The sequence below is a fragment of the Bacillus sp. AFS029637 genome, from assembly GCF_002584985.1.
Taxonomy (GTDB): domain Bacteria; phylum Bacillota; class Bacilli; order Bacillales; family Bacillaceae_G; genus Bacillus_A.
On the sequence record NZ_NUPZ01000026.1, the window covers coordinates 1 to 89,825 of the forward strand.

Here is an 89,825-nt window from a genome sequence, read left to right on the forward strand (position 1 = left end):
TACTTGCAATCGATTGATTGATTTCCTGTATTTGTTGTCTTATTTCATGTTCGATCACATCTGTTGAAGCAACTTTTGCTTGGAACTCATTTGGGAATGCTTCGTTTTGGCGAATTAATTCTTCACATAAGCATATAATTCCTTGCGCTAATGGCCGAAATGTTTGGACAAGGTAGGCTTTTGCACTACTGTATGTTTGTCCTTGTAATACTGTATCTATCGCAAACGCATCGATAGATTGAATGGCTTGTTCCATACTTTGAATCGTAGCATTACATATAGCGTTCATACTTTGAGTTTGATTTTGTACTTCTCCCAAATACATGTTTAAACTCATGTATTGACCTCCCTTTGTAGTTGCTGCTGTTCATAGGAAAGGTCGTTTTCTTTCTCACTGAGATGCCGTTTTTCTTTAAGCAACGTCTCTTTTTCGTTTTCTAATTCGTATGTAAGTTTTCTTTCATACTGCCTGATCTCTTGCCGCATATTCGTAAAAAGGTGAAATACTTCTTTGTCACCATGCCAAGTTTCTAGTATTCTGCTGAATAAACGATTACTTCGATTTTTCCATTCATAGAAACTAGCCTCAGCTTGTTCTTGATTTTGCAGCGCAATTCGGTTTTTATTTTGTTCTTCAAATATAATTCGTAATTTTTGATTACATTGACTGATTCTCGTTTCAAGTTCTTGACTCATCTTTTCTCCCTACCTTTTCCCCTTTACGTAGGCCGTTACATTATTGAAAAGTCTTTTGAAGTCCGGTATCCATTTTCTCAAATTCATTTGCTACAGAATGGATATTATCAATCGTCTGTTGAAAAGCAGCGCAAAATTGTTTCGTGATGTGTAAATTTTGCTGATTTGCTTCTTGTGCTTTGAAGTTCACAGATAGTGTAGTACGCGTTGCCTTATTTATAGAGCGACTAGTAGCACTCTGCATTCTATCTGAAGCAGTTCTCATTTTCGTTGCAAGTTGCGTTGCCCTATGCAAATTACTTTGAAATTCTCCCATTACTTACTCCCCTCTACCTTTTATTTACAAAAATTATACCACGGAAAAATATTCTAATAAACCGAATGTTCGAATTTAACATACAATTCAGCACTGTTACTGAGGATACGAGCAAATCTTCTATTTCAACATAACTGTATCGAAAGTAGATTCTACTTATACAAAAAAAGATGACCTCAGCCATATGCTAAAGTCATCTTTTTCTACCTTATTATTTTACTAATTCTCCATTATAAGCTTTTATATTTAGCGGAGCTGTTAAAAATTGCGGTGCTTTACTAACGAAAGATGTGAAGTGTTCACTCGTATTATGACTCGCAACTGCTGCTTCATCTTTCCATACTTCTACCATCGTATAAACACTTTCTTTTTCTGTATCTTTATATAGTTCATAAGATACATTTCCACTTTCTTCTCTAGAACCATGAAGTAGTGGCTGAATTTCTTCTAAAAATGATTGTTGTTTCGCTGGATCTACTTGAAATATTGCGTGAATAATAATCATGGTGTTTCCCCTCTCATATTCCACTTATTTCTTTTAAAATTACTTCCACTCAGCAACTTTTTCAACTGGAAGACGTACTGATTGATAACCACTGTCAGCTGCTTTTCCGATTGAAATTAACATAACTGGTACGTGACGTTCTTTATCTAATCCGAATGCTTCTGCGATTTGGTCTTTTTCAAATCCACCAATTGGGCAAGTGTCATAGCCGTGAGCACGAGCTGCTAGCATAAATTGCATCGCTACAAGACCACCGTCAATTAAAACCGTATCTTTCATTACTTCTGGTGTAACCATTGAGAAGTAAGCTGAAAGTTTTTTCATTTGATCTTCTTTTACTTCAGCTGGCATTAAACCACGCTCTACTGCTGTACCGTAAATTTCTTCTGCGTTATCAAAGTTGTTTAAGTCACCAAATAAAGCGATCATCGCTGAAGATGTTTCTACTTGAGATTGATTGAATTTCGCAAGTGGCGCAAGTGTTGCTTTTGCTTCGTCACTTTCAATCACTACGAATCTCCATGGTTGCATGTTTACTGAAGATGGTGCAAGTGTTGCTTCTGTAAGAATTTCTGTCATTTCTTCTTTGCTAATTTTCACTGAAGGGTCGTACTTACGAATTGAACGACGTCCTGTTAAAATTTCGTTAAAATCATTTGTTTTTACTGAGTTAGTCATAGTTGTATTCTCCCTTTTTTTATAATTCTTTTATATTTTCTTGAATATGGTTTAACATATTTAAAAGATTGTCTCGTTCTTCTTCACTTAATCCTTTAAATGCAGATGCTGCAAAACGCTCTTTTTCCTCTTGAAACGCTTGAATTTTATTTCGTCCCTCTTCAGTAAGAGAAACTAACGTAATTCTGTTATCATCTGGATTTTTACGTCTTACAATCATTTCATTTGCCTCAAGCTGCTTTAAATGTCTCGTAATCGCAGCATTATCAATATTCACTTCTTGCTGAAGTGCTTTTTGACTAATTTCACCTACTTCATATAACTGAAGTATAAGCTCTAATCGAGACTGGCTCATACCCGTACACCCTTCAAACTTCGAACTTACTTCTTTATTTAGAAAGTGTAATTTATATAAAATAATCGCTTCTTTTGAGCACGAACTTGTCAAATTAACCCTCCTTCACAATCAAAATAAAAATGTTTGATGTATCAATAGTTGATATGTCAATTAATATAATCTATATCGATTTAGAATGCAAGCATTTTGTTTTCATTTTTATTTTTCCAAATTAAGGCGCTTTGTAGCGTTACAAAAAATGTAAATTTCATTATAATAATAATAATTTAAATGACTGGAGAGTGATTGTTATGCGGCAATACACAAATAGAAATGAGGAAATGAAAATGGGAAATGAAATGAGGATATTTATATATGACAACAATAAATATAGGGATTGTTGCACACGTAGACGCTGGCAAGACGAGTTTGACTGAGCGTATTCTATATGAAACGAATGTAATTAAAGAAGTTGGCCGAGTTGATAGCGGGAGTACACAAACTGACTCAATGGAATTAGAAAGACAACGCGGAATTACGATTAAAGCTTCTGTCGTTTCTTTCTTTATTGATGATGTAAAAATAAATGTCATTGATACACCTGGACACGCTGATTTTATCGCTGAAGTGGAGCGATCGTTCCGCGTTTTAGACGGTGCGATTTTAGTTATCTCTGCCGTTGAAGGTGTGCAAGCACAAACAAAGATTTTAATGCGAACATTACAGAAACTAAACATACCGACTATTTTATTTGTTAATAAAATTGATCGTAGTGGTGCAAATACTGAAAAAGTTATGAAACAAATAAAAGAAATTCTTTCAAATGAAGCATTCCCCTTCTATTCTGTCCATAACGAAGGAACAAAGACAGCTCATATTATTGAATATAAATCATATGACGATTGTATAGGGCGATTAGCGCCATATAACGAATCATTGCTTGCATCATATGTAAATAATGAAATAATACCGGACGCATTATTAAGAAAAGAGCTAGAACAACAAATACAGCAAGCAAATGTGTATCCAGTCTTTTTCGGATCAGCCATGACAGGCATGGGCGTACCTGAACTACTTGAAAATATTTCAGCCTTACTTCCAGCTAATAATTCGTCTCAAGATGAAGAATTATCCAGTGTTGTTTTTAAAATTGAACGTGAATCTTCCGGAGAAAAGATTGCTTATGTAAGAGTTTTTTCAGGTAGCTTACACGTTAGAAAATATGTGGATATACAGCGCAATGAATCTCTACCACATAAGGAAAAGATTAAAAAAATGTGCATGTTTCATAATGGAGATGCTTTACAAACTTCTACCGTTCCAAGCGGTGAATTTTGTAAAGTGTGGGGACTGAGTGATATTAAAATTGGTGATATTATTGGTGAACGGACGGATTATATAAAAGATATTCACTTTGCCGAACCACAAATGGAAGCTGCAATCGATGCAGTACCTAAGGAACGAATTCATGATTTATACGCTGCTCTTATGGAACTATGTGAAGAAGATCCACTCATTAAAGTGTGGAAAGACGATATTCATAATGTACTATACATTCGCCTTTTCGGTGAGGTGCAAAAAGAAGTCATTGAAACAACGCTTTATGAAAAATACAATATACAAGTTGCTTTTTCAAACACACGAGTTGTATGTGTCGAAAAGCCAGTCGGTATAGGTTATGCTGCCGACGTAATGGGTGAAAAAGCGAATCCATTTTACGCGACAATTGGTTTCAAGGTTGAACGTGGAAAGCATAACTCTGGCATAACATATAACCTAGGTGTTGAGCTTGGTTCATTGCCTTTAGCATTTCATAAAGCGATTGAAGATACAGCATTCCAAACGTTAAAACAAGGTTTATACGGATGGGAACTTACGGATATTATCGTCACGTTAACACATACCGGCTATGCAAGTCCTGTTACAACAGCGAGTGACTTTAGAAACTTAACACCGCTCGTTTTAATGGATGCTTTAAAACAAGCTAAAACATATGTATATGAACCAGTTAATGCGTTTGAATTAACTGTACCGGAGCAAGCAATTAGTACCGCAATGTATAAGCTCGCTGCCATTCCAGCAACTTTTGCAGAGCCTATATTATATAATGATTCTTACCAATTAACAGGAGCATTACCTGTTGCGAAAACAGAGCATTTTAAACGCATGCTTCATTCATTTACTGAAGGAGAAGGTATCTTTACAACAAATCCAGCTGGTTTCACAAAGCTGAAGCCTCCCTTCCCTACTCGAAAACGTGTTGATTATAATCCGCTGAATCGGAAGGATTATTTGCTTCATGTGCTGAAGGCTTATTAAAGTAAAAGAGGTGCAATTCGCACCTCTTTTTGCATGTATTGATAAGTTAGTTTTCCCTAATAATTTCTTTAAGCTTTTCTATTATTTTCGCTATTGCTTCAATTGAATTTTCTGTTTCATATTCTCCAACATTTACAGAATGATTTGCGTTTTTGATAACATCAATTTTTAAATTTGTATTATGTAACTGATTAATTTGATCTGCATTGTATTGGTGATCTTTGTCTCCAATTACTAAAAGCCCTTCATGATCACTATGTAAGATAGATTCAAAAATCGTATCAAACGTCAGTAAAGGTGTAAGTAATATCATTTTTGACTGCAAAAACTCTTCTCTCTTCATTACACCATTCGCAATTGGAATCGTTCCAAGTGATTTCCCTAAAAACATTGTATGACTGTATTGCTCATCTTTTAATACTTCATTCATTATAGGATGAATATCATCCATCATTACTTTCGTTACTTCTTCCATTGGTTTATTCATTAATTGTCCATCATAAGAATAATGAATATGTACAACATCCATTTTATGTTCAAGCATTAACATCGTCGCATAATAAAATAACGGCTTATCGTAATTGTATCCTGAACCTGAGAACATAAAGCAAACCGTACTAGAACCTTTTTCTATATGTGTATAATGAATTACTTTGTCATTTATATGTATCTCTTTTTTAGTCCCCTTCACCGTTCTCCCCTCCGAATACATTTAATCTTGTAAGACGATATGTTCTGTATGAACTGCTATATCCTTTACTTTCTCTTTTATAAACGCCGGCTGTAAGTTATATGCTTCTAACTCTTCTACCGGCACCCACTTAAATAAATACTTCCTTCCCTCTTCTTCCAAAATATATTGATCTTCTCCATTTGCAGGTAACTCATGTAGCTCTACTTCGTAATAAAAACTAATCTCATGAAACTTTCGCTCAGAAAGTGTGAAGAAATTTTCTACTGACCATATTAATCTCTTCACTTCAATAGGAACATTTAGTTCTTCTGCAAGCTCTCGTTTTAATGCACCTTCACTATTTTCTAGCATTTTCACCCTTCCGCCTGGTACGTACCAAAAATCTTCACCTTCACCTTGCTGAATGAGTATTTTATTATCGTATTTACAAATTGCTCCGACACGGTAATTAAAACATGTTTCCTCTACTTTAAACGTAAGATCCATCTGTAATGCCCCCTTATATATTAAATATCGAATTATAAAAAAACGATTATGTATGTACAAATAAGATTACTAAATTCGCCCACTTCATTCAATCATTTTCGAATTTTCCGAACTCTTATTTTTCATCATTACAAGTGTATATACATATGTTACAATCACATTGCACACTAGAAAAACAGTATGGGGGTACGAATGGAAACGTTATTAATCCAGCAAACTGAGAAATCCAATAAGTTTTGGAAAATCGTTGTGAAAGAAAAAGACTACGTTGTGTTTTATGGGAAAATTGGCACAGCTGGCAGCGTGAAAGCGAAAGAATTTGAAACAGAAGAAGAATGTATGAAAGAAGCTAACAAACTAGTTGCTTCCAAACGTAAAAAAGGATATACAGACCCATGCCCTGGGGAAATTTACATAAAAGAAAAAACGATAACAGAAGAAGAATTTTGGGAACTACTTAGTCGTGCAAAAACGAAAGGTGAAGACCAAGAAGAACAAATAGAATGGCTTACTTCTCATCTCGCAAAACGTACAGTACATGAAATTGTAGCCTTTGATACGCATATGCATCGTATTTTGACAGCTTCCTATACGTCTCGTTTATGGGCTGCTGCCTATATTATTTTAGGTGGTTGTTCGGACGATTGTTTTGATTACTTCCGCGGATGGTTATTATATCAAGGAAAAGAGACATACGAAGCTTGTATTGAAGATCCAGAACGGTTAATTCCTGTATTAGAAAATTTGAGTGAGTATGACGTCCCAGAAATAGAAGAACTTTCTTTATATTTCGGTTTCACTGTATATGCAGAAAAAACTGGTGACGAAGATGATACTTACTTTACACTTTACCATGTCTTATCTAATGAAGAATTCGACGATGTAGATTTTGAGTTTGACTGGAATGAAGAAGGTTTAAAAAAGAAGTTTCCTAAGCTATGGGAGATGTATGGGGAAGAACCGATTGAGTGGTAGATGAATATTAGGACTCTGTTTAGCAAATAGACAGAGTCCTTTTTCATTGGACTCTTATTTAAACTCTCTTTATTTCATGCCACTTTTCTAACAGCACCTTTTCTCTTTCCTTTGAAATACCTGCTTTTAATTCCCTATTTTCCATTTCCTTCATCCACCCATACACGTCTGTAACTGTATCTTCTAAACTTCTAAAAGTAAGCCCTTCTTTAACGGCACTCTCGACACTAATAGAAAACCCACCTTTCCACGGCTTCGTTTCCCCTTCTAACGGAAAAGTTTCGGGAAGCCATAAAGGCATCTCTGTCCAAGGCTGCACTTTATGTTCATTCATAAACGATTCATCAACCCAAACAAATTCAGCATCGCTATTCGTAACCTTTTTACATGTATTTAATAGTTCTTCCATCGTTAATTCATCATTCGGACCTGTTATATTGAATGTACCTGCTTTATTATTTTCTGCCATGTCGAGTCCAAAGCTCGCGACATCTTTTATATCAACTAATTGTACTGGACGATCTTTTCTTCCTGGAACTAACACTTTTCCGCCCTTTGCTACACGCTGAATCCAGTATGGAAGTCGATCTGTATAATCAAACATTCCTGAAAGAAGTCCTGCTCTTACGTGTAAAACACGCCCCGGCCAATACTTCTCTACTTCTTTTTCACATAATACTTTAAGCGCACCATAATACTCATAAGGAGATATTTCACCATTCTCTACAGCCTTTATTTGCTCACCCGTTGGTTCAGGTTGTAATATATAGTCTTCTTTTATGTCATGCGGGATCCAATCTTTATATACGGAAAGGCTTGAGATGAATATATAGTGTTCAATATTATCTTTCAGTACTTCTCCAACATTTCTAATGTGATGTGGAGAAAATCCACATGTATCTACGATAACATCCCATTTTCGATTTTCTAAACTTGATACATCACCATTTCTGTCACCGATAAGCTGCTCCACTTCAGGAAAAACTTCTTTGTTTGTTCCGCGGTTAAATAATGTAACTTCATGTCCTCTGTTCAAAGCCTCTTCTACAAAAGCTCTTCCTAAAAATCGTGTACCGCCTAGTATTAGAATTTTCATGGTTCTCCCCCATTCGTGATAAAAAATCTATTCATTTGTTTAACGATTTTTTATTGTGGAAAGTTACGCGGGATTTTCTTTTTTACTACAATTTTAATTCTATAAGCAAAAAAGAAACCCTTTTGAAAAATTAATCAATACGGTTTCTTAAATAAAAAGTACTTATTTTTATATGTATTATATGGACAATGCCCCTGCCAAATTGACAGGAGCATTGCTTTTTCAAAACTTATTTTCTTTTTTAAACTTGAATTAAAATTAATATGAAGTCCAGCCGCCGTCTACAGAAATGACTTGTCCGTTTACGAAACTAGCTTCGTCTGACCCTAAGAAGATAGCCAGTTGTGCAACTTCTTCTGGTTGTCCAGCACGTGGATTAATTGCCATACCTAATGCTTGACGGCTCGCACCAAATTCGCTCACATTCGTCATTGTAGAAGCAATGTTTGTTATGACTGCTCCAGGGGCGATACCGTTACAACGGATGTTGTTGTTTGCATACATAAAGGCCGTATTTTTTGTTAGGCCAACGACTGCATGTTTAGATGCTGTGTAAACAGCACCAGCACGTGCACCGCATAATCCACCTGCAGAAATATTATTGACGATCGTACCGTGTCCTTGTTCCAAGAATAGATTCACTGCAATACGCATTGTTTTCATTACAGATACTGTATTCACAGAGAAAACCTTTTCCCAGCGTTCGTCTGAAACTTCACCAACAGGTTCCATTCCATCCATGATACCTGCATTATTAACAAGAATATCTAATTCCCCGTAAGCTTGTTTTGTTTCATCGAAAAGGCGTTGAATATCTTCATCAGAGGTAACGTTTGTTTGAACAGCAATGGCCTCTGCACCTGTAGCTTTAATTCCTTGCACTACATATTGAGCCCCTTCTAAATTTAAGTCTGATACAACGACTTTTGCTCCTTCTTTTGCATAACCTTCTGCAATTGCTTTCCCCATACCTGACGCAGCACCAGTGACAATTGCTACTTTACCTTCTAATCTCATCTGAAACGGCCCCCTTTGTCTTTTATTGCACAGTTGTTCAATAAAAATTATAATAATTTAAAAGAGCGCTTACAATGAGCAAAAAAGTGATAAATGTTCAATAATTAACACATCGAAAGAAATGTGTTCATTAAGAGGTGAAAAAAATGATGCGTACAGATATGCGTATTGTGAAAACAAAAGAGGCGTTACATAACGCATTGTTAGAATTATTAAACGAAAAAACTTTAGAAGTCATCTCCATCTCGGAAATTTGCAGAAAGGCAAAAGTAAATCGTGGTACATTTTACTTGCATTATAAACAAGTAGAAGATTTATTTGAGGAGTATTTTAAAGAAATTACAGCAGATTTGACACGTTCTTATCAAGAACCTTATCGCTACGTATCAGTATTGAAAACTAGTAAATTAGATCCTACTACAATTCGGATTTTTCATCATATCGAAAAATATAAATCATTCTACAGAATTGTATTTTCCAAAAAGGTTCCTTTAATATACTATTATTTATTTTTTGAGGAAATAAAACATTTGTTACTTCAAGATAAAGAAGCTTTATTTAAAGAAGGGGTGAACCCTTCACTTTATTGTTCCTACCAAGCGAATGCGATTATTGGCATCATTATTGAATGGTATCAAAATGATTTTTCTTATAGTACAAGTTATTTAAATGATCAACTTGTTCAATTTTTAAACTTGGGAGTAGATGGTTAATTTAAAACAAAGTTGTATTGTTTATAAAAAAGATGTACCGAAACTAACTACACTCTGTTACTGCACTAACTGGGCAGAATAACTCAATTAGAAAACTATCTCCATATGAAATATCCGTAAACTTAAAGTAACTCCAAAATATACAATGAAAGTTGATTTTGGAGTTATTTTTTGTTTAATTCACTTTTCTTCGGCACTCTGCATCTAGACGGTAAATCTGTTGACCACGGTAAGACTTTATCAATTTCTTCTTTATTGTTTAAATCGATATTTGGGAGCGTTTCAAACAAATAAAGAAGATAATAATATAGAGAACAAAACAAGTATAACTAAACCTTTTATTCTCATTTTCATAAAAATAAACATATTAATCTTTTAAATAAGGAAATATGTACTCTTTAATTAACTCCCATACATCATTAGCTTCCAATATAATTCCAGCTGCTATGGCCACCACCAAATCCTTCTCCGGTACACAACAAATCACATTCCCACCATCACCCATGGCACAGTATGAAAAGATTCCATCCTCTTCTCGTAACCACCATAAGTAACCATATTGATTTTGGTTCATTTCTGTCGACTCTTTTACCCATGATTTTGAAAGAATTTGCTTTCCATTATGAGTACCATCACTCAAATATAATTGTCCAAACTTCACCATATCTCTAGCTGTTAAAGTTAGTCCCCAGCCGCCCGTCGAAATACCATTTGGATCATGAACCCATCCTTTCACATCTTTTCCGAATAAGTCATCGAATCCAAAAGATTTCATATTGTAGTTTGGAATTTCTCTCATACCGAGTGGCTGAAATAAGTATTCATTCGCAAATTCACGCGCACTTTTTCCTGTTACACTCGTAATAATTGCTGATAGTACATGCGCTCCTGCAGATGAGTATTTAAAAGATCCGATTTCTCCGCCGTTCCCCATTCTATTAAGTGTATACTGTACCCAATCCTCTTGTGTACATAGTTCTTCTAACGGTTCTTGCCAGTCTACAAAAGGATATGGCGCTGTCATTGTTAGAAGATGGCGTACTGTTACTTCAGATGCCTTAAGTTTATATTCAGGGAAAAACTCTATTACTTTTTGATCAACGCTTTTTATATAGCCTTTATCTATACATATCCCAATTAGCGCAGAGATTATCGTTTTTGTAACTGACGCTACATGAAATGCATTATTTGGTCCGTAACCGTTATAATATTTTTCAAAAATAACATTACCTTTCTGCACTACTAACATACCATTCATATTTTATATTCTTCTTTTATAATCTGATCTAACTTTTCAGCAGTTTTCATTATTCCTCTCCCTTTAACCTATAATTAAAAAGGTTCGATAGGTACATATATATCAACTATATGTTTCTTTTCTGGGATGCTTCTTTGGATCATTTCTATACACTTCAAAAGGATACGAATCTCTCGGTTTATATCCGCTATTTGGCAGCCATTCACCGTATATAAAATCCCATGCTCCTTTATATTCATCTTGGAATATTTCAAAATGCCCTACTGCATACTTTCCAGAAGCTATTACCATTATTCCAATATCACTCGTTTCTACTGCGGGCGCATCTGGAATTGTTATACATAAACTTGTTCTTAAATGATAGTCTTCTGTAAACTCATGATGATCGTGGTAAATGGTTAATACTTTCGTATCCTCAAATACATGATAGTTTTGCTTAGCTGCGTAATGAAATAATTTCTCTATCATTTTCGGAAAAGCTATAGTTAACTCTTCATATGTACCGATATGTCTTATGTATGCGACGTTTATATCGTCCGCTGTTACAATTTCAACATTTCCTCGAACCTTCTTACATTCATTGTATTGAGAAGGTTCACTTACGTCTTTGCAATTCTTGCTATTATGGTTTCGATATTGAGACGGACTTACACCGTAATAACTTTTAAATGTCCGAGAGAAAACTGCTGAATCTGTGAAACCAAAATGGTAAGCGATATCCGTAATCGTCATATCCAATCGATATGTAAGAATGTTTGTTGCCCTTTCTAACTTCAAGCGATTCACATACCGGGATAACGGTTCATCTACTATTCCTTTAAAAATTCTATGAAAATGATACTTTGAAAATCCTGCGACATTGGCTAACTCTTCAATTGAAAGTGAATCATTTATGTGTGATTCTATATAGTCTTGTACTTTATAAATGCGCCTTATGTACTCATTTCTACTTTGTTTACTCTCCATATCTCTTTCTCCTCACAATAAAAAGGCTAACTTAGCGCTAGCCTACTTTTACACATGTTTCAAAAACAAAACTCTACTCCCGCCGTTCCCGTCATAATTTGTATGTACCGATACACCCTCTACCTCATCATCCCCAGCCTCAATTCGAAAACCGATTTCTTGATGAAATAATATCGACTTTTTATTAATTGGTGATGTGATTGCTTTTACAACTTTACGGTTATTTGCACGAGCTACATCAAAGAAATAAGAATATAATGTCGATGCGATTCCTCGTCTTCTATACTTCGGATTTACTCCGATAAAATGAACGTACGCTTCCTCTTTATGCGTTTGCGAAAAGAATCCACATAAAAAACCTAACGTTTCTCCCTCTTCTTCAATAATAAAACTCGTTTCTTGAAAGTGGACGAAAAACAATTTTGGCAACATGCCAGCCATGTCTCTCCCGCCCCACCAATCATTTAAAACAGAATGAATTTTTACATAATCTTCCCCTTGGATATTTCTTACTCGCATATGTTTCTCCCTCTCACTCACTTCATTTTTTCATAAATTTTAATGACTGTTTCTACTAGAAGGATGAATACCCAAATACCTGAAAACACAAGCACAGACTGGAATATCGATCCAATTACCATAACACCAACTGCACCTGTTATTGAAAATGATATTCCACCAAGCCCTGGATCCTGTATAAGTGCTCCAGCAGAAAAAGCGGTTATAATAGAGAATATTAAATAAATAACACTCATTATTTTTAATATCTTTATAGAAAGATACGAAGTTTGTTTTTCTTCCAATTGTGATAATTCGATTTCTCCGCTCGCAATTCCTTTTTGCAAACAATCTTCACATAGAAATTCTTCCTTAATTTTTTTACCACCGTGCAATGTACCTGTTATTTCTTTACAGCGCGAACACTTTCGATTTATCATTTTGGTATCACTCCCATCTCATAAGATTATACTTATACAATTCCATTATTACCTTAATATTCCTTTTATGTATTTTATAGAAAGATGAGGTGTTTTATGATGTCTAAACTTACTTTTGGTTGTAAAAAGCTTACTGAGCAATATGTATTACGACCTAGTTGTTATGCAATTATTTTTAACTCAACTTCTTCAAAGATTGCTGTTGTCCAAAAAGGGGAACGATACTTTTTACCTGGTGGCGGTATGGAAGGTACTGAAACAAAAGATGAATGCTTACATCGTGAACTACTAGAAGAATTAGGATGGGCAATTGAAATTGAGCAGTATATCGGTAATGCAATGCGATATTTTTATGCTGAAAAGGAAGATACATATTATTTAAACGATGGGTTCTTTTACATCGCGAACATGGTGAATCAGCAAACTGAAAACTGTGAGGAAGATCATGTTTTGCGGTGGATGTCTCCTTTACTTGCTGTAGAGCTTCTCATTCATGATCATCAAAAATGGGCCATTGAACAAGCGATTTTATTACGAAATAAAAAATGATCTCCTTCTATGTGAAAGAGATCATTTTTACTACTAACTTACTTTTTTCAAATTGAGAGCAGGCTTTTTGATTCCGCCTTTTTTGACTACATATAAACCGATGAAGATAATAAGACCGCCAACTAATTGCATCATATTGATTTCCTCTCCGATTGTTACAGCTGCAAAGATAACTGCGAACAATGGTACAAGATACATATAAACCATTACTTTTGTTGAGCCGATTTTGCTAATACCGACATACCACATCGCAAGTCCGAAAATTGTCGCAAAGACGATCGAATATGCTAGTGAGCCCCAGCTTGGCATATCTACTGGCCACGTTAATGTATTTACGTTGAATAAACAGTATATAACGAGAGGTACAATTCCAATTAAAGTAGACCATGATGTGACTCTCATTGCAGAGTATTTTGTAATAAGAGGTTGCGCTAATATCGGATACCATCCCCACGCAATTGCCGCGACTAATCCAATTACATTTCCGAGCCATGCATACTCGTAAGTAGCTCCTCCTGTATGCCCTGTTAATAAAACGAATGCTGCACCAATAAATGCTACTATCGAACCAATTTGCACTTTCATCGAAAAACGTTCTTGTTTGTGCAATACTGCTAATATCCCTGTAAATATAGGTGACATCGCAATTAATAATGAGGCGTTCGTTGCTGAAGTATATTTCACAGATAGCATAAACATCGTTTGATACATCGTCGTTCCAACAATGCCTACTGCTAATAATCGTAACCAATCTTTTCTTTCAATACGTAATGAGCGTTCCATTATAAAAGTAATAAGTAATAATACCGGTGATGCTACTAAAAATCGTAAACTATTAAATTGAATGGATGACATAAATGCCACGCCATACTTTCCAATTGTATAATTTGCTCCCCATACTAATGCAACTGATACTAGGAGCCATTCCATTTGCCATCGTTTCATCCGAATCTCCCCTTCCATATTTAGCATAGTAAAATTGGCTGGATAAAACACCGTCCAATTGGCTGTTTTTTTACCCAGCCAATTTGCTATACTTGATGTAGTGAAAAGATACGGAGGCGTTTTTTATGCAATGGAAGCTAGATAATGACAGTAAAATCCCTATTTATCAGCAAGTTGTTGACTTTATTGAAAAACGTATTACATACGGAGAACTTCCTCCAGGTAGCTTCCTCCCTTCAGAACGGAAATTAGCTACTCAATTAAATGTAAACCGAAGTACAGTAACAACTGCTTATAATGAACTTCGTGCTATGGGAATTGTAGAAAGTACGACCGGTAAAGGTACACGTGTGAGTACACATATGTGGGGCGTTTCTCCAACATTAACGCCGAACTGGAGAAATTTCGTAGAAGGTGGTACGTTTTTACCAAACTTACCGTTACTTCGTCATATTCGGTCAGAAGTACAACAAAATGAAAATATTATAGATTTCGCTAATGGAGAACTCGGTTGTAATCTCTATCCTCACGATCAACTACAAACGATTTTACGAGAACAACCGTTAACGAATTCATTAAGTTACGATCACCCGCAAGGTTATCTCCCACTAAGACAAGCAGTCGTAAGATATATGAAAGAATATTTAAAAGTTGAAGCAACCGAACAATCCATTATGATTACATCCGGCGCGCAGCAAGCACTTCACCTTATCGTACAATGTTTATTAAATCCAGGTGATGCTGTTGCTTTCGAAAGTCCATCACACTGTTATTCCCTGCCGTTATTCCAATCAGCAGGTATTCGTATTTTCCCGTTACCCGTCGACGAACACGGTATTAATCCAGACGATGTGCAAGAATTATTTAGAAAGCATCGTATTAAAATGATTTTTTTAAATCCAAATTTCCAAAATCCTACGGGAACGATGCTTCATCCAAAGCGCAGAAAAAAACTGTTATCACTTTGCGCAGACTTACGAATTGCGATCGTTGAAGATGATCCGTCTAGTTTACTTACGTTAGAAAAGAAACAACCTTGTCCTACTTTAAAATCAATTGATGAAAACGGAACAGTCATTTATGTACATTCCTTATCAAAAATGATCGCACCAGGTTTACGAGTCGGCTGGCTTGTCGCCCCGCAGTCTGTAGTAGAAAGGTTATCTGACGCACGGCACCAAATGGAATTAGGTATGAGCATATTCCCGCAGTGGCTTATGCAGCAGTTTTTTGAAACCGTACCATTTCAATCCCATATCGTACCGTTACGAAAACAACTAGCAGAAAAAAGAGACGTTATCGTCCGCGCCCTAAACGAGCAACTTCACGATAAAATCTCTTTTTCAAACCCGACCGGCGGTATATACATATGGGGAAAATTAAAAGAACCGATAAACGAAAAACAACTCATTATGCAAAGCTTAAAACAAGAAATTGCCTTTATGCCAGGTAGTATTTTCGGCGCGAAAGATGGTTATATTCGTTTATCTTATGGGAAAGTGAATATTGATCAAATTGAGGAAGGTATTGCTCGTTTGCGTGAAGCTATTTTGGTTTGTGAAAAATAACATTAGGTAAAGAGATCTTGTTTGACAAAAGATAAATCTACCATTATTATCAAGTCGAACCTATTTATCCCGCTATTTGTGGGCAGTAAAACTCCCACTAATTCAAGTTTCACTTTATAGGAGTGATAAAAATGAAAATTTACGTTGATGCAGATGCATGCCCTGTAAAAGATGTTATAATCTTTGAAGCTACGAAGGCAGAAATTCCTGTTACACTCGTTACTAGCTTTTCTCATTATTCTAATGCAGAGCAGCCAAAAGGTGTGGAAACAATTTATGTTGATTCTGGAGCAGATGCTGCGGATTACCGGATTATGCAGTTAGCAAAAAAAGAAGATTTAATCGTTACACAAGATTACGGTCTTGCTTCACTCGCTTTAGCAAAAGGCTGTATCGTTCTTCATCATAAAGGATACAAGTATACGAATGAAAACATTGACCAACTATTACAAACACGTTATTTAAGTGCAATGGTTCGAAAAAGCGGCAAGCGTACAAAGGGACCAAAACCATTTACAGCAGAAGATAAAGAGAACTTTAGAGCACTCTTTAAAAGTGTGATTGCACTTTAGAAATGAACCTTCTATTTGAAGAGAAAGAAAAGAAGAGAATATCCAAATGAACATTCTCTTCTTGAGGTTTACCCTTTTAAAATGAAGGTAAATTGTCTAAATTATTTTCCTTTATACCATCCGCTTCACTACGTATAATATCCCTACCATACTTATGAAATACGTCCAAATGAGCTAACTTCCCTGATTTTGCTTCGTTAAGAGCAGTAATATAATCTAACTCTCTTCCGCCGCTTGTTTTAAATGCAATTAAATCCCCGTCATCATTTTTACGAACGGCAACTATTTGTTCTGCCCCTGAAACGACATTCTGAGCTACTTCAAATTGAACTTGCTCTTCCCCTTGATGTAAGTAATCATTATAAACTTTTTCAAAGTCTTTTTTGTCCATTAAACTCACCTCCAACACATTTTATTAGTATGGTTGGGAGGTGCTGGTTTTATGTACTTTAACATAATGTATTTTCATTTATTATAAGTATTGAATCATATATTCTAATCCGAAGACTTTTTTAATACCTACGCAAATCCTTCAAAGTCTCCAATATATCATCTGTAAAGGCTGTACTGCCCTCTGTCTCTAAAACTCTAAAATATAAACTTCTTAAGAAAGCTCTAATATTTTGTACTAAAATATCATACTGGGGGTGCGGGATGTCTTCAACAATAGCTATACTATGTAACCAGTTGCTCCACTCTTCTTCAGTTAAAAGGTTTTGGTTACGTAACGACATAATTGGCGTTACTAATCTCTCATCCTCAAAGTGTATGTATACGTAGTCATTTAAACGAACCTTTTGACGAACAGCAGCTAGTATTGCATATGAAAATTCACGATTTTGTATTGTACGAGCTAAAGCATCTAGCGCATCAGCAGCATGTGCTGTAGAATGTGCCCAGCCTTTTCCTTCTACGTAACCTCTTACATCTTCTTCTAAATAGACATATTCTAGCACTTGTTCTGCCACACTGTACAGTTGTTCTTCAGATAACAACGGTTCTCTTTCATGCACAGATAAAATAAGTGGCGGGATTAAAACAGAGAATGCACGTTTGAAAACAGAGTCTGTTCCCTTTTCTCCAATTTTATAAAATAAATAATCCGGGCTAATTGCTTGTAACATTAATCCTCGTAATTCTTTTTGTCTAAACACATCATTTGTAATCCACTGATGAAGCGTACTATATATCAAATCATCTCGTAATTCAGCATCAGGTGATCCGATATAATCTAGCATCCACTGTGCATATGGATATGCATCTACGTCTTCTGGTACAGCATAATTGTTATTTTTGATTTGTTGTAGTTCTTCTTTTAATTCTAGTACTTCATTCATTATATCCCCGTCCCCTTTTTACGTTTTGTAATTGCCTTATCCCCTGTTCTTCACTTCATAAAATTAATTTCATTATACAAGAATTATAACAACAAATATAAGGCTATACATATATTTCTGATTATGTATTACGTTCTTTCATGAAATATAACTCCTGGATTTCCTAAATCACTATTCTGAAATACAACATCCGCACACCCTATCGGATTATGCTCATCTATATACATTTTACAAGCCGCATGATACCTGTTTAAAAACATCTTCTCTGCTTTTTCAAAGCTTCCAAAAGCTTCAGTCTCCCGCTTCGAACCACGTTTCCTCGCAATCTCAAAATCTGTATCTACAAAAATTTTGTAATCAAATAAATGCTCAATGTCTTTTTTCAATAGAAATGTTCCATCTACTATTAATACCATATTTTTCTGGGCTACTAGCGGTTCATTATGAACAAGGATATCCGTTATTAAGTTATGAGAAATCGTTTCATACTGTAAATTCCCATTAGGTCCTAAAGGCATTAATAACCTTTCTTTAAAAGCTGTATAATCGTGCGCATCTTCATAATATCCTCTAGCAGATTCTTTACCTTGCGTATAGCGAATCACTCTCGGGTTATGAAAATCGTCAATACTTGCGCGTGTTACTGGTACTCCTTGCTTTTTTACTTCTTCCGCTAGTTCGTTTGCAAATGTTGTCTTTCCTGAAGCTGTAATACCACTTATTCCCACTCTTATTGGATGGGTTAAGTTTAATTTTAAAATATGATCTACAATTTTTTTTATGTGGTTTTTACGGTTCATGATATTTCCTCCTACAATAAGTTTACATAATATAATTATGAGTAAGAATTTATGTCACTATTTGTCGGTAAGTCGATATCCTATGTCGAATCGTCGATATACCGAAAAAATCGTTGATATATTTTAAGTTACGAAAGATATATTTGAAAAATCGTTGATATATTATTATTCGCTTACTTCCCCTTAAACCCTCGATACAAAGCAGTCCGTAACTCCTGTTTATATTCTTCAATTTCCGGCATATCGAGTTCTTCTGCTAGTCTGATAGCCAATTCAATATCATACGGTACTCGTACGAGTTGGATGGAAAAACTCGTTGCTTCTTTTTCATTGTAAGTCCCTTCAAAGATTAAATAGGATGCTTGTGTAATTTCAAGAGGATTTCCTACACTACCAGCATTACATAACGTTTTCCCTCTGAAATTTTGAACAAATGCTTGGTGAACGTCACCGTAACAAACGACATCTGGTTTTCTTTCCCCTTCTATATTTTCCGTCAAATCACTATTTTCGAACATACTAATACGCTCTTCTCTTGTAGCATGTGGTTGAATTCTTTCGTATAAACTTCTCGGTGAAGCGTGGAACATACGAATGAGTTTTCCGCTCATATAAAACTCGATTGAAAATGGTAAACTTCTTAAATACTCATTTTGTTCTTCTGATAGTTGTTTTTGATGCCATTTTAACGCTTCAAATTCAGTCGATTTTGTTATAAAATCATCCCAGTTTCCCATTACGACTACTTCACATTCTTTACGAATAATTTCAATTACTTCGCTTGAATGAGGGCCTTTTCCGACTAAATCTCCAAGACAAATAATACGCTCTATACCTCTTAATTTAATATCTTTCAGTACAGATTCTAAAGCTGGAATATTACCATGTATATCTGAAATTACTGCTATTTTATCCATATGAATCCCTCCGTTATTTATTGTTTATTATATCTACATGTTGTGATTGATACCATTTTGGAATATAAGATGAAAAATGATTATAATCTTCTAAAATTCGGTTTACTCTCTCTTTCAATATATGTACAAACTACCTAACACTTCATGTTCTCGTTTATTTTCCCCTTTAAACTCCACTGCAAAAGGACATTCGCCTTGATTCTTCAAGCATTCTAGTACTAATCCTTCCCCAATTGGTTCACAAAACTGTACATAAATGTCACCAAATGATACGCTTTGACACTCTGCATTCCATTCTTCATTTTTCACGATCTGGCTTGCCGTTAGCCTCATTACTTCTCTCCATTTCCGCACCGTTTCTCGAACGTTTTTCACTGCATAATGAATCGTTTCAATTTGTTGTACTTTGTTTTTATGTTCAGCAATCGTCCCTGTTTTATGTAAATCGATTCTTCTTTCTTCGTCCGTTTCATTCCACTGTATAAAGAAGGGTAATTTCGGTCCGTTCTCTTCTTGCTTTACAAATAACATTTTCCATTCTAAAAGACGGCCATCTTTTCTCATACGTTTCCCTTCAAATGGTCCAATCGTTTGTATGCCATGCTTTCTGAACTTAACTGCTAATTCTTCAATTGCACCTGTTCGAATTGCGATTTGTAGCATTCCTTCTCCAGCTTGTAATTTCACGACCGTTTCCTGCACTAATGGATTTTCTGCTTCTTTCGCTTTTTCTTCATGCTGGACTGCTAAAAACTCTATATATGATAAGTCAAAATAACATAAACTATTCCAAGTACCCCAAGTCGTATGTTGTCCACCTAATGCAGTATGAAATCCACGCTCCTGCATTTGTTTTGCTGCTTCCTCCGGTGTGCCATGCACTGCATGAACGAGATGATCAAATGCTAACATTGTCTTTCTCCCCTTTCTCTCCATCCTTTTATTGTATATTTTATTTTTCTTTCATTCAATTCAAAAAACCTTAAAACCTAGTTGATTTATACGATTAATGTGTATTATAATAAAACAAATCTAATTATTGCTGATTGGAAAAACCAAAGGCACTTTTCTCATATGGGAAAAGTGCCTTTTTCATTTATTTATTACAGGGGGAATATTTATGCAGAAATTAATTGTATTTGCTATTATTGGATTTTTCGCTCAATTGATTGATGGAGCACTCGGAATGGCGTATGGGGTAACCTCTACTTCTCTATTATTAATGTTTGGTATCGCACCGGCTGTAGCTTCCGCTTCTGTTCACTTAGCTGAAGTCGTTACAACTGCCGCTTCTGGTGCATCTCACATTAAATTTGGAAACGTGGATAAATATACCGTTTCCAGGCTTACGTTACCAGGAGCAATTGGTGCATTTATTGGGGCATGTTTTTTAAGTAATTTACCTGGCAATGTGATTAAACCGTACATTTCAATATTTTTATTCACTTTAGGGGTTTATATTTTATTACGATTTCTTATTCAAAAACAAATTGTCGCTTCAAAAAAACGTATGTCTGCCAAACAACTTGTACCGCTCGGTTTATTCGCTGGATTCGTCGATTCAACTGGCGGTGGTGGCTGGGGTCCAATTACGACACCTGTGCTACTTGCAAGAGGAAATGAAGCTAGAAAAGTGATTGGCTCTGTAGATACGAGTGAATTTCCTGTTTCGCTCGCTGCAACAATCGGCTTCTTCATCTCACTTGGCTGGGAACAAGTAAGCTGGGTTTGGGTATTCTCCTTAATGCTTGGCGGTATTGTTGCAGCTCCAATTGCAGCATGGTTAGTACGCATCGTTCCATCTCATTTACTTGGCGTATTAGTTGGTGGTCTTATTATTTTTACGAATATACGTACATTACTTACTACATTTAAAGTGGATCCAACTATTATTTCACTTTCTTACGTTGCAGTTGGTCTTGTCGTTATTATATCTATTTTTATTGCTGTCCGTAATCATTCGAAACATTCGACAATTGGATACCCGACAGATCAAAAACAAATACTACCTTAATTACAAAAATACCGCCCGATTTATTTCGAGCGGTATTTTTCTATTTTCCAATTGATCATCGTTTCTGTAGCATCTACTCTCTTCATATGTAATTTTTCTAATACACGGATTGAACCATAATTATCTAGAAGTGTCTCTGCAATAACCGTTTCTACTTCTCCTGTCTGAAAAGCCCACTTTATTAATTCAGCTACAGACTCTGTAGCATATCCTTTATTCCAATATTTCTCAATAAAACCGTAACCAATTTCTACTGTACCATTCTCGCTTGGTTTCCCTTTAAACCCTATATCCCCTAGTACGATGTCATCTTCTTTTCGAATGACATACCATGCGCCCCAAGGTAATAAAGCCGCATCTTCTTTTACATGTTCTACATGGCCTATAATATGTGGACCACTGTTATACCCTTGTTTTTCAGCAACACGAAACATCTCTTCTGTACATGGTACTATATAGAGCCTTTCCGTTTCTAATTTCACAATGATTTCCCCTTTTCCTTTAAACGTTTATCTCATTATAACAAAAAATATGACCACATTATGAATGTCGAATTATATTTTCCGAATTTTCTTTTAATTTTAAAGGGTTTTTCATCATTTTTTGCGAAACATTTGTATAACAATTTCTTTCTTTATTTTTTTGTTACATAACAGTAGGTTCGGGTGGAGTTTTGCAAGCGTTTCCTAAACAATAACCGATATTTTTTGACTTTTCCTAACAAAATTCCTTGCAATATATTCAGAAAGTGATTACAATTGCGATATATTAAAAATCTTAGCAATATATAAATCCTCATCAGTCCGATGAGGTAGAGGTTGCGACTTTTAAAAGTAAAATGGACGAGACACAGAGAATGTCACCGACTCCGTTTGAAAGGAAAAGTTGCCGAAGTTTATATTTCTTCTCTGGAAATATGGGCTGGGGCTGTCTCCGAAAGGAACAGAACTGTCACGTTTACAAAATTACCGTGTAAACGTGGGGTGCTATCTTAACGGAAGGGTATGATGGGGTGGTTATTTGTGAAACGTTCCGCCAAATTCCTTTGGCGGTTTTTTGTACTTTTCTCCCCCCGCTCCTTCCTATCTTACAAGAAAAGGAGTGTTGAACATGAATAGCGCAACGAATCAAACTACCTCTAAAACGCAAACTACACAAGGAAAAGGTGAATTAAAACGTAGTTTAAAATCAAGACACCTTACGATGATTTCTCTCGGTGGTACAATTGGTACCGGACTATTTCTTGCCAGCGGTGGTGTTATCCATACAGCTGGACCTGGTGGTGCATTAGTTGCATACGCCGCAATTGGTATTATGGTTTATTTCTTAATGACAAGCTTAGCAGAACTCGCAGCATACATGCCTGTAACTGGATCTTTCAGCACGTATGCAACAAAATTTGTTGATCCATCACTTGGTTTCGCACTAGGATGGAACTATTGGTATAACTGGGCAATTACGATAGCGGCTGAACTCGCAGCTGTATCGTTAATTATGAAATTTTGGTTTCCAGATACACCTTCACTCGTTTGGAGTGGCCTTTGTTTAGCTATTATTTTCCTTTTAAACTACTTATCTGTTAAAGGGTTTGGTGAATCTGAATATTGGTTCGCACTTATTAAAGTAGTTACGATTATTATCTTTTTAATTGTCGGTTTTATGATGATTTTCGGCATTATGGGCGGCGAATCTGTTGGCTTTAAAAACTTCACTGTTGCAGATGCACCATTTAACGGCGGCATTATGGCAATTATCGGTGTATTTATGGCAGCTGGTTTCTCCTTCCAAGGTACTGAATTACTTGGGGTAGCTGCTGGTGAAACGTCTGATCCAGAACGCAATATTCCGAAAGCAATTCGTTCGATCTTTTGGCGTATTCTTTTATTCTATATCCTTGCGATTCTCGTTATCGGTTTATTAATTCCTTACACAACTGAAAGCCTTGCTGCAAGTGATGTTACAGTAAGTCCATTTACACTTATTTTTGAAAAAGCGGGCGTTGCCTTTGCTGCTTCTGTTATGAACGCTGTTATTTTAACTGCCGTACTATCTGCTGGTAACTCTGGTATGTATGCATCAACTCGTATGCTTTGGGATTTAGCTCGCCAAGGCAAAGCACCGAAGTTCTTAGGGAAATTGGATAGCCGCGGCGTACCTGTTAACGCATTAATCGTAACATCAATTGTTGGTAGTGTCGCTTTCATCGCTTCTTTATTCGGTGACGGCGTTGTATACATTTGGTTATTAAACGCATCTGGAATGTCTGGCTTTATCGCATGGGTTGGGATTGCAATTAGTCATTATCGTTTCCGTAAAGCATATATCGCACAAGGAAAAGATTTAAAAGACTTACCATATAGAGCAAAATGGTTCCCGTTCGGTCCAATCTTCGCATTTGCACTTTGTGTCATCGTCATTTTAGGACAAAACTATGGCGCATTTATGGGAGAATCTATCGATTGGAACGGTGTATTCGTTTCTTACATCGGTTTACCACTTTTCTTAGTACTATGGTTAGGATATAAATTTACGAAGAAAACAAAAGTGATTCCACTTGATAAATGTGAACTAAAATAAAAGTGCAACGAGCAAACAAATTTGTTTGCTCGTTTTTTATTGCAATGCTTCTCCCTTCCCTATTGCTCCTGTTTTTGCAATAATAAAGGAAATATACATAAAGGTTGGGATACTATGAACATTCGTATTACTGATGAAGCAAAAGCAGCTATACATAGATTAGAACGTGAAGATAAAAAGATCATTCGCATTAGAGGGACAATGACAAACTCTTGTAGCATTTTCGTTGATGTGGATTTAATTTGGGATACTTATCATGCCGATGATATTGTATATGAAGATGCTGATTTCATCGTACAAATGGATTCATTCACGAAAGACTATACTGGTGATACAGTGAAACTGGATTATAAGACGACAGGTTTTAGTATTACAACGCCTAGTGAAACTTTGGTTTATGGGTTGTCGATTAAAAAATAAAATTTGTTTTCAACTGACCACTGAGGTGAAAATATGGGTAAATATGTTCCGTTAAAATTTTTATTTAATGAAGAATTAGCAGAAAAAATGGCTGATTCTATTTGTAAACATGATCCTAATTTCTCTAAAAAAACCTTTGTAGCTTCCGTAACATGTAAAGTTGAAAATTTAGAATTAAAGCAACGTATTGAAGTAATCGCAGATGAATTACACAATGCATTACAAAAAGATTTTAGTGAAGCAATACATATATTACTGAAAACATTGGGACCAGAAAATACAACAGAAGTAGGCACATTTACAAACGGATATATGTACATGCCTATTGCAAAATACGTTGAAAAATATGGGCTTAACGATTTTCAATCCTCATTCGACGCCATGTATGAAATAACAAAACGGAATACTGCTGAATATGCCATCCGGCCTTTTCTTGAAACATACCATGAAGACACACTAAACATATTACAAAAGTGGATTCATGACGACAACAGCCACATTAGAAGATTACTTTCTGAAGGTACTAGACCAAGACTTCCTTGGGCTAAAAAAATGGGAGCTCTGAAAGGTGATTTTAAGAACAATTTAAAACTTCTTGAACCATTAATGAATGACCCTTCTAAATATGTTCAAAAATCTGTAGCCAATCATATTAATGATATTACGAAAGAAAATAAAGAGCTCGTTTTTCAATGGTTACAGCAATTACGCGATAACCAGCATCCAGTTAACCCTTGGATTATAAAACATGGGTTAAGAACGGTAATTAAAAATGGTACTTTACCAAAGGATTTTTCTTTTTGAGTATTTTACACAAAAACGCTTATGCTTCAAAAATGAAGTATAAGCGTTTTTGCTTTTTGAATAGGCTCTGTTAGTCACAGTAATGAAAGCACTAAGCAACATATTAAAGAATTTCTATTAACATCATTTATATTTGAAATGACTTACACATTTGACAGTTTGCGATTGTCAAAATTTAATGTGTAGTTCCGATTAAAACTTTGTAATCTGAATAGTTCGATAATAATTGATTAAAGAAAATAATATAAGATAAGATAATCTAATTATTAAATCTATACACAGAAAGGAGAATTACTTTGAAAATAATGAGAATTCTACTTCTATCAGCAATAGTCCTACACTCTTTCGTTTTAAGTGGTTGCCAAAGCTCAGATAAGCAAACAGGAACAAAAGCAGTACAAACAACAAAAGACGTGCGGGAAATTGCTTGGAATTCGCTTACTGACTCGGAACGAAAAGAAATTGTCGGTGATTGGAAAGACGCAAAAGTAAGTAAAGTAACAGCAGACACAAAGAGATTTAGTTTAATTGACCCTTCCTTCGATGGTAAAGAAGTGTCAATGGTTACGTTAAGTTCTAAAAAAAGTGCTTTGTTGGGCGACATTATCAAACTTGTTGATGAAAAAACACAAAAAGTTATCGGGAGAGTAATGAGAAAATAATACTATTTTAGCAACTCTCCACTTACACAATTATGAGGGACGAACTATACTAAAACTGTGCAATAAAGTGAAACTTTAATCAGTGGGGGTTTTCTTCATCCCCGACTGATTATTAGCCTTCACCAATCGGACTTTTATGGGCAGCCCGACCCCCACCTAAATTCTTTGCTTTCGCTGAATTTTGAGGTGGGGGTCTTACTGCCCATTAAAGCGGGATAAAATAGGAAACCCCTAAGTATATGTTGGGTTTCCTAAATTTTTTACAGATTATCAACATTAAAATTTAACAGCGCCTTTGAATAAAGAAATAACAAACGTAAAAAGTACTTTAAACTTCTTCTTTACACCATTATTTTACTAACTCTTCTACGGTATTACTTTTCTTAATTGCTTCTGATGATAGCCAGAGTGAATAACTTGTTCTATCCTTGTTCGTCAAAAATATGTCAAATTCCTTATTATGTAGTTCTTCTTTAAGAATAGTGACTACCTTTCTCAAATCCTCTATTACATAGGAATCATCTTTATATTTAATCTCACTGTCATTGAAAACTAAAGTCACTTTATACTCTGGACAATTGCCGTCTTTTGGGTGTGGACAAGTAATATCTTTAATTACGAAACGATCATTTTGGATTTCATTTAACCTTTCATCTACTTTTGTTTCAGTTTGAATCAAGTATGTCCAATAACTGCTTACAGTATTTTTCATTGCTAGAAGCAGTTCTTCTTTCGTTATAGCTTTTTGCACATTATTAAAAGGGAAGCCTATAGATTCACCATTATGATCCTCAATTTCAAGTTCTGTTATTTTTCTATTACTCTTCTGAATGAATTGGAATAGAGCATATAAACGATCTAATTCTGCTGATTCAAATTGACTGTAATCTATCTTGTCACTCGTTTTTAAAGTTAATAATAACTTATCAGTTGGTTTTCTCCCTATATTATCATCATCCAATATATATTGGAGAGCATTTTCATTTTCAGATTCCACGTAACCTAATTTTTTAATTTCTTCTAGCATTGGTTTGAATTTCTTATATTCCTCATATGTTTTTTTCCCGTATTCGTATTCATCGCCTGTTATTCTTGAATAGATGATGCCATTTACCTCTACTCTAAATTGAATATTTTTGTTATTTTTCGCTTGAACTGTATGATATGTATGCCCCATATTCCCTTCATGTATAGCGCCCCAATCTGTTACAACCACATCGATTCCGTGTTTTTTTTTCACATATTTTTTCACCTGATCTTCATCTTCATAATTACAACCACTTAAACATAAGAAACACAACACTAGCAACATTACATTTTTCATTCTTTTCATATAACCCCTTATCCCTCTTTCGTACAAACAAAACATTCCATATATAAACAATACTAAATTATAGAATGTTTTCAAAGAATTAAAAGGAACCTCTAAATTTAAGGTTCCCCACTTTAATAGATATTTTTTAACCACGTAATAATTCGTAGTATCTGAAACGACTCAAACCAAGTAATTAAAAACATCACAACGAAGAAAGAAATAAGTGATATGAATTTTAAGGTTCCATCTTCACGTTTAACAATCGCGATAAAACTTAGAACAATGCCGAATAAAAAAGAGATATACCCCAAAAGGACAATAGGCTCAGAATAGCCATCTATTATCCAATTTAATCCAAACAATAATAGTCCCAAAATCATCAAGGTTACCGATAACAAACTGAATTTTCTCATATTTTTACCTCCAATGTAATTTTACCATTTTATGGAGCAAATATAATTATTTTTTGTAGCATATGAATGAAAAATTACACGATACACTCAATCCATTTTTTCATTAAACAATTGCCCTCTCTTATAGCTTCAAAGGATTTTCACTCGATTATCCCGAATATATAAATAACCATTCTCACAAGGAGCAAACTTATATGAATCGATTCAAGCACGAAACGTAAAACCGCTTCTCATTAATAAGAGGTCCTCCCTTTTTTTCTCATCATATTATCCATTAAAAAATAGGAGGACAAAATTATGAAACGGGATCCATTATTTTTAACTTTATTAGAAAGTGCAAATACACATTTTAGCGGCTGGGATTTTTCTTTCATTTCAGAAACGGGCCGAATGAAGAGCGAGCCATTATCGTGGTCGTACGGTAGCACTGCTTTCCAGCTTTTGCAGCGTGCAGATTCTATGCTAGACATGGGCACTGGCGGCGGAGAGTTTTTATCTATGTTACAACCGTTCCCGCCAACTATTTATGCAACTGAGGGCTACGCTCCAAACGTGCCAATTGCTCAGAAGAAATTAGAGCCTTTAGGGGTTAAAGTTGTAGAGGTGAGCGATGATACTGCATTACCATTTCAAGATGGACAGTTTGATTTAATCTTAAATCAACATGAATCGTATGCTGCTACTGAAGTAAAAAGAATCCTTTCTCCAAATGGAACATTTCTTACACAACAAGTTGGCGGTCTTGATTGTGCTGAACTTAATAAGCAGTTTATCTCACCGCTAAATAGCGAATTTGCAAATTGTTCTCTTGAAACTGCATGTAATGAACTAAAGGAAAATGGATTTACTATTTTAGAAGAAAAAGAAGAGTTTCCTTTCCAACGCTTTTATGATATTGGCGCTATCGTCTATTACTTAAAAGCAATTCCGTGGCAAATTCCTGATTTTACTGTCGAGGGTTACTATGAGGAATTATATCGTATACATGAGATCATTTTGCAAATGGGATATTTTGATGTGAGGCAACATCGTTTTATCATTAAGGGGATTCGCAGCTAATCATGGAGTATATGAAAATGAAAAAGAGATGGATTTTCCATCTCTTTTTTCCTGTTTATGTAACAAAAGTTCGTGGTGGCTTCTAGATTGTTAAGTACGTTCACGCCTCGCAATCGCATCTGCTAATACAATAAATTGCTCATGCGTTATCTTGCCTGCTAACTTGTCTCTAATAATTTTTTCCATTTCTTTTGTAAGAGTCATGCCCTCTATTGCTAGACTTGCTTTAGCCTCTTCAATAGCTTCATTTAGTTCTTCCTCACTTTTGAATGTCATAATTTGAGTTATCCCCTTCACATCATTTTATTTACTCTTTTAATGCAAGAAAGGTAATATCATCCCACTTCTTATCTAATTGCAAAGTAGTCTTTTCAATGCTGGCTCCCGTTAATAAATCATATCCTTCAATTTCAGCTACAAGTTGCTTTGTTGTACTCTTCGAATTCATATCTTTGTATAGGATGTATATTTTATTCTCCTGTACTTGTATATCACATATTCCTTTATCCTCTCTAGCGATTTTTGTTTTTTTATCGCTTTGCAATGAATATGTACGTATAATGTTCAAGTCCTCATCTAACTCTTTCATTTTTTCATCCTGATCTAAAATATACACATTATTATCACTCACATGTACTAGAACAGGTATAAATTGCTTGTCATCTACTATCGTTTCTTTTTCTACTACTCTAGTTTTCGGGTTTATCATCATTAATTTTGCTGGTAACTTTTGATTTACATTATCACCTAATGCGAGTAATAATTTATCTTTATACTTTTGAAAAATTATTTTTTGAGCAGTTGATGCAAAATACACGTTTTCATTAGGAATTTCAAATTCATTTGTTTTTTTATTTGTAGCCAAATCTATTTCTGAAATATATACTTTGTCTAGTGTTTGTGAAAAGGCGTATATGTGATTCTCAATAATATGCGCTCCTTGAATCGTTCCCTTTAGTTCTACACTTTCTTGCCTTTTGTCACTATCTTTCCAGTATACAAGTTCACTTGTATATCCCTTCTTTTCGTCTACCAATCCAATATTCACATCATAATATACATATCCTTGCTCTGCATGGATGAAATATGCCCCTGCGTTTACATTTTGTAATTGTTTCGGTCTATTTATCTCTTGCACCTTACCTGTCTTATCAATTGCGTAATGAATGTTATTTCTACTTGATGAAAAGTAGTACCCCTTTTCATCTTTTGCATTACTCATCATACTTTGCCCATCTACTTCTATTTTACTAATCTCATTTCCTTTCTTATCGTATGCATACATGTAACCACCGTTTTTCATTGCATTTGAATAAGATACAAGATAATCTGCTCTTTGAATATCTTTCAGTTCTGTATCATTTTTAGAACAAGCTACAAAAAGAAACATCGTACATATGACGATTATTGCCAATGAATTAAATTTCTGAAACATATCATCACCCCGCGTATAGAATAAGAGCAATCGATACGAAAATACCGATTGCTCTTTAAAATATTTTATCAACTAGAGTATGAGGGTAGTTTTTTTACATATCGCTTGTTCGCATCATCTTCTGTCAAAAGCATCGTTGTGTGATTAATAATATTCCGGTTATCATATGTAAATATATGCTCTAATTTTTTATCTTCTGTTAATATGATTGGTAAGTATTTTGGTAAATTGCTAACTACACCTCTATTATCACAATTTAATATCCAATCGATTTCTTTCCATTCTAATAATCCTTCCGCCGTACTTAATGGCGTGTCCATATGTACTCCATCCGGCAGATCAGCAAGAAATACATACATTCCTTCACTACCCCGAGGCTCGTCCTTACTTTTAAAAACCACATTCCCTTTATAGGTTACACTTGGAAGATCTATGCCTGTTTCTTCAAGCGTTTCTCTAATTATTCCTTCATATGGCGTTTCATTATCTTCAATTTTCCCTCCAACACCATTCCACATTCCCATATTCGGCTTTTTATTTCTATTTAAGAGGAGTATGTTATCCCCTTGTCTAATGAAACAAATTGTGTACTTATACATGTGATCAGTTCCTTTCTATTCCTTAACCGTTAACTTCATTCCCATTATAAAAGCATCTAATTATTCATTGGTTGTTTTTTGAGGAACATAAAGATACTAAACTAGTCTATCATTTTCATTTTCGAAAAGGGATAATACACAAATTCTACTTTGCCAATTATGTTATCTTCTTCTATATACCCTAAACCATTTCGACTATCCCTACTAAGTTCACGATTATCTCCCATTACAAATAATTTATTTGGCGGGATTTTTGTCTTTTGAAAGTTATAAAACACTTGCGTATTGTTGAATAACTCTTTGTTTGTATATGGTTCTTCTTGCTTTTTATCATTTACATATACCGTTCCGTTCGTTATGTTAATGACATCACCAGGAAGCCCTATGACACGTTTCACATAATATTTCGATTCATCCTCTTCTTTTATAATGACAATTTCTCCGTGCTGTAAATTTGAAAAATGTACTGCTGCTTTATTTACAAATACGTAGTCTTCTTCATACAGAGTTGGCTGCATCGATTTTCCTTCTACCTTGCATAACGTAAATGAATTGTAGGCTATTACCATGACAAATATAAATAGTATGTACTTCCCCCAACCTCTCTTAATCTCCTCTTTCATATTCATTCCCACCTTATTCAAACGCTTTTCAACTCAAAAAATATATCACTGCACAATATGTGTCTGTGCAGTGATACTATTTTTACTGGGCTTTGTTCGGCTGTTCTACAGGGGGTGGATTTACACCCGATCTTTTCGCTTTCAATTCGAAATACGCATCTAAAATCTCTTTACCAATCGCAGAATTAATTCCTGATTTATCATCATTCACCCATGGTACAACAACTGAAAAAGCTACTTCCGGATCGGCATCATATGGTGCGTAACCGGCAAGAGTTAAATTATAACATTTTTTTCGGTTATAGTTTTCATCTCTTCCAATATCACTTTCCCCGCCATACACTGTCTCAGCTGTTCCTGTTTTGCCAGCTGGTTTATACGGTAATCCTTTAAACGTTGCAGTACCCGTTCCATCCGCTTCTTGGAATACTCTTCTAAATCCTTCTTTCACATGATTGATATAGGAAATGTCCATATCTACTCGATTTAATACCGTTGGTTCTATCGTCCGAATGACTTTCCCAACATCCTCTGGTCTATTTGGTTGTTCTCTTACTTCTTGTACAATTTGTGGTTTCATTCGGTAACCGCCATTCGCAATCGTTGAAATATATTGTGCGAGCTGAAGCGGTGTATATGTATCATATTGTCCAATCGCATAATCCAGTAAAAAACCAGGTATGTTATCCGTTCTACCTACTTGACCGATCGATTCATTCGGCAGGTCAATACCAGTTGGTACGCCTAGGCCAAATTGTCTAAAGTAATAGCGCATTGTATTAAATGTTTCTTGTTTAATATCTAACGGATTATTTGGTACATAATTAATACCTGCCATTTTTAAAGCTGTATTAAACATATAAACGTTTGATGAAACTTGCAACGCTCTTAAATCATCAATATCCCCAAAGTCTTTCCACGATTTCTTCGGCTTGGCACTTCCTTTAAAGTACATTGGTGCATCAAAGAAATGTGTATACGGCTTAATCGCTTCCGTTTGATATCCGGCTAATAACGTAGCCCCTTTCACAGTTGATCCTAACTCATACGAGCTTGTCATCGTCCCTAAAGCGAAATCTTCTATTTGCATCCCGCCGTCTTTATTTACAATTTTCTTTCCTGCCATTGATAAAATTTGACCGTTTTTCGGATTCATCATTACAACAAATGCGCGATCCATCATCGGTTCTGAAGAATGAAATGCTCTTAAATTTTTATCAAGACTCTCCTCCACTTTCTTTTGTAACTCCATATCCACTGTTAACATTAAATTATGCCCACTTTTTCCTTGTGTCACTTTCTCAGTCCGAACAATATTTCCGGTTTTATCTGTAATATTTTTCGTCTGTTCTTTCGTACCATGCAGTGCATCCTCGTATTGTTTTTCAATATAACTCTTACCAATACGATCATTTCGGTTATAATCTCGTACTAAATAGTAGTCTAATTGCTCCCTTGGTAACCCTTCATTTTCACTAGAAACACTACCAAGGACCGAACGGAGTATTTTATCATTTGGATATTCACGTTCCCAATCCACCGTCGTATCTACTCCTGGCAAGCTTGCCAATCTTTCACTTACGACTGCATATTCATTTAGACTCACATCTTTTTTCACAATTTGCGGCGTCATTTTATACCCTGCATTCATTTTACTTTTAATTGCTAACACTTCTATATCATCTTTTGAAAGTTCATTTAATTCTTCTTGTGTAATTCTTTCTCGGCGTAATTCTTCTACTTTTTTATCTAATTCTTTTCCTTCTACTTCCTGCTTCCTAAAGTTACTTTCATCTTCTTTCGTAACTTTTTCCGTAGCACGCTTTTCATTTAACTGCATCCAAAAATCTTTCTTATCAGTCTCCGTTAACTTATCCATATCCTCTTGCGGCATTTCAATTAGCTTTGCTAAATCCCTTGCTACTTGTAAAACCTCTTTCGAGTCTACTCCTTTCATTTTCGTATATGTAACAGTTCGTAACGGTTTATTATTTACAATCACTTGACCTTCCCGATCATACATCTTCCCTCTAGGAACAGGCGTGCTCACCGTCACATCTTCCTTTTTGTTCACTTCATTTCTATACGTTTCTCCATCAATGATTTGTACTTTACCTAATTGAATTATAATAGCTGAAAATAAAAGAAAGACGATAAAAAATAGTACATTTAACCGAAATGGAATATGAGTCTTTTTCTTTTTCGGCTGTTTCTGCTTCTCCTTTTTCTGCCTCATTTCGCTCCCTCGCTTCATTCTATTAACTTCTACGCTTAAATGATTATGTATCAAATTTATTTATATGATATATATAGAATTTTATATTAATTACAAAAGAAAGAAAAGATTTAATTTTCAGTTTTTTAATTTATCATCCTATTTATTACCATTCCCTTAATAAGCAATAACATGAATGGTATTCAAAAAGAAAGAGAGTATAAAACCGGTTTTTTATACCATTCGTTTACATTTCTTTGTATACTAAAGAAATAAATCAATAAAAGACATTACGAAGGAGCAAATGAAAATGCCTGATTCGTTTACAATACATACTAATACGTCGCATTGTTTAAACTTTATGATTTATATTCAAAATATTTATCTCAATCAAAAAGAGAACAAAGGGAATTTACGGTTCCCTTACATAGCAAGAAAATTAAATTTTTCTAATGATTTTGAAGCAAATTTCAAAGAATTATGGCATACACTCCATAAACAAATTGCTAACGACAGATATGATTTACAAATTTTCCATGAGGAGAATCATATGTTTTATGAAAAGCTTTTTGACACCCGTGTATGTAATGAAGAATCATTCAAAGAATTAATATGTAGTTTTAAAGTATGGTGGACTAGCATAGCAGGTCAGCTTTCATTAGAACATTCTGTAAGTGAGTATAGTGAGCAACTTTATAATGACTTAGTTTTATATCTTAAGCAAAATCAAATAGAACCTTTACACCAGCTACATATTAGCTTACTTTATGACGATTGTGTATTCGCTAAAGATAATATTTCTTCTTACGCTGCTATTTTACCTACCAAACACTTTTTTATAAATTATAGAGATGTGGTTACTACATTATCGACATGTTTTCATGTGGTTTAAAACAGCGATTACTCAAATAAAAAACTGAGGTGGCCTCTATACACCTCAGTTTCTTTACGAAAACAAAAACTTATTTAATCGAAGATAACCCTTCAACAAATTCACCAATCTTTTGTTGAAAAACAAAATCAAAGTTAAATTCTTGTCCTGTTAATTCTTCATTTACTAAAATAGTTGTTGCTCCAATTTCCCTCTTTGCGATTTCTGGGAATGAAGCGACAGGCTGTACTTTTAATGACGTTCCCATGACGATAAGCACATCTGTTTCATATAAACGTTTCATCGCGTTTTGATATTGCGGCAATGTATCTCCATATAAAACAACATCAGGATTTAAAATGAAATTACACTTCTGACAGCGCGGCACTTCATGATCAATCATATACTGCAAATCATATCCCGCTTTACACTTCGGACAATGTGCTGTTTGCAGTGTTCCATGTAAATCAATGACATGTTTACTACCACCTACTTGATGCAAACCGTCAATATTTTGCGTTAAAATCGTTATATCTTTCCCTTGTTCTTCTAGCTCTGCTAAAAAGCGATGCCCACGATTTGCTTTATATTGGTGAAACGTATTAATTTGAAAGATTTCTTTATAATGCTTCCAAAATTCTTTCGGATTTCGGTTATAATATCCTCTTGATAAATACATCTCTACATTCGCATCAGCATACAATCCATTTGATGAACGGAAATCTGGTATGCCGCTTTCTGTACTTGCTCCTGCGCCTGTTAACACTGTAATTTTCTTCGCTTTTTCTAAGATTGAACGTACTTCTTCATATTGCACAAACATCACCTCTATGTATATTGCTATACTTATTATACCAGTTGTTTACAAAAGGTGTTGCACAATTCCATTTACTTACTATGTTACATTATCTAAACCCAAACTTTTTTGGGCGTAATTAAAGTTTCAAAGATAACTACTGTTCAATACTTGTTGGTAATGGCGTAGCTAAAGCACTCTCACAATCAATTCTGGATTGTTTAAAGGTAGATTTGTGTCTAATGAGCACATGACGATTTCTTAATTCATTTAGAAAGCAGCCAAAAGGCTGCTTTTCTTCATCGATGGGCTTAGATAGTTATAGACTACTGGGAGTCTCTTAAGTTATACTTGTATAATATCAAAAATTAATAAGGGGTAATATTAACATTATGAAAGAAAAAAACGAACTTGTTCAAAGTATTCCTCAAACAGGATTTTTTGGACACCCAAAAGGATTATTCACTTTATTCTTCACTGAGTTTTGGGAAAGGTTTTCTCATTACGGAATGAGAGCTATTTTGCTGTATTATATGTACTATTCGGTCGCAAAAGGTGGATTAGGAATTGATCAATCTACCGCAACCTCGATAATGGCAATTTACGGTTCCTTACTGTTCATGTCTAGTATTATCGGTGGATGGATATCGGATCGTTTATTTGGTCCAAGTAGAACCGTATTCTTTGGTGGCGTTTTAATTATGATTGGCCATCTTATTTTAGCTTTACCGGGTAGTAAAAGTGCGTTATTTATCTCTATGGTCTTCTTAATTCTAGGAACAGGGTTGTTAAAACCTAACATATCGAACATCGTAGGAAGTTTATACAGTGAAACAGATGCGCGTCGTGACTCAGGGTTCAGTATATTCTACATGGGTATTAACTTAGGTGCCTTACTTGCACCTTTAGTTGTTGGAACATTAGGTCAGCAATATAATTTCCACCTTGGTTTTGGAGTTGCAGCAATTGGTATGGCAATTGGGTTAGGGGTATTTGTTGGAACAAAACAGAAAAACCTTGGTCTAATCGGTACACAAGTACCTAATCCATTATCAGATTCGGAAAGAAAAAAGACTATTAAGTATTTCAGTATTGGTCTGGTTGTATTAACATTGCTAGGTGTGGTTACAATTCCAACTGGGTTGTTAACTATAAATCGTTTTACATTCCTCATTAGTATCTTAGGGATTGTTATTCCAGCCTATTATTTCATTTATATGTATCGTAGTCCTAAAACAACAAAAGTAGAGCAATCTCGTCTTCTTGCGTATATACCACTCTTTATTGCAGCTACAATATTTTGGTCTATACAAGAACAAGGTGCTATTATTTTAGCGACATACGCGGATCAACGAACTCAATTACAGTTCAATGGAATTACATTACATTCTGCTTGGTTCCAATCATTAAGTCCAATCTTTATCGTAACGCTTGCCCCGATTTTCGCATGGATTTGGATAAAGTTAGGCAAGAAGCAGCCTTCAACGGCAAAAAAATTCGCTATTGGATTGCTATTTGCAGGTTTATCATTCTTAGTTATGATTTTTCCGGCTTTAATCAACGGTACTCACTCTTTAGTGAATCCTATGTGGTTAGTCCTTAGCTTCTTTTTAATTGTAATTGGAGAAGTTTGTTTATCTCCTTCAGGATTATCAATAACGACGAAGCTGGCTCCAGCTGCTTTCTCTTCGCAAACCATGAGCTTATGGTTCTTATCAACTGCGTCTGCGCAAGCAATAAATGCCCAAGTTGTTAAACTATATAATCCTGCAACAGAAACAATTTACTTTGGTGTTATTGGTGCTATCTCCATTTTAGTTAGCATCCTGCTGTTTGCATTATCATCAAAAATCCAAAATTTCATGAAGGGACTTCAATAACGGTCTCTTATTGAAATAAACAAATACAAATTTCTATGTGAAGAGTAGCCAAACAGGTTACTCTTTTTTTGTATAACCATAGCAATCCTTCACCTGCAAAATAACCAAAAGTCCATAGAATAAGTTCCATCTAATTTTTGAAGTAAAACTTAATTAAGTCTTTATGCTTTTATCCCTAAAAAGAGCGGATAAAAACATTATGCTGGTTACAATTCCGTATTTGTTAGACTACTCCTATTACAGCAATCTTCCTCTTTATATTCTATAATGTATCTTCAATAAAAAATACAAAGAGGGCTGCATCAGCCCTCTTTAATTAACATGCTTTTCACTTAATGCGTCGCACCGCCGCACGCTACAATATCTACTTCCACTTCCGTCGTTATCTCAATTGCCAGTTCTATCCCTTTACTAATCGTAGAAAGTGACATACTCGGTTGTCCTGGATAGTTACTCGCTTGTTCTGGTAAGAACGGAATATGAACAAATCCGCCTTTTATTTTCTTATCATGGTTCTCTAATTCATGCATGAGACCATAGAATAAATGATTACAAACGAATGTACCTGCTGTTTGTGAAACGGAAGCTGGTATACCTTCTTCGCGAAGTTTTTTTACAATTGCTTTCATCGGCAGCGTAGACCAATACGCAATCGGTCCTTCTTCTACAACCGGTACATCCACTGGCTGATTTCTTTCATTATCAGCAATTCTTGCATCATCAACATTAATTGCTATTCGCTCTATCGTAATATCTGGTCTACCCCCAGCTTGTCCAATACATATAATCATTTCAGGCTTTAGTTCTTCTATATACTCTTTTAATACGCTTATTGATTTATGAAAGACAGTTGGAACTTGTTTACTAATAACCTTGTATTCTCCGATTGTTTTTTCATGTAAACTTTTTGCTACTTCCCAAGCTGGGTTGATGCTTTCTCCTCCAAACGGATCGAATCCTGTTAGTAATACTGTTTTCATAGTTTTATCCTCCTAATTAGAAACGATATACAAGGCTGTACATGATAAACATATTTATAATGAAAATGGAAAGAGCAATTGGTACTTGCGCCTTAATAACAGCGTTCTTATCTTTCAGTTCTAAAAGCATTGCCGGAACGATATTAAAGTTTGCGGCCATTGGCGTAATAAGTGTTCCGCAATATCCAGCAAACATACCGAGTGCTGCCATAATTGCTGGGTTCCCGCCGTGCATTTGAACAATTAAAGGTAAACCAATTCCGCCAGTAATAACGGCAAACGCTGCGAATGCATTTCCCATTACAACTGTGAATAGCATCATTCCTAAACAATACGCCATTACAGCAACGAACGGATACTCTGTCGGTAACACTTGTCCGACTAAATCAGAAACGACTTGTCCTACGCCAGACTTCGCGAAAATACCACCAAGTGCCGCTAACATTTGCGGTAAAATAACTGCCCAGCCAACAGCTTGTAATAGTCTGCTTCCTTCTTGAACAGGCGTTGTTATTTTTGCTTTTGTAATACGCATCGCTGCAACGAATGCGAGTAATGCACCTAACGCTAATGCGACTAACGTTACTTTATCAGGATCAACAAGATTGACATTTCCCCATTTGATTTTTCCTAACGTCAATGTACCGATAATTGTAAAAATCGGGATTAACAGTGCAGGCATAAAAATTTTATTTTTTAATTTCTCAGCATGTTTTACACGTTCTTGCACTGGTACTTCTTTCTCCTCTGATTTTGTTACTTTATTGAGTGAAGCTAACACGACCATAGCGAGTACGATACAGCCAACGTAAAACGAAGGTATTACATTTCCAAATAAAAATGTAACGGCAAACAACGCCCAAAATAAACTAGAACCGAATCGATTTGGATGTTCACGATCAAATGCGATACGCACAGCGATAAAGGCAACGATTATACCTAATACATAGTAGATTGTATCCATAGTTATGATGTTCATATTATATTGCCTCCTTCTCTTCTTTTACTTCTGCCTTCATTGTTTTCTCTATATATTTATCCAATCTTCTAAACCTAATCCAGCTCACAATTAGTGCGGATATTGCAGTTGGAATTCCCCAAAGCGCCATATCCCATACTCCGACATGCATACCTACTGAATCGAAGAATCCTTTCATTAATAAAATGGCACCTGTCGCGATAAATATATCCTCTCCGAAAAACCAAGCTGTATTTTCCGCAGCTGCTGCGTTTGCTTTAATCTTTTCTCTCAATTTTTCAGGGAGTTTACCGTATCTTCCTTGCGCAGCTCCTTCTGCCATGGGTGCAACGAGTGGTCTCACCGTTTGCGCATGACCACCAATATTAAGCCCTAGTGCTGCTGATGATTCTCTTATCGTAAAATATGACATTAATACTCTTCCAGTTGTTGCGCCCTTTGATTTCGTTATAAGCGCTTCTGCTCTTTCTTTTAATCCATAACGCTCTAAAATTCCAATTACTGGTAAAGTTAATATAATAGGCATAGACATATATCTATTTTCTATGAAAAATTTACCGAACATGCTGATGACATCATGAAAACTTAAACCAGAAACCATCCCAGTAACAATACCTGCAACCATAACTACTAACAATGTATTTAGTCTAAATAAAAACCCAACTGCAACGATTAGTATCCCGATTAATTTAATCATTTCTAGCACTTCCCCTCATTTTTTATCCCGTATTAACGGGCAGTAAAACTCCCACCTCAAAATTCAGCTGGGGCAAAGAAGTTAGGTGAGAGCCCTGCTGCCCATAAATGCCCGATTGGTGTAGGCTAATAATCAGTGGGAGATGAACACCCCCCACCGATTAAAGTTTCACTTTATTTCGGTGCACAAATAGTAATGTCATTGAGTTCGAATGTTCTGTATATTCTTTCTGCAAATTGGACTGCTTTCTCTCCATCCCCATGTAAACAAATTGTTTGTGCTTGAACTGCTACTTTCTCTCCATGCACCGCTTTTACATAGCCTTCTTTCACCATTTGAAGTACTTGGTTTATTGCTTCGTCTTCATTTTTTATGAGCGCATTTTCTTCTGTACGGCTCGTTAAAGTTCCATCTTGCTTATATGTACGATCAGCAAATGCTTCTTGCACAAGAGTGATGTTATATTTTTGTGCTGCCTGTATAAACGCCTCGCTATTTGCTAACCCGTAAAGTGATAGCTCCCGGTTTATATGAGAAATAGCCTTTGCAATTGCGTCTGCAATTTCTGAATTTGTTGCCGCCATATTATATAACGCGCCGTGCGGTTTTACGTGCTGCATTTTCCCTCCAGCCGCTTTCACAAAACCGTCTAATGCACCAATTTGATATAAAACATAATCGTACACTTCACTTGCTGAAACGTTCATATTCCTTCTCCCAAATCCAATTAAATCAGGAAATCCAGGATGAGCTCCTATTGCTACATTATGCTGAAGTGCCTTTTCAACCGTTTGCCGCATAACAGATGGATCACCTGCGTGAAAACCACAAGCAACGTTTATAGAGGAAACGAACGGAAGAATCTCATCATCATTCCCCATTTTATAAGCTCCAAAGCTTTCTCCTAAATCACAATTTAAATCGATTGTCTTCATGATGTTTTCCTCCTACTTTCAGCTTCGCAAAGCGATGAATTTCTTTAATAGACTCATATCTTTTTCTTGCTCTATGTATAATTGCTCCGCTTCTTCTATCGTTATTTTCTCAAAAGAAACATAGTCTCCCGGTTTCAACTGAGCAAGAAGAGGTAAATCTACTGAAATAACATTTCCAATTCTCGGATAGCCACCTGTCGTTTGTCTATCTGCCATTAATATAATTGGCTGTCCACCATTTGGAACTTGAATAGTTCCGAATGTAACTGGGCTCGATAAAATCTCTTTTTCAACGGCTCTATGTAACACTTCTCCGTCAAGCCGATATCCCATACGATCAGCATAATTGGATACTTTATACTCTTTTGTAAAAAATGAATCTTTACTGTTTTCTGTAAACTGATCATATTCAAAATCTGTTATGACGCGAAGAATAGGATGCTTCTTATATTTTGGTAGAGCATCGTTACAAATAGCCCATTTCATTTTGACTCTCTCTTCATCGCGTAAGCTTTGAATGAAGCGACTCGCAATGTCTGCCCCTGCACCAATTTGAAAATAGTCACCTTTTTTCAGCATTCTTCCTTCCATACCGCCAATTGCAGCACGTATGTAAGTACTTTTACTTCCCATCGTGCGATCCATATTTATACCGCCTGCAAAGGTTACATATGTCCTGCAACCACTTTTCGCTTTTCCGAAACAAAGCATACTTCCTTCTTCAGCTAATATGGGGCGCCACAATGGAATACGTTCACCATTTAGCAACGGTTCCATATCCGCGCCACCAATCGCGAGTAAAGTCGTTTTCTTTATTAATAATTTAGGCCCCATAATCGTCATTTCGAGCCCTGCTTCATTCTCTTCATTACCGACTAACATATTAATCATCCTGAGCGCATTTTGATCCATAGCCCCGCCGACAGGAACGCCGTATTGCTGATAATGAAATCTTCCTAAATCTTGGACTGTTGTAAACATTCCTGCATGCAAAACCTCTACATCCATTCTTTAGCCCCCTCAAGCGATACGTACTCTTCCTTTGTTATCGGGATAAATCGTAAATACATACCACTTTGAATATATGTTGGTGTTTCTTCTTTCGGATTAAATAGAGAAATAGGTGTTCGGCCGATAATATTCCATCCACCCGGTGTTTCAAGCGGATATATACCTGTTTGATTTCCACCAATCCCTACCGAACCAGGCGCAATTTGTAATCGCGGTGTTTCTTTTCTAGGTGTTTCTAGTTCTTTTGATAGTCCCCCTAAATATGGGAAACCCGGTGTAAAACCTAGCATATATACAAAATATGTTGTTTCACTATGTATTCGAATAACATCTTCTACCTGTAAGCCGTGATAATGCGCGACCTCTTCTAAATCAGGTCCAAATTCTCCCCCGTAACAAACTGGTATTGAAATATGTTTCGCATCTCGTTTCAGCTCTTCCGTATAAGTTTCATATAATCCATTTATGTACTGGCATACGTAATCATATGGTCTTACATTTCTATCATTTTGCTTCCATACTTCATACAAATTGTAGTAAACCGCTAATGAAGTAAACGATGGAACGCATTCAATCATTCCTGCAAACGGATGTTGCTGCAGTGCTTGAAATAATCGTTGTACTTTTTCGTATATATCCATCTTAATTTCTTCGCCAAATGTAACGATAATTGCTTGATCCCCTAACGCAGAAAATTTCATCCTACTCCCTCTTTCTATGCCCAAAAGCCGAGTTCTTTCGAAATGCGGTATGCTGTTTCTTTCACCTTTGCAGTAAAATATGGAATACTACTTTCGCTATACTCAATTGCTACACCTGAAATACTAATACCCGCTACAACCGTTCCATCACTTGCAAAAATTGGTGCTGCTATAGCTGCTGTATGATTTTCTAGTTCAGAATAACTAATTGTATACCCTTCCACTTTCGCCATATGTAATACTTCTAGCAACTGTTCTTTATTCACAATCGTTCCATCAGCAAACTGTTTTAAATCTGCTTCCTCTATGTACTTTCTTTTCTCTTCCTCAGAAAAATACGATAGTAAAATTCTCGGGCAAGCACCAGCATAAAGCGGAGCTCTTCTTCCAACCGCCGTATAAACACGTACTGGCTGAACCCCTTCCATCTTTTCAACGTAAATTGCGTCATTACCATCTTGAATAATTAAGTTTACCGCTTGCCCTAAACTATCCCTAAGTTCTTTCATATATGGAATCGCAATATTTCTTACTGATAACCTTTGTGAAACAAGTTGACCAAATCGTAAAAAAACAACTCCTAACCGATATCTTCCCTTCTCGTTTTTTTGTAAAAACTCCATTTCTTCTAACGAGCCAATTAAACGATAAACAGATGTTTTCGGCATATTTGTAAGCTGAACCATCTCTGTTAGACTCAGCTCTTCATGCTCATAAAACAACTCCAAAATATCCATTGTCTTCACTGCCGTTTTATTTATACTCATCCTATCTCCTTTAAGTTCCGAATTTCGGAACTTAAATTCCGTTTTTCGAAACAAGTATATAATTTAAAATTATAAAATATTCTTTCAATTCTATCAATATTTTTTTCTAGTTCATAACCCGATATATTTTTGTCAGCTATTTAAAAAACGTAAAAAAATAAGTATATTTGTAAATTTTTATATTGAACTATTAATCTTCCAACTCATCCAGTTTATTATGGTATATGTACAACAAAATGTGAGGAGTGTTTCTTTTGAAAAAACTGCGAGTAATTCCTGCCATTCTGCTATCTTTTTGTATAAGTTATAATGTAACATTTGCGACAGACGAAGATACTCATTCAACCGCTAAAGTGGCCCAACATCATACTATAGCGAATGAAGAAATTCATTTTTTCGGATCAAGTATTTCTAGCTTTAACTATTCTCATGGGGATGACTTAAGTGTTCTTGTAAAAAATATAGGTGATTCTCCTTTTAGCTATACTTTATATAACGCTAAAGGTTCTTGGATGATGGATGTAACTTTAAAACCTGGGGAACAAGCGATAAGTGAATTCAGTATAAATTGGAGTGATTGGCTTCCTGAAGGTGAGTACAAAATAAAATTTAAAAATAATGATGGTTCTCTTTCAAAAGCTCAAGTTATAGCAAAACCAACAATTTAAATAAAAAGACACAAAAAAAGTATGGAAGAATATTTCTCCCATACTTTTTTACTTTATAACGCTCTTACTTGTTTCAACGGCCAGAAAACAGCTTGTCCTTTTCCGACAATTTCATCTTCTGAAATAAATCCGAACATACGACCATCCTTAGAAACTTCACGATTATCACCTAAAACAAACACTTGCCCTTCTGGTACTTTCGTTTTCCCTGTTACTTGTTCTAACGTAAAGTCAGGAGTTAATACACGGCCAGCTGCTTTTTCTTTAAATTCTTTTAAATACGGTTCTTCCATCGCTTTTCCGTTTACATATAAAACATCATTTTTATACTCAACTGTATCACCTGGTAAACCAATTACTCGTTTTACGAGATCGTATCCTTCTTTTCCGTGGAAGATGATAATATCAAAGCGATCTAATCCACTTATATTATAACCAATCTTATTCACGAGAACTCGCTCGTTATTTTCTAAAGTTGGCATCATCGATTCACCTTGTACTAAAGAAGGTGTAAATAAAGCGCCTCGAATAATAACAATTAGTACAAGTGTAACCCCAATTGTTTTAATCCAAGAGAATAATTCTTTCTTCGTATTTTCCTTCATCGTTTCTCCTCTTTCTTAACCACTTATTTTATTATTTCAACTAATTCTTGTACTAAATTAGGATCTATTTCAGAAAAACAGGATTTCCCTTCTCTTACCGCTGTACCGACATGAGCTTGCGAAATTCCAGTTTCATCTAGCAACTGCTTTATATTTTCCTTCGTCACACCGCTTCCAGCAACAAGTTGAATTTGACCATCGCTTACCTTCTGCATATTTGTAAGCACTGGAATATTATCGACTATATTTCCTTGTCCACCTGAAGTTAAAACGTGTGTCACTTTATGAAACTTCTTTAAAGTTCTCATCGCTTCCACTGGATTTTCGGTATCATCTATCGCACGGTGATACGTTACATTTATTCCATCTACAACAGACAATAAATCTGCTAATTTCTCTTCATCCACTTCATTTTTTTCGTTTAATACGCCTAATACAACGCCTGCTGCACCCAACTTCTGCGCAACTATAATATCTTCTTTCATCATTTCAATTTCTTCTTCCGTATATGTAAAAGACTTCGCATGCGGACGAATCATAACGTGAATGGATATATGTACCGCTTCTACCGCTCTTTTTATAAATGCATAACTCGGTGTTAAACCACCTTCTGTATAAGATGAAATCAATTCAACTCGCTGCCCGCCAGCTCGTTCAATTCGTTTCACATCTTCTAAACATGTTGCGATAACCTCTAGCATGAGATAACCTCTTTTCGTGCTTTTTTCTTATTATACAGTAGGTGAAATAAGAAACCTAGCTTTCTCCTATAAAACTATAAAAAGAAGAATGAAAAGAAAGATTTTTATTATAAAAAGGCTATTCCGCTTTGGAACAGCCTTTTCATTTATTCATCACGACCGAAACGCCGCATCCGCCAGCATAGACAGTGTCGCATCATCCATCGGTGGATTGTGTAATCCTGCTCTGACGTTTAAATAGTAACGATGGAGCGGATTTTTTTCTGATAAACTTTTTGCTCCTACGATGCGCATCGATTTATCCACTATGGATATCGCCGCATTTGTTACGGCGTATTTCACTGCTGCTAGCTCTGCTTGTAGTGAAAGCTTATCTTCTGCTTCATCGTACTTTTTCGCGATTTGATATAAAAAGACACGAGCTTGCATAAGCTCAAGTTCTAATTCTCCGACTAATCTTCTAACATTCGGCAATAAACTAATTGAATGATTTAAACTATTTGGCTTGTATGATTCCGCAAACTGAACTGCATAATTTCTTGCTGATTGTGCGATTCCTAAATAACATGCTGGTATATGTAGCAACCAGCCAATACCCTTTTGTTTCACTTTTCCGCCTTTTACATCCGTAAAAAAGCGGTTCTCTATTTCTACATTTTGTAAGACTAAATCGTGGCTAGCAGTCCCTCGCATTGCAACGCTATCCCACGTTTCTTCAATAGATACACCGAGCGTATTCCTCGGTATGACAAACTCACCAACTTCTTCTCGGCCTTCCATACTTGCTGAAATAATAAAATAATCAAGTACTGGTGCCATCGTTGTGAAAGTTTTTCTTCCATTTATAATCCACTTATCACCTTTTTGAATCGCTATTGTTTCTGGTTTGCCGCCACGCGTCGGACTCCCTGTTTTCGGTTCTGTCGCTGCCCGGTTAAAGAGCGCACCGTTACGTACTTCTTCGCAAAACCATTTGAACATCTCGTTATTCCAAGAGCGATTTTCAGCTAGTTCTTTCACAATACCGATATGCCATCCAATTGACAATGCAGTAGCTCCGCAACCTTCTGCAATTTTTTCTTGAAATAAAACGAAGTCATATAAAGAAATCGCACGACCACCAAATTCCTTCGGTAACGTTACTTTCGTATATCCAATATGTTTCAAATCATTAATATTTTCATATGGAAAAGAACCTAAATCACTTAATTCCGGTTCTCTTTCCATAAATTTCGGAATTAAAGTGTTTAACTGCTGAATCATATACGATTGTTCTTCTGTTTCAACAAATGAGAGTGCCATACTATAATCTCCTTTATCCCGCATTAACGGGCAGTAAAACTCCCATTGATTAAAGTTTCACTTTATGCCCGATTCATCAACCGTTCATTTTGTCATTATGATTATATGAAGCTACCTCTCTATTGTTTCATTATTCCGATAAAAATACAATGTTTTTGGATTATAAGAAAAATCCCTATAGAAAATAGGGCCTTTTCTTATATTAATCTCCCTTCAATGCCTTTAATGGCAAAGAGGTTACATATCCAATATACGAGAACAATTCTTTAAAGAAGAATGGAATTTCTGTATCTAACGTTTTATATGCTGATGTTGGCGTTGGCGAAGCATATGCCTCAATGTTAATATGTTTCGCGATTCTCATTGCGCGTTTCATATGAAGTGGATCACTTACAATCGTGTATGTGCGTATTCCGTTCTCTGTTCCAACTTCCTTCGCATTCTTTAAGTTTTCTTCAGTAAAAAGGGATTTTGTTTCTATTAAAATATCTTCTTCTTTTACACCTTGTTTCAATGCATACACTCTCGCAGTGCGTGATTCCTCGAGTTCTGCCTCAAACTTTGTACCACCTGTAAAAATAATCTTTTTAATATTTCCGTTTTTATATAAAGAAATCGCATGATTAATTCTTTCTTTAAATACAGGAGATGGTTTTCCGTTCCAAGAAGCTGCTCCTAGTACGATACCAGCATCTGTTTTCACACCAGCATCTGTTTTAAAGCGATAACTCCAAATATCATAAGCTGCATAGCTCACATATAAAATAACAGAACAAATCAGTAGTAAAAATACTTGAAAGACTCGTCTTTTTTTACTTTTCTTATTTTCTTTCATTTGTAATTGCCTCCGTACATCATCCATACTTCTATAAAAAACGTATATATCAAATCAGTTTGTTTGAATTCATTTAAAAGAAGGAATTTTTCTTGTTTTATTTATATAAAAGGGTTTTCATTTAAAATTGAGGATTATCAATTCATTTTTCATTTGCGGTTTTCATTACATTTTTCAATTCATAAGTTTATTACCATACAACTACATTGTAACGAATTTTTTATCAGAAGGGAACGATGAAACGAAAGTAATTAAAATAAAGTAGCATTTTGTAAGAAAAAAGGTATATTTTTCATGTATTACGAACCATATACCTTTCAAAACACGAATTATAACGTTTCTTTATACAACTCTAATTTTTCTAACAATTTTTCTTTTATGCTTGGCCATTCACTCGCGATAATGCTGTACACAACCGCATCTCTCACATGTCCACTTGGCAATCTTCTTTCGTTTCTCAGTACGCCCTCTTTTACTGCGCCTAACCTTTCGATTGCTCGTTGTGCTTTTTCATTTCTTACATCTGTCTTAATTTGCACTCTCAACATATTTAGTTTTTCAAAAGCGTACTGGAGAAGCATATATTTACACTCTGTATTTATACTCGTACGTTGTACACTCGGATGATACCACGTCTGCCCTAACTCCACTGTCTTGTCTTCTACTGAAATATTATATAACCGTGTACTTCCTACAATCGTATTCGTCTGTTGATCGACTACGATGAATGGTATTTGCGTTCCTCTTCCATAGCCCTTTATCGCTTTTTGAACATATTGCTGCATATCTTGAACACTATCCATTTTAGAGATTAAATACGCCCAAATATCCCGATTTCCTTCTATAATTGAAAACAAAGTTTCGACATCATCGTTATCTATTAGTCGTAACTTTGCTCTTTCGTGAATAATTTCCATTTTTACCCCCCCTTTGTTGTTACTATAACATACTATTATATATCGTTTTATTATTATATAAAATTAAACTATTTTTAACAAAAATAAAAAATGCGATGCCTTTAGTTCAACATCGCACTCATAATTTCAAATAAAATTTACTTCTTTTCCATTACTGCAAAATAGTTATTTTCGCTATCTGCAAAATTAAATATTCTACCTGTAGGCATCGTTACAATTTCTCCAACTGTAACGTTTTTGTTTACTAAATCGCTATATAAACGATCGAAGTCTTTTGAGAAGAACATTAAAGAAGGTGTACCAAGATTTAACTCCGGCTGCATTTTAGCAATAAGCTCTTTATTATGGAGAACAATGCTTGTTTCAGCTTCTTTAGTCGGCGCAATTTCAATCCAGCGCATTCCTTGACCGTTATCTTCCTCTGAAATTACAATAAACCCTACTTTTTCTGTCCAAAATTCCTTCACTTCATCTTGGTTATTCACATATAACATAATTTGCCCAACATTATTAATCATTTCTTTTAACGCTCCCTTACAATTTTTTATTAAACTTGACTATCGTCAAAAATGAAATTACAGTACAAAATCTATTTCAATAACTCAAGCCGTTCATTCAAACGATCCCAAGTTTCAGTAATACCTTGTAGCATTCCCATATCCATAACGGTCTTAAGGGCCTTTTCGTTAACATATTCAGCACGATTTATTAACTTTGTCTTTCCACCTAAATCAATGAATTCCAGTGTGATCTCCGTTGATGGCATAGAATCATTCACATTGCCTTCAGCATCCGAAAAATAATCGGTATAAACAATTTTCTCAGGCTCAATAATCTCTTTATATACACCTTTACCCCATGATTCCATACCAAAAAATTGCCCTTGTTTTTGATCAACACACTTCATACAGTAGTGCCAAACTCCCCCAGGACGGAAATCAACAGTACATGATGGAATTTCCCAGCCTCTTGGTCCCCACCAATGTTTCAAATGCTCTGCTTCTTTAAACATACTGAATACAAGATCACGTGGCGCATCAAAAACGCGCTCTAGTACTAATACCTGACCATTCTCTACTCTCGATACCATTGTATTGTTTGACATTTTCATTCCTCCTTAAGACTTTTCCTTGTTTTGCAATTCCTTCAAATACGTATCTAAATTATCAAATCTCTCTTCCATTACATGCTTAAATGACTGTACCCAACAATCAAGCGCTTGGAAAGGCTCAGGTCGTAATTTATAAATCCGGCGATTCGCTTCCGCCTGCACTTCCACAATCCCAGTATCACTTAACACTTTTAAATGTTTTGAAGTTTGCGGTTGCCTTAATCCTAGATAGTCAGCAATTTCCCCAACTGTTAGAGGACCGTTACGCAAAAGTTCAACGATATTCATACGATTCGGTTCTGATAAGGCATTCAGCGTCGCCATGTTCACGCCCGGAAATTTCCCCGACATATCACTCACCTCGTTAAGCGATGGTCTCCGGTTATAACACATCCATATCATCACTACTATTATCTTCTTGTTGAATCGATTATATCCAAGTTGGAATATTCCTGTCAAGGAATATTCCAAAACTAAATTTGACTTTTATGGCAAACAAAAAGAAGTCATTCGAATCAAAATGACTTCCCTTTGATTACAGTCCACTCTGTAAATTTCAATGAGTGTTTACATACTTTCATGAATACTCTGCACATCAACTTTCTTATTTCTCCATATATACTTTTTCGTAGATATAAAAACAATTAATGAAATAGCGACTCCAACTGTAACATCTGAAGCAAAATGGGCCCCTACCATAATACGGCTAACTGGCACTAGTATCATCCACATAAGAATGAAAATCCAAACACCTATTTTTTTACGTTTGAATGAAGCAATATACCCTGGTAATAAACTCAACCAAATAACGAGCGCTGCATTCGCACTATGGCCTGAAGGAAATGACATAAACTCATCACTTTTAGCAATTCCTTGGGGTATAAACCATTTTGAAAATCCTTCAAAAGATCCTATAGAAATCATATGACGATAGCGTTCTCTACCCCATCCTAATTTTATTAGATTAAATGTAATTAACACGATCACTACACTTAATAATCCAATTAACGCAATATCTCTCAATCTTACATCATCATACTTACTCCATGATTTAGAAATCATATAAGTAGCTACAATGAAGCAAATCATAATAATCGAAATTAAGGATTTTGAAATTGTTAAATAATGTACTAACATAAATGAAGCTATGAAAGCGAACAAGAGTATAATTACTCCATATCCAATTCCAGATAGATAATATCCTCTTGAACCTTTATTTTTTCTAGTTTTAAATAAATACATACTACAAAATAAGGCGATAAGCATCGCCGGAATCTCTCCTATAGCTTGTAAAAAAAGAGCGATCTTATTAGTTGGTTCATATAAACTATGGGATATCTGTAGGTCTGTAAATGCGAATATGCATAGTAAAATAGCGAAAATTAGACTTACTATCACTGTTTTATTTTTCATCATTTCCCCCTACTTCCCACTATGTTTTAATATAAAATTACCCATCTCAATCGCTAAATCTTCACTTTGAGGATAGACACCTACATTATCTCCATATGCGTGCCCTAAACCACGATAAAGGACTGTTTCAGTATCCACTCCTTTTTTAGTCAATTTAGCTGCATACGCTAAACATTCTATCATTAAAAAATCATGCTCTCCTACCGTAATAAATGTACATGGATAGTCTGGATTTACATCAACATATGGACTTAAATACTTCGAATGAATGTCTTGCGTACCAAGTATTTCTGCCATCCCTCCGGCCATTGAATGCATCACATTAAGCAGTTTTTCTAGTCCTTTTTTATATTTCGGAGCGATCTCATATTTATCTATACTCCAAGAATAAAACTCGTCTTCATAGTCACACATATTAATTGTAGGATACAGAAGCAATTGTCCTTTTACGAGGTTTCTGCCATCTTCCATATCTCTCGTTGTACAATACTGAGTTAAGTTCCCTCCAGCACTATCACCCGCAACAAAGATATTATTCTTATCACCGCCGAATGCTTCAGCATTCTCATAAATCCATTTTAAAGTAGTGTAACAATCTGTATGCCCAATTGGATAAGGATGTTCTGGAGCTAATCGATAATCTACGGAAACGGCTAGTATATCTGTTTTTTCTACTATTAATTTCACAAGTTCTTCTACCACATCTGGTGATCCCGCCATAAATCCACCACCATGAATAAAGTATAGAATTGGAGCACTCTCTCGTTTCGAAATACTATTATAAATCCTTATCGGAATATCATATCCATCTTCCGCTTTAACTGTTTCATTCATAATATTTATATCTTTAGTGACAATCGGAACGCTTTTAATACCATTAAACTGTTTTCTCATATTCTTTACTGATTTTTCGGAAGCGTCCATTTTCATCATATTTTTAGGCATAAATCTCATTATGTTCATTTGAACCTTCATGTCTTTATAAAGACGTGGATCCATCGCTCCCTTTTCATCGCAATCTGGTATGTTTTTCACTAAGACTTCTGCACCTTGTACATTGATGGTTTCTTGTTTTTCTTGAATTTTTTCTAATAAATCTAAGCTATATTGTCTAGTCATCTTTTATTCCCCCTGCCTCGCGTTAAAACGCTTACATTTTTTAAAAAAATTATAGAATCGTGTAAATTTTCATCTACTAAATAAAAATACGTTCCATGTACAAAATGTAACACGGAACGTATTTTTATTGTTGTTCATATTTGATTCCATTATTGTCATTTTTTGATATCATATTTTTTCTATATTGTAATGGTGTAAATCCATATTTCCCCTTAAACTGTGAAATGAATGACTTTACATTGGGGAATCCATGTTTTATTGCTATATCTTGTATAGAATTTGTACTGCTAATAATATCTTCATAAGCTTTATGAAGCCTGTATCTCGTTAAAAAAGAGGTGAAATTTGATCCGAAAGATTTCTTGAACCTACGGGAAAAATGTTCCTCACTTACAAAAAAGTGTTTCGCCATATCTTTCAGTTTAAGCTCTTCATCGTAATGCTCATAAATATATGTAATCATCTCTTTTTGTTTATTTCCAAGTTGAAAATCATTATCTACTTTCTCCCCATCTTTACAGTGGCGCAATAAAATATAAACAATCTCATAAATTAAACTATTCATTTTTATATAACTTAAATCATCAGAGTTTGTGACTAATCCCTTTAATTCATAAAATATTTCTTTGAGCTTTGTGTTCTGAACAATGGATTCTTTTAAATTAAATCTATATGTATCAAAGTCATCATTTAGCTCTTTAAGAAATTCATAAGAAACAATTAACATCATGACTGCACAACTTATATTTTCAACTTTTTCAAATTCGTGAACATCTCCACTGTTTACAAAGATAAACTCACCAGCTGACACTTTCTTTTTTTGCCCATTTACATATAAAAAAACGTCTCCATATATAACTAAACTAATTTCAATACTTCTATGCCAGTGTGGAGGAATATAGTAGTGAAAATCAGCCGGAAGCCTTGTGCTATCTATATATTCAACCATACCTGGAATTCTATCACGCAATTTTATTTCTTCATATTTCCCTTGCTTGACTTTCAATCATGTTCCCTCCTTTTTATTGCACAGTAAACGTCAAGTAACTTCAATCAAAACTGATGCTATATAAACCTTTTCACTTTATTGAATAATCATCCACAATCACTTGGATCACACGATACGATTCTTCTGCCACTTTCTTATTACTCCCCTTATTTGCATCATATGTAATTAACGCCTTCCAAAGCGCCCAACCTCTCGCTCTATTCCACGTTTCTTCGTCCATCTGTAATACTTCTTTAAATATATTTCTACTATTCTTATCAAAGAATGTCCAAGCCATCGCCGCATCACAAGCAGGATCCCCTACTCCTAATATCCCAAAATCAATTACGGCACTAAGCTTTCCGTCTGTAACGAGTAAGTTCCCTGGCGCTATATCTCCATGCACCCAAACTGGTTTGCGCTTCCACGTTGACTGAAGTGCTAAATCCCAAAGGTGCTTTAATACTGTTTCATCAAAAACGTCCTTATTATTTTCGATAGCATCTCTCGCCTCTTTATCATATACAAATATAAGCCCACCTCGGTAAAAATTATGTGCTCCAGCTATCGGTCCGTCACTCGCATCAATAGATTGCAATGCTACTAGAAATGATCCTAAATCCGCCGCAAATTCATTTAAGTCACGTACATTTTCTTTCGTAACTGTCTCTCCTTCTATCCACTTATTAATAGACCAAGGCCACGGATATTCTTCACAAGGATTCCCTTTCGCAATTGGAGAAGAAATTGGTAAAGAAAGTTCCTTGCTTAATAGAGGAAGCCACTTGTTTTCCTTCTCTACTTGCGGTGCATATGCTACATCACTTGGTAATCTTACACTCATCTGATCGCCTAGATGAAACGTTCTATTATCATGCCCACTAAGCTTTACAGATTTCACTTCTAAATGTGCCCATTCAGGAAACTGTTCCTGTATTAACTTTTCAACTAAACTTACGTTAATTGGATGCATTCACATTCCCCTTCTCTTTTGAAACTTGCTAAGCCCATCCGTACTTCCAATATATTCAAAACCACTTCTCTTATAAAAATCATTCAATATCCGATTATGCCCTACACAATCTAACTTCAAATACTCTTTATCATGTTGCACATTCTCTTCTATCCATCGTAACATCCATTCTCCTATTCCATTCCCCTTATACTTCCGTTTCACCGCAAATCTATGAATATACAACGAATCAGAAACTTCCTCTTTACCAAAAATATATTCATCCCATTCACTTTGTTTAGGAGATACTGTAACCGTGCCGACAATTTCTTCTTCTTTCATAACAACATACGTATATTTCTCTCTTATACCTTCTAGTATTTCAGCCGTAGCTTCTTCACCTAAAAGATACTGCCATTGATCTACTTCTTTATGTTGTAACCACTGTGCTACTTCTTTTAATAGCGTAATAATGCTATCACTTTCACCTTCAGTAGCAATTCGAATTGTATATTCTTGAACTGTAGTTCTCTCCATATTTCCGTTCCCCTTTCCTAGCGCTACCACACTGACAAACGCGTTCTGCCATCATTTTCATCTGTAATATATTCCACGTAAACTCCTAAATCGAGTGCGTTTTTATACATTAATTCAATCGCTTTTTGATCCCCCACTGATTAAAGTTTCATTTTATTTATTTTCATTTTCGTTTCATACATTATATACCAAATTCAACTACTATATTTTGTCGATCCTATGTAACTTGCATTTCATCGCAAGAAAACCGCTCCACTACTGTGAAACGGTTTCCTTCTACTTATATTTAAGTATTTCATTCAATACTCACTTCGACTTCACAAAATAATATAAAAACCACACCGCATGATTTTGTTCGTCTGCAGCTATTCTCCGCAACAACTCTTTCATAGATGCATCTGATGTTTCATCAGCAATTTCCAAATAAAAATCTACTGTCTTCTGCTCATCTTGTATAGCGAATTCTAATCCTTGCAAGTACGTATTCGGGCAGTCTTCCGTAATCTGTGGTTTCGGCTGCCTGCCAGTTAAATTCGTATACATTTGTACAAAGTGATGAAAATGCTTTATTTCATCGTTACGGATTTCAAGAATTTGATTTCGTTCCACCACATTTGGAGCCATGTTGGCTAATTTCGCATAGCAGTTTATAGCGCTATACTCTCCATTAATCGCTTTTTCAATATCACTAATCAACTTATCATTCTGCCTATACCAATCAAAATCATTCGAATTATACATCGTATCCCCTCCATAATGTCGCTTAACATTTTATGCATTTTGAAATAGTCGGAGCATGTGTATATAACGGGACAACTGTAGATCTAAAATAAAGATTGCTGCAATGGTCTATTTGGCAAAGGAATTGCTTATGTATAAAGTGAAACTATAATCAGTGGGGTTTTACTGCCCGGCAAATAGCGGATAAGCTATCACTATTTTTTTGTACACTGTTGCTATACATTCGCGAATTACTCGGGTTTCCAACCTGATGTGGTGATGCGAAGCTATTATAAGTGCAGTGATAACTAGGAGGTTTCCACTATGACAACTTTATTTAAAACTATGGAGTTCCAGCTAAAAACTGAACGACTTGAGCTGAATATGTGGGAAGAATCCGATGCAGTTTGGCTGAGCAAATTAATTGGCGAACGTGGTGTGGACATGCCAACCGTTGACTCCGTTCGTAGCCGGCTTATTGAGATGCGCAAGAAGGCAGATGAAAATGGCATTTCCCTTCTCACTATTCGAAGGCGCGACGAAGGCGATTTCATCGGATACTGCGGCTTGATTATTGGGCGTTCCACACTTGAAGAGCCCGAGATTGCATACGAGTTATTCCGCAGCGCTCACGGTAAAGGCTACGCAACTGAGGCAGCATCCGTTGTACTGGACGCTGCGATTGCTACTGGGCGCCACAAACTTTGGTCGACTGTAGGCGCTTGGAATATTGCTTCCCTCCGCGTGCTTGAAAAGATAGGTTTTAAGCGGCATCACAGTACGTGGGACGACGAGCGCGGTGAGATTGTTTGGAACGTACGTGATCTTTAGAGCTCTCGATACTATGGAAAAGACGAAAGGTCATTCGCTTCAGCAAAAAACCATGTAAATTTCATCACAAAAACCGCTTCACTACTAGTGAAACGGCTTTTCTTTTTAAGCATGTAATTCTGTTTTATGTCCCTTTACTGCACGAGACTTCCATGCAGTTGCTAGTATAACAACCATACTTACTATCCCAATCCAAACGAGCACAGTAACAGGTGTAGTCCAGCTTAACCCTTTTCCAAAGAAGAAAATGTCCCTTAATCCTTCGATCATAAATCGCATTGGCAACCATGAGTATACCCAGTCTTGATAAAATGGTGACAACATTTCAGGTGCTAACGATAATAACGGTGCCCCGAAGAATAGTAAGAGAGCGAATAAACCGATCCCATTTAGTCCGACTAATGAAAGCACTGCAGAAATCATTAAGAAGAAACTAAAGGATGTAATAGATAAAAACAGTGCCGTATCCGTGAAGTTCGAAATATTTAATCCTACCATTCCGTCCGCAATCCATGTAAGACCAAATCCAATTACAAGCGCCGCAATAGCTCCTGTTACGATTTGTTTTACTTTCAATATAAAGTTTTCTTTTCGTGAGCCGACTGGCATTTTACGAATTGCAATAAAGATGATTGCTGCGCTCGCTAAACTTGCAATCCATAGCGGTTGGAATAATGAAATAGGCGAGTTACCATTCGCACTATTTTTTCCAACCTCATTCACATTTGTCACTTTCTTCGCAATAGGTGTTACTAAATTTGAAGCTTGATCTGTTGTTAAAGTAGCACCTTTTGCTTTAAACCCATCTAGTAGCTGCGTACGAACAGTATTGTTCATATTATCAACGATCGCCTGTAATACTTGCCCTGCCATAGTTGATGCAGCTGTATTCATTCCTTGATTTATGAGTATTTCTACTTCTGGCGAAGACGGCTGTGGTGTTCGTAATGATGCTTGTTTTGCACTAAATTCTTTCGGAATAACTAATGCCGCGTAATACTCTTTATTATTTAACCCCTTTTGAACCGATTCCTTATTTTTTACTTCTACCCATTTAACCGCAGGTTCTTCATCTGCTTTTGATTTATTTTTAATCGTATCAACAATCGTTTGCCCCATATTCATTTTAGGTTGGTTCGGAATTTCTACTCCTTGATCCTCATTTACAATTGCAATTGGCAAGTTTTTTGGCTGTGGTTGAACTGTCGGGAATAATGTTAATGAAAAAATAAAGACAATAAGTAGTGCAATGACTGGTGATAATAATAAAAGTTTATTTTTAAACATGTTCTTTTCCCCTCCTTTAATTTCAGTTACAATAAGCGAACAACGTGTTGTTTATTTATATTTTGAATTATATGTTTGCATTGAACCTTATACAATAATCAAAAACCGCGAATGTGTCGGTTATAAGACACATTTGATAAATATGTTGAAGAAAATTTAGGAGGGACATACTTTGCGAGATAGTAATTTAGATTTACGCGTGATTCGTACGAAAACGGCAATACGAAATGCATTTGTGGAATTAATTGAAGAAAAAGGCTTTGACGCCATTACAGTAAAAGATATTACAACGAAAGCGAACATAAACCGTGGTACGTTTTATACACATTATCTAGATAAATTTGATTTAATGACGAGATGCCAAGAAGAAATTATGCATGAGATGTCTAGCATTGCAAAAAAGAAATTTCCGGAAGTTATTGCGGATCTTGGATCAAATCCTTCCCCAACGACTCCATTTGTACTTATCGCTTCTATTCTTGAATTTCTAAATGAAAATAGTGATTTTATAAGAGCCGTACTTAGCCCAAAAGGGGATTTATCATTCCAAACAAAACTGAAAGACTTTATGTGGAAAACACTGTTTGAAGATACGAATGATGCTCTCATAAAGAAAGAGAATTTACTTGTCCCAAGCCAATACTTAGCTTCTTATATGGCATCTGCTCATATAGGTGTCATTCAGCAATGGTTAAATAGCGGGCAAAAAGAAACACCAGAGGAAATTGCTCATATTTTATCAACAATCGCAGTTCATGGACCTTTTTATGCAGCTGGGTTAAAGAAATAAGCCCGCTTGCTTAGTAATTTCTATTATTTTATTAATAACTTGGAATTTATGTTTCTGTAAAAAAAAGCTGTTGAAAGGACTCCCTTTCAACAGCTTCTACATTATTAACGATATAAACGAACTGCGCCTGCAGAATTATCATCTGCTTGTCCAACTACTTCAAATTTCAATCCAAGCTTCGGTACTTTACGTCCTGCATCTGGGATTAAATCGTTCATATACGATTTAGAATCATCAAACTTCGTTACACCTGGTAACCCTTTGTAATCATATGTTCCGCGTGTTGGAGATACAACTTTCCATGCTGGCGCTTGGTTAAAGGAGAACGCAGCATCTGCGATTTGGAATCGTGTACTATTTTTAACAGTTGGTTTGCCGTTTAGCGTTCCAACAATTGCCTCTGGGTGAGAATCAACAACTCCTAAGAAACCTTCGCCTGGATGCATACCAACCCAATTATCTGTAAAGCTAGAGTCTGCATACCATACAAGAAGACCTGTATTATACGGTACACCACTGCTATATTTTAACGCTTGATCAGCACCAGCGTAGTTTCTCCACTCTAAATAGTAGTTATGCTTCTTCTTATCAAAACCGTCTGCTACAACGAAACCATTTAATTTTAATTTTGTTTCGCCTTCTGCATCATCAGAGAACACAACATTTCCATCGACAGTTAATGTAGCATTATCAAAAGTAAAACCGTTCGGTGCTAAACCACCATCTGTAATGTATTCGAATACTAATTTTACTTTCTGACCTTTAAATTTACTTAAGTCATATGACTTATCTACCCATTTACCATCTGTTGTGTCTAGACCATTTTTTACATTCTTTTCACCAATTCGATCCACTAACGTTTTCGTACCATCTTCTGTTACTGCATGTACTTCAAGGAAGTCATAATCCGTTTCAATTTCATACAATGATTTGTAATCAAACTTCACATTTGTTGCATTTGTTAAATCGAACACTGGCGTTTCTAATGTTGTATGAAGATTATCGCCTTTTGTACTATAGTAGTATTTCTTACCGAACGCAGGCTGAATACCTTTTACTTCTTTATCTGGTAAGTTAACACGAATCAGCCCAGGACGATTTGATTTCGTTACACTTTGATCTAAGTACGTCGCAAGGCCGATACCGCGGTTTAATTTATCATAGTCAACCTCTACAATATTTGCCCAGTTTCCACCCATGTTCTTTTGAAAGAACTCTTTATTTTGCGGAGAGAAACTCGGTGGCGTTGAACCTGCAATTTTACCAGCCCAGCTGCCGCCGCTCATAACAGACCAAGAGTTAATTGGCTCACCTGATCCGGAATATTTCGTATCATACTCATCTGGAAGACCTAGATCATGGCCAAATTCATGTGCGAATACACCAACTGCTCCGTCTTCTGGCTCAATTGTGTAGTCGTATGCTGCCATTTTACCGCCCCAGTTATCAACTTTTGCTTTTGTTCCTTCAATTGGATATGGTGATCCAAGGTTCCAACGATGTGACCAAATTGCATCATCACCTAATCTACCACCGCCTCCATCTTGCCCAACTCCAGCGTGAATGACCATTAAGTGATCAATCAGACCATCTGGTTCATTTTTATTGCCATCACCATTATTGTCATATTGATCGTATTCGTCAAATTCAGATAAATCAATACCACTTTCTACAGCCGCATTTAATGCCTCTTTTACAAAATCACGCGGGCCTTTTGGTCCCATATTATCATGACCGCCATCTCCTGCATCTGCGCCATAATCCGCTGCTTTACCAGGAACTGTCAACCACTTTGTTACTGTGCCATCTACTGTATAACTACCACCAGATTGCTCTTCATAATATTGTTTAAATGTTGGGATTTTTGAACCATCAAAGAGTGTAAACGGCTCATCACCAAATAACATTTTTTGATAATGTTCTGGATTAAAATCGTTTGAATACATATAACCTGGTACTTGATCAATATTGTTATGCTTAAAGTCATCAAACTCTACTAGCAATACGAGAACTTTATCTTTACGAACATCACCGTTATATTGTTTTTGCTTCGCTGAAGTAGTTGGTACTTTGCCGTTTAATCCCCCTTTAACCGGCTCTTGTCCAGTTACCGGGCCACTAGCAGGTTGATCTGCTTTTTCTTTCTCATCTGCTTTTGCATCTTTAACTTTTTTCAAAAAGTCAGCAGCTTCTCTTGTAACACTGTCCCCCGCTGCTGGTTCTTTTCCAGCATTTTCGCCTTTTTTCTTCTCTACGTATTTTTCAACAGCTTTTAATGTGTCTTCTTTCGACGTAGATTCACTAATTACACCGCGTTTCTTGAGCGCATCTGCTAAACGCTCCTCTTGAATTAAATTTTCATCAATTGGACTTAAAGATCCTACATTAGACGGCGTTGCCGCATAAACAGATTGACCCCCAACCCCAAATGTGCAACTAAGCACAGCTGCCGCCGCAAGCGTAGACAGCACTTTAAAAGGCTTTTTCTTCATCCCTATTCCTCCCCAATATTAAATATGTTCCAACTTTTATATAATAAAGAATATTCTGACATTACACAATACATTGTCTTAATTTGTAATATTTTTGAAAATATTCTTTGTTTTAGATTGATATACATTCTAATTCATCAATGTTTTCAACGCTTACTTCTTGCATGTGAATTCGAATCGTGGCATGTATAATTTCTTCTACGACAGGGACATTCAAAGAAATCCAATTTATATGCTCATTTTGATTTTCAGTTTCAGGTAATAGTAGCTAGCTTAAAAACATAAAAAAATCGTCCACTATATTTAGCGGACGATCTTTTTATTTATCTAAAGCACAACTACAATATCTCAATATACCCTTCTGTTCCATGTACTCGTATTCGTTGCCCATCTTTTATTAATTTTGTAGCATTCTCTACCCCAACAACTGCTGGTAATCCGTACTCACGTGCAATAACTGCCCCATGCGTCATAAGTCCACCGACTTCAGTGACTAATCCTTTTATAGATACAAATAATGGTGTCCAGCCAGGGTCAGTAAACGCAGTAACTAATATATCTCCCTCTTCTAAATTCGCATCTTCCATGTTTAAAATAACGCGAGCTCTCCCCTCAATTACTCCGGAAGAAACAGGCAGACCTACGATTGCTTCTGCAGGAAGATTTTCTCGTTTGTACTTACCTGCAATGATTTCTCCATCAGACGTAATAACCCGCGGGGGTGTTAGTTTTTCATATAATTTGTACTCATTTTTTTGCTTATGAATAACCTCGTAATCTAGTTTATTCGTACGAACAACTTCGTGAAGCTCTTCAAAAGTTAGGTAATATATATCATCGACTTCATGAATGACACCGCTCTGCACAAGTTGCTCAGCTTCTTTCCTTAACGCCTGCTTATATATAAAATAGCGATTAATCATGCCGTATTTCGGGTATTCACGATAACCGATGAAATTCCGGATGTTACGAATCATTCGCTTCGTTTCTTCTACTTTTTGTTTACCATCCGGCAAGTGCTGCAATCGATCTACTAGCTCTTCTTCTTTTTCCGTAGCTTCCTGCAGCCCTTCTTCAAATTTCCGTTTACTAGCACCCGCTTCAAAGTCTCTTATATTATTTAAAATCATCGGGATAATTGTAGTTGGCTGTTCACTCCAGCGCGTTTTCGTAATATCAATTTCTCCGCTACATCTCATCCCGTATTTATTCAGAAAATCATTCATCGCATCTCGAGCCTTTTCTCCACCTTCAAACTGAACGAGTTCATCTAAAAAGCTACTATCGTTTACGTGCTGTAAATATGCAATGACCTTTGGATAAGGGCGAATCACATCTGCAACATCCATTAATGCTAAACCCATTTCTGACGTAATATTATGTTGTACCGATTGTGAAAGTGTGTCTGCTGCATTTTTTTCACCTAGCCATTGCTCCATCTTTTCATTAATCCATGAAGAAGCATTCATACCTGCCATAATGACAGCCGTACTTTGCGGGCTAAACAATATCTTTTGTAATTGTTGCTGGATATCTTCTAAAATAAAATGAAATACAGCCGATCCGGATTTCATTTTAATATTTCGTTTTAACTCTTCGATCGATACTTGACTATTCTTTATTAAATCCGTAACGATTGCCGAATTGTTTTCGATTTGTGGTTGCGAACTTGCAGATCGCACACTTTTACTAACACTCTTTTCTTTTTCATCATCCGGTAACAATGTAATAAAACCATCTCGCTCGATTACAGTCGTTAATGCATCTCTGATGAGCGGATCTGATTTTCCTAAAGTGTTTATTAAGAAATCTCTGCTAGCAGTTGAAGCTAATTTTTGTGTAGCATCAACAAACAGCCTTCCTCCTGCTTTACGCATAGGGGCACGAGTTGTTAACAGGAAAAAAGACAATCCCAGTGGTTTCATCGCATCCGTCATCATTTGTTGGTGACCAACTGATATATAAACGTGATTTTCCCCATCATTTGCTTCTGGAATTGGATATAGAGTCGTAATTGGCCTACTTTGGACTATATAAAATGTATCATCAACTAAGCACCATTCAATATCTTGCGGACAATCAAAATAAGCTTCGATCTGTCTTCCGATACGTGCGAGTTGTAAAATTTGTTGATCCGTAAGTGTTTGAACATTTTGCTGATTAGAAGCAATTTGCTTCGTCTCTATTCCGCCTTCTTTCCGTCCATACATAGCTATTTTTTTAGTTGCAATCATCTTTCCAGCGATTTCGCCCTCTTTTACTTTATAATTATCGGCAGAGACGAGTCCTGAGACTAGCGCCTCACCAAGTCCAAAACTGGCATCGATTGATAACACCTTTCGGCTAGAAGTAATCGGATCAGCAGTAAATAAAATTCCCGACGCCTCCGGGAATACCATCCTTTGGACGACAACACTTATAGAAACTTGACTATGATCAAAACCGTTTTGCATGCGGTATATAACCGCTCGATCTGTAAATAAAGAAGCCCAACATTTTTTAATATGTTGTAAGATAGCTTCTTTTCCAATCACATTTAAATACGTATCTTGTTGACCTGCAAACGAGGCATGTGGTAAATCTTCAGCAGTCGCACTCGAACGTACTGCATAAGCATGCTCATCGCCAAAACGTGAGAGATAATGAGTAACTGCTTTCTCAACATCAAAAGGAATGTCTACTGCCATAATGACTTCTCTAATCTTCCTGCTAATTTCACCAACTTGAGTTCGGTCTTCACTTTTCAACTTCGTTAGCTGTTGCAACAAAGCTTGAAACGCTTCATTTTGTTCGATGGCCTTTTCATACCCTACCGTTGTAACACAAAATCCTTCTGGCACTTGTATCCCTCGCATGTTTGATAACGCCCCTAAATTCAATCCTTTTCCACCGACGAGTGAAAGCTGCACCTTTTCTATTTCCTGAAAATCGAGAACGAAAGAACTCATTTGGCACCTCTCCTTACTATTCATGTGTTCTTGATTGTAACAGTAGTAAATGAGAAGAAACAGTCTATTTCGAAGGTAAATTACATGATATAATTAAGTTAGGAAGAGATTATCACTTCTATTTCCCCTCTAATTCACTTCAATTACATCACCAAACTTAAACATTCTTTGATTATGAAAAGCAATCATTAGACATAATGGATTTCTATCGAACTTTGTTATGTTTTTTTTATATAAAATTATATTGTAATATCCTTATAAATCTTTTATTAAGCCATAAATTCGCCTCAAAAAATAGTAGAATCTGTGACTTTAAAAGCAATATTTTTTGTTTGCACTCTATATAAATTGATTTGAATCCCTCTTAATTCTAGGACTAAATTATTGTTTTTTAATCCCACATTAATTCTTTTCTCAAATTCGTCAAAATGAATTTTCAAGATTAGGGAACTATAATGTCGTATTAAAATATATTAAGGGGGAGAAAAATTGAAAAATGAAATGAATTATGGAAGTGATTACAAGTTTATTCTAGAAACTTCAATTGAAAGTGGTCACGGCATCGAAGTATTACCTGATTTATTTTGTTACAGTGAAACAGGAGTATCTGTATAAAGTAATAACTCAAGAACAGGAAATAAGCGGTCCGCCTCGTTATTTAACAACAGACTGGAAAGCTGCTAAAGAGTCAGTTGTTAAGCTAGAGAAGTTAAAGCCTCTAACCGCTGTTCCTGGACATGGGATACCTATGTCGGGTGAATTGCTATCAACAAGCCTCAAAACACTCGTTCAAGAATTTGATAAAATTGCTGTACCTGATTACGGAAAATATATAGATAAAAAGATGCATTAAACGTGAAAATACTTTGTTTATTTTTATATTAACGAATCAAAATATAATGCAAAATCAAAACAAAAAAAATATTAAGTTTAATATAAAAAAACATTGCACTTAGGCAACATCTCTATTATAAGAATGAAACTAACCTTTGTGAATAAAGCTCGATATTCCGCAAATACTATCCATAGTATAAGCCTGCTTCTTACCCAGGTTGTACTTCTTACCATTAAAGGGTGATTAAAACGGGTTACGCTATATAAAAGCATAGCCCGTTTTTAATAAAATATTGTGTTCCATATACGTTTAAACAATGGAGGAAAATGCTGAAACATATTGTTGCCTTATTAATTAAATACACAGCAATAACTACAGTATTGCTAATCATGCTTAGTATCTTTCAAGGCATTTCAATTCCTAGAGTATTACTAATTTCTCTTTTTCTGACGGGAGCCTATTTTATCGGAGACCTCTTCATTTTAGCTAAATACGGAAATATGATTGCTACAATGACAGATTTCGGCTTAAGCTTTTTCGGAACTTGGTTACTAACATCCTTGTTTACTAATTTAGATGCTACTCGTAACATTAGACTTTCTTCATTTATAGCCGCTTTAATTATTGGTGGAACAGAAGTTTCCTTTCACATTTATATGAAGAGGCTAGTGCTACGTAACGACGATGAATTAACAAATCATAATCATGTTCAGCATGATAAATATGCCATGAAAATGTCAGATGAATATATAGATTCTTCCACAATAAATAAATCCAAACTTGAGGATACATCTAAAAAATAAAAAAGTGGCCAACGCCACTTTTTTACTTTTGTTTATTACGCTTGATCAGAATTTCTTACATGTAATGGAGGTGGAACTACCCATCCCTTTTTCTTGCTTAAACGTAGCAGAGTTACACCTGCCTGCGCTTTTTTCATATGAAATTGTCCAAATAACATGCCTACATCTTCTCGAAGGCATTTTCCCATTACTTGACTACATGTCACAAGTCCAGCTGCTAGCCCTGCAGAAACAGCAGCAGCAATTTCAGCATCATTAATACGTGCTCCAGGAGGAATGTCTTCGATAGATGCAACTGGTCGTTCTGGAGGAGCAGGCGGTAAAGCGACCCCATTAATCTTTAAAAGAGCTTTTAATTCTTCTATTTCCGAATTCATATCATTTTCAATTAAGCCTTCTAAAAACTTCTTCAAATCTTCATCACCTGTGTGATTCATAAATACTTGATGACTTGCAATTGCCCCCTGCGCAGCAAGAAGATAACTCCAAATATCAAATACTTCTCCGTAATGTAAAGGTTCATTTTGAGGATTTCCACTTAATATACCCATTTTTAAATTCCTACCTTTCGAAAATATCATAATAAATATTGATTTCAATATTGAAATCAAATTTTTAAGTATACTTTTTCCTGCAAAGGATTTTCTACTATGCATGGAAAACACCTTTCCAACACTGCATGTTTATTATTTAGGAAAGTAGTTAACAAATTAAATACTCAAAGAATATGAAAGAAGATTATCAATAATCTTTGAGTGAGAATCTGTTTAATATAAGGTTTTTTATTTTTATGAATACACAAAAGAAATTGATTTACATATTTGCTATATTTTATGCCAAATTACTTAGCGGTTAGCTCTACCACCAAGTTGTTGTTCTGCCAATGCTACTAAACGTTTTGTAATTTCACCACCAACAGATCCGTTTGAACGAGCTGTTGTATCTGCACCAAGTTGTACACCAAACTCTTGTGCAATTTCATATTTCATTTGATCAAGAGCTTGTTCAGCGCCTCGAACTAATAATTCATTACGACTTCCACTATTATTGTTTGCCATATTGTTTCACCTCCGATGTTGTTAATATGCTACAAATTATGAAAAAAAAATTATCTTTTTTCTGGTAATTAGATTATGAATAAAAATTGATTTTTTTCTTACAGTAGGGCAAAACATATAAGAAAGAATAACTGATATAACATACTTTCATAAAAACACTATGTATACTTCCTAATTCCCTTCAGTAAACAAAAGAAAGATTTCTATTTCACCAAGAGATTAAATACAATTATGTTTTGAGACATAATTCAAAAGGAGATATGAGATGAAAGCTGTAACCTATCAAGGACCAAACCAAGTACAGGTTAAACAAGTGGATGATGCAAAATTAGAAAAAAAAGATGATATTATTGTAAGAATTACTTCAACCGCTATTTGCGGTTCTGATTTACATTTATATCAAGGCAACATGCCCTTACCTCAAGGATACATTATCGGCCATGAGCCAATGGGAATCGTTGAAGAAGTCGGGCCAGATGTCACTAAAGTGAAAAAAGGCGATCGTGTTGTCATCCCCTTCAACGTTTCTTGTGGACATTGTTTCTATTGCCAACATGAAATGGAAAGTCAATGTGATAACTCAAACCCTCATTACGATTCCGGTGGATACTTTGGTTATACAGAGAAATTTGGTAATCATCCAGGTGGACAAGCAGAATATTTAAAAGTTCCTTTTGGAAATTTCATTCCATTTGTTATACCGGAATCATGCGAACTTGAAGATGAATCCCTACTATTTTTATCAGATGTTTTACCAACAGCCTATTGGAGTGTAATAAACGCAGGCGTTAAACCAGGTGATACTGTTATCGTCCTTGGTTGTGGACCGGTTGGATTAATGACACAAAAATTTGCTTGGATGCAAGGTGCTAAACGTGTAATTGCAGTGGATTACTTAGATTATCGGATGAATTATGCAAAAAAGATTAACAATGTTGAGGTATTTGAGTTTACAAAATTCCCCGATATGGGAGAACATTTAAAGGAAATTACACATGGTGGTGCCGATGTAGTCATTGATTGCGTGGGGATGGATGGAAAAAAATCGCCTCTAGAATTTCTGGAACAAAAATTGAAATTACAAGGCGGAACTCTCGGCCCTATTCAAATCGCTACGAAAGCCGTAAGAAAATATGGAACGGTTCAAATGACCGGCGTTTATGGTGGCAATTATAATGCCTTTCCACTCGGTGCATTTTGGGTTAGAAATATTAACCTTAAAATGGGACAAGCACCTGTCATTCATTTTATGCCGGAACTATTTGAAAAAATAACAAATAAAGAATTTGATCCAAAAGAGATTATTACACACAAAATCCCCCTTGAAGAAGCGAGCTACGGTTATCAAATTTTTAATAATCGTGAAGATGATTGTATTAAAGTTATTTTAAAACCTTGAAAATTGTTATGTGTCTGAACCTTTTATTTTTCTATGCAGTAGACTGCTAAAAATAAACCTACTGCATAGAAAAGTATTCTAATCAACCTCGATTACATCACCAAACTTAAACATTCTTTGATTATGAAAAGCATCGGTACAAGTAATCGTCTCCATTAATGGATTAATATCCACTACTGTTATGTAATTTTTATATAGATAGCCATTTTTATAATATGTAAGTAAAACCTCTTCCTCACCTAAATATGAAATTAACAGCTTATTTTCAATCCTTTCTTGTGCATCTGGCGTTAAAATTGGACGCGGGATTTTTGTTTGTTCCTGTATCATTTCTTTAATCACTACAAACTGCTCTGGCATGCTGGCAAACGGTTGCCACTTTACCATTCCTCTTCCTTTTGGCATGTTAGCATTCTTCACGATTTGTGCCCTCCTAATAATGTGTTTCTATATCTTGCTGTTGCGACGCTTGTGTAAGAAATACCTCGTAAAATACTGTTCTTACCAAATCGTGTTCGAATTTCGTCCATAACTTTCGTTAATCGCATTTCTTTTTCTCTTTGTACAATGTTATCGAAAAGCGAAATTTGCTCTTCCCCTTCATTTATTAAATTAGTTAGCGAAATACTTATCGATCGAATCGGTTCTCCTGTATGGCGCTCATATAAAAAATATGTACAAACATTATAAATATCCATCGTTAAATTGGTTGCTCTATTTAACGTATGTGCCTTTTTTATTCCCCCGCCGTATTCCTTGCTATATCCAACTGAAAAATGAATTGTTTGTGCGCATTTCTTTTCTCGTCTCAACCTGTAACAAACTTCTTCTATGTGCTCTAGTAAAATAACGATGAACTCTTCTATCGAATAATCACGTAATAATATTTGGCTTTTCGCTATAGATGTTGTTGCCGGAACATACTTTTCTGCTATTCTGCTAAAATCAATCCCGTTACTGTGTAAATGCAATTCTTCTCCTATTACACCAAACGACTGCTTTAAATATTTCAAAGGGTACTGCGCTAACTCCCCTATTGTATGTATACCTTTTCGGTTCAATTTCATTTCCGTTTTATACGATATACCCCAAAATTTACTGAGCGGTCTAATGCTCCATAACTTCTCGGGTATATCGTCATACGTCCACTGCGCAATTCCATCCCTATTCTTTTTTGCTTCCACATCCATCGCTACTTTACTCAATAATAAATTCGGACCAATACCAATCGTACTTTCAATCCGTGTACGTTCATATATTTCTCGTTTGAACTTTAATGCGAACTCGTGCGGATTACTCGCAAACAAATGAATACTTGCGGTCATATCCATGAAAAATTCATCGATACTATATTGATGAAAATCTTCCGGCGCAACATACTGTAAAGCTAAGCCTGTTATATAGGTTGAACACTTCATATACGTATGCATAATTGGATTCACAATAATAATATCTGGTCGCTTCGGTATTTCGTACAATCTTGCCATCTTCTTTATTCCTAACGCTTTTAACGGCGGTGTTGCTGCTAATACGATTGATCCGCTCTGATTCACATCTCCTACAACAGCCAACTTTGTATAACGTGGATCTAGTCCTTTTTTAATACATGATACACTCGCATAAAAGCTACGAAGATCTACACAAAGAATAATACGATTCGGTAAAAGAAAATAATCATACAAGGTAATCACTCCCAACAAAAGAACGTTTGTTCTCATTATATACGAACTCTTGTTCTTTTTAAAGGGATTTTCATGAAAATTTTGGTTAAAATAACCTTAAAATTCTTTTTAAGAAAATCTTAAGAAAATCTCCCTTTATTCATAAGAATTTTTTTCTATACTGAAACATGTAAATGAACAAAAGGAGAAATAACCATGAAAAAATTTGTAATTTGCATAATAGGAATAGGCCTTCCTATATACTTACTACCTTTCATATTACGCGGGGATTTGGACAGATTTAATCCTATTGCTGAAGAAAAAAATGTATACGCCGTTGCGAAAGGATATGGCGTTCCAGATTACCATCATAAAGGAAGAGCTATGTACTCACTAAAAGGTGTTGATGAATTAAGGAATGAGAAAGAATATACAGTAGGAACGAACACTCCTAATGATTTTATAAGAAAAACTTACTTGAAAATTCATGTAAAAGGTAAGTATGTGTATTCTTACGACGTTATTTCTGAAAAGGACATACCGGAGAAAATAAGAGGACAATTGAAAATAGTAGATAACTAAAAGAGCCTACTCGTATGAGCTGGCTCTTTTAGTTTGTTTTATAGTGTTATTTTTCCCATAAGCTAAAAATTCTATTACCCATTTTCATATTTTTTGAATCAATAGGTGGAATCTCTCCGTCTATTTATCAGATCGAGTGCTTAATCTGTTCCCCAAACCGATAATTGATATAAACTTTTCTTCTATATAAAGCATATTCTTATTGGTCGACTTAATGACTATGGGATCTTTCCCCTTTTAATGATGAAACCCATTATCACATTTCGTATCATGTGGCATAGGCCCGTCCAGGGAATCCAGAAAGGCAACGGCCTGTTTGAGGTTCATCAAAAATAAATGCGCGAGATCCATTGATAATCCATTTCGAACCACAACGCGCATAATCGTCACCTCTTCCATATCTGGAGGCAATGGATAAGCGGGTACTTGCCAGCCGAACACACGCAATTGTCGAGATAAATCATAAAGATTCCAGTTTAATGTGTAACCATCTTTCAGTCGCCAAGCGAAAACCGGAATATCCGAACCATCGGACAAAAGTTCGAACGGTTCCATCTTCTGAATCGCCTTACTAAGAAAAAGAGCGACTTTCTGAGAAGCCCTCTGGACATCATAGTACCCACTTTTCCCCAAACGTAGGTAATTGTAATATTGCAGGAGCACTTGCGCGCCAGGACGAGAGAAATTCAGAGCAAAAGTCGGCATATTTCCGCCCAAATAGGAGACGCGGAAGATTAGATCCTCAGGGAGATCTTCAGCTTCCCGCCAAATTATCCAACCCAATCCAGGGTAGACTAATCCATACTTATGTCCGGATACATTGATAGACTTCACCCTCGGTAATTGAAAATCCCAGACTAAATCTGGTTGAAGAAACGGTGCTATAAATCCCCCCGAAGCCGCATCCACATGCATGGGAATATCGAGGCCCGTCCTCTCCTGTAAATCGTCCAACGCTTTCGCAATGGCGGCAACCGGTTCGTAAAGTCCGGTATAAGTCTCACCGAGAATCGGTACTACACCAATCGTATTTTCATCCACGACAGCGAGGACCCCCTGAGGATCCAATTGGGGATGCTCTGGGCTAACCTTCACATAGCGTGGTTCAACCTCCCAATAGTTCGCGAACTTTTCCCAAACGACTTGAACAGCAGAACTAAACACAATATTGGGACGATCCACCGGTTTCCCTTCGCTTTTGCGTGCGTTTTGCCAGCGTCTCTTTAACGCAAGCCCCCCGAGCATACATGCTTCCGACGATCCAGTTGTTGAAACACCCATAGTCGTAGTGGGGGTGGGCGAATGCCAGAGGTTGGCTAAAATGCGGACACACCGCTCCTCAATTTCGGCTGTCTGTGGATATTCATCCTTGTCAATCATGTTCTTGTCGAATGATTTGGCATATAATTGCTCTGCGGCAGGCTCCATCCATGTGCTAACGAATGTTGCAAGATTCAAGCGGGCATTGCCATCAAGAGCAATTTCATCATGGACGATTTGATACGCTGTTTCTGGTAACATGCCTTTATCAGGCATGTGAAAGCGCGGAACGGCTGCTTCTCCTTCGCGGGCAAACAGAGGATTTATAGAAAATTCGTGAGGCAGCTCCATTTGCATGTGACGCGGTACATATTGTGGATTATCTGGTATGATCTCTTTTCCTTCGTATGCATCGTTTTGAACTTCTACTTTTCGATCCTGTGGCATACAAGTCCCCCTTAATTAATTGTTTAACGAACATATTATTTACAAAAAAGCATTTGTTAAACCAAGGGGACAATTCTAATAAAAGGTGCTGCCACCAAGTGAAAGCACTGTAGAAAAAACTGTGTCTATTTTCTTGACGTAGTATCGGTTATCATTTTTTGATTTTTTTAAACACTTACAATATTTAATGCATGCAGCAACGTTAGTGCTTCTCTCACGATAACAAACAGATTAAGGACTTACTGTTGTTGCACAGTAAGTCCTTTTTTCACCAAGTCTATTTCGGCGTCAATGGTGCAGGTTTTATCGAAAAGTTAATGAATGTAATAATTATTACAACCTAGTATCCCACTTACCGCAAAAGGCATCTACAGGACTTGTGCCCTTAAACTCTGATCTCCCCATCAATTTATCAACTAACGCCTGTAATACATGATCATTTGAGCTATAAGTATTAATGAATGTCTTAACTCTTGGCACATCTAAAAGATGATAAGGGTTTTCTACAGAAATAAAAATAGTTGGAACAGCTGACATATAAACAGGAACATTAGCACCCATAGGTTGGGCCCATTCTATACGTACTGTGGTTTGATTGCTTTTTGTTGCCATGTTCGCTAAATATATTATCAGGTCATATTTCTCAGTAATATCTTTGTAACTACTAGCTAAACCTTCAAAGCCTGGACTTGGTTTAAATACGTCTATGTCAAAACCTTCGTTTACTAAAAGATCCTTAACCTTTTTAGCAACTCCAGTTCTAACTGAGTACGCTATACCTTGTTGGCTCTCTATATCGTAATACAGCACCTTCTTATATTTTTTTGGATCAATAGGTAAAACCCCTTCTTCCTTTTTTACTAATGTGATTGCTTTATCTGCACATTCAGCTGCCCAAGCATTATGTTCCTCAGTAGCAATCCCCTTTAATGCTTCTTCCAGCGAAGGTATTAACTTTCCTTCCGCTTGTTTTTTATGAAGCTTTAATGCCGCTTTAAGAGCAAGTATCTTTGTTACAGCCTCGTTTAATCTTTCCTTTGTAATAATTCCTTCCTGCACGCCTCTTCTCATATATTCATAATCTTCGTCTATGTTCTTTGTAAATAGGAACATATCACAACCAGCGGCAATAGCCTGTGGTACTACCTTATCTCTTGTCATTGGAATTACCATACCAGCCATTGATGATGCATCTGTTACCACTAGCCCATTGAAGCCTAATTGTTCTTTTAATAGCTTCGTTACTAATTCATAAGATAGTGTAGCAGGTAACATATCCTTGTCTTCTATTTGTGGATTAAGTTTCTTAGTATATGCAGGCTGCATAATATGACCGACCATAACAGTCATAGCACCCGCTTCAATGCAAGCTTTGTAGGCAGCTCCATAGGTTTTATCCCAATCTTCACAGGACATGGAATTTATAGATGTAACTAAATGCTGATCTCTCTCATCCATACCATCACCTGGGAAATGCTTTATTGAGGCAGCTACACCATATTCCTGAACACCCTTTACATATTGAACACCCATACGGCGAACTCTGTCTGGATCTGAACCAAGAGTACGTGTATTAGTTATCGGGTTTCTGAAATTATAATCAATATCAATAATTGGTGCAAAGGCCCAGTTAGCTCCAACTGCTGAACCTTCACGACCAGCAACAACGCCAAGCTTGTACGCCATTTCATCATCATCAGTAGCAGCAACCTGCATCTGAGATCCTATCATTGTTCCTTCTTGTACAATACCATTACCGCCACTTTCTAAGTTTGCTGAAATCAGCATAGGAATTTTTGAATTTTCTTGAAGGATACGCACTGTATTAACAACCTCAGCTGCTGGCATAGGTCTACACATCAATCCGCTAGGCATATACTTTGCAGCTAGATTTTTTATATTATCCTCATCATCAGAATAAGCAACTAAACAAAATAACTGACATATTTTTTCATCCTCTGTCATGGAAGCTATTGTTTTCTCTACCCATTGGATATCCTCATCATTTAAATAAAATGGCTTTTCTCTTAAATTCATCATTTTTAACCTTCCTTTCCTTAATCCTTTAGTAATTCATCTATTGATAGTAAAGATAAATCTTTTACTCTATATTTTGCATTTGCACAGTTCGCTGCAAATCCTACTCCTACAGATTTCATACCTCCAGCATTTGCTGCCTCAATGCCAGCATCAGCATCTTCAATGACAACGCATTCAAAAGCATCCATTCCTAATTTTTCTGCTGCTAACAGAAAAACCTCAGGATGTGGTTTGCTGTATTTTATTTCATTTCCATCTGCCACAGCATCAAAATAGCCGTCAAGTTTGATTCTTTTCAGTATAAAGGGCGTATTTTTACTAGAAGATCCAATAGCTGTCTTTACACCTAATTCCTTCAATGCTTTTAACACATTCATAACCCCAGGAAGAATATCCATTTCTGACAATTTATTAAGCAGATTTCTGTAATAAGTGTTTTTCCTTGCAGCCAGCTCCTCTTTTTCTTGTAAAGTATAAAGCGTTTCTGACCTTTCCAAAATAATCTCCAAGCTCTCCATTCTGCTCACTCCACGGAGCCGTTCATTTATTTTTTTATCAAAATATACCTCTTCGTCATCGGCCATTTTTTTCCAAGCTTCATAATGAAACTCATCAGTTGAAACAATGACCCCATCTAAATCAAAAATTACCGCTCTCTTACTCATGTTTCCTCCTATTTTTCCGTATAATTTATTGTGTTACATAGAAGATTCCTTCATAGTTTATTTGTAAATACTTTAACTTCTTCATTCTGTTTCCACTATCGTTTAAGCCTGGATATCGCCTAACTTATTTGTTTCCAATTCTCTTTCAGATTTCAACTTATGACCTACTTCTGGTATAGGCATAATCGCGAACATACCTATAATCGGCATAATCGCAAGGAATATGAAAAAGAAGTTCCAGCCTCCTATTGAAAGAAGCAGTGGTCCTATTGCAGGCACTATGGATTGTGGTAGAGAATTAGCAACGTTCATGATTCCAAAGTCCTTAGCAGCATCATCTTTATTAGGCAGCACGCGGGCAACCATAGCTGTATCAACAGCCATAAAGCAACCTCCGCCTATAGCACAGACAATAGCAGCAATATAGAAGGCCTGAACACTTGGTATAACGTACAATAAAATACCAAGTGTTAGAATTACACAAGAAATATAAAGGAATATTTTTTGCTTTCTGATTTTGTCTGATAAAACACCACCTATAAGGCTGGCAATAACAGTGAAAATATTACCAAAAATCATTATATTAGCATAAGTTGATGTAATTTGTTCCTTATCCATATGCATACGATCACCTAGCATAATTGTTAAATAGAACATGCTGCAATATCCTAGCATAAGTAGGAACTTTGAAAATAAAGCCCATGTAAACTCAGGGAATTTTTTTGGACTTGGATAAAATTTTGTTATTTTTTCAACGAAGGATCCAGTATTATTGTTATTCTTTTTAACAAATTCCACCTTGCCTTCTTTTATCAAGAACAAGCTGATGACTGGTCCGATAACACCAATAGCAGCAAACGTTGTGAACTTAACGAAATCAGTTGCATTATTCATGATTTGAATCAATATCATTCCTAAAGTCATGAACAGAGGCAATAAGATACCAAATATACCAGACATGGTACCTCTTTTGGATTCTTCTACTTGATCAGGAATTAAAGCCGTATAAGCTGCCCAGCTGAAATTAAAGAAAAACTGTGCCGCTGCCCATCCCATCACGACGCCTAAAACCGTTTTCGAGAAATAAATATACATGATGCATAATGAACCGAGCAGTGAACCAAGCAAAATCCAAAGGCGGCGTCTTCCAAAAGTCACATTGCTTCGGTCACTGATGGCACCACCAATTGGATTACCGATTAAGGCAAAAATTGCACTTACTCCTGCCACCAGACCATAGGATGCGGCGTAACCCTTAGGATCAATAGTCATAACCTTTAGTGGTATCAATATTGCACCAACAGTCAGGAAGCCCATAAGCATCAATCCAAAACCAATTGAGATCCCCACAGCCAATCGCGTAAAAGGTGTTTTAATTGTTTCCATAATACTTCTCCCCCTTTTGAGTTGTATATAATTTCACAAGCCCAAATTAGTGATTTAGAATAGCAAAATACATAGCATTTCGTTTTCAAACTGTTTAATACAATATTTGCTATAAAAAACAAAGAGATGGTATTTTTGAGATGGATAGTGCACCCCCCTCCCGACTAACGGGTGATTATGGTACTTTTTCTTAATGCTGAACGTTCTGATCGAATAACTCTGCAAGACTGATAGGACCGCATACCTCATTAAATAAATTTATCAATTCATCATCATAATTATGAAGAACCTTGCAATCTCGATCAAAAATCATAGTAGGCTCGTCCTCTGGTTTCACAGCTGTCCACTCAGGTAGCCCTGGGTGATTTGGATTACCGGTTTGTGCAAAATGGATGACTGCTTGGAATATCTTTTCTTCCAGTTCATCTGAAATGCCATCCATATTACAGATTTCAACTTTATCTGTATTATGGAAGACAAAAGGAATGTCTGAACAATGCCATGCTGCCTTTCCATGAGCAATCGGAAATTCCAGAGTAAAATTATACAAGAAAGCAGGAGCCTTTCCTCCTTCTGCCAAAAGTTTTGCTAGTTCTTTAGAAGGCGTACGGAAAATTCTGTCAAGTAACAATAAATCCACCGCTTTCTTTTCAGGATAAGCTTTTACAAACAACTCCATAAGCTCCTGTGTATGCTTACCAAATTTCTTGCAAAGCATTTCTTTTTCTAGATCATCAGAAAGCTCATATTTATTAGAAGTCGCTAGATTAAATGCAAACTCACCAAATACAGAGCCTACCATTAATGGAATAGTTTTTGCATGTTCGGTAAAGCCATGTATAAGAGGTTCTCCAAGATAATACTCATTTTTTAGTGGTGCACAGCCCATATAGCCGCCCTTTTGCATAATCGCTGGAGATACTTTTCCATAGACTTTTACCAGTTCACTGTAAGGAAGTGTCTCTAAAGCCTCCACATCCTTTTCTGTAAGTCCTAATTCTTCAAGCATTGCTGTTACAATCATTCTTCCATCACCATTTTGTTGAGGCATTAACTTACCATCGTCAATACCACTCATAACAATTCCCTTATGGAAAAGTCCGTCGGCAGCCGGTATCTGCATAAGACCAGTAACTTTCATACCACCACCAGACTGTCCAAACAACGTAACATTTTCAGGGTCTCCGCCAAATTGAGCTATATTTTCGTGAACCCATTTCAAAGCTGCTACAAGATCAGCATGACCAGCATTTGCTGAATTTTTATATTTCTCTCCAAAAGGTGAAAGATCCATATATCCAAGAATGTTTAAACGGTGATTCACACTCACTACTACTACATCACCGAGTTGACTCATATTAAAACCGTCATATGCTACCTGCTCAATGGATGATCCAGCAGTGAAGCCACCGCCGTGGAGCCATACCAAAACTGGTTTTTTAGCATCTTTATCAAGAACTTTTGTCCAGATATTAAGATTCTGGCATTTTTCATCCATAGGCCAATAACGATGTGGCACCATCAGTTCTGCGGTTGGATTATCCTGTTGCATCAGTGGACATACATATCCATATGATGTAGCATCTTTGATACCTTCCCATGGAGTTAATTCCTCTGGCATTTGAAACCTTTTTGCCTGTGCATAAGAAATTCCTTTGAAAATATGAATTCCATCATAAAAATAGCCTTTTAATTGACCTGCTTTCGTCTGAACAACAGGCACCTCATCAAATACAAATTTTTTCGCCATCTTTTTTACCTCCAATATCACGGTTTTAATGTACTCTAACTTTATCCCACCGGCAGTAGTTTGTGCTTCTGAAGGAACCATGTACTTACGATAAAAAAGGTCTTAACGTTTTGTATAATGTAAAACACAATACCGATTACGATAATCACGCTAGAAACATAAAGATAGATTTTTTTGCTTTCTAGTTTTGTCTGATAAGACGCTACCCACAAGGCTGGTAATAGCAGTAAAAAATATTTCTCCTGCTATTAAGTTAGTATGTAACTTTTCAAACCGTGTATTAAAATATAATTCTCTTATAATTTACAATATCAAGAAAGCGCTTTATTGTATTATTCTTAGATATATTGTATAGTTTGATTGTGAAATTTTTAAAAGATTTTCTATAAAAAGCAAGGAGGTCGTATTGTCTTGAATTTGTCAAAATCCGAAAAAAATCCAACTGAAAACATTGAGAATATTTGCGGTTTATTATCAAATTTATTTGACATATCTGTCTGTTTCCTAAGCAGCTCAAATGATATAATATTTTCTGCCGGCGGTACGGCATTGAACAACCCTCTTAACGAAAATATACATAATACAATCATTGATTTGTTTCAAAGCAGTGAGCATCACAATCTTCCCATTTTCAAGTCAACGAAATTTTCCGAGAATTTCGTTGCCGTAAACTTGTACACAAACAACACATATAGTGGGAAATTTGTTATTGGTCCTTCAATCTGCTCAAGAATGGACACTGAAACCGTAAATATAGTAGTTTCCAAAGAGAAAATTTCCTTGGTAGACAAGGCAAAGCTTTGTAGTTATTTCAACATTCTTCCGATAGTCAGTTTTAACACACTCTTACATTTAAGTCAGTTAATCTATTATATTTTGTATGGGCAGAAATTAGATTTTGTCTCGTTGTCCGATCTCAACACATACCAAAACAACTTCAAAACAAATTTTGCTGACAACTACGAAAACATTTCGTCGAATAGGAAACAAAACAATGAGCTTCACCATCCTTATATATATGAACAAAATTACTTCCAGTATATAAGGGAGGGTAATCTTGAAAAAACGATTTCACATTTTAGAAAGAATCTCCACGATAACTTTGGAGTTCTTTCAAAGAAAAGCTCACTTCGAAGTGAAAAAAACATCAGCATTTGTCATACAACACTTGTAACACGGGCAGCGATCGAAGGCGGGCTGGATCCGGAACAGGCGTACACCATGAGCGACATGGCAATCCAGTGCATAGAGGAAATAGATGATATAAAGCAGCTTCAAGATTACCGCAACACCATTGCAATCGAGTTTACAAAAATGGTAAATCAGATAAATGAACACAAATTCCCTAAGCCAGTCAGAGTCTGCGAAAGTTATATTAAAAATCATATTTACGAGCCTATATCGGTGAAACAGCTCTCTGAAATTACTGGGTTAAACCCAAATTACCTGTCCTCGATGTTTAAAGCAATCACCGGATTTTCTGTATTAGATTTTATCAATAAAGAAAAAATCAATGAAGCAAAAAAGCTGCTGATAACGACAGACCTTTCCTTGACGGACATTTCGAACCTGCTTCGTTTTTACGACCAGAGTCATTTCACAAAAACATTCAAAAAATACACAGATATTACACCTAAAATCTTTAGGGATCAAAACAAGCACATATAAATGGTACTGACCTGAAAACGACATTAAGACACAAATTTTATCTTAATCTTGTTAAAAACGGGTTAATCGTCAGGGAAATGAGCTTAGCGTTATAAATCCCAAAATAAAAACCCCCATTTCTCTGTATTAAAATTGAGAAATAGAGGGTTAATCACTTAACAATTAATGAAAGTATAAATTATCACAATATTACTTGCGTTTTACTTACTTTACAACAGAATCCTTTTTCCATTTGTATAAAACTATTTCATGATAAACAGGATCAAATAATGGGTTTGAATGAAAGACGGCTTCCTTTTCAACTTGTCCTTCTATATGAATTCCTTGTTTTTGAAATCCTTCAATGAGATGATTGGTAACATATATATTCTCATTTTTATGATATTTTTTATCTTGTAAAAAATATGAATATGTGTAAAAACGTTTATGTTCATACGGCATTTGTAAATATTCCATAACCCTCGTCTCTTCCCAAGTGTATACGATAAACGGCTCTTGTTTTCTCTCTAAATATGACGCGAGTTGATATGTTGCTGGTACCTCCGTATGTTGTTCTTTCATGAGCGGTATACTTATCATAAGTTGACTGGTTGCAAACAAAAGCAAGATAATACCACGATGTGTTTTTAACCATGAAATAGCAAGTATGCAAAGTAACATCGCTACAATTGGGTAAGAGTGACGAGGTTTATCAATGTTTTGTCCAAATAAATTCCACAGAAAATAGAAAGCTACAAGAGCAATCAAAACCTTTGGATAGCAACGTATATTTTTCCATTGTAAAACAAATAGAAACAAAAAGAACAAAAAGAAACCTACTAAATAATAAGAGTGGATACCTATTCCTGCAAAGATGATGTTTTCAGAAAGTAAGCGATAGAGACGTGAAATAAGTGATTCACTCGTATCTGTAACTGCTCCACCCCATTCGGTAAAATGGCCTCCTACAAATCCAAAAGAAATTTCCCATAGCCCCCTGATTCCACCAATGTTCCAAATAAGAGCACTGACCCAAACTAGTTGTGAAAGGACAGCTGTACAAAATAAGATTATAAATCGCCATTTTTCTTCATGCCATTGTTGCCATAATAATAAAATAAGTGCAATTCCAAACGGTGCATAGGATAACCTTATACCCATTAATAGCGCAAAGAAGAGAATTGGCCAGAATTGAGTTTGAAAACGTTTTGTGCGAAAGGCACGTTCTATACTCCATATATACCACCATACAATTGCTAAAGCTGCGCCTTCTGACATAGGTTGCGTTACTAAAATAGAGAAATAACCGCTCGTTTGTAAGACAGCTACAACAATAAGAGCACTCGTTTTACTTACATAATGGCGTGCAATCCAATACATCGGGAAAGCTGCGCCAAGTGCCATAATGGCATTAAAAATCCCTAACGATTGCACAGGATTTTCTATAAAAATATGCGTTATCATTCCCCCTAAAATAAAAAAAGGATACCCTGGGAAATGGGGCTGCATCGCTAATATGTCATATTGCTTTAAAGCAAGTGTAAAATCGACTTCGTCCCACGTTGCTGCAAACGGACTTGCATAGAAAAAACGAATACAAATCACACTAATAATAAGGATAACTGCCCATATACGTAGTACTTGTTTCATCTCATTTCCTTTCTTCAAAAAAAGTACAAGGAAAACACCTTGTACTTTAACTAACTGACTTATTTTCTTCCATTATTTCTTTCTTTTTAACAGGCTTTTTAAAGATAATTAACATGTACAACACTACAAAATATCCGATATACACAAGTACTTCTTCAATGGACGGCATTGAGGAATATCCTAAAAATGCTTTTAAGAAAATGCCGATATCACCAGAAAGAAGTGGTGCAGTACCATGATCACGAAGATAATGCTCATAATCAATAGGATGCTCTGGTAGTAGCCAAGTAATATCATATACATGCGGCATTACGCTACCAAGTATCTTTAAATCTTGAAGCATAGCAACACCTTGTACAAGAAGTCCTGCTGCAATTAATACGATAAATGCACCTGTTACTTTAAAGAATACTTTGAGTGAAATACGCATCGTTCCTTTAAAGAATAAGAAGCTAACAACTGCTGCAACGAGTAGACCTGATATAGCTCCCCAGCCTTTCATCGCTTCTCCAATATTTCCACCAGTAATAGCTGCGAAGAAGAACACAGTTTCTACACCTTCTCGAAGTACAACAAGGAAAGAATGCACGACCATTCCAATTATATTTCCAGCCGTAATATACTGATTCATTTTATTTTCCATGTTAGCTGTCATATTCTTACTATGTTCTGCCATCCAAAATACCATTTGTGTAAGTAAAATGGCTGAAATGAAAATAATGGATATTTTTAAATACATTTCACTCCCCATAGCAGCAAAACCAGTAAATACAACTTGGAAAACTAGGGCGACAATATAACTTGCTACAACCGCAAGCCCTGCTCCTAGCCAAACATATTTCACATACTGCTTACTATCTGTGCGCTTTAAGTACGTTGTAATAATCCCAACGATAAGCAGCGCTTCTAATACTTCACGAAATGTAATGAGAAATGCCTGAAGTTGCATTGCTCTTCCCCCTCACCCTTACTTGCGTTTTCTTACAGCATATACAATGACCCCAACAAGTATAAGTACAATCACTACGATTGGAGCCCAGTTTTTCAGGCTGCTTAAATCTGTCCACTCTGTTTTCCCCGTATTATCAGAAGCTGCTTGATCTTCTTGACTATTTGCACTAAAGTGTCCAACTTTAAAGTCTTTAATTTTAAACTCTTTTTGTAACTCTGCTAAAATAACGTCTTTGCTTTTCTTGAAAGCCTCTTGATTTGCTTCTTTTTGACCTACTCCAAATAAGCCTGGATTTCCTAATGATTCTAACGCTTTATTAAATTCATCCTTTAACTTCGTATCTAGCTCTTTATTGTGCTCACCAACAGCTGGTGATAACGCTTCATATGTAGCAAATGCTTTAGCTAATAAACGTTTGCTTGTATCATAGTCTTTAAAATTTTCGTCTACATTTGTTAAACGACGATTAATATTAAGCGCAAGAATTTTTTGCATATCAGCAATAATATCTTCTTTATTTTGTTTATCAAAGTCCTTCATCATTGCTTTAGAAGGTTCTTTTCCCATATGCTGATCAATTTCTTCTTGCACATTTTCATATGCTTTTTTTGCTTCTTTAAAGTTTGCCGGATTTTCATCTAACTTAGTAACCATCTGCTTGTATGCTTCAGCTACTTTTTCTTCGTTCGGATTTCCATACGAATAAGCAAATGCAGTTGGTTGCACCGAGAATAGTAAGAAAATACTAACAAATAATGATGTAATGATTCTTTTCATGAACGTTCCTCCCGAGGTTAACGATAATTATTACTACTTTCATTATGAAGATAAGAAACGCTCGCTACGAGCACCTCTTATCCTCTATTAATACATGAGCCGTATAGTCTATACTTACTTTCTCTACTGGACGCGTCATTTCTCTCCAAATCGCTGGAAATACACGTGTCATATACTTACGAAACGATATGAAAGACTCACCTGTTTTTCGTACTTTATAAGTAATCGGTACTTCTTGTACTCGAAATCCTTTTCGTACTAAATTCAAAGTAATGACTTGTGCATAATTATAATCGTGAATAATTTCCCCATGCTCCATCGCTTGCCTAGAAAAAGCACGCATGCCTGACTGCCCATCTCGAATCCATTTCCGTAATAACAAACATTGCAGCGTCGTAAAGCAATAATTTCCAAGACGTCGATGTAATCTCATTCCTTGAATGGTTCCTCTAAAACGAGAACCCATCGTATAATCTGCTTCTCCCATAAAGATAGGTTCAAGTACATTCGGAATTTCATCAGCTGGGTACTCATCATCAGCATCGATCATTACACTAATATCAGCCCCAAGACGATAGCTTTCCTGCAACCCTGCTCTGACAGCTGCACCGAGTCCTCCGTTTTTTGCAAGTGAAACGATGTGATCAGCCCCGGCCTTTTTTGCAACCTCTACCGTTCTATCAGTTGAGCCATCATCGATAACAAGCACTTCTACCTTTACACTTGGATGAAAATGACGCGGCACTTTTTGAATGACATGTGCAATAGAATCCTCTTCATTTAATGCGGGTATAAAAACAATTACTTTCATTCTTTTTCCTGCTCCTTTAGCGCTTCTACTAAGACAGGACCCCGACTATGAGATGGATACGGTGCTCCTAATAAATAAGCAATTGTAGGGGCCATAGAAACAAGACTCTTCTTTTCTTCTACTTTTACACCTTGAGCAATATGAGGGCCGTACATAAAGAATGGTACAAAGCGTTCTCCTTCGTCTAAATGACCGTGACCACCAATACCATCCGCTTGCCCATGATCTGCACAAATGATAAATGTCGTATTTTCTGCTTTTCCTGTTTTCTCCAAATGCTCAATAAATTGCTTCACATGCTGATCTGCTTCATGAATTTTTTGTAAATATTCATCATATAGTACGCCGCGACTATGACCTGTTTGATCTGTAGAAATAAGCTGGACGATAAATAGATCTGGATCTTGTTCATCCATAATCTTTCTTGCTTTCTCCATAATTTTCGAGTCAACAACATCATTTTTCATCACAGCAGTAAATGTTTCCACATCATCGCCAAACGCGTCTACAAGATGAGCAACCGCCAACATCTTCCCTGTTTTATCCACTTTACGAAGAGAATCAAAAATACTCTCTACGTTCACTCCATGCTTCCAAACCATATTCGATTTAATCCCATGCTCAAAGGAATATGTTCCTGTAAACATAGATGAGAAACATACAACTGTACGAGCTGGATATACAGTTTCCATATTTAAAAACTCTGTCCCTTGTTTTCGAAGGGAATCTAAGTACGGTGTATGTGCCGCCTCAAAACGATCTTTTCGCATACCATCTATCACAATTACAACTACTTTTTCATTTAATGCCTCTTGATTTTCAGGCATGTTTTCTGTATAGCTAGAAATTGCCTTTGGCTGCCAATCAAATAAATTACGGTGTAAAATAAGCGTATATATAAGAAGAGCACCATAAAATATACACAGCACTTTCCAATCTATACCGTTAAATGTACCGCCTGCTTGGAAGAAATCGTAATAGTAATACCAAAGTGAAAGTAGCAGTAAGAACTTTGGCATCTGTTCTTGTGCATTCCCACTTGTAGAATCACTATTTTTTAAAACCAGCTTCCAAAACCGTGTGAAGTTCAACCATGATGTACCAATTCGCAAATGATAATATAAAGTTCCCCAAAATAGAATTGTAAAGAAGAAATATAATCCTAATGCAAAAAAGAATAATGGTAAATGTACCGTCTTAAATACAATTAAATATGCAATAAACGGAAACCATAAATAATTTCTTAAAAACAATGGGAAATCAAACAAATAATATAAAACAAGTAAAGGTACAATGAGGACAAAGCTACTAAAAAATGCTGAGATAAAACCATTTTGTCCAAACTGCGAGATAGAAAACAATAAAAATGTACCGAATACAAAAATAGGCGTAAACGGTTTTCCTTCATTCAGTAAGTTCCAGCAGCGGGCTGCAACTTTTTCAAACTTTGATGCTTTTTTTACTTCTTCCACCGGATGTTTTCTCCCTTCTGACTGACTATTGAGCGCAACTCCATTGGATATAAGACGAGCAGAATTGCACCCACACCGTAAGAAAATATAAATTTAAAGCCGTGACTCATTAATGACCATTCATATGCTGCCACTTCACCTACTCCAAGTGCCCTTAGCGCAAATGTCATTACCGTTTCATAGGTCCCAAGACCACCTGGTGTTAATTGAAATACTTGTCCTGCTATGGTCACACTATTCACCCAAACAGCCTGTAGGAATGTAAGTGAGTTCGCAATCTCATAAATGACAAAAGCTTCGCAAATCCAGCTCATTACAATTAGTAAGATAATGATAACGCCTTGTATTGTAAACAAAACAGTCTTTAGTTGCTTCCATTGTCCTTCGACAAATTGCGGTACTTTCTTGTATAAAAGAAACAACGCTCCACTTCCGATACATATGCAAGCAAGGATAACAGGAACATTCAGTAAAACATTCCCCCACAATATAAACATTCCTACTGCTCCAAATACACCAAGAATAAGTAAATCTAATATACGAAGAATAACAACCGATTGTGTCGCTTCTCCTAATGTCACTTTCTTCTCTTTTGTAATGATCGCAATGCGAACAGCATCTCCTACTTTCAATGGAGAAACATGATTAATAAACAAACTATAAAACAATCCATATAGAGCCTCTTTCATTGTAATATGATGATGAAGATACAATTTCCAAGCGTATGCACGAAAGAAAAATGCAACGCCATACATCACAATAATAACTATTAAGGTATAAGGATGTTTCCATAATTCATATAGTTTTCCCCACAAAGAAGACATTTCAAATGACTGCCACGATATAACAAAAAAAACACATAACAAGAAAATCCCACAAAGATTAAACAGTATCCGGATATTCTTTCGCCCAAGCAATAGTCTGCTCCAACCCTTCTGCAAATGATACACGAGGTTCATATCCTAGCTGATTTTTCGCCTTCGAAATATCAGCCCATGTCGATGTTACATCTCCTTTACGATGCGCCTCTCTATTTACACGCATAAGCGGGAAGTGCTTCTCTAGCTGTGCAAGCAATTCAGTCATTAAAATTGGTGCATTTGAACCTAAATTGTAGACATCGCTTCCATTCGACTCTAACGTAAGAGCAATCCCTTCTGTAATATCATCAATGTATGTGTAATCTCTTCCTGTTCCCTTTCCATATACAACAATTTCTTCACCACGTAATAATTTTCGAATAAAGCTTGCTATCGCCATATCAGGGCGCCCCCACGGACCATATACGGTAAAGAATCGTAAAATATTCATTTGAAATCCATACATATATTGATAAGCATGGCAAAGTGACTCCATCCCGTACTTCGATGCCGCATAAGGAGATAAGACACGGCCGTTCGCCATTTCCTCTTTCAAAGGCATTCCTGTTTGCTCTCCGTACACAGAAGAAGAGGATGCCACAATGATTTTTTTTACATTTTCTTCTCCTGCGCATGTTAATACGTTACTTGTCCCTTTTATATTAATATCAATATAAGCACCTGGCATTTCAAGCGATGGTCTCACGCCTGGAAATCCAGCTAAATGAATAACTGCATCAACCTTCTCTTGCTGCATAACAGCTTTCACATCTTCTTTATGCAAAATATCACACTCATAAAATGGTACATTTCCAGATCGCTGCACTTGTTCAAGCTGAAACTGTTTTCGTGATTTCGCATAATAGGAGTGGAAATTATCAAGTAGTACAACTTGCTTTCCTTGTTCTAACAACTTTAAAGCAAGATGACTCCCGATAAAACCAGCCCCTCCAGTAATTAGTACTTTCATTCATTTCACCACCCTTAACTACACTATGTAAAAGAAGAAACCTTGTCAAGACAAGGTTTCTTCAAAAAGGTATACGTATGAGCAGATTATTTCGCTGCTTCAATAGCTTTATTTAACGCGCCCTCAAGTTGTGGTAACAATTTATCAGCATCTTCTTTCTTCTTCGCTTTTACTGCATCTAAATAAGACTGTGCTGTTTTTGTTAACTCTACTGTTTGCTGTTCGCCAAGTACTGATTTTAAATCATTTTCAATGATATTAATGAACAACGCGCCTTCTAATGCTGTAATAGGACCTTTATCTTTTCCGAAGTTTTCTTGGCTTTCTTTATACTCACCTAATGCAACTTTTGAGAATCCACGTACAAACGCTTGATTTACTGCTTTTGCATCAACTGTTTTTACATCCGTTTTCAAATCAAACTGCTTTAAGATAAAGTCTGCATCTTCAGGAGCTGCTTTTTTTATGTACGGATAGATTGCTTGATAAAATGCCCATCCCTCTGCTTGCTCAATTTTTGCTGTTTTTTCATCAGTTTTTGCTGCTTCTACCATTTTTGTAGCATAGCCATGTGGTACTCCACCTGTCGCTAGGTAGAATGTTTTCATTATCGTTTTATCTACAACTTGCTTACCAAGTGCAAATGCAAGTTTGTCGTCTTTATCAATTGCAGCTTGCATTTCATCAAAGCCGCCTTTAATTTGAGAAGCCATTTGTGTACCGTACGCTGTATCGCGTTTTCCAACTGTACCTTCTACGCCCTTATAAAACGCAAGTGCTTCATCCATTTCTTTTTTCACAACATCTTTTTTGCCCCAGTTTGTGTCGATTTCTTTAAATTCATGGCGCATCGATTGGAAAAACTCTTTTTGCATTAATTTATCAAATAGTTGCTTTACAACCATTGGTTCCATTTCTTTCTTTTTCCCTGCTTCTAATGCAGCTGTAATTGTTTGGTCGATTTGTTCATTGAATTCACCATCTCGCTTTTGAACAAGAGGTTGTAATTTTTCTTTATATAACTTTGTTACTTTATCAAAGTCAACCTCTTTGCCTTCTTTCGCTTTTTCAAGTTCAGCTACTCCATCCTTGTAAGCTTGTACAAAATCCACTTCTTGTTGTTTTGTTTCTTCTTTTTTCACTGTCTGTTCTGTCTTTTTATTTTGTGCTTCCGTTGCTTTTGTTTCCTCTTTTGCACAACCCGTAAAAAGAAGAGATGTTACCGCAGCTGCAGATAATACTTTTAATTTGAATGTCATGAATGGCTTCCCCCTGCTACCCCTAAGTGATAGTGATTTTCATTATTGTCAAATTGATTATAAAAGCGCTTACGATAAGTGTCAACATAATTTTTCAAGTAGTTGTCATATTTCCGTATGGTAATCTCGACCAATTTTTAAAAAACTAATAAAAAGACATTTCCCCTTTGTTTCAAAAGCTTCAAAAGCACTTAAAAATCCCCGTCACGCATAAGTTATCGCACAAAATTTGGGACTCCCTTACCTGCTCAGGTTATGATAGGTTTTAGACATAGAACCAAATATACTGAAACGTATTTTCTTCGATAGACATAATCATTGGAACAAATTAAAATCAAATATGGTATAAGAATACTTCCAAACAATTTGGAGTAAGATTCTTCCAAAAGACATACTTCGAGTTGTTTTTCTTTTGCATCATTATTTAAAAGGAAAAACTAGCACTAATTTCAAAAGGATGATTATTTTATGGATATATGTATTATAGGTTCTGGCTATGTTGGACTAACATCAGCAGTAGTATTAGCCGATTTAGGACATCATGTTATTTGTGTTGATAAAGATCAAAATAAAATTAACGCTCTCCAAAAAGGAGAGTATCCTATCTATGAACCAGGTTTAACAGAACTTATGCACAAAAATCGCAATCGGTTACAATTCCGTAGTGATGTTGGTCAAGTTATTCAACAAACAGCAGTTATTCTTATTGCTGTAGGAACTCCTCCCATGTCCAATGGAAAAACAGACTTAAAATATATTGACTCTGTTATTGATATATTAGCTCAAAACATAAAATCATATAAAACTATTATTACGAAAAGTACGGTTCCACCAGGTACCAACCAATTTATGAGCGAAATGCTTATAAAAAAAGGTGTAGAACCCTCACTTTTTAATATCGTTTCTAATCCAGAGTTTCTTCGTGAAGGCTCAGCTGTTCATGACATGCTCTTTCCAGATAGAACCGTCATAGGTATACAAAAAGATGACACAAAGTCACTAGAAATTATGCATGCACTCTATAAAGGTATTCAAGCACCGTTTTTTCATACAAGTTTAGACGGCGCGGAAATGATTAAATATACATCTAATGCTTTTTTAGCTACGAAAATATCTTTTATAAATGAAATTGCTAGAATTTGTGACGCTTATCATATTGATATTACTGAAGTAGCAAAAGGAGTTGGGTATGATTCCCGAATCAATCCCGACTTTCTTCAAGCAGGACTTGGTTATGGAGGATCCTGCTTTCCGAAAGATTTGCATTCATTAATTTACACAGCAAATAGTAAACAAGTATCAGTCCCTATTTTACAAGCTGTGCAATCTATCAATTCGACACAAGTAGATCTTTATATTGAAAAAATCAGAAATCATTTAAAAGATCCTTCTTCAAACAGATTAACAATTTTAGGGGTTTCTTTTAAACCAAATACAGATGATACACGTGACTCTCTCGCTGTCACACTTATTGAAAAGCTAATCCCGCTCGGTTACGAAATTCATACTTATGATCCAGTAGCCCTTCTCCCTTCTCATGTAAAAAAACAAGTTACACAACATACTGAATTGGAGTCCTCTATTACAGATTCGGATTGTATAGTTATTGCCACAGAATGGGATGAATTTAAAACACTTAATTGGCAACGAGTAAAAAAATTAATGCGAGGATGTAAAATCGTTGATGGCCGTAATTGTCTTGAACGAAATGAAGTAGTAAAAAACGGACTACATTATATTGGGATTGGCCGGCTATAAAAATCCTTGTGAGAGAAGCAGTACGATGTTATTGCTGAAAAGGACATACGGAAATAAGAAAACAATTGGACATAGTAGATAACTAAAAGAGCCTACTCTTATGAGTTGGCTCTTTTCAGGCTGTGGAGAAAG

At 35.9% G+C, this 89,825-nt stretch carries 91 protein-coding genes, 6 pseudogenes and 1 riboswitch; of the genes and pseudogenes, 25 read left to right on the forward strand and 72 right to left on the reverse strand.

Annotated features, from left to right (window positions below; all coding sequences use genetic code 11):
• The 6 genes from COE49_RS14785 to COE49_RS14810 all read right to left on the reverse strand — a co-directional run.
• Window positions 1-337, reverse strand: a 337-nt coding sequence (locus COE49_RS14785; RefSeq protein WP_240522828.1) for a T7SS effector LXG polymorphic toxin, incomplete at its 3' end; no start/stop codon positions are given.
• On the reverse strand, window positions 334-696 hold the full coding sequence (locus COE49_RS14790) for a DUF3958 family protein (RefSeq protein WP_088229511.1): 363 nt from the start codon (window positions 694-696) through the stop codon (window positions 334-336). The genes COE49_RS14790 and COE49_RS14785, both read right to left, overlap by 4 nt.
• Window positions 697-736: 40 nt before the next feature.
• Window positions 737-1,012 (reverse strand): TIGR04197 family type VII secretion effector, encoded by a 276-nt coding sequence (locus tag COE49_RS14795; protein ID WP_088229512.1) that lies wholly within the window; start codon window positions 1,010-1,012, stop codon window positions 737-739.
• Between the two features lie 211 nt (window positions 1,013-1,223).
• On the reverse strand, window positions 1,224-1,517 hold the full coding sequence (locus COE49_RS14800) for a putative quinol monooxygenase (RefSeq protein ID WP_088229513.1): 294 nt from the start codon (window positions 1,515-1,517) through the stop codon (window positions 1,224-1,226).
• 39 nt (window positions 1,518-1,556) lie between these two features.
• The gene (locus COE49_RS14805) at window positions 1,557-2,195 is read right to left on the reverse strand and encodes a nitroreductase family protein (protein ID WP_088229514.1); all 639 of its coding nucleotides are present in this window, start codon (window positions 2,193-2,195) and stop codon (window positions 1,557-1,559) included.
• A gap of 19 nt (window positions 2,196-2,214) precedes the next feature.
• On the reverse strand, window positions 2,215-2,643 hold the full coding sequence (locus COE49_RS14810) for a MarR family winged helix-turn-helix transcriptional regulator (RefSeq protein WP_000204172.1): 429 nt from the start codon (window positions 2,641-2,643) through the stop codon (window positions 2,215-2,217).
• 264 nt (window positions 2,644-2,907) lie between these two features.
• On the opposite strand from COE49_RS14810, the gene COE49_RS14820 reads away from it, so the two are divergent.
• Entirely contained in the window at window positions 2,908-4,851 is a 1,944-nt protein-coding gene (locus tag COE49_RS14820; RefSeq protein ID WP_098945939.1) for an elongation factor G, read from the forward strand.
• A gap of 46 nt (window positions 4,852-4,897) precedes the next feature.
• Here the strand turns inward: COE49_RS14820 and COE49_RS14825 are convergent, their stop codons facing one another.
• On the reverse strand, window positions 4,898-5,563 hold the full coding sequence (locus tag COE49_RS14825) for an alpha/beta hydrolase (protein WP_098945940.1): 666 nt from the start codon (window positions 5,561-5,563) through the stop codon (window positions 4,898-4,900).
• Entirely contained in the window at window positions 5,564-6,031 is a 468-nt protein-coding gene (locus tag COE49_RS14830) for an NUDIX hydrolase (RefSeq protein WP_098882386.1), read from the reverse strand.
• Window positions 6,032-6,223: 192 nt separating this feature from the next.
• Between COE49_RS14830 and COE49_RS14835 the strand changes: the two genes are divergently transcribed.
• Entirely contained in the window at window positions 6,224-7,006 is a 783-nt protein-coding gene (locus COE49_RS14835; protein ID WP_088229519.1) for a DUF4240 domain-containing protein, read from the forward strand.
• A gap of 58 nt (window positions 7,007-7,064) precedes the next feature.
• On the opposite strand, the gene COE49_RS14840 is transcribed toward COE49_RS14835, so the two are convergent.
• Both COE49_RS14840 and COE49_RS14845 read right to left on the reverse strand, forming a co-directional pair.
• Window positions 7,065-8,102, reverse strand: coding sequence for an SDR family oxidoreductase (locus COE49_RS14840; protein ID WP_088229520.1), 1,038 nt, complete (start codon window positions 8,100-8,102; stop codon window positions 7,065-7,067).
• A 258-nt stretch (window positions 8,103-8,360) separates the two neighbouring features.
• Entirely contained in the window at window positions 8,361-9,119 is a 759-nt protein-coding gene (locus COE49_RS14845; RefSeq protein WP_088229521.1) for an SDR family oxidoreductase, read from the reverse strand.
• Window positions 9,120-9,265: 146 nt separating this feature from the next.
• Here COE49_RS14845 and COE49_RS14850 point away from each other — a divergent pair, with 146 nt between their 5' ends.
• The gene (locus COE49_RS14850; RefSeq protein WP_088229522.1) at window positions 9,266-9,832 is read left to right on the forward strand and encodes a TetR/AcrR family transcriptional regulator; all 567 of its coding nucleotides are present in this window, start codon (window positions 9,266-9,268) and stop codon (window positions 9,830-9,832) included.
• Between the two features lie 367 nt (window positions 9,833-10,199).
• Here COE49_RS14850 and COE49_RS14855 read toward each other — a convergent pair.
• The 4 genes and pseudogenes from COE49_RS14855 to COE49_RS14870 all read right to left on the reverse strand — a co-directional run bounded on the left by COE49_RS14855 (window position 10,200) and on the right by COE49_RS14870 (window position 12,994).
• Window positions 10,200-11,140 (reverse strand): annotated as a pseudogene (locus COE49_RS14855) (serine hydrolase domain-containing protein).
• Between the two features lie 24 nt (window positions 11,141-11,164).
• A pseudogene (locus tag COE49_RS14860) lies at window positions 11,165-12,056 on the reverse strand (AraC family transcriptional regulator).
• 48 nt (window positions 12,057-12,104) lie between these two features.
• Window positions 12,105-12,575 carry a GNAT family N-acetyltransferase gene (locus COE49_RS14865; protein ID WP_098840833.1) on the reverse strand — a complete coding sequence of 157 codons (471 nt, stop codon included), beginning with the start codon at window positions 12,573-12,575 and terminating at the stop codon, window positions 12,105-12,107.
• Window positions 12,576-12,592: 17 nt separating this feature from the next.
• On the reverse strand, window positions 12,593-12,994 hold the full coding sequence (locus tag COE49_RS14870; RefSeq protein ID WP_098357084.1) for a DUF3980 domain-containing protein: 402 nt from the start codon (window positions 12,992-12,994) through the stop codon (window positions 12,593-12,595).
• A gap of 96 nt (window positions 12,995-13,090) precedes the next feature.
• Here COE49_RS14870 and COE49_RS14875 point away from each other — a divergent pair, with 96 nt between their 5' ends.
• Complete coding sequence (locus COE49_RS14875; protein ID WP_098882383.1) at window positions 13,091-13,543, forward strand: NUDIX hydrolase; 453 nt, start codon at window positions 13,091-13,093, stop codon at window positions 13,541-13,543.
• A 33-nt stretch (window positions 13,544-13,576) separates the two neighbouring features.
• On the opposite strand, the gene COE49_RS14880 is transcribed toward COE49_RS14875, so the two are convergent.
• The gene (locus tag COE49_RS14880; protein ID WP_098357086.1) at window positions 13,577-14,488 is read right to left on the reverse strand and encodes a DMT family transporter; all 912 of its coding nucleotides are present in this window, start codon (window positions 14,486-14,488) and stop codon (window positions 13,577-13,579) included.
• Window positions 14,489-14,613: 125 nt separating this feature from the next.
• Here COE49_RS14880 and pdxR point away from each other — a divergent pair, with 125 nt between their 5' ends.
• Both pdxR and COE49_RS14890 read left to right on the forward strand, forming a co-directional pair.
• Window positions 14,614-16,056: a MocR-like pyridoxine biosynthesis transcription factor PdxR gene (gene pdxR / locus COE49_RS14885; RefSeq protein ID WP_098357087.1), complete on the forward strand. Its 1,443-nt coding sequence runs from the start codon at window positions 14,614-14,616 to the stop codon at window positions 16,054-16,056.
• Window positions 16,057-16,187: 131 nt separating this feature from the next.
• Window positions 16,188-16,628: a YaiI/YqxD family protein gene (locus COE49_RS14890; RefSeq protein WP_088229530.1), complete on the forward strand. Its 441-nt coding sequence runs from the start codon at window positions 16,188-16,190 to the stop codon at window positions 16,626-16,628.
• Between the two features lie 76 nt (window positions 16,629-16,704).
• Here COE49_RS14890 and COE49_RS14895 read toward each other — a convergent pair whose 3' ends face one another.
• From COE49_RS14895 to COE49_RS14925, 6 genes and pseudogenes are all read right to left on the reverse strand, one after another.
• Window positions 16,705-17,019 (reverse strand): DUF3892 domain-containing protein, encoded by a 315-nt coding sequence (locus tag COE49_RS14895; protein ID WP_088229531.1) that lies wholly within the window; start codon window positions 17,017-17,019, stop codon window positions 16,705-16,707.
• A gap of 121 nt (window positions 17,020-17,140) precedes the next feature.
• On the reverse strand, window positions 17,141-17,965 hold the full coding sequence (locus COE49_RS14900; protein WP_088229532.1) for a DUF2785 domain-containing protein: 825 nt from the start codon (window positions 17,963-17,965) through the stop codon (window positions 17,141-17,143).
• 128 nt (window positions 17,966-18,093) lie between these two features.
• The gene (locus COE49_RS14905) at window positions 18,094-18,765 is read right to left on the reverse strand and encodes a nucleoside/nucleotide kinase family protein (protein WP_098357088.1); all 672 of its coding nucleotides are present in this window, start codon (window positions 18,763-18,765) and stop codon (window positions 18,094-18,096) included.
• Between the two features lie 173 nt (window positions 18,766-18,938).
• Window positions 18,939-19,682 carry a metallophosphoesterase family protein gene (locus COE49_RS14915; protein WP_098357089.1) on the reverse strand — a complete coding sequence of 248 codons (744 nt, stop codon included), beginning with the start codon at window positions 19,680-19,682 and terminating at the stop codon, window positions 18,939-18,941.
• A gap of 13 nt (window positions 19,683-19,695) precedes the next feature.
• Window positions 19,696-19,809, reverse strand: a pseudogene (locus COE49_RS14920) (aminoglycoside phosphotransferase family protein); the annotation flags it as partial.
• Window positions 19,797-20,594 (reverse strand): VOC family protein, encoded by a 798-nt coding sequence (locus COE49_RS14925; protein ID WP_098357090.1) that lies wholly within the window; start codon window positions 20,592-20,594, stop codon window positions 19,797-19,799. The pseudogene COE49_RS14920 and the gene COE49_RS14925, both read right to left, overlap by 13 nt.
• 208 nt (window positions 20,595-20,802) lie before the next feature.
• On the opposite strand from COE49_RS14925, the gene COE49_RS14930 reads away from it, so the two are divergent.
• Window positions 20,803-21,696: a sulfite exporter TauE/SafE family protein gene (locus COE49_RS14930; protein ID WP_088229536.1), complete on the forward strand. Its 894-nt coding sequence runs from the start codon at window positions 20,803-20,805 to the stop codon at window positions 21,694-21,696.
• Window positions 21,697-21,716: 20 nt separating this feature from the next.
• On the opposite strand, the gene COE49_RS14935 is transcribed toward COE49_RS14930, so the two are convergent.
• A complete protein-coding gene (locus COE49_RS14935) occupies window positions 21,717-22,178 on the reverse strand; it encodes a GNAT family N-acetyltransferase (RefSeq protein ID WP_098252479.1) in 462 nt (153 codons plus the stop codon).
• A gap of 322 nt (window positions 22,179-22,500) precedes the next feature.
• Window positions 22,501-22,693: riboswitch (Lysine riboswitch) on the forward strand.
• Between the two features lie 113 nt (window positions 22,694-22,806).
• Between COE49_RS14935 and COE49_RS14940 the strand changes: the two genes are divergently transcribed.
• From COE49_RS14940 to COE49_RS14960, 5 genes and pseudogenes are all read left to right on the forward strand, one after another.
• Window positions 22,807-24,273, forward strand: a complete 1,467-nt coding sequence (locus COE49_RS14940; RefSeq protein ID WP_088229538.1) for an amino acid permease — start codon at window positions 22,807-22,809, stop codon at window positions 24,271-24,273.
• A 114-nt stretch (window positions 24,274-24,387) separates the two neighbouring features.
• The gene (locus COE49_RS14945; RefSeq protein WP_140417274.1) at window positions 24,388-24,693 is read left to right on the forward strand and encodes an iron-sulfur cluster biosynthesis family protein; all 306 of its coding nucleotides are present in this window, start codon (window positions 24,388-24,390) and stop codon (window positions 24,691-24,693) included.
• A gap of 33 nt (window positions 24,694-24,726) precedes the next feature.
• The gene (locus COE49_RS14950) at window positions 24,727-25,497 is read left to right on the forward strand and encodes a DNA alkylation repair protein (protein WP_098252481.1); all 771 of its coding nucleotides are present in this window, start codon (window positions 24,727-24,729) and stop codon (window positions 25,495-25,497) included.
• A 72-nt stretch (window positions 25,498-25,569) separates the two neighbouring features.
• Window positions 25,570-25,683: pseudogene (locus COE49_RS14955) on the forward strand (IS1595 family transposase); the annotation flags it as partial.
• A gap of 119 nt (window positions 25,684-25,802) precedes the next feature.
• Window positions 25,803-26,159, forward strand: coding sequence for a hypothetical protein (locus COE49_RS14960; protein ID WP_098252548.1), 357 nt, complete (start codon window positions 25,803-25,805; stop codon window positions 26,157-26,159).
• 349 nt (window positions 26,160-26,508) lie between these two features.
• Here COE49_RS14960 and COE49_RS14965 read toward each other — a convergent pair whose 3' ends face one another.
• Window positions 26,509-27,492: a hypothetical protein gene (locus COE49_RS14965; protein ID WP_088229541.1), complete on the reverse strand. Its 984-nt coding sequence runs from the start codon at window positions 27,490-27,492 to the stop codon at window positions 26,509-26,511.
• A 113-nt stretch (window positions 27,493-27,605) separates the two neighbouring features.
• Window positions 27,606-27,887, reverse strand: coding sequence for a hypothetical protein (locus tag COE49_RS14970; protein WP_088229542.1), 282 nt, complete (start codon window positions 27,885-27,887; stop codon window positions 27,606-27,608).
• 297 nt (window positions 27,888-28,184) lie between these two features.
• On the opposite strand from COE49_RS14970, the gene COE49_RS14975 reads away from it, so the two are divergent.
• On the forward strand, window positions 28,185-28,946 hold the full coding sequence (locus tag COE49_RS14975) for a class I SAM-dependent methyltransferase (RefSeq protein WP_098252482.1): 762 nt from the start codon (window positions 28,185-28,187) through the stop codon (window positions 28,944-28,946).
• Window positions 28,947-29,036: 90 nt separating this feature from the next.
• Here the strand turns inward: COE49_RS14975 and COE49_RS14980 are convergent, their stop codons facing one another.
• The 5 genes from COE49_RS14980 to COE49_RS15000 all read right to left on the reverse strand — a co-directional run bounded on the left by COE49_RS14980 (window position 29,037) and on the right by COE49_RS15000 (window position 33,839).
• Window positions 29,037-29,222 (reverse strand): antitoxin VbhA family protein, encoded by a 186-nt coding sequence (locus COE49_RS14980; protein WP_088229544.1) that lies wholly within the window; start codon window positions 29,220-29,222, stop codon window positions 29,037-29,039.
• Window positions 29,223-29,253: 31 nt separating this feature from the next.
• A complete protein-coding gene (locus tag COE49_RS14985; protein WP_088229545.1) occupies window positions 29,254-30,381 on the reverse strand; it encodes a hypothetical protein in 1,128 nt (375 codons plus the stop codon).
• A 68-nt stretch (window positions 30,382-30,449) separates the two neighbouring features.
• A complete protein-coding gene (locus tag COE49_RS14990) occupies window positions 30,450-30,980 on the reverse strand; it encodes an NUDIX hydrolase (protein WP_088229546.1) in 531 nt (176 codons plus the stop codon).
• 101 nt (window positions 30,981-31,081) lie between these two features.
• Window positions 31,082-31,603: a signal peptidase I gene (gene lepB, locus COE49_RS14995; protein WP_088229547.1), complete on the reverse strand. Its 522-nt coding sequence runs from the start codon at window positions 31,601-31,603 to the stop codon at window positions 31,082-31,084.
• Window positions 31,604-31,685: 82 nt separating this feature from the next.
• A complete protein-coding gene (locus COE49_RS15000) occupies window positions 31,686-33,839 on the reverse strand; it encodes a peptidoglycan D,D-transpeptidase FtsI family protein (protein ID WP_088229934.1) in 2,154 nt (717 codons plus the stop codon).
• A gap of 289 nt (window positions 33,840-34,128) precedes the next feature.
• Here COE49_RS15000 and COE49_RS15005 point away from each other — a divergent pair, with 289 nt between their 5' ends.
• Window positions 34,129-34,710 (forward strand): hypothetical protein, encoded by a 582-nt coding sequence (locus tag COE49_RS15005; protein ID WP_088229548.1) that lies wholly within the window; start codon window positions 34,129-34,131, stop codon window positions 34,708-34,710.
• Window positions 34,711-34,780: 70 nt separating this feature from the next.
• Here the strand turns inward: COE49_RS15005 and COE49_RS15010 are convergent, their stop codons facing one another.
• Complete coding sequence (locus COE49_RS15010) at window positions 34,781-35,512, reverse strand: NAD-dependent protein deacylase (protein WP_141524747.1); 732 nt, start codon at window positions 35,510-35,512, stop codon at window positions 34,781-34,783.
• Window positions 35,513-35,877: 365 nt separating this feature from the next.
• Between COE49_RS15010 and COE49_RS15015 the strand changes: the two genes are divergently transcribed.
• Window positions 35,878-37,365, forward strand: a complete 1,488-nt coding sequence (locus COE49_RS15015) for a peptide MFS transporter (RefSeq protein WP_088229550.1) — start codon at window positions 35,878-35,880, stop codon at window positions 37,363-37,365.
• A 332-nt stretch (window positions 37,366-37,697) separates the two neighbouring features.
• Here COE49_RS15015 and pcp read toward each other — a convergent pair whose 3' ends face one another.
• The 7 genes from pcp to COE49_RS15050 all read right to left on the reverse strand — a co-directional run bounded on the left by pcp (window position 37,698) and on the right by COE49_RS15050 (window position 43,435).
• Window positions 37,698-38,345: a pyroglutamyl-peptidase I gene (gene pcp, locus COE49_RS15020; RefSeq protein ID WP_098252485.1), complete on the reverse strand. Its 648-nt coding sequence runs from the start codon at window positions 38,343-38,345 to the stop codon at window positions 37,698-37,700.
• Window positions 38,346-38,361: 16 nt separating this feature from the next.
• Window positions 38,362-39,324, reverse strand: coding sequence for a DUF979 domain-containing protein (locus COE49_RS15025; RefSeq protein ID WP_088229552.1), 963 nt, complete (start codon window positions 39,322-39,324; stop codon window positions 38,362-38,364).
• A gap of 1 nt (window position 39,325) precedes the next feature.
• Window positions 39,326-40,021, reverse strand: a complete 696-nt coding sequence (locus COE49_RS15030; protein WP_140417276.1) for a DUF969 domain-containing protein — start codon at window positions 40,019-40,021, stop codon at window positions 39,326-39,328.
• A 173-nt stretch (window positions 40,022-40,194) separates the two neighbouring features.
• The gene (gene pxpA, locus COE49_RS15035; protein WP_088229554.1) at window positions 40,195-40,956 is read right to left on the reverse strand and encodes a 5-oxoprolinase subunit PxpA; all 762 of its coding nucleotides are present in this window, start codon (window positions 40,954-40,956) and stop codon (window positions 40,195-40,197) included.
• 18 nt (window positions 40,957-40,974) lie between these two features.
• Window positions 40,975-41,964 carry a 5-oxoprolinase subunit C family protein gene (locus COE49_RS15040; protein ID WP_088229555.1) on the reverse strand — a complete coding sequence of 330 codons (990 nt, stop codon included), beginning with the start codon at window positions 41,962-41,964 and terminating at the stop codon, window positions 40,975-40,977.
• Window positions 41,955-42,668 carry a 5-oxoprolinase subunit PxpB gene (pxpB, locus tag COE49_RS15045; protein ID WP_088229556.1) on the reverse strand — a complete coding sequence of 238 codons (714 nt, stop codon included), beginning with the start codon at window positions 42,666-42,668 and terminating at the stop codon, window positions 41,955-41,957. The genes COE49_RS15040 and pxpB overlap by 10 nt, the downstream gene beginning before the upstream one ends.
• Before the next feature lie 14 nt (window positions 42,669-42,682).
• Window positions 42,683-43,435 (reverse strand): IclR family transcriptional regulator, encoded by a 753-nt coding sequence (locus COE49_RS15050; protein ID WP_088229557.1) that lies wholly within the window; start codon window positions 43,433-43,435, stop codon window positions 42,683-42,685.
• 254 nt (window positions 43,436-43,689) lie between these two features.
• Between COE49_RS15050 and COE49_RS15055 the strand changes: the two genes are divergently transcribed.
• On the forward strand, window positions 43,690-44,103 hold the full coding sequence (locus COE49_RS15055) for a hypothetical protein (protein WP_088229558.1): 414 nt from the start codon (window positions 43,690-43,692) through the stop codon (window positions 44,101-44,103).
• A gap of 53 nt (window positions 44,104-44,156) precedes the next feature.
• Here the strand turns inward: COE49_RS15055 and lepB (COE49_RS15060) are convergent, their stop codons facing one another.
• The 15 genes and pseudogenes from lepB (COE49_RS15060) to COE49_RS15135 form a co-directional block, all read right to left on the reverse strand.
• Window positions 44,157-44,708 (reverse strand): signal peptidase I, encoded by a 552-nt coding sequence (gene lepB / locus COE49_RS15060; RefSeq protein WP_088229559.1) that lies wholly within the window; start codon window positions 44,706-44,708, stop codon window positions 44,157-44,159.
• Window positions 44,709-44,731: 23 nt separating this feature from the next.
• The gene (locus COE49_RS15065; protein ID WP_088229560.1) at window positions 44,732-45,409 is read right to left on the reverse strand and encodes a copper homeostasis protein CutC; all 678 of its coding nucleotides are present in this window, start codon (window positions 45,407-45,409) and stop codon (window positions 44,732-44,734) included.
• 153 nt (window positions 45,410-45,562) lie between these two features.
• Complete coding sequence (locus COE49_RS15075) at window positions 45,563-46,711, reverse strand: acyl-CoA dehydrogenase family protein (protein ID WP_088229562.1); 1,149 nt, start codon at window positions 46,709-46,711, stop codon at window positions 45,563-45,565.
• A 202-nt stretch (window positions 46,712-46,913) separates the two neighbouring features.
• Window positions 46,914-47,546 (reverse strand): YdcF family protein, encoded by a 633-nt coding sequence (locus tag COE49_RS15080; protein WP_088229563.1) that lies wholly within the window; start codon window positions 47,544-47,546, stop codon window positions 46,914-46,916.
• A 329-nt stretch (window positions 47,547-47,875) separates the two neighbouring features.
• Entirely contained in the window at window positions 47,876-48,463 is a 588-nt protein-coding gene (locus COE49_RS15085) for a GNAT family N-acetyltransferase (protein WP_098252487.1), read from the reverse strand.
• Between the two features lie 137 nt (window positions 48,464-48,600).
• Window positions 48,601-48,981 carry a VOC family protein gene (locus tag COE49_RS15090; RefSeq protein WP_088229565.1) on the reverse strand — a complete coding sequence of 127 codons (381 nt, stop codon included), beginning with the start codon at window positions 48,979-48,981 and terminating at the stop codon, window positions 48,601-48,603.
• 71 nt (window positions 48,982-49,052) lie between these two features.
• Window positions 49,053-49,568 carry an SRPBCC family protein gene (locus tag COE49_RS15095; RefSeq protein WP_098252488.1) on the reverse strand — a complete coding sequence of 172 codons (516 nt, stop codon included), beginning with the start codon at window positions 49,566-49,568 and terminating at the stop codon, window positions 49,053-49,055.
• A 12-nt stretch (window positions 49,569-49,580) separates the two neighbouring features.
• Window positions 49,581-49,925: an ArsR/SmtB family transcription factor gene (locus tag COE49_RS15100; protein ID WP_098252489.1), complete on the reverse strand. Its 345-nt coding sequence runs from the start codon at window positions 49,923-49,925 to the stop codon at window positions 49,581-49,583.
• A 216-nt stretch (window positions 49,926-50,141) separates the two neighbouring features.
• Complete coding sequence (locus COE49_RS15105; RefSeq protein ID WP_098252490.1) at window positions 50,142-50,987, reverse strand: phosphatase PAP2 family protein; 846 nt, start codon at window positions 50,985-50,987, stop codon at window positions 50,142-50,144.
• 9 nt (window positions 50,988-50,996) lie between these two features.
• Window positions 50,997-52,106 (reverse strand): alpha/beta hydrolase, encoded by a 1,110-nt coding sequence (locus tag COE49_RS15110; RefSeq protein WP_098252491.1) that lies wholly within the window; start codon window positions 52,104-52,106, stop codon window positions 50,997-50,999.
• Between the two features lie 124 nt (window positions 52,107-52,230).
• Complete coding sequence (locus COE49_RS15115; RefSeq protein WP_098945941.1) at window positions 52,231-53,112, reverse strand: AraC family transcriptional regulator; 882 nt, start codon at window positions 53,110-53,112, stop codon at window positions 52,231-52,233.
• A gap of 73 nt (window positions 53,113-53,185) precedes the next feature.
• Window positions 53,186-54,067, reverse strand: a complete 882-nt coding sequence (locus COE49_RS15120) for an aminoglycoside phosphotransferase family protein (RefSeq protein ID WP_098252493.1) — start codon at window positions 54,065-54,067, stop codon at window positions 53,186-53,188.
• Window positions 54,068-54,583 carry a GNAT family N-acetyltransferase gene (locus COE49_RS15125; RefSeq protein WP_098945942.1) on the reverse strand — a complete coding sequence of 172 codons (516 nt, stop codon included), beginning with the start codon at window positions 54,581-54,583 and terminating at the stop codon, window positions 54,068-54,070. It lies immediately after the preceding gene.
• Between the two features lie 23 nt (window positions 54,584-54,606).
• A pseudogene (locus COE49_RS15130) lies at window positions 54,607-54,714 on the reverse strand (DUF2691 family protein); the annotation flags it as partial.
• Window positions 54,715-54,889: 175 nt separating this feature from the next.
• Entirely contained in the window at window positions 54,890-55,324 is a 435-nt protein-coding gene (locus tag COE49_RS15135; protein WP_098252495.1) for a ferritin-like domain-containing protein, read from the reverse strand.
• Window positions 55,325-55,627: 303 nt separating this feature from the next.
• On the opposite strand from COE49_RS15135, the gene COE49_RS15140 reads away from it, so the two are divergent.
• Complete coding sequence (locus COE49_RS15140; RefSeq protein ID WP_098252496.1) at window positions 55,628-56,134, forward strand: GNAT family N-acetyltransferase; 507 nt, start codon at window positions 55,628-55,630, stop codon at window positions 56,132-56,134.
• Between the two features lie 105 nt (window positions 56,135-56,239).
• Here the strand turns inward: COE49_RS15140 and COE49_RS15145 are convergent, their stop codons facing one another.
• Window positions 56,240-57,421 (reverse strand): YhgE/Pip domain-containing protein, encoded by a 1,182-nt coding sequence (locus COE49_RS15145; protein WP_098252497.1) that lies wholly within the window; start codon window positions 57,419-57,421, stop codon window positions 56,240-56,242.
• A 172-nt stretch (window positions 57,422-57,593) separates the two neighbouring features.
• On the opposite strand from COE49_RS15145, the gene COE49_RS15150 reads away from it, so the two are divergent.
• A complete protein-coding gene (locus tag COE49_RS15150; RefSeq protein ID WP_098252498.1) occupies window positions 57,594-58,211 on the forward strand; it encodes a TetR/AcrR family transcriptional regulator in 618 nt (205 codons plus the stop codon).
• 104 nt (window positions 58,212-58,315) lie between these two features.
• Here COE49_RS15150 and COE49_RS15155 read toward each other — a convergent pair whose 3' ends face one another.
• Window positions 58,316-60,703, reverse strand: a complete 2,388-nt coding sequence (locus COE49_RS15155; RefSeq protein ID WP_098252499.1) for an immune inhibitor A domain-containing protein — start codon at window positions 60,701-60,703, stop codon at window positions 58,316-58,318.
• A 338-nt stretch (window positions 60,704-61,041) separates the two neighbouring features.
• Entirely contained in the window at window positions 61,042-63,651 is a 2,610-nt protein-coding gene (ppsA, locus tag COE49_RS15160; protein WP_098945943.1) for a phosphoenolpyruvate synthase, read from the reverse strand.
• A 489-nt stretch (window positions 63,652-64,140) separates the two neighbouring features.
• Here ppsA and COE49_RS28045 point away from each other — a divergent pair, with 489 nt between their 5' ends.
• From COE49_RS28045 to COE49_RS15170, 3 genes and pseudogenes are all read left to right on the forward strand, one after another.
• A complete protein-coding gene (locus COE49_RS28045) occupies window positions 64,141-64,266 on the forward strand; it encodes a hypothetical protein (protein WP_255294750.1) in 126 nt (41 codons plus the stop codon).
• Window positions 64,235-64,504 (forward strand): annotated as a pseudogene (locus COE49_RS15165) (MBL fold metallo-hydrolase); the annotation flags it as partial. The gene COE49_RS28045 and the pseudogene COE49_RS15165, both read left to right, overlap by 32 nt.
• A 311-nt stretch (window positions 64,505-64,815) precedes the next feature.
• A complete protein-coding gene (locus COE49_RS15170; RefSeq protein ID WP_141556630.1) occupies window positions 64,816-65,289 on the forward strand; it encodes a YndM family protein in 474 nt (157 codons plus the stop codon).
• Window positions 65,290-65,324: 35 nt separating this feature from the next.
• Here the strand turns inward: COE49_RS15170 and COE49_RS15175 are convergent, their stop codons facing one another.
• Both COE49_RS15175 and sasP read right to left on the reverse strand, forming a co-directional pair.
• Window positions 65,325-65,840, reverse strand: a complete 516-nt coding sequence (locus tag COE49_RS15175) for a DUF3231 family protein (protein ID WP_098568109.1) — start codon at window positions 65,838-65,840, stop codon at window positions 65,325-65,327.
• 294 nt (window positions 65,841-66,134) lie between these two features.
• A complete protein-coding gene (sasP, locus tag COE49_RS15180; RefSeq protein WP_098945945.1) occupies window positions 66,135-66,347 on the reverse strand; it encodes a small acid-soluble spore protein, SasP family in 213 nt (70 codons plus the stop codon).
• 265 nt (window positions 66,348-66,612) lie between these two features.
• Here sasP and COE49_RS15185 point away from each other — a divergent pair, with 265 nt between their 5' ends.
• Window positions 66,613-67,746 (forward strand): zinc-dependent alcohol dehydrogenase, encoded by a 1,134-nt coding sequence (locus COE49_RS15185; protein ID WP_078993864.1) that lies wholly within the window; start codon window positions 66,613-66,615, stop codon window positions 67,744-67,746.
• Between the two features lie 78 nt (window positions 67,747-67,824).
• Here COE49_RS15185 and COE49_RS15190 read toward each other — a convergent pair whose 3' ends face one another.
• Together COE49_RS15190 and COE49_RS15195 are read right to left on the reverse strand one after the other, a co-directional pair.
• Window positions 67,825-68,166: a YolD-like family protein gene (locus tag COE49_RS15190; protein WP_098945946.1), complete on the reverse strand. Its 342-nt coding sequence runs from the start codon at window positions 68,164-68,166 to the stop codon at window positions 67,825-67,827.
• Window positions 68,163-69,428 (reverse strand): Y-family DNA polymerase, encoded by a 1,266-nt coding sequence (locus COE49_RS15195; protein ID WP_098252501.1) that lies wholly within the window; start codon window positions 69,426-69,428, stop codon window positions 68,163-68,165. The genes COE49_RS15190 and COE49_RS15195 overlap by 4 nt, the downstream gene beginning before the upstream one ends.
• A 195-nt stretch (window positions 69,429-69,623) precedes the next feature.
• Between COE49_RS15195 and COE49_RS15200 the strand changes: the two genes are divergently transcribed.
• Window positions 69,624-69,989 carry a YxeA family protein gene (locus tag COE49_RS15200; protein ID WP_098266264.1) on the forward strand — a complete coding sequence of 122 codons (366 nt, stop codon included), beginning with the start codon at window positions 69,624-69,626 and terminating at the stop codon, window positions 69,987-69,989.
• Window positions 69,990-70,226: 237 nt separating this feature from the next.
• On the opposite strand, the gene gad is transcribed toward COE49_RS15200, so the two are convergent.
• The 5 genes from gad to COE49_RS15225 form a co-directional block, all read right to left on the reverse strand.
• Window positions 70,227-71,696 (reverse strand): glutamate decarboxylase, encoded by a 1,470-nt coding sequence (gad, locus tag COE49_RS15205; protein WP_098945947.1) that lies wholly within the window; start codon window positions 71,694-71,696, stop codon window positions 70,227-70,229.
• Between the two features lie 333 nt (window positions 71,697-72,029).
• Window positions 72,030-73,736 (reverse strand): glycoside hydrolase family 3 protein, encoded by a 1,707-nt coding sequence (locus tag COE49_RS15210; RefSeq protein WP_098945948.1) that lies wholly within the window; start codon window positions 73,734-73,736, stop codon window positions 72,030-72,032.
• A gap of 17 nt (window positions 73,737-73,753) precedes the next feature.
• Window positions 73,754-74,401 carry a beta-phosphoglucomutase gene (pgmB, locus tag COE49_RS15215; RefSeq protein ID WP_098945949.1) on the reverse strand — a complete coding sequence of 216 codons (648 nt, stop codon included), beginning with the start codon at window positions 74,399-74,401 and terminating at the stop codon, window positions 73,754-73,756.
• 102 nt (window positions 74,402-74,503) lie between these two features.
• The gene (locus tag COE49_RS15220; protein ID WP_098945950.1) at window positions 74,504-75,787 is read right to left on the reverse strand and encodes an MFS transporter; all 1,284 of its coding nucleotides are present in this window, start codon (window positions 75,785-75,787) and stop codon (window positions 74,504-74,506) included.
• 190 nt (window positions 75,788-75,977) lie between these two features.
• Complete coding sequence (locus COE49_RS15225; RefSeq protein ID WP_098945951.1) at window positions 75,978-77,537, reverse strand: carboxylesterase/lipase family protein; 1,560 nt, start codon at window positions 77,535-77,537, stop codon at window positions 75,978-75,980.
• A gap of 411 nt (window positions 77,538-77,948) precedes the next feature.
• Between COE49_RS15225 and COE49_RS15230 the strand changes: the two genes are divergently transcribed.
• Complete coding sequence (locus tag COE49_RS15230) at window positions 77,949-79,205, forward strand: AraC family transcriptional regulator (RefSeq protein WP_098945952.1); 1,257 nt, start codon at window positions 77,949-77,951, stop codon at window positions 79,203-79,205.
• 204 nt (window positions 79,206-79,409) lie between these two features.
• Here the strand turns inward: COE49_RS15230 and COE49_RS15235 are convergent, their stop codons facing one another.
• The 8 genes from COE49_RS15235 to COE49_RS15270 form a co-directional block, all read right to left on the reverse strand.
• Window positions 79,410-80,834 carry a hypothetical protein gene (locus COE49_RS15235; protein ID WP_098252509.1) on the reverse strand — a complete coding sequence of 475 codons (1,425 nt, stop codon included), beginning with the start codon at window positions 80,832-80,834 and terminating at the stop codon, window positions 79,410-79,412.
• Window positions 80,835-80,880: 46 nt separating this feature from the next.
• Complete coding sequence (locus COE49_RS15240) at window positions 80,881-81,783, reverse strand: FTR1 family iron permease (RefSeq protein WP_088229584.1); 903 nt, start codon at window positions 81,781-81,783, stop codon at window positions 80,881-80,883.
• An 18-nt stretch (window positions 81,784-81,801) separates the two neighbouring features.
• Window positions 81,802-82,563 carry a hypothetical protein gene (locus COE49_RS15245; RefSeq protein ID WP_098252510.1) on the reverse strand — a complete coding sequence of 254 codons (762 nt, stop codon included), beginning with the start codon at window positions 82,561-82,563 and terminating at the stop codon, window positions 81,802-81,804.
• 64 nt (window positions 82,564-82,627) lie between these two features.
• Window positions 82,628-83,374 carry a glycosyltransferase family 2 protein gene (locus COE49_RS15250; protein ID WP_088229586.1) on the reverse strand — a complete coding sequence of 249 codons (747 nt, stop codon included), beginning with the start codon at window positions 83,372-83,374 and terminating at the stop codon, window positions 82,628-82,630.
• Window positions 83,371-84,846, reverse strand: coding sequence for an alkaline phosphatase family protein (locus tag COE49_RS15255; protein WP_098882366.1), 1,476 nt, complete (start codon window positions 84,844-84,846; stop codon window positions 83,371-83,373). The genes COE49_RS15250 and COE49_RS15255 overlap by 4 nt, the downstream gene beginning before the upstream one ends.
• Window positions 84,834-85,763: a lysylphosphatidylglycerol synthase transmembrane domain-containing protein gene (locus COE49_RS15260; protein WP_098882365.1), complete on the reverse strand. Its 930-nt coding sequence runs from the start codon at window positions 85,761-85,763 to the stop codon at window positions 84,834-84,836. The genes COE49_RS15255 and COE49_RS15260 overlap by 13 nt, the downstream gene beginning before the upstream one ends.
• Entirely contained in the window at window positions 85,729-86,676 is a 948-nt protein-coding gene (locus tag COE49_RS15265) for an SDR family NAD(P)-dependent oxidoreductase (RefSeq protein ID WP_098945953.1), read from the reverse strand. The genes COE49_RS15260 and COE49_RS15265 overlap by 35 nt, the downstream gene beginning before the upstream one ends.
• Before the next feature lie 86 nt (window positions 86,677-86,762).
• The gene (locus COE49_RS15270) at window positions 86,763-87,935 is read right to left on the reverse strand and encodes a hypothetical protein (protein WP_088229590.1); all 1,173 of its coding nucleotides are present in this window, start codon (window positions 87,933-87,935) and stop codon (window positions 86,763-86,765) included.
• A 468-nt stretch (window positions 87,936-88,403) separates the two neighbouring features.
• Here COE49_RS15270 and COE49_RS15275 point away from each other — a divergent pair, with 468 nt between their 5' ends.
• Entirely contained in the window at window positions 88,404-89,693 is a 1,290-nt protein-coding gene (locus COE49_RS15275) for a UDP-glucose dehydrogenase family protein (protein ID WP_098945954.1), read from the forward strand.
• Window positions 89,694-89,825 lie beyond the last annotated feature (132 nt).

Bases quoted from the DNA above. Each gene is read 5' to 3' on its own strand.
- COE49_RS14990 (WP_088229546.1), bottom strand. From the start codon at position 30,980: ATGTATAAGTACACAATTTGTTTCATTAGACAAGGGGATAACATACTC.
- COE49_RS14900 (WP_088229532.1), bottom strand. From the start codon at position 17,965: ATGAATGAAGTACTAGAATTAAAAGAAGAACTACAACAAATCAAAAAT.
- COE49_RS15235 (WP_098252509.1), bottom strand. From the start codon at position 80,834: ATGAAACAAGTACTACGTATATGGGCAGTTATCCTTATTATTAGTGTG.
- sasP (WP_098945945.1), bottom strand. From the start codon at position 66,347: ATGGCAAACAATAATAGTGGAAGTCGTAATGAATTATTAGTTCGAGGC.
- COE49_RS14820 (WP_098945939.1), top strand. From the start codon at position 2,908: ATGACAACAATAAATATAGGGATTGTTGCACACGTAGACGCTGGCAAG.
- COE49_RS14840 (WP_088229520.1), bottom strand. From the start codon at position 8,102: ATGAAAATTCTAATACTAGGCGGTACACGATTTTTAGGAAGAGCTTTT.
- COE49_RS15265 (WP_098945953.1), bottom strand. From the start codon at position 86,676: ATGAAAGTACTAATTACTGGAGGGGCTGGTTTTATCGGGAGTCATCTT.
- COE49_RS15140 (WP_098252496.1), top strand. From the start codon at position 55,628: ATGACAACTTTATTTAAAACTATGGAGTTCCAGCTAAAAACTGAACGA.
- COE49_RS15085 (WP_098252487.1), bottom strand. From the start codon at position 48,463: ATGGAAATTATTCACGAAAGAGCAAAGTTACGACTAATAGATAACGAT.
- COE49_RS15275 (WP_098945954.1), top strand. From the start codon at position 88,404: ATGGATATATGTATTATAGGTTCTGGCTATGTTGGACTAACATCAGCA.
- COE49_RS15185 (WP_078993864.1), top strand. From the start codon at position 66,613: ATGAAAGCTGTAACCTATCAAGGACCAAACCAAGTACAGGTTAAACAA.
- COE49_RS15145 (WP_098252497.1), bottom strand. From the start codon at position 57,421: ATGTTTAAAAATAAACTTTTATTATTATCACCAGTCATTGCACTACTT.
- COE49_RS15225 (WP_098945951.1), bottom strand. From the start codon at position 77,537: ATGGCGAAAAAATTTGTATTTGATGAGGTGCCTGTTGTTCAGACGAAA.
- pcp (WP_098252485.1), bottom strand. From the start codon at position 38,345: ATGAAAACAGTATTACTAACAGGATTCGATCCGTTTGGAGGAGAAAGC.
- COE49_RS15210 (WP_098945948.1), bottom strand. From the start codon at position 73,736: ATGATGAATTTAAGAGAAAAGCCATTTTATTTAAATGATGAGGATATC.
- COE49_RS14790 (WP_088229511.1), bottom strand. From the start codon at position 696: ATGAGTCAAGAACTTGAAACGAGAATCAGTCAATGTAATCAAAAATTA.
- COE49_RS15135 (WP_098252495.1), bottom strand. From the start codon at position 55,324: ATGTATAATTCGAATGATTTTGATTGGTATAGGCAGAATGATAAGTTG.
- COE49_RS15005 (WP_088229548.1), top strand. From the start codon at position 34,129: ATGCCTGATTCGTTTACAATACATACTAATACGTCGCATTGTTTAAAC.
- lepB (WP_088229547.1), bottom strand. From the start codon at position 31,603: ATGAAAGAGGAGATTAAGAGAGGTTGGGGGAAGTACATACTATTTATA.
- COE49_RS14800 (WP_088229513.1), bottom strand. From the start codon at position 1,517: ATGATTATTATTCACGCAATATTTCAAGTAGATCCAGCGAAACAACAA.
- COE49_RS14870 (WP_098357084.1), bottom strand. From the start codon at position 12,994: ATGATAAATCGAAAGTGTTCGCGCTGTAAAGAAATAACAGGTACATTG.
- COE49_RS15075 (WP_088229562.1), bottom strand. From the start codon at position 46,711: ATGGCACTCTCATTTGTTGAAACAGAAGAACAATCGTATATGATTCAG.
- COE49_RS14865 (WP_098840833.1), bottom strand. From the start codon at position 12,575: ATGCGAGTAAGAAATATCCAAGGGGAAGATTATGTAAAAATTCATTCT.
- COE49_RS15065 (WP_088229560.1), bottom strand. From the start codon at position 45,409: ATGCTAGAGGTTATCGCAACATGTTTAGAAGATGTGAAACGAATTGAA.
- COE49_RS14845 (WP_088229521.1), bottom strand. From the start codon at position 9,119: ATGAGATTAGAAGGTAAAGTAGCAATTGTCACTGGTGCTGCGTCAGGT.
- COE49_RS15220 (WP_098945950.1), bottom strand. From the start codon at position 75,787: ATGGAAACAATTAAAACACCTTTTACGCGATTGGCTGTGGGGATCTCA.
- COE49_RS15240 (WP_088229584.1), bottom strand. From the start codon at position 81,783: ATGCAACTTCAGGCATTTCTCATTACATTTCGTGAAGTATTAGAAGCG.
- COE49_RS14835 (WP_088229519.1), top strand. From the start codon at position 6,224: ATGGAAACGTTATTAATCCAGCAAACTGAGAAATCCAATAAGTTTTGG.
- COE49_RS15095 (WP_098252488.1), bottom strand. From the start codon at position 49,568: ATGTCAAACAATACAATGGTATCGAGAGTAGAGAATGGTCAGGTATTA.
- COE49_RS15125 (WP_098945942.1), bottom strand. From the start codon at position 54,583: ATGGAGAGAACTACAGTTCAAGAATATACAATTCGAATTGCTACTGAA.
- COE49_RS15040 (WP_088229555.1), bottom strand. From the start codon at position 41,964: ATGGATGTAGAGGTTTTGCATGCAGGAATGTTTACAACAGTCCAAGAT.
- gad (WP_098945947.1), bottom strand. From the start codon at position 71,696: ATGCCACAGGATCGAAAAGTAGAAGTTCAAAACGATGCATACGAAGGA.
- COE49_RS15015 (WP_088229550.1), top strand. From the start codon at position 35,878: ATGAAAGAAAAAAACGAACTTGTTCAAAGTATTCCTCAAACAGGATTT.
- COE49_RS15245 (WP_098252510.1), bottom strand. From the start codon at position 82,563: ATGAAAAGAATCATTACATCATTATTTGTTAGTATTTTCTTACTATTC.
- COE49_RS15250 (WP_088229586.1), bottom strand. From the start codon at position 83,374: ATGAAAGTAATTGTTTTTATACCCGCATTAAATGAAGAGGATTCTATT.
- COE49_RS15200 (WP_098266264.1), top strand. From the start codon at position 69,624: ATGAAAAAATTTGTAATTTGCATAATAGGAATAGGCCTTCCTATATAC.
- COE49_RS15030 (WP_140417276.1), bottom strand. From the start codon at position 40,021: ATGATTAAATTAATCGGGATACTAATCGTTGCAGTTGGGTTTTTATTT.
- COE49_RS15025 (WP_088229552.1), bottom strand. From the start codon at position 39,324: ATGAACATCATAACTATGGATACAATCTACTATGTATTAGGTATAATC.
- COE49_RS15100 (WP_098252489.1), bottom strand. From the start codon at position 49,925: ATGTCGGGGAAATTTCCGGGCGTGAACATGGCGACGCTGAATGCCTTA.
- COE49_RS14830 (WP_098882386.1), bottom strand. From the start codon at position 6,031: ATGGATCTTACGTTTAAAGTAGAGGAAACATGTTTTAATTACCGTGTC.
- COE49_RS14795 (WP_088229512.1), bottom strand. From the start codon at position 1,012: ATGGGAGAATTTCAAAGTAATTTGCATAGGGCAACGCAACTTGCAACG.
- COE49_RS14960 (WP_098252548.1), top strand. From the start codon at position 25,803: ATGAGAATTCTACTTCTATCAGCAATAGTCCTACACTCTTTCGTTTTA.
- COE49_RS14875 (WP_098882383.1), top strand. From the start codon at position 13,091: ATGATGTCTAAACTTACTTTTGGTTGTAAAAAGCTTACTGAGCAATAT.
- COE49_RS14915 (WP_098357089.1), bottom strand. From the start codon at position 19,682: ATGGATAAAATAGCAGTAATTTCAGATATACATGGTAATATTCCAGCT.
- COE49_RS14940 (WP_088229538.1), top strand. From the start codon at position 22,807: ATGAATAGCGCAACGAATCAAACTACCTCTAAAACGCAAACTACACAA.
- COE49_RS15080 (WP_088229563.1), bottom strand. From the start codon at position 47,546: ATGAAAGAAAATAAGAAAAGTAAAAAAAGACGAGTCTTTCAAGTATTT.
- COE49_RS15090 (WP_088229565.1), bottom strand. From the start codon at position 48,981: ATGATTAATAATGTTGGGCAAATTATGTTATATGTGAATAACCAAGAT.
- COE49_RS15120 (WP_098252493.1), bottom strand. From the start codon at position 54,067: ATGCATCCAATTAACGTAAGTTTAGTTGAAAAGTTAATACAGGAACAG.
- COE49_RS15050 (WP_088229557.1), bottom strand. From the start codon at position 43,435: ATGAGTATAAATAAAACGGCAGTGAAGACAATGGATATTTTGGAGTTG.
- pxpA (WP_088229554.1), bottom strand. From the start codon at position 40,956: ATGAAGACAATCGATTTAAATTGTGATTTAGGAGAAAGCTTTGGAGCT.
- COE49_RS14825 (WP_098945940.1), bottom strand. From the start codon at position 5,563: ATGTATTCGGAGGGGAGAACGGTGAAGGGGACTAAAAAAGAGATACAT.
- COE49_RS14985 (WP_088229545.1), bottom strand. From the start codon at position 30,381: ATGTTTCAGAAATTTAATTCATTGGCAATAATCGTCATATGTACGATG.
- COE49_RS14880 (WP_098357086.1), bottom strand. From the start codon at position 14,488: ATGAAACGATGGCAAATGGAATGGCTCCTAGTATCAGTTGCATTAGTA.
- COE49_RS14965 (WP_088229541.1), bottom strand. From the start codon at position 27,492: ATGAAAAGAATGAAAAATGTAATGTTGCTAGTGTTGTGTTTCTTATGT.
- COE49_RS14930 (WP_088229536.1), top strand. From the start codon at position 20,803: ATGCAGAAATTAATTGTATTTGCTATTATTGGATTTTTCGCTCAATTG.
- COE49_RS15155 (WP_098252499.1), bottom strand. From the start codon at position 60,703: ATGAAGAAAAAGCCTTTTAAAGTGCTGTCTACGCTTGCGGCGGCAGCT.
- COE49_RS14850 (WP_088229522.1), top strand. From the start codon at position 9,266: ATGATGCGTACAGATATGCGTATTGTGAAAACAAAAGAGGCGTTACAT.
- COE49_RS14980 (WP_088229544.1), bottom strand. From the start codon at position 29,222: ATGACATTCAAAAGTGAGGAAGAACTAAATGAAGCTATTGAAGAGGCT.
- pxpB (WP_088229556.1), bottom strand. From the start codon at position 42,668: ATGAAATTTTCTGCGTTAGGGGATCAAGCAATTATCGTTACATTTGGC.
- COE49_RS15175 (WP_098568109.1), bottom strand. From the start codon at position 65,840: ATGGGTATATTAAGTGGAAATCCTCAAAATGAACCTTTACATTACGGA.
- ppsA (WP_098945943.1), bottom strand. From the start codon at position 63,651: ATGAGTTCTTTCGTTCTCGATTTTCAGGAAATAGAAAAGGTGCAGCTT.
- pdxR (WP_098357087.1), top strand. From the start codon at position 14,614: ATGCAATGGAAGCTAGATAATGACAGTAAAATCCCTATTTATCAGCAA.
- COE49_RS15270 (WP_088229590.1), bottom strand. From the start codon at position 87,935: ATGACATTCAAATTAAAAGTATTATCTGCAGCTGCGGTAACATCTCTT.
- COE49_RS14925 (WP_098357090.1), bottom strand. From the start codon at position 20,594: ATGTTAGCATTTGATCATCTCGTTCATGCAGTGCATGGCACACCGGAG.
- COE49_RS15000 (WP_088229934.1), bottom strand. From the start codon at position 33,839: ATGAGGCAGAAAAAGGAGAAGCAGAAACAGCCGAAAAAGAAAAAGACT.
- COE49_RS15010 (WP_141524747.1), bottom strand. From the start codon at position 35,512: ATGTTTGTGCAATATGAAGAAGTACGTTCAATCTTAGAAAAAGCGAAG.
- COE49_RS14950 (WP_098252481.1), top strand. From the start codon at position 24,727: ATGGGTAAATATGTTCCGTTAAAATTTTTATTTAATGAAGAATTAGCA.
- COE49_RS14890 (WP_088229530.1), top strand. From the start codon at position 16,188: ATGAAAATTTACGTTGATGCAGATGCATGCCCTGTAAAAGATGTTATA.
- COE49_RS15105 (WP_098252490.1), bottom strand. From the start codon at position 50,987: ATGAAAAATAAAACAGTGATAGTAAGTCTAATTTTCGCTATTTTACTA.
- COE49_RS14805 (WP_088229514.1), bottom strand. From the start codon at position 2,195: ATGACTAACTCAGTAAAAACAAATGATTTTAACGAAATTTTAACAGGA.
- COE49_RS14975 (WP_098252482.1), top strand. From the start codon at position 28,185: ATGAAACGGGATCCATTATTTTTAACTTTATTAGAAAGTGCAAATACA.
- COE49_RS14895 (WP_088229531.1), bottom strand. From the start codon at position 17,019: ATGGACAAAAAAGACTTTGAAAAAGTTTATAATGATTACTTACATCAA.
- pgmB (WP_098945949.1), bottom strand. From the start codon at position 74,401: ATGAGTAAGAGAGCGGTAATTTTTGATTTAGATGGGGTCATTGTTTCA.
- lepB (WP_088229559.1), bottom strand. From the start codon at position 44,708: ATGAAGGAAAATACGAAGAAAGAATTATTCTCTTGGATTAAAACAATT.
- COE49_RS14905 (WP_098357088.1), bottom strand. From the start codon at position 18,765: ATGAACCGTAAAAACCACATAAAAAAAATTGTAGATCATATTTTAAAA.
- COE49_RS14945 (WP_140417274.1), top strand. From the start codon at position 24,388: ATGAACATTCGTATTACTGATGAAGCAAAAGCAGCTATACATAGATTA.
- COE49_RS15110 (WP_098252491.1), bottom strand. From the start codon at position 52,106: ATGACTAGACAATATAGCTTAGATTTATTAGAAAAAATTCAAGAAAAA.
- COE49_RS14970 (WP_088229542.1), bottom strand. From the start codon at position 27,887: ATGAGAAAATTCAGTTTGTTATCGGTAACCTTGATGATTTTGGGACTA.